Origin of the sequence: Erysipelothrix inopinata, assembly GCF_014396165.1 — a bacterium.
Classification (GTDB): Bacteria; Bacillota_I; Bacilli_A; order Erysipelotrichales; family Erysipelotrichaceae; genus Erysipelothrix; species Erysipelothrix inopinata.
In genome coordinates, this window is sequence record NZ_CP060715.1 from 1,381,488 (window position 1) to 1,496,830 (window position 115,343).

A 115,343-nucleotide genomic window follows, 5' to 3' on the forward strand; every position below is an offset into this window, starting at 1 on the left:
CCTGCACGTACATCAGTATTCAATGATGACAAATACAAGAACACTACAGATTCTAAGATTCCAGCAATCATTGGTAACACATTAGATAATCTCTTTGCTTTACCAGTAGTTGAAAACTCAGATCCTGCATACCAATCATCACGTAATATCATGGAAAAAATTCTTTCAGATAAAAACGCTGATGTGAAAAAAGTTCTTGAAGGTTCAAAAGCTGAATTTGAAGCAACTTGGAAACAATAGTTTCATAACATTATTTATACATTTAAGACAGATAAGTACAATTATCTGTCTTTTATTATATATAATTGTAAGTTGTGTATTGATTATTAAGTTTGTTACGTACTTCACAAACGATGGTTTGAATATGAAGAAAGCGCATTCTTAAATGGGGTTTAGAGTGTTATTTATTTAAATAATGATTATTTCTTTAACTTACACATTTCATACACAATTCTTACACATTTGTAAAAATACCAAATGATATTATGCATGTGTCAAGAAAAGAAAGAGTGGAGACATGAAAAAAAATATATTAAAGATTGCAGCTTTTAGCCTCATTATTTCCGGCTTTGCTGTTGCGCCAATTATGGCTGGAGAGAAAGAAGATAGTGCAAACTCAAACGCTACAGTTTCGTTTAAAGCACCTGATGTAACAGATCCGGTGAAACCTGTTGACCCAACAGATCCTACGAAACCGCTAGATCCAGTAGACCCAGGAGATGGACACGAAACAGGATCAAAAGGACCTATCACTATTGACTACGTACCACATCTAGCATTTGGAGAAGTCGAAATTGATGGTACAACTAAAGTAGTTGATGCTACTTCAGTAAAACCTTACGTTCAAGTATCTGACCGTAGTGCTACTGGTAAAGGCTGGACATTATCAGCAAAAATGGGAGACTTTGTAACTGGTAAAGGAACCGCAGACGAACATACATTGAAAGGTACAAAGATTTATCTTGAAAATGGACAAGTTCAATCTTCAGATCCAGAAATTACTGCAGCTCCTACAGGTACATCAAAAATCACTTTAGTTGGTGGCGGTACTGATACTGTAACAGTAATGGATGCAGCTAAAAACCAAGGTATGGGAACATGGATCATGAAATGGTTAAAAGATGATTCAGGTAAAACAAACAGTAAAGTAAAACTAGAAGTAAACACGAAAGACGCTCGTGCTAAAGCTTATCAAGCAGAGATTAATTGGACTTTAGGTCAACAACCATAAAAAATTAATGAAAGCTTATAAACATAACAGAGTTAAAACAACATTTGCTTTAATGTTTACGCTTGGTGCGATGTTTATAACAATGTTTATCGCACCATTGTCGTCTGTGCATGCAGATGCCTATGGTGCGTTTTACATTGAACCACATCTACCAGAAAATCAATATGATCAAAATGTAGGTTACTTTGATCTAATGATGACCCCAAATATGGAACAAACATTAACGTTTGATGTTGTGAATCAAGGGGATAAACCGATGCTCGCGTCGCTGGAATTTCAGAATGGAACGACATCTCTAAATGCAGAGAAGTCATACCTCAATGTTGAAAAACCAGATGTGTCGATGAAATCGCCGATGACTGAAATGGCTCAAATTTCAGATAAAGAACTAACAATTCAACCACATGATAAAAAAACAGTTACCGTCACCGTTAAAGCTCCGCAAGAAACATTTGATGGTGTATCAGTGGGTGGGATTACTGTTACTGCAGATACGATAGATAACGATACAAAAAAAGATGACAAACAAGAATTTGAAATTGTAAGTAGAACGACATATCTTCTTGCATTACAAGTTCGAATGAATGAAAATACTGTAGATAAAAATCTAAATTATATTAAATCTGATACAGAGATGATACAATTGGTACCTAAATTTATTTCAGTAATTCAAAATGATCGACCTGTGGTAATGAATGATCTTACAATTGATGGAACTGTAACACACGAAAACAAAAGTGATATAGTTGCGAAAATACATAAGACAACCGGCGGTATACTTCCGAATACGCAGTTTTCAATTGCATATGATTTAGAAGGAAAAAAACTTGAACCGGGAACATATGATATTAAATTAAAAATCACAAGTGGTGATGATGAATGGGAATGGCAAGAAAAACATACTGTTGAAGCGCCTCAGGCTAAGACACTTAATGAAAATGCTCAAACACCAACTGAAAACAACACTATGATAATTATTTTATTCTCAGTCGTAATATTATTAATACTCATTGTTTTATACTTATATTACAAAATGAAAAAGATGAAAAATCAAAAATAGGGGAATTATGAAGCGTACAATCAGAAAAACAAGACATATCTTAATTGCATTAACAATCGCATTGGTTGTTAGTGGTTTTTCTGTGTTACGCGAGCATCCTTCTAATGCTATGCCAATCTATGCTGATACTAAAACTACTGAAATCAAACTTGGAAACGAATCCGAAAGTGGTGCGGCAGAGACTCAGCTCGATATGAATGATAAGGCAACTGACAAAGAATCGAAAACGGATGAACATGAAAATGTTAATAGCGAGAGTGAAAATCCGGAACCGGTGGATGAAGCAGTAGAAAAAAAACTGGATCCAGAAATCGAGGAAAAACTGAAGAGTATTGATGTGAACCAATCAGTACAATCTTTGAGTGATAATAATTCAGAGTTGATAAATAGAACTATGACAGAACAATCACCACAAAGACCGCAAAATTTTGCGGCGAAAGCTATTTCTTCGAATGCTATGATTGTTACTTCTTTCGCACAATTAAAAAGTGCCATTGAAGCTGGTGGTATGGTTAACGGACAGAAGAAAACTATTTTTTACTTAGGGTCAGATATTGTTGGTACCAAAGGTGGAATCACGATACCTAACGGCTATTCCTTTTCACTTGATGGAAAAAATCCAAATACACAAGTCATACATACATTTTACGAATATGGTGGAACTACGGAGTCCGATACAATTCGTTATACAGCTAGTGGCGATCAATCCACAAATTTTATTAGAAACGTAAATATTGTAGGTCAAAACAAGAGTGGTTTTTTCACTTCCAAATATGCTAATGTGACTTTTGAATTGAGCTTTGTTGATTATACTGGACCAAAGGTTGCAGCACTTCCTAAAGGTGCTGTGGTTTTCAGAGATTCTAACGTAAATGTTACTACTGCTAGGTTAGTATCCACAGAACAAGTAGCAAGTGCACGAGAAGTATATTTAACTGAAACAAATACTATTACAACAAGCCCGGATATGAAGGAACCTGTTTTTGCCGCAACTGAACTCTTTATTATTGCTGGCGAGAAGGAACAAAATATTTATTCTGCCAATCCAATTTTAAGTAGCTCGAAAGCAAACGTTCTTATTACGGATAAAACTGTAGTTAATATAAATGGTATAGCTGTATCGGGAGAAAAAACTGTAGGCGGAATTGTAACTACTGGTTCTTTTGATAACTATGGGAACATTAACTTCAATGCAGATAAATTAACTGGTAATATCATTAGTTCAAGTGCCTTTGATAATACTGGAAAACTCAAGATAGATGTAGGAACTATTACCTCAAATGTATTATCTACTACGACCTTTAAAAATTCAGGGACAATTACAGTTTTGAGTGAAAAAAGCAGTAGTGTTGTTAACTCATCTCAACGCATGGAAAATAAAGGAATAATAGATGCCAATATTAATGAAATTACTTCAGATAGTTTCACAACATCAATTTTCGAAAACTCAGGAGATGTAAAACTACTTAGTAACAAGGTGTCGGGAAATGTTCTCTATTCGAAAACATCATTAACGAATACTGGATTAATTGATATTAAATCAGAGATTACGACTGGACATGTTGTTAATGTTACGGAATTTATAAATGATGGAGTACTTCAGGTTAATGTTCAAGAAGTTACTGGATCATCATCAGACGTTATCAATTCAACAAATCTTACCAATTTAAAAGAAATTGATTTGAAGACTACAAAATTGGGTAACTCTTTTATTAACAACAGTAACACCATAATTAATAAAGGTAGTATTAAAGTTAATGGCGGTGCAGTGGGACGTGATTTAATCTATTCTCGTCATTACTTCTATAACTATGGTAATGTAGATTTAAGTGCAGATACAGTTGGTTCGTATGGAATTCGAGTTGAAATATCTAATAAGGATTCATTTATCAATGAAGGCGGCAATATTAAAATCCGGGCAAATCAAATCTCTAACTATGTTCTATATTCCTTTTATTTTATCAATAGAGATAATGCAAATGTTGATATCAATGTTCTTGAAGGGGGTACAGCAAGTCGAGGAATTACAATTTATCGTGACAATATCTTTGAAAATAGTACGGCAAAATTTGTAATTGGTAATCCGGAACAAGAAAGCAAGCCACGTACTAATGTGTTTTATACAGATGGATATGGTAAATTTGAATTTATTGATTCTCGTATAACGATTGATACTGCTGATTCGGGATATACAAATGTATTTAATACGCCGAGTGTTAAGTTTGTAAGTACAGGTTCCGTTCCTGCATATTTGAATATTATCAATTATTCTGGAAGTACTAATTTTGGATCATCTGGAACGAAATTTGATATTGATACCCAACAAATTAATACTTGGGATTCCAAACCAACCTTCACAACATATCCTGATGCTACTCTGGGAGGCGCACATCGCTTCGTAATGAATGATTATCGTAATTTTAATGTAAGTGGTAGTATCAGTGCAAAAGGCGATCCAACATTTGACAAAACATCCACACCGTCTACAGATACAATTAGTATCAATGATAATCTAACATTTAATAACCAAGAGGTTATTTCAATGGGAAATATGATGTTGGATGTTCCTAAGAACACAGAAAGTCTCAACAAGTTGAAATTAAAAACTAATCCTGGTTCATGGGTGCAACTTGCATCAAAACCTACTTTTGATACCTATGCTGATGAAAATGGTAATGTTGATACACAGTTGCCACATGGTGTAAGTAATGACAAATATCGAGTGGATTCGTTTGGCGATAATTTATATCGTAATTCAGATGTTCAATATCATGTGGATGGTGATCTAAGTATTCTTGAGATTCCAACGCAAATATCATTTCCAGAAATTGAATTGCATTCGGGACCTAATTATTATGATCGTGATTCACAGATGAAGATTGCGATTGAGGACAACAGATTAAATAAAACAGGTTGGAAATTAAGTGTTCGTATCATAAAACCACTGCAAATTAGTGGCCGTCCTGAATCACGTCTTGATAAAGCATTACACGTTAACAAGAATGCTATTGGTGAAGAACTTGTAACGGTCTATGAAACGACGGGACTTGATTATTCCAGTAATACTGAAGTTATCTGGGAATCGAATGAGGGAATTCAACTATACATTGAGAATTATAATCGAATTTACGCTAATACTCCGTATGAAGCATCGTTAGAATGGGTATTACAAGCGAAGTAGTGATTTCTTATCACTACTTTTTTGTTTTTGAGGGGATTGTAAAAAAATGTAAAGAAATTATTAATTTCACATCTTTCACATGTTAATAGCGTACAATGGAGATAAGATGATGGAGGAGATTTTATGAAATTAAATACAAAACGAACGGTCTTAATAGGACTTGCGTTCATGAGTATCTCTGCTTTTTGGCAACTTTATGATTTTCTTATTCCGTTAATTTTAACGAATACCTTTGGTGTTTCTGACACTATTGCTGGATTCGTTATGTCTTTGGACAATATTCTTGCTTTATTCATGCTTCCGTTCTTTGGGGCACTCTCGGATAAAGTGGATACGAAATATGGGAAGCGAATGCCCTTTATCGTAATCGGAACTTTTGTGGCAGTAATCAGTTTAATTATAATTCCATTCGCAGCTAATGAGAAAATATTATGGTTATTTGTGATTGGTCTTTTAGTAGTTCTTATAGCAATGTCAACATACAGAAGTCCTGCTGTTGCGTTAATGCCTGATGTTACCCCAAAACCAATGCGATCTAAAGGAAATGCAATTATTAACCTTATGGGTGCGGTTGGGGGAATGATTGCCTTGCTCATGCTAAATTTCTTGTCTCCACAAAAATTTTCTGGTAACCAATATCCTATTTTCATAGGTATTGCTTTATTTATGGCAGTGTCGATTTTTATCATGATTTTATTTGTAAGAGAGAATCGTTGGCGTAAAGAAATGGAATCAATCAGTGAACACGTCCATGCTGAAGAAGAACTTGTGACAGAGTCTGGAGAGATGAAAGCAGATGTTAAGTCGAGTTTGACCTATATCTTAATTTCAATCAGTCTTTGGTTTATGGGATATAATGCGGTTATTTCCGCATTCTCGCGTTATGCTGTTAATGAGCTTCATTTGCTTGAAAGCCAAGCATCTAATATCTTACTTGTCGCAAACATTTCAGCAATTGTATGTTTTATTCCGATTGGCATCTTGGGAACAAAAATGGGACGAAAGAAAACAATTCAACTTGGGATCTTATCACTCCTCACAGCGTTTGCTACGGCGTTTTTCTATCGCGATGGGTTCTCGCCTCTAATGTACGTTAACTTTGCTCTAGCGGGCTTTGGGTGGGCTGCAATCAACGTAAACTCATTACCAATGGTATTGGAAATGACTACGGGAGGAGATGTTGGTAAGTATACTGGACTTTATTATACGTTCTCGATGTCTGCTCAAATTATCACACCTATTTTATCGGGGTTCCTATTTGATGTTATTGGCTACCACGTCTTGTTCCCATATGCGTCTTTCTTTGTTCTCGCATCTTTATTTACTATGACACGTGTAAAACATGGAGATGCTAAGTTGTCTTCGTATCATATTGACGAGGCTTAAGATGGAAATAAAAGGATATTTTACGCATCGAGGTTATTACACGAAAGATCAGAGTATTCCAGAGAATTCGTTGAGCGCATTTCAAAATTCAATTGAACATGGCTTTGGTATTGAGCTCGATTTACAACTCAGTAAAGATGGTGTAGTTTATGTCTTTCATGATGATAATCTCAAACGAATGACCGGGAATGAACATCAGTTTATTGAGCTTAATTCAGACGAGATTGATGCACTTCGTATATACGGTGAAGCGATACCTCGGTTTGAACAGGTATTGAATCTTGTAAAGGGACAGGTCCCTCTTATTGTGGAATTGAAGTCGTTAGGTTCACACAATGAATCCCTTTGTAAAAAGAGTTGGGAACTTCTTCAAAACTATACGGGTGATTATTGTGTCGAATCCTTTGACCCGCGAATTGTAAAATGGTTTAAAAAGAATCATCCTGAAATAATTAGAGGACAACTCTTCTTAAGTTATAAAGAATATAAATCACTACCACTTAAAATATTTATGCCAACCATGCTTACTAATCTTGGTACAAGTCCTCATTTTTGTGCACTTTCCAAGCACATGGGCATAACTAAATTTGGAACATGGTATTATAAAACATTTTCAAAAAAACTAGTGGGGTGGACGATTCATGAAGGTGAAGAAAGAACATTCTATGATGCTCAGATTTTTGAATTTTTCAATCCTGATAAAAAGGAGTCATAAGTGACTCCTTTTGCTGGTTCAATAAGTTGTGTGAACTTTACAGAAATTGGAATATTCGTTGTGAAGCATGGTAGAATTATACAGAAGTAAGGAGTTAGTGATTATGAATTCAAAGCAAAAAAAATATCGATACTTGGTACCCATTATTTTATATTATGTTGTAGTAACAATTATCGTAAATCCTTTTGAATATAATATTCACACTGCGATGTTGTGGAATCTTTTTTTGAGTGCAATTCCATTGTTATTCGCGAGTCTTGTTGCCAAAGAATCAATCAAGTGGAAACCTATTTGGGTTGTTCTTTGGATAATAATGCTTCCCAACGCCTTTTATATGTTCACGGATCTAATTCATGTTAATATGTTTAATTTTTACATTCCAACTGCCAATAATTATCAGCTCCCATATAACTCCAATATCATGGCATGGCTGGGAATTATTCAAATTGTATTTTCAGTATTCTTAGGAGTACTGTTTGGCTTAGTTGCAATGCGCCGCGTAATTAGACATTATTTTGAAGTTGGAACACCAAAATATACGCTCGCGGTTATTTTAGTTTCGTTCTTGAACGCTCTGGGTATTTATCTTGGACGCTTTTTACGCCTTTACTCTTGGGATATTTTCAAACCCATGACAATACTTGCAAAATTATCGGATATGACCGTTCCTTTTGCTGTAGAATTTGTAAGCTCGTATATGATGTTGATTATTGCTTTATATTATGTTTATGAATTTGTTGTGGCAAATCGAAAATAATTCCTCAATTCATAGTATACGACGCTAACTGTCCGATATAGATGCTATACTAGGTTCAAGAGGTGATCAAGATGAATAAAGGATACAGTGTTAAAGATTTCGCAATGAATTTGAAAGGAAATGATGTGACATCATTTATTAATAATCAGTCTCATCGTTTTACAGAACGTTTTGGATTATCGTTCTCTGATACAGTGCAAGTTACGCTTCGTTTTGAAGATGCACATGATGCTCAAGATTTCTACAATGAACTTCGCTATAATCAAACCTATGCACTTGACTATACAGTCACAACATCACGTTTAAATGCATGCGAGCTTATTGTTGATGGAGCTGAAACGCTTTATGACTATTTTGGAAGTCGTGAACCTAACTTGTTAACGGTGAGTCGTGATTTAAAGCTCAATTTTGAAATTATCTATAATCAAGAATATACAGGAATTGAATTTACGGGAATGGTTCACCGTGGTGAGCTCTTATCACGTCAATGTGTGGTAGAAGTTGCATCTGTTATACCAGAATTGTCGCTAGGTGGCTTATCCAAAATTGCTCGAGAGGCTTCAGAATTTGATGATTTATTAACACGTTGCTATATTGTGAAAGGAACACCATTACTATGAGTCGTTTGACCAATGCTTTACAAATGTTGGACATCTTGTCCGCACGATCGGTAGTCTCCCTAGATGAACTTGCGGATACGCTCGAAATATCGACTCGAGCAGTTCAGAGGTTAAAAGATGATTTGGAGTCTGTAGGATATCATATTGATACTAAAATGGGCCCTAATGGAGGGTATACATTAAAATATCAAACTCAAATTCATCCTATTGAATTTAACATTGAAGAACGTAAAATATTGAAGCAAGCATTGGCACTTGTCATGCATCAAAACTCGACCCAAAGTCGAGATTTTGTGCGTGCAGTTTCAAAACTTTCACGACAGCTTGATTATCCAGAACTTAGTATGGTTGAATCCTTTCAATCCGTTCGCCTAAATATTGATCCCGAGAAATATCAAAACTTCATAACTACACTAACGCAAGCCATTGAATCTTGTCATCGCGTTACTCTTGAATATAATAAGAATCACCGTGAAACAAAAACATATCGTTTTGAGCCCTATGAACTCGTTTTGGTTAATAAATTATGGTATGTGTTTGGGTATGATGAAAAAGGACGCTATCTCAGTTTGAAAATAAACAAAATCAATGATGTTACGATATTAGAAAGTACATTCCTAAAAGATGAAAACACCTCTTCAAGACAAGTTCTTTCTGACTACGGATACAAAATCCAACCTGTTATGACCGAATTACTCATTACTGATCAGGATTATTTAAGTGAATATATCTGGGGAAAAAACCAAACAATCACCTGGTTAGATGATCATCGTTTTAAATTAGAAGTGGAATTTCCAAATGAAATGTCAGTTAAAAATTTCGTGATGAGAAGTGCACGTCATATCACAATAATAGAACCCGTCTGGTTAAAAGATTGGCTTTATCAAGAAGCTCAAGAAATAATCGAAAGATACAAACAATGACTTGCTTTTTTAAACGTGCCATACTAAACTTATAGTTGCAATCAAACATAGAGGTGTGGTGCCACATGGATTTTAATTATAAAAAAATGCTAGATTATGTGTCTAAGAGAGAGGTTTACGATATGATAGTTATTGAAGGAGTCGTGGGTGTCGGAAAGAGTTCACTCATGCGTATTTTAGGTCAACAAGGATATGAAGAATTTGAGGAGCCTGTTGTCGACAATCCAGTATTGGATAAGTTTTATCACGATCGTAATCGTTATTCATTCCCTTTACAAGTTTTCTTCTTGAATAAACGATTCGAACATATTAAACAAGCGAAAGATGTTTCAAAAGCCGTTATGGATCGTAGTATTTATGGTGATGCAATTTTTGCCAGAATGCTAAACATCAACGATGAAATGTCGGATGAAGAATTTCAAATTTACTCAGAATTATTACAAAACATGTTAGAACATGTTCATACTCCAAAACTTATGATTTACTTAGAAATCAGTGTTGATGAAGCGATGAAACGTATTCAAAAACGTGGTCGTGATTATGAACAAATTGTTGAACGTGAGTATTGGGAAAAATTGAATCATGAATATTCAGAATATTTTGATCAATACGAATTGTCTCCAATGTTAAAAATTAATGTTGATAATCTGGACTTTGAAAACAATGAAGAAGACAGACTCTATGTCTTAAAGTTAATATCAGAAAAATTAAGCACTTTAGAATGAGGTTATTCCTATGAGATGGTTAGAGACCGCAAAAGCTTACAAACAACATGATCCTGCTGTTCGCAGTATATTTGAAGTTATTTTACTGTACCCAGGATATCATGCGATGTTCTATTATCGAATAGCACATGCATTGTATCGTTGCCATCTTTATTTTCTTGCGCGTCTTGTTTCTCAGATAGGACGGTTCTTAACGCAAATTGAAATCCATCCAGGAGCAGAAATTGGAAGATGATTTGTAATCGATCATGGAAATGGTGTCGTAATTGGCGAAACAGCAATCATTGGTGATGATTGCTTGATTCACCATGGCGTTACCTTGGGAGGAAAATCTCGCGAGGTAGGGAAACGTCATCCGACTTTAGGCAATAAAGTTCATATTGGTGCAGGAGCGCAAGTTATTGGTGCTATCCATATTGGTGATCACGCGGTGATTGGCGCTGGTTCTGTTGTGACAAAAGATGTAGCGGATTGCGATATTGTTGCAGGTGTACCTGCACGAACAATCAGAAATAAGTGTACTGAAGAAGGCAAAATATAGCCTTCTTCTTTTTGTATAAAAATGTTCATATAATTTTCACAATGTTTTAAAGTATCAATAGGAGTGCTTTATCACAACATTTATGCTTTTATTTAGCACTTTATAAATTAGCAGACTTTACATTGAGAGTCGATAAAGATAGAATAATATCAGGAGGTATTGTAAAATGGCAAAAAACAATAAAGGTACTATCATTAAATTTACTGCAATGACAGCTGTCGCAGCAGGGCTGTATTTGTCGGCGTACAAACAGCAAAATATATTCAAAATCATTCTCGCGAACAAGAAGCAAAAGACTTACTAGTTGAGAAGTATGGCGAAAAAATGGAAAACAAGAAAGTAATTATCGTTGATGAAAACGAAAGCTTTCCACAACGTGTTTTCCGTGCATTTACCTCACTTTTTATCTAATAACCTAAAATTTTGCTAATTAAAAGCCGAGATATTCTCGGCTTTTTTTTATTATCGTTTTAGAAAACCACACGCTATGCGTGTGAGAACATAAACTTATAGAGTTGTAACAGAAAAAAACCTCCATGTTATTATAAATGTGACTGACAATCGCAAATATAAACAAGGAGGTAATAACTTGGTACCAAGTGAAAATAGTTTAGCACATACTCGATGGAATTGTAAGTATCACATTGTGTTTATTCCGAAATATAGACGCAAAGTAATCTATGGGAAACTTAGAATAGACATCGGATCAATTCTAAGAAAGTTATGTGAAATGAAAGATGTAGAAATCATTGAGGCCCATGCATGTGTAGATCATATTCATATGTTGGTGAAGATACCACCGAAATTATCGGTATCTGCGTTTGTGGGATACCTTAAGGGTAAAAGTACATTGATGATTTTTGATAGGCATGCAAATCTCAAATATAAACAAGGAAATAGAAACTTCTGGGCAAAGGGATACTATGTGAGTACAGTAGGACTTAATCAGAAAACAATTGAGAACTACATTAGAAGCCAAGAGACAGAAGATAAGCTACGAGATGAAATGACAAAGCGAGAATATATTGATCCCTTTAAGGGATAGTAAGCAATGAAATAGCGGTTGTCAGTCTCAATGAAAAAACCCCTTTAGGGGTCGTGAGCAGGAAGCCCTTCTAGGGCGATACTAAAACTACCCGTTATACGGGTAGATATTTATTATCGTTTTAGAAAACCACACGCTATGCGTGTGAGAACATAAACTTATAGAGTTGTAACAGAAAAAAACCTCCATGTTATTATAAATGTGACTGACAATCGCAAATATAAACAAGGAGGTAATAACTTGGTACCAAGTGAAAATAGTTTAGCACATACTCGATGGAATTGTAAGTATCACATTGTGTTTATTCCGAAATATAGACGCAAAGTAATCTATGGGAAACTTAGAATAGACATCGGATCAATTCTAAGAAAGTTATGTGAAATGAAAGATGTAGAAATCATTGAGGCCCATGCATGTGTAGATCATATTCATATGTTGGTGAAGATACCACCGAAATTATCGGTATCTGCGTTTGTGGGATACCTTAAGGGTAAAAGTACATTGATGATTTTTGATAGGCATGCAAATCTCAAATATAAACAAGGAAATAGAAACTTCTGGGCAAAGGGATACTATGTGAGTACAGTAGGACTTAATCAGAAAACAATTGAGAACTACATTAGAAGCCAAGAGACAGAAGATAAGCTACGAGATGAAATGACAAAGCGAGAATATATTGATCCCTTTAAGGGATAGTAAGCAATGAAATAGCGGTTGTCAGTCTCAATGAAAAAACCCCTTTAGGGGTCGTGAGCAGGAAGCCCTTCTAGGGCGATACTAAAACTACCCGTTATACGGGTAGATATTTATTTGATAACGGTAATGTTATCAGAATGATTCACAACTACAGGTGAGTATTTAACGAGGTATTCCATGATTGTATCAATCATTTCTTCTTGAATTTCTTCAAGAGTCTCGCTTTCAGAAACCATCGTGTAGTTTCCACCACCCATAGCGCGGTAGTTATTAGTTACGAGTTTGAATGAATCTTCGTCCTTCACCGCTTGCCCTTGATAGGTAAGTGATGTAATTCGTGAGCCGCGTGGCTTCGAAACATCGATGGTGTAATCGATACCATCAACCATATCATAGTTATAGTGTTGTGGTTTAGGGCTTACATATTCAGGCGAAGCAATAATTTCTCCATCGTTATCGAGCGTAAAGTAATGCGCTGTGAATTCAAGCATTTCTCTTAGGTTTTTACCTGATATTTTCTTTACAACTAATGTGTTTGGATAAAGATAAGTACTCACAAGGTCACGCATCGTAATCGTTTGGTTAAACCCTTTTGTTCCATTAAATAGAGCAACAGAGGATAACTGAGCTTGAGCACGATCTAACTGAACTTGATTTATCAATGATACAAGCGGATGTTTGTGTACACGAGCATCAAATTCATCTTCGATATGAAGGGGACCATCTTGAAGTGATCCTACTGGCTGATCTAGCCACTCTTGAACTGTTTCTTGCAATGTATCAAACGGTCTAAGTAAATCTGTATCAATCGCGTAGTCACTCGTCTGGTGAAGTTCAGTATGAATTTCGCGGCTATCTAAATCAATAGATGCAGTTGCGAATTCCTGACCTTTAAAAGCACATTGTGTAATCGGAACACCATGAACAACCTCACTGAGGCTTCGGTGTTGGTGACCCGTAAGAAGCAGGTCAAGACCTTTAATTTGTGTCATTTCGTAACCTTGGTTTTCACCGGTTAAACGTTCTGTTGGTTCTCCAGATTGAGGATCACGTTCTAAACCTCCGTGATACATTCCAACTACGAAATCAACGTGGTCTCTAAGTCTTTCAACTTCGGATTTCATCGTTTCATAAGCATCTTTAAATTCAAAATTTTCAATATGTGATGGACGTTCCCAATTAGGAATGTAGTGTGTAAGCACACCAATAAGAGCAATCTTTTTTCCTTGATAATCAATGATTTGAGATTGACCAATAGGTTCACCATTGAGAAGAACATTTGATGTCAGAAGTTTTGCTTTGTTTTCATGAATGTATTTTTTAAGGATATCAGGACCGTAGTTGAAGTCATGATTTCCAAGATTAATATAATCATAATTTAAAGCATTAAATGCTTGTGCCATTGGATTCATATACTCATTTGGATGCATATGTGCATAGGTAAGAATCGGAGTTCCTTGGAAGGAATCACCGTTATCAAGAAGTAGAATAGGTCCTTTCAGGCGTGCTTCTTTAATGGCAGTGCTAATGCGACTCAAACCGTAAGATTCAATATTCTCACGACTTGTGTAATTAGTAGGGAATATATTCCCGTGTATATCTGTTGTTACTATAATATTTAGTTTCATATTTATCACCTTGTCACATTATATCAAAAAAACGATCATATATTCTCGATAAGCGTTAAACTTTCTAAATATTTAACTTTTGATGGTACAAAAAGGTTCAATTATGATAGAATCATGTACATACTGGAAAGGAGAAATTATGAATCGTTCAGATAAAATTTTCATTGGAATTGTCTTTGTTCTTGCTATCTCTTTGTTCTTTGTAACGGGTAAACTAGCAGAAGTCATTAACAGTGATACAACCCAAGCAGTTGTTACCTATAAAGATAAAGAAGTACTTCGAATTAACATGAATTCAAATGGCTTTCATACCGTTAAGGGCGAAAAAGGAGACGTAGTCATTGAAGTAAAAGATGGACAGATTCGCGTCGCTGACGAAATTTCTCCATTGAACTATTGTTCCCTTCAAGGCTGGGTTAATAAAACGAATGTCCCAATCGTTTGCTTACCAAATAAAATCATTATCGAAGTTCAAGCAATCCAAAGTACAACACCTGAAGAGGATATATTCATACGATGAAACCACAAAACAAAACAAAGAGACTCACTTTGTTAACGATGCTACTTGGGATGGCAATGATCGTTAACATGCTTGAGCCATCATTACCGTTTGCTTTTCCTGGAATTAAACTGGGACTTGCAAATGTATTAGGACTTTTTGCACTGTATTTTTTAGGTGTACGTGAAATGTATATTGTCAACATTATGCGTGTACTTTTAGTTTCACTTGTAAGGGGAACATTTTTAGGAGCAGGTTTTTGGCCCGCATTTATTGGGTCATTAGTAAGCTGTACGATGGTCGTATTATTTAGAAAATTCACAAATATGTCAGAAGTTGGAATTTCTGCTGCGTCCGCAACGTTTCATAATGTCGGCCAGATCCTTGTGATTGTCTTTTATTTTAATTCACCATTCATGATCAGTTACTTGCCTATCATGTTATTGTTAGGAATTCCAACAGGAATTCTTACCGGTTACCTTGTACAAGCTATAAATAAACGTTTTAAAATTTCATAAGAGGTAAACCATGAAACATATCAAATTTATTTCAAAGTATACCCAAGGCGTTCAATATCATTTATTGATTGTGCTCTTGGTATCTTTCGTATACGTTGGGGTTGTACTTATCAATCCCTTATTATTACAGTTTACCGTTGATCATGTCATCGGTACTACACCCATAACACAACCCTTTCAACAATCTCTTGTTACGTCCTTGGGAGGCGTTTCAACCTTACAAAATAATCTTTGGATTCTTGCGTTAGCCGTTGTTGTTTTGAATATGGTGAGTGGACTGGCTCTTTTCATAAGAGGACAGTCAATGGGAACTTTCGCAGAGACTTTTACAGAAAATGTTAGAAATCATCTGTACCAACATCTTCAAATATTACCGTACACATATCATGTGAACTCTAAAACTGGAGATTTAATTCAACGCTGTACATCAGATGTTGATCAAATTAATCGTTTCTTAAACAATCAAATTCGTGAACTTATGTATGCGGTGTTGATGGTTATCATCTCCGTGACAGTTCTCTTTAAAATCAATGTAAAAATGGCATGGATTTCAATGATTGCTTTTCCTATCATCTTTGTTTTTGCATTCGTTTTCTTTAAAAAAATGCAAGTTCTCTTTAAAGAGAGTGACGAAGCTGAAGCAGAACTATCCAATGTATTTCAAGAGTCATTAGATGCCGTTCGTGTCGTTAAAGCATTTAATCGTGAACGTTTTGAATTGGAAAAATTTGAACGTAAGAATCGAGATTATCGTGATAAAACACGTCACCTCATTGAGTTGTTGGCTGTCTATTGGGGTGTTTCCGATTTAATCTGCTTCCTCCAAATCTTATTAGTACTTATCGCAAGTATCTTTGAAGTAAGAAGCGGAGCAATGAGCGTTGGGAATGCAATCGTGTTTGTTTCTTATATTAGTATGGTTTTATGGCCAATTCGTAATGTGGGTCGTATTATTTCCGATATGGGGAAAGTTACAGTTGCTATTGACCGACTTGAAGAAATTCTTGATGTTGAACCTGAAGAACTTGATAAAGGAATTCAACCAGAAATCAAAGGAAACATTGTGTTCGATAATGTGTCCTTTATGTATGATGATGGTCATTCTAATGTCTTAAATGATGTGTCATTCACCATTGATGCGGGACAGACAGTAGCAATTATGGGTCCTACAGGATCTGGTAAATCAAGTTTAGTTCACTTACTAACACGAATCTATGATGTAACCAAGGGTAATATCATTATCGATGGAACAAATATTAATGAAATTGCTCCCCGATACATTCGCTCTAAAGTGGGTATTGTGCTTCAAGAACCTTATCTTTTCTCAAAATCAATTTATGAAAACATCCGTGTTGCAACACCTGAAGCATTAGAATTTGAAGTTCATCAAGCAGCTCAGATTGCTTCAGTCCATGATGTGATTGAATCATTTGATCAAGGATATGAAACGATGGTTGGAGAAAAAGGGGTAACTTTAAGTGGTGGGCAAAAACAACGCGTTGCGATTGCACGAACTGTTATCAACAAACAACCAATTGTAATCTTTGACGATTCCTTATCTGCATTGGATTCTGAAACCGATGCGAAGATTCGCGCAGCATTACAAAAGGAAAATGGCAATGCCACAACAATTATCATTACGCACCGTGTGAACTCGGCACAAAATGCTGATAAGATTTTAGTTATTAATAAAGGCGAAATTGTTCAAACAGGAACGCATGCCGAACTTATGAATCAAGAAGGTCTCTATCATACGATTGCTGAAATTCAAAATGTAACAAAGGAGGATCGTGATTATGAATCCTAATTTTGAAGAAGAATCTTTTCAAAATGAGAATCTCGATACCCATTTATGGCGTAAGATTCTCGGACTTTTAAAAAATAATAAAAAATTAATGTTTACTGCACTTTTATTTGTCATGGGTGAGGCGATGATTACTGTAACGCTACCCATTCTAAATCGATATGCTATCGATGTTTTCTATACAGGACAAGGTTCTACACGAGAGATAGTCTTATTTACACTTGGATATGCCTTGCTTGTTATTCTCCAAGCATATCTTATCTACCAATTTATTAATCGGTCGGGATCGGTTGAAATGAATGTCAGTTATGAAACACGACAAAATGCGATGGAAAAACTTCAAAACTTGTCGTTCTCATACTATGATACAACACCAACTGGATGGATCATGGCTCGTGTAACGAGTGATATTGCTCGGCTTTCTGAAATTTTATCTTGGAGTTTCATTGATTTAATATGGGGTGCATTTATGATGGTCATGTTGGTTATCGTAATGCTTATTCTCAACTGGAAACTGGCGCTTGTTGTCATCGTTGTCGTTCCATTTGTTTATTATGTGAGTGCATGGTTTCAAAAAAGAATCTTACGTAACTATCGTAAAGTTCGTTCTGTAAACTCTAAAATAACAAGTGGATTTAGTGAAGGGATATCCGGAGCGAAAACAACAAAAACAATGGCATTGGAAGAACTTCATTATTCTGAATTTGTAAGTCTTACTCAAGAAATGAAAGAGAAATCAATGCGTGCTATTATCTTTAACGCGATGTATGTACCGATTGTTATTCTCTTATCATCGCTGGGTAATGCAGGTGTTATTTGGGCGGGTGGAAACCAAGTCTTGCAAGGTGTCATTCAAATTGGTACTTTACTGATGTTTACACAGTATGCAAATCAGTTCTTTGAACCATTACGAAATATTTCTGGAATCTTGGCATCACTACAAATGGCACAAGCTTCTGCTGAACGTGTTCTCTCTTTACTTGAAATGGAATCGGATCTCGTTGATTCAGATGAAGTTATTGCGAAGTATGGTACGATCTTAGAACCCAATGAAGCAGCATATGAACCAATTACTGGTGATATTGAATTTAAAAATGTCGATTTTTACTATAACAAGGAAGAACCTATCTTGACAAACTTTAATCTTAAGGTTGAACCAAAGAAGCGAATTGCCTTAGTAGGTGAAACAGGATCGGGTAAGAGTACGATTGTGAATCTTATTTGTCGATTCTATGAACCGAAGGCAGGAGAACTTTTAATTGATGGTGTTGATTATCGTGAACGTTCCATTGGATGGCTCCATTCAAATCTTGGATATGTCTTGCAAGCACCACACTTGTTCTCAGGCTCTGTAAGCGACAATATTCGTTATGGTCGCTTAGATGCCACGGATGAGGAAATCATTGAAGCAGCGAAGCTGGTGGATGCACATGAGTTTATTATGGAATTAGAGGATGGTTACAATACAGATGTAGGAGAGGGTGGTGGTCGTTTATCGACTGGTCAAAAACAACTTATTTCATTTGCGCGTGCGCTCATTGCACAGCCATCCATCTTTATTCTTGATGAAGCCACATCTTCTATCGATACTGAAACTGAAGCAATCATTCAAAATGCTGTTGAAAATGTTCTTCGTGAGAAAACGAGTTTTATTATTGCGCACCGCCTTTCAACTATCGTAAGTGCGGATCGAATCTTAGTTATTCGCGAAGGTAAAATTATTGAAGATGGTACGCATCAAGAACTCTTGGCTTTAGAAGGTTATTACTATAACTTATATACAAACCAATTTAATGAAGACCAAGAAAAAATACTGATGACTGAACTTTAAGTATCTAAGAGCCAACAGATTCTCGATTAGAGAGCTGTTGGTTCTTTTTTATGGACTATCTTAAGGTGTAAAGACACTATAGAATGGATAGAAGTAGAAAAGACAATTTATAAACTTTGACTATTTTTTATCAAAATTGGCTATCGTTTTGGATGCTAGCTTGGAATGTTTGTGGTATGATAACACATGTTATAAACATATGTCACAAATTAAAGGTGCGGAAGATTGTTTATATGTCAAAAATGACCAGTCTTGCACATTTTTAAATCAAAGTAGGAGATGAAATAATGACAAAAAAGAATGAATCAATCAAGCTTGAAGAAGCTTATGGAGATGTTAACTTAAACATGTTGGCTGACTTTACCTTAACAAATGGTATTTCAGGTCATGAACGCGACGTTGCGGAAGTTTTTAACTCATGGGTTAAAGATTCTGCAGATGATGTTACTTATGATAACTTAGGTTCTATTATCGCTCATAAAAATGGTACTAATGGTGGTCCTAAAATTATGTTTGCAGGACATATTGATGAAATTGGTTTCTTAGTTCGTGATATCGAACCGAATGGTTACCTTCGCATTCATCCAGTAGGCGGCTGGTGGCCTCATGTGCTCTTATCTCAACCGGTTACTATCCAAACTCGCGATGGCAAGTTATACGTCGGTGTGGTGGGTTCTAAAGCGCCTCACGGCATGGCACCTGCTGTTCGTAACAAAGTTATGGATATTAAAGATTTATTCGTAGACCTAGGTGTGGCTTCTAAAGAAGAAGTTGAACTATTAGGTATTCAAATTGGTGATCCAATTACTCCTAAAGCAGACTTCCATGTTCTTGCAAACCCAAACTACTTAATGTCAAAAGCATGGGATAACAGAATTGGTGCAGCAATCGTTGTAGATGTTCTTCGTGAACTCCAAAATGAATCAACAGATGCACATATCTATTCTGTAGGAACAGTTCAAGAAGAAGTTGGCCTTAGAGGGGCAAAAACAGCTGCACAAAAAATTAATCCAGATATCGCAATCACAATTGATACAACGATTGCTACTGATACACCAGGTGAAGACAACCGAATTAAGTTAGGTGTTGGAACTACATTTGAAGTCATGGACTCATCCTATATTGGTCATAAAGGCCTTATGTATCATCTTCAAGATCTTGCAGATGAGATGGGAATTGATTACCAATTCGAAGTTCTTGCAGCGGGTGGAACAGATTCTGGAGAGATTCATAAAGTTCATGATGGTGTTATTACATTATCAATTTCTATTCCTACTCGTTACATTCACTCACATTACGGAATTGTTCACCGCAAAGATTATGCAGATACTGTAAAGCTTTTAGCTGAGTTCTGCCGTCGCTGTGATGCAAATGTTCTAACAGAACTTACAAATTACAAACGATAATACTCAAAACAGTCGAAAGGCTGTTTTTTTTTCTTGTGTGATAATTATGTGTAATCGGTGAAGAAACGAAATTATTTAACTACTTTTGTCATAAATGAATGTAAAGAGTGTAATATTGAATATCAAAAAATCACGCAAAAGAAAATAACAAACTAATTTGTGAAGTAAGCCTTTACAAACATTATAATATTATGTATAATACGTTTGTAATTGGTACCTACAACTTAGAAATTGGTGTCAAATACATTATAGTAGCCAACTGGGAATTGGCTAATAGGAGACAGGAGGATATTATGGATAACATAATACAGTTTTTCGAAGATAAACTCGTTCCGATTGCAGCGAAAATTGGTAATCAACGCCATTTAGTAGCGATTCGTGACGGATTTGCAGCATTAATGCCACTTGTTATGGCTGGTGCTATTGCATTGTTACTGAACAACGTTGTATTCAGCCCAACAAGTTTGATTGCTGAATTGACAGGAGCAGGTGAAAGTGGACTTTACCAATTCTTTGGTACATACATTTCCCCAATCCTAGGAAGTATCGATGCTGGTACATTATCAATGCTTGGGTTAGCATTAACCTTTGCAATTGCATACTTACGTGCACAAGCTGAAGATCAAGATGCTTTAATCACAGGTACTATCGCAATGGGAGCATACATCATCTTAGGTGCTTTAAGCCGTAAGAATACAGTTGTTGCTCCATGGGTAGGTCACTATCTTGGTAGTCAAGGTGTCTTCGTTGCATTATTGGTAGGACTTATTGTTCCTGCAATTTATTTCGGAATTGTAAATAAAAACTGGACAATCAAAATGCCAGACACTGTTCCACCAGCAGTTTCACGTGGATTCATGGGTATTATTCCAGGTACACTTGTACTTGTAATTATTGCGGCATTTAAATTCTTACTTGTTAAGATTCCATTTTCAGGAATGGAAACAATGTTTGGAGATGCTCCAACAACAGTCTTTATGATTTTTGAATACTATATTGCATTACCATTCTCAAGTATTTCACAAGGACCAGTATTAGTGTTAATTATTTCAACACTTGTACCATTGCTATGGTTCTTCGGACTTCACGGAGCAAACTTACTTGCTGCAGTTACAAGTCCAATTTATGGAAACTTACAAAACCATAACTTACAAGCATACGAACAAGGTATTCGCGAAATTAGTGCGAACCCATTAGCTGATAACAAATTAGCATTCTGGGTAAGCGGATCATGGGATGCATATGTATACCATGGTGGATCAGGGGCTACATTGCCATTGATTATCGCTATCCTACTATTCTCAAAAGTTAGAGATCAAAAAGAAGTTGCTCGACTCAGTCTTGCTCCAGGTATCTTCATGATTAACGAACCAGTATTATTTGGTATTCCAATTGTGTTGAACCCAATCTACTTGATTCCATTTGTAATTAACCAACCTATTCTAGCTATGATTGCATTCTATGCATCAAAAACTGGATTTGCAGGTCCAATTGTTAACTCAATTCCATGGACAACACCTCCAATTTTAAATGCTCTACTTGCAACAAACTTTAGTTGGGGTGCTGGACTTATTGCTACATTGAACTTAGTAATCGCATTTGCAATTTACGTACCATTCGTATTTGTTGCTAACAGTGCAGATAGTAAGATCAATAAAGAAGCATAGTATTAACCTAAAAAATTAGTGTTTTGTACGCAAGTCCTGTATAATTAATATACAGGACTTGTGTTAAGGAGTAATTATGATAAAAGAGACGATTTATATTGAAAAACCAATCAATGAAGTCTGGGATTTCGTTGAACTTCAGTTTGCAAAAGCATTTAAATGTAGTCCCTCAAAGATTTTAGGGAAAGAAACTACAGCTGAAACCTTAAACTTTACAGGAAAAACTATGACTGTAAGTCAAAAAATCACAACTGTTGATAAAGAAAAACATCTTGTGATGACTTCAGAAAGTGGTAAAGATCTGGTTGAAAGCCATTATGAGTTTGAAGCTGATGAAGCTGATAACGGTACTTACCTGACATTTTATGAATCTGGTGAAGGAAAAAAGAGTAAATTACGTTCAATGAATTTTTCTTTCTTTTCGCTTCCGATTTTGCGACGATCTACAAAGAAAAAATTCCGACGTCGTCTTGAAAGTTTAAAAGTAATGATAGAAAGTGATGATGAATTATGATAGTAGTATCTTCTCCTCTTAAAAGAGATTTTATGGTAGAACTTGTTGATGGTTATACCATTGATGATTTTGAATTTAGACATGTTAAAACTGAAGGCATGAAGTTGTACTTTGAGTGCACTAATCCTGATACAGAAAAAGCAGTTAGACATGTCAAGAATCTTATCAAGGGTTCCGAAATGGGTCGTGCTTTATACTTTACAGTTACAGCAGAGTAGATCCTCAATGAAGTTGTAAACAGGTATTCCTTTTACCCAACCAAAAATATCATATCTAGAAAATCTACGGGGTGGTTAGATTTTCTTTTTTTATGCCTTCATAAAAAAAAACGCATCGAAATGCGTTTAGTAGAGTAGATTTGATAGTTTAAGGAAACGGGTGTATTTATAATGATGTACGTCGATAGAGTAATCGAAAATTTCACCTGTTTTAAACATTGATTTGTTGGTTGATATAAGTGCAGGGTCACCAACTTCAAGTCCAAGTAGCTTTGCATCCTTTTCATTTAGAGGTGCTGCTTCAATCACGCGGTCAACGTAACCAATTTGTTTTTTAAGACCAGTTTGGATATATTGATAGATTGAATCTAAGATAATTTCACGATTTAGATAAGGGATGTACTCTTTATTGAAATAAGAGTATTCTACAACCCACTGTTTTCCATCGATAATTCTTAAACGGTTAATGTAATAGAGTTCTTGTCCTTCTTCACATTTCATGATTTCCGCAATTTCTTTATTTGCTTGAATTTCCTTGAATTCTAAAAGCTCAGTTGTAACTGTATTGCCTTGATGATCAGCAGTTAACCCTTTAAAATTTTCAAGATTAATCGCGTTTTTATACGATACATCACGGATGAACAATCCACTACCTTGGACAGGCATGATATGTCCTTTTTTCACGAGATTATCAATTGCTTTACGTATTGTATTACGACTGACATTGTACTCATGAATTAATTCTTCTTCTGTTGGGAGCTTACTACCCGCATGATAATACCCGGTAAGAATTTTTTCTTCGAGTTCTTGGCTGATAGTTTTGTACTTATGAGTCATTCTGACCTCCATATTTTACATGATTCTATTGATATTATACCATAATAAAAGGCTTTACCACAATTGGCAAGCCTTAATAGGTATTTACAAATTTTATAGGTCGGAATATTTAATAAATTCGACACCATTTGCTTTCGCAATTTCTTTTAATTCTGGATCTGTCATGATTTTTAATTCATCCATACGCCATTCAGCATAACTTGAAATTGAACGTAAGTAGTCATCTACATATGCAGGATGAGTCATGATATCTACTGCTTCGTATTTTTTATCTTCAAAGAGGTTTACAAAGTATTCTTTTGTGACGCCAGCTTTATAGAAATGATTTTCGCAATCCACTTCGTTTGGTAATACAGTACGATCAGATCGGAATGGAACATTATACTTCTTAGCGAGCTTTTCAGCTACGGGTCTTAGACGAGGTACAAGATGGACATGATGATGGGAATCAAGATGATCAATCGGAATATGTTTAACGATTGATGCAATTTGTGCATCCCATTCGTTGTAGAGTTCTTCAAGATCAATAGACTCGTCAATAGTATCAGGTCTAAACTTGAAACTACCATCTTCTTTAACTAATGTTTTATGAGATTTTAATAGAGGACTTTGAGTTGTGAGAACCATATGTACTCCGACTCCAAGGCCAGGATTTTCCTTTGCAAGTTCAATTGCTTCTTCAGTATACTTGGTATTTGCCATCAAAGTTGTTGATGTTAAAATACCATCTTGGTATGCTTCAATAATTGCTTTGTTTCCGCCGTGAGTTAAACCAAAATCATCGGCATTTACTATAACTTTCATTTGAATTCCTCCTAGTAAAATTATACCATGTTTGGTATCATATTTGTGGAGGTATATTATGAATTATACAATTAAAATCACCATGGAAAATGGTAAAGAAATGGTTGCGGAACTTTATGAAGATATTGCTCCAAAAACAGTTGCGAATTTTGTTAAACTAGTTAAAGAAGGGTTCTATGATGGACTCATCTTCCACCGTGTTATTCCAGGATTCATGATTCAAGGCGGATGCCCTGATGGAACAGGTATGGGTGGTCCAGGATACCAAATTGAAGGGGAATTCACTTCAAACGGTTTCAAGAATGATTTAAGACATACTAAAGGAATTTTATCAATGGCACGTGCTATGGATCCTAACTCTGCTGGAAGTCAATTCTTTATTATGGCTCAAGACTCACCACATTTAGATGGACAATACGCTTCATTTGGAAAGGTGATTGAAGGCCTTGATGTAGTGGATGAAATTGTCGCAGTAAAACGCAATCATAACGATCGACCATTTGAAGATCAAAAAATTCAAAAAATCGAACTTATCTAAAAAAAGAAAACAGTTTACAAATCAGTGAACTGTTTTCTTTTGGTTAATTTTTCTTCAGGAGGGTAAAAAAAAGAGGCAGCTTTCGCTGCCAATGCTTTGAGGGGATGTAAAGCATTACAATCTTGTGATTGCATGAATATCATAACGCGATTTTATGAAGATGTAAAACGATTTGAGTCGATTTCACAAACCTTTCACAGGCTTATCATAGAAAATTCTTTTGGCGCATGATTCATTACGAAACCACCATCTTTTGTCACACAAATGAGGTCTTCAATGCGAATTCCTCCGAGTCCTTCTATATAGATTCCTGGCTCAATTGAGAAGCACATACCTTCTTTGATTATCGTATCATTTGTTGAACTGACATTGAGATTTTCGTGACACTCAATTCCGATTCCGTGTCCCGTACGGTGAACAAAGTAGGGACCATATCCAGCTTGCTCAATAACACTTCGTGCGGCCTTATCAACTTCGGATAAAGGGATACCGGGTTTAACGGTTGCAATCGCATTTAAATTTGCTTCTAAAACAATGTTATAGATTTTCTCTAATTCGGAATTATCACCGAAGAAGAAACAACGTGTCATATCTGAACAGTACCCCTTGTAAATGCCACCCATGTCAATCTGAATGACATCACCTTTTTTGAGCTTTCGGTTTGAAGGAATCCCATGAGGGTCCGCAATGTTTTCGCTAAAGAGGGCGATGGGTTCGAAACTTACTCCAGTAAGGGGATCCGTGCTTTGTTTTTTACGAATAATTTCTGCAAGTTCTATTTCAGAAATACCCTCGACAAAATATTCTTTTAATGATTCCATAATTTGGTCATTTAAGTTTGAAGCTTCTTTCATGATTTCTATTTCGGATGCATCTTTTATATTGCGAACAGCTTCAAGATAAAGCGAAGCATTTTCTAATTTTACTGTTTCAATGAGTGGGATAATAAACTTTGCTGAACAATTGCCGTCAACTGCAAGTGTTTCATGCGCATTGATATTAGCTAATAAAATGCTTGTGATATCATCACTGTCCTCAAATGGAATGGTATTGTATTCACTAGGAATTTCAAATAATTTATTGATGAAAAAAGTTGGTTCACCTTCTTTGGGAACATACACACCAATGAAACGTTCTCCGACATCATATCTCAAACCTGTATAATAAAAAATCATAATTGGGTCAGTTATGAGTAGTTGATTCACCCTCATACTGCTTTGTAATCGATTAATTCGTGACATAACAAATCCTCCTGTGACTATTATAGGTGTCAAGCAGTATAGAATGCAATGATTAGAAAATTATGATACTATTTAATTGAAAGGATGATATATATGAAAGAAATGCAACAATCACAAGTTATTATCGTTAATCGAAATCCAGCTGATTCATCAATTCAGATTATTATCCCACCTTTTAGACCGATAAATCTTTTTGAAATTGAAGATAATTTCGAAGGGATCACTCAGGAAATTGAAACTAAAGTTTCTGATAACCAAATATCAGAGCAAATTATTCATTTTGTCACAGCATTTAAAGACTCTATGGAAGAAGAAGATATTCTTCCTATCGTTGAATACTTCCTCATTAGAGATGTGGAAGCTATGAATCCTGAGGAAATCAAAATGATTTTTGATGCGGTTAAAGAATTTATAGAATATATTAAAGATGATAATCGTTTGATGCATTAGAAAACCACGGATAATCCGTGGTTTTTTATTGATGAATCATCACATTGTTTTTTAATCCATCGATATTAATTCTGATATAAGGCGTATTTTCTATTGAGGAATTATATCGGGAATGTACACTGGTAAGTGTATTTTTTTGAATCTTGTTGTGAAGGGTATCATTTAGTTCATTATGTAAACCATTCGTATCAACATTATAATTCACCTCTGCTGTTTTGATGTCCATGGAAGAATTTAAGGCATTCAGTTCAAAATCACTTGTCTCAGCGAGATTCATGAGTAATAAATCTGCAGTTAGCGCATCAATTCGTGCAGTACCACCAAAATTATCGAAAGATCCTGTAACCTTTGCTCCATTAATCTCGAGGTTTGTATTGATGTTTTTCATCGAAGTATTGGTGTGCAAGGCATCAATTTTCACGGATTTGAGTGATTGTAGTTCGTCACTCGTTATCGTAATATCACCATTTACCGACTTCACAGAGATACTACCGTCGTAATTGAGTGGTAGTGAGACAACCATTGAATCAATTTGTGCTTCTGTACAAGCAAACGTTATATTATTGGTACAAATTTGATCGGATGATTTAATGTATGTTGATCCTTGAGCTTCAATGATTTTAAAATCTTGTAAGTCGCCGCTGACGTTAACTTTTGGAGTATCTGTCTCTGTGAACATAATTTCGAGTTTATTCATTTGGCTCAGTTCGATTTCTAGCTTACTATTTAAATTAAAGGTTTCTTCTCGCTGAGTAAAACTAGAATTTACAATCACAGGACGATTAAAACTGTTTATAATATCGCCGCCAAGATTACCAATTGCAAGAACGACGAGGAAGATACCAAGGAAGAAAATTCCTAAAGCAATCCAAATTTTATTTTTACGACGCATAGTAATGGCCTCCAGATTTAGTTCTAAATGCAAGTCGGATCAATCTCATGACAAGACGATGGAACGCGAGGAGTGCATACCATGATAACCATGTAACTGCGACACCAATCATTGCAATACCCAATGCTAATAGTAGAATGTTAAAGAATGATATACCTGTAATTAAAGTCATGAAAAATCCGAATACTGTGATGACAGAACAGAGTATTAAGACAAGTCCAACAATACACATTGTAAATAAAGTAGCATAAAGTCCAATTACAGGTCCAATTAGAATTACTGAAGCACAAATACCAATAATAATTCTTAGTGTTGAATTTACATCGGAGCTCTCATTCACATACTGAAATGATTCATTACGCGTGTTGTTTGTTTTTTCGCTTTCAGGGAGATACTGTTTCGCCATTTCAATGGGACTCCCTAAAAGAGTACATATTTCTTCTTCTGATTTTCCTTCTGCTTGAGCAAAATCAAAATGTTCGTTTAAGTCATTTATTATTTCATCAAGTTCGTCTTGAGGAAGTGATTGTAAATGCCTTTTTAAAGTATCTATATATTCAATTCTTTTCATACTTTAGTTCCTTTCAGTAATGTATTCACATGATCGGTAAATGTATACCATTCATCAATTTTTTCTTGTGTGTAAGTTCTTCCTATAGGTGTTAGTGAGTAGTACTTTCGAGAAGGGCCTTGATCAGATTCAACCAATCGTGTTGTGACATAACCATCGTCCCTTAATCTTTTTAATAGGGGATACATAGTTCCTTCAGATATTTCAATGGTCTCAGAAACTGTACTTATAATTTCGTAGCCATAATAATCTCTTTCTAATAGAAGCGAAAGCACACATAATTCAAGAACACCTTTTTTGAATTGTGTATTCATATCGTCACCGCCTGGATAAATGGTACCACATAGTATCTTGCATTACAAGGTACCTTTCAATATTTATTAGTTAAATTGTAATTTGTTGTGTTTCATGCTTTATTTATTGAAAAACAATAAATAATTGTTGCGTTTTGAGAAAAATATGATATTATTTGATTGTGGAGGATGTTATGAAACGAAAAGAGTTTTATCTAATATCACAGATTTTAGCAGTTGTATTGATTTTAATTGGTATTGTTTTGGTCAACGAAATGCCAAAACAGATTCGAATCCAAATGACTGATCTTGATACAAATTCGATCAAGATTTGGGTTGGGATTATATATCTAACTGCCGCAACATATTTTTTATCAGTTTATGAACTGGTGCGCATCATTCTGAGAACTAAAGCAACAGAAATAACTAATATCGAAAATGCAAAGCATTTTAAAAGGATTGCATACTATGCTCTCATTAACGCCATTATTTACATTGTCATGCTATTGATATTTACACTATCAAGCAATTTATCAAGTTTTGTATTCTTGATTGGCTTCAGTATTGTGGTAGTTGGTTTGGGTGCAAGTGCTATTTGTACCGTTTGTTCCTATCTAATTCAAAAGAATTACAAATTAGAAGAAGAAAGTAGGTTGGTCATCTAATGGGCGAGATTATTGTAGATCTAGATGTCATGCTTGCGAAAAGAAAAATGACCGTAACGGAACTATCGGAGTTGATTGGCATCACTATTTCGAATGTCTCGATTCTAAAGACTGGAAAAGCAAAAGCGATTCGTTTTGATACACTTGCGAAAATCTGTGATGTCTTGGCATGTCAGCCAGGGGATATCTTACGATACGAAAAAGAGGATAATTAAAATGAAAAAATTATATAACTTTACGATTGGTCTAATACTATTAGGATTTATTTTACTAGCAATTAAATCTGCTTCCCCAGAATATATAGATGAACAGGGGATACTTCATGAAACATTTTATTTAATAGGTTTGGGTACTTTTAGCATATTGGGTGGTACTATTCTCACAATTATCAATGCAATTGTAATTAAACTAAGAAAGAAAACAACATTAAAACAAGTCTCAAACTAGTAATGAAAGTGGGGTGTTAAAATGAAGCTAGATGGTAAAACAATACTTGTTACAGGAGTGAGTCGATTGGGTGGTATTGGAGCTGCAATTGCACTGAAGTTAAGTGAGTCAGGTGCAAAAGTTATCATCCATGGGCATAGTGATTTTGATATTGAAGCAAAGTATAGTGATTCGGACGATTCATTTCCTTCTGAGTTTTGCAAAAAACACGAAAATATCTTTGTGGCGCCGTCTTCTGATCTCTCATCAGGACGTAACTGTGAGTCGCTAATAGAATTTGTAAATGAAAAGTACGGTGTAATACATGGATTAGTCTTAAATCATGCTTATTCGACTCAAGGAAGTTTTGGTGAACTAAAAGAAGATGAGATAAACAAGCATCTTAATACGAATGTAACTGGCAATTTATTATTAATTCAGAATTTTTCTGAACAATTGGTAGATGGTAATCGTGGTGCAATCACTTTATTTACAAGTGGTCAGTATCTCGGACCAATGACACAAGAAATTGCGTATGCAGTGTCGAAGGATGCAATCATTGGTATCACGAATCAGGCATCGTATGCTCTAGCACCTAAAAACATTCAAGTAAATGCCATAAACCCTGGACCTACGGATACGGGTTATGCGAGTGGTGATGACTATGAACGGATTAAAAATATGTTCCCAGCAAAACGATGGGGAGTGCCAGAAGATGCCGCAAACTTAGTAGCGTTTTTACAAAGTGATGAATCGAGCTGGATAACAGGTCAAATCATTGCGAGTGAAGGTGGATTTACACGTTAAAAAGACATTATCTCTTGCGGGATAATGTCTTTGTTCTATATATCATAGTGATCAATGTTACTTCTAAATTCAAGGGTTGGGATCCCATCTTCAATTACTATTTTAGTGAGACTTGTTGATAATATATCTTCTTGATCTCCTAAAAGTTCGAAGTCGTGGTTCATTAATTCTTGAATAATTAATTTTGATGTAATACGGTGGCTTACAAGTGCGATTGTTTGGCCCTGATGATTCTCTAATACATTTTTGACGAATGGTGAAACACGATCATTAACTTCGAGATAGGTTTCGCCATCAATAGGTTGATAGTGGATTGGATCTTTGAAAAAATTGTGCCATTGTTCTGGATATGTTTCATCAATCCAAGAAAAAGTTTTACCTTCCCATGCGCCCATGTTTATCTCTGCAATCGCATCAGATACAGCGAAGTCTCGATTAGGAAACACATGCTCAGCAGTCTCAATAGCACGTGGACTCGAACTTGAGTAAATGGCATCAATGTTGTGATTGCTCATTCTTTTAGCAAGACAATTTGCCTGAAAAACACCTTCTTCTGTAAGTGGTGAGTTAAGGCTTCCTTGCATTTTTTTCTCTAAATTCCATACTGTTTTTCCATGTCTAATAATAAATATTGTAGTTTTCATTCATTACCTCCAGAAATAGTATAATTCACTCTATCAAAATTTACGAATACATATTATAATAGTTACATATATTAATTGTATGGGTGAAAATATGAATTTACATTGGTTAAAACTTTTTTATGTGGTTGCGAAAACAGGTTCCGTAACCCAAGCATCAAAGGACTTAGCGATAAGTCAGCCATCTGTGACAGCACAGATAAAAAAACTGGAACAAATGTATCATGTACGTTTATTCCAAAAAGAGGGAAGATATTTAAAACTTACACCTGTAGGGGAAAGACTATATAAGGAAGCTGCACAACTTTTCGAGGTTGATGTTCCTAAAATGGAATCTTTATTGAGACAAGAACAAGTTCTTAGAATCGAAGGGAACTTTTTAGCAATGCACTTATTACTACCAGATGCATTGAGATTATTACGAAATCATAATCATGATTTAAAAATCGAACACAGTGTTTCAGGGTCTAAGAAAGTTTTGGATTCACTACGTCAAGGGCGCTGTGATCTTGCAATTATTAGTTCTGATCAGGAATCATTAAATTTGAAGAATGTAGAGACGATACGAATCTTTGAAGACCAATTGATTTTAGCTTCGAGTTCAGAATCTGGATTAGAGAATCATCAGTTTGTCGTGGCAAGTTCAGACTCTCATTTGCGTGATGTTGTAAACAGATTTTGCGATGAAGAGTTCGGGGCGATTTCACTTGAAGTAGAGAATACAGGCGAAATTGTGAATGCACTACTTTTCAATGCGGATATTGTCGGTCTTGTTCCATCTGCACTGATTAGACGTTATCAAGATGGTCTTTACATTAAAGAAACAAGTATCAGTAATAATTATTTCATGTGTGTAAAGAAAAACCATCCGCAATATCAAGAACTTGTTTCCTTTGCGAAACGAATTTCTGAAACGTTGAAGAAAAACGCTTAATCCAAAAGTTTGATACAAATTTTAAAAAGGAGAATTATATGGATCAGTCAAAAATTATATCTGTATTATCTGAGAATTTAAATGAGGGGTATCGAATTATTTATGAAGATGAAAGCTTATCGCCATCAATTGAATGGGTAGAATGGGTATCCCAATCTGATGATGAAGAAGACTATATTGTCGAAGTAACATTTAGTGATGATTCAACAAAAACATTTCCAAAGGGCGTTAATCTTCGCCAAATATGGCATGAAGATATTTAACGAAAATTTATTAGTAAAATAATGAGGCACAACTACGATAAGTATCAATCATCGTGGTTGTTTTTTTATTTTAGGACCTATCTAAGGTTTGCTATTCTCTCTATTTTTGCTTAATAATATTTTAACGCTTATCGTGTTATACTAAATCTATAAATTAATTGACGGATTTCAAAGAAAAAATTTTGAATAATACAAATAAAGTAATGTCTGTGAATAAGGGAGGTATGTATGGTTTATTTAAGATCATTTCAACTATTAAATGATATTGGTGAACAGAAAGTATATGAATCCGAACAAAGAAACATTTATGTAGACCGCTATCCACTAGGGATATTTCCAGCTAAGCAATTAGAAACATTGTCTTTTTCTCCGATCACTATTTTCTATGGAAATAATGGATCGGGTAAAAGTACTATCCTAAATATCATTGCTCAAAAGTGTGAAGCAAAACGAATTACACCACTTAATAAAGGTGTGTTTTTTGATAATTACGTTGAAAGTTGCGACTTTGAATTTGGAATTGATTTACCTCAGGAAATTAAGGTGATAACGAGTGACGATATTTTTGACTATCTCTTAAATATACGTGCTATTAATACGGGAGTAGATCGAAAAAAAGAAATGTAGAGTCAACAGTACCTTGATGCTAAATATGATACGAGAGCAATAAATACTTTGGACACTTATGATAGTTTGAAGGAAAAGGTAGAGGCAAGAAGTAAGACAATGTCTCGCTATGTTCGTGATAAGCTCATGACTAATACGTTACAAGAACAATCCAATGGGGAATCAGCGCTTATGTTCTGGCAAAAGGAAATAACAGAAAACAGTCTTTATATCTTAGATGAACCTGAAAATAGTTTATCTGCGGCAAATCAAAGAAAACTCAGTAAGTTTATTGAAGAGTCAGCACGTTTCTATAACTGTCAATTTATATTATCAACTCATTCACCATTTTTGTTGAGCCTTACAGATGCAACTATTTATGATTTAGATGAAGTTCCAGCAAAGACTAAGAAATGGCATGAACTTGAGAGTATTCAAGAATACCATAAGTTATTTCAAGAACGAGAGCATTTGTTCAATAAGAAATAGTTTTTGTATCTCTTATTATTTTTGATTTTTTTACGCTATATAATCTAACTATAAAAAAACCGTGGCTTCTTAGATGAGAGGTCACGGCTTTCTATAAGTGAATGAAATGTAATTATTCGTTTGTTTTGTCTTTCAAGTCATCCAGTTGAATTTGAAGTGCTTCAATAGAAATGCTGAGCTCTTTAAGTAAATAAGTAAGCGATACAACGAGAAATACAAGACTGATAGTAAAAATAACTTTTGAAGCTAAGTATTGATGAAGCATAGAGAGTAGCATACTGATTGCTGCAGTAATAAATGAGAGGGCTCCACAAACTTGCATTTTTTTAATAATATCCATGCGTCGATTAAGGTTGGTAATTTGATCTAATATTTGTTTTTGAGGTGTTTCTCGATGCTTCTCATAAAGGTCTCGAATCAAACCAGCGAGAACAACAAAGCGGTTAGTGTAGGCAAGCATCAAGAGTGAAATTGCTGGAAAAACCAAAGCGGGTGTCTGTAATGTGAAATCCATAATAATATCTCCTTATAACTTGTTTAAATCTTATCATGTTTGAACTTAACAATTCAATTCACTTGGGTTGAATTGTAAGCGAATACTCATTAAAATTAACATGGATGTGGAAATAGAAGAAAAGAGGTAACATCTGTGAGATATTTAATCAATAAGTCTACCAATCCATATTTTAACTTGGCATTGGATGAATATGCTATGAAGCATATCGACTGTGATGAGGATTTCTTTTTCCTCTGGCAAAATGCGCCGGCAGTGATTGTAGGTAAAAACCAAAACACACTGGAAGAGATAAACTTAAAGTTTATTGAGGAAAATGGCATTAAAGTGGCTCGCCGTGTATCAGGTGGTGGTGCAGTCTACCATGATTTTGGTAATTTGAACTTTACGTTTGTTATTAACGTTGATGACCCAGGTAAAGTAAATTACAAAAAATATGTACAACCAATTATCGATGCACTCGATGCAATGGGGCTTCATGCTGAAGCTTCAGGACGAAATGACATTCTTGTTGATGGTTTAAAGATTTCAGGTAATGCTCAACGTATGGCTAATGGCAAACTTATGCATCATGGCACCATCATGTTTGATGTTGATGTAGAAGATCTTGTACAAGCGCTTAATGTTGATCCAGATAAGATCACATCTAAAGGTGTGAAATCAGTTCGTTCCCGTGTTACAAACATTAAAGAACATCTACCAGAGGGAACTGATCTAGATAAATTTTGGGATGAACTTCATTATTTCCTTTCAAATAAGGGACAAGATAAAGAAATTATCTTAACGGATGAGGACATTGCGAAAATTGAATTTGAAGCTGTGAACCGTTTTGGTACATGGGATTGGATTTATGGGAATTCTCCTGAATTTAATCTAAAAAATGGTGCTCGCTTTGCGGGTGGACGTGTTGAAACACTTGTTGATGTTGATGAAGGAAAAATTCAAGCAATCCGTTTTATGGGTGATTATTTAGGCCTTGAAGACGTCGCTGATATTGAAGAAAGACTAGTCGGAGTGCGTTTTGTACGCGATGATGTGTCAACAATTTTATCGCAATTTGACTTGAAAAAGTATTTTGGAGCAATTACTCAAGACGAAATTCTATCGTTATTATTTGATTAATTGTTAATGTGAAAAGATATTTCACAAAATCATTCATATTCATTGAATGATAACAGGTATCATGTTACATTTAATATGTATTATTAAGCTAAATCAGCTTAATAGGATATAGAAGGGAAATGGAGATTTCAATGGCACAAAAGAAAAAAAGTAATGTGTTGGATTTCGCTGCTCAACTCGAAGCAGTAGAAAAAATTTACCAACCAATCCAGATTCTTGATGAAACTGGGAAGGTAGTAGACAAAGATTTATTACCAGATCTTTCAGATGAAGAGCTTGTAGAGCTTTTCGAAAAAATGTTATGGTCACGAGCATTAAATGACCGTTCAACAACCTTGGCACGTCAAGGACGTTTAGGTTTCTTCGCACCTACAGCAGGACAGGAGGCATCACAAATTGCGAGTTATTTTGCATTTGATAAAAATGATGTTCTTTTCCCAGGTTACCGTGATATTCCTCAATTAGTACAACACGGATTACCACTTCATAAAGCATTTTTATGGAGCCGTGGTCACGTTGAAGGAAACAATTACCCAGAAGATTTCCACGCAATGCCACCACAAATTATTATTGGTGCGCAAATTATACAAGCTGCAGGAGCAGGTGTAGGAATTAAAAAACGTGGAAAACAACAAGTTGCATTCACATATACTGGAGACGGTGGATCATCACAAGGTGATACATACGAAGGTCTAAACTATGCTGGAGCATTTAAAGCACCTGTAGTTTTCTATATTCAAAATAACGGATATGCTATTTCGACACCACGTCACGTCCAAACAGCAGCTCCAACTCTTGCTCAAAAAGCAGCAGCAGCTGGTATCCCAGGTATTCAAGTTGACGGAATGGACCCACTTGCAGTTTATGCAGTTTCAAAAGCAGCTCGCGATTGGGCTATTGCTGGAAACGGTCCTGTATTAATTGAAACATTAACATCACGTTTCGGTCCTCACTCATTATCAGGAGATGATCCAAAACGTTACCGTACACAAGCAAGTTTCGACGAATGGGATAAAAAAGATCCACTTATTCGTATGAGAAACTTCTTAACAGAAAAAGGTCTTTGGACTGAAGAACATGAAGTTGAATTAATCGAACGTTTCGACGAAGAAATTAAAGAAGCTGTTAAGTTAGCAGATGCTGCTCCTAAACAAAAAGTTTCAGATTTCTTGAAAAATATGTTTGAAGAACCAACAAATGTTATTGCAGAACAAATTGCACATTTTGAAAACAAGGAGGGTAACAAATAATGGCACAATTAACAATGATCCAAGCCATTACTGAAGCGCTTGACATTGCCCTTGAACGCGATGAAAATACATTAATCTTTGGTGAAGACGTTGGGAAGAACGGTGGAGTTTTCCGTGCTACTGACGGACTTCAAGAAAAACATGGTGAAGACCGTGTATTCGATACACCATTAGCTGAATCAGGTATTGGTGGACTTGCAATCGGATTGGCTTTAGAAAAATATCGTCCAATTCCTGAAATCCAATTCTTCGGATTCGTATTCGAAGTTATGGACTCTGTTGTTGCTCAAATGGCTCGTACACGTTACCGTTTAGGTAATACACGTCAAATGCCTATTACAATTCGTTCGCCATTTGGTGGAGGGGTTCATACACCTGAGCTTCACTCAGATAACTTAGAAGGTCTTATGACTCAATCTCCAGGGATTAAAGTAGTTATTCCTTCAAATCCATATGATGCAAAAGGTTTACTCTTAGCATCAATCGAAGATAACGATCCTGTTGTTTACTTAGAACACATGAAGTTATACCGCTCATTCCGTGATGAAGTTCCTGAAGGATACTATACAGTTCCTCTTGGAAAAGCAAATGTTGTTACTGAAGGAAACGATGTAACAATCATTACTTACGGATACATGGTTCGTGAATCAATCAAAGCAGCTGAAACTCTTGCAAAAGAAGGAATCTCAGCAGAAGTTATTGACTTACGTACTGTATCTCCTCTTGATATTGAAACAATCGTAGCATCTGTAAATAAAACAGGCCGTATTGTTATGGTTCAAGAAGCTCAAAGACAAGCTGGTGTTGGAGCTGCTGTTATGGCTGAAATTGCAGAACGTGCAATTTTATCATTAAAAGCTCCTATCGGACGTGTTGCTGCTCCGGATACTATTTTCCCATTCGGTTTAGCTGAAAACGACTGGTTACCAAATGAAGAAGACATCCTCGCTAAAGTACGCGAAGTTGTCAACTTTGATTAGAGGAGGCAAAAATTATGTCATTTATATTTAAAATGCCTGATGTCGGAGAAGGAATTGCAGAAGGCGAAATCGTACAATGGTTTGTAAAAGAAGGCGATTCAATTAAAGAAGATGAACCTCTATTAGAAATCCAAAACGACAAATTAGTTCAAGAAATTCCATCACCTGTTACAGGAACAGTTACAAAAATTCTTGTAGAACCAGGAACAGTATCACAAGTTGGTGATAACTTAGTTGAGTTTGCAGCAGAAGGACATGCTCCAGCAGCTGCACCAGCAGAAGAAGCACCAGCACAAGCAGCTCCAGCAGCACCAGCTGCTTCAGGATCAAGCAACTTTGTATTTAATATGCCTGATGTTGGAGAAGGAATTGCAGAAGGTGAAATTGTACAATGGTTTGTAAAAGAAGGCGACGCTATTAAAGAAGACGAACCTTTATTAGAAATCCAAAACGATAAATTAGTTCAAGAAGTACCATCCCCAGTTACAGGAACAATTGCTAAAATCTTAGTAGAACCTGGAACAGTATCAACAGTGGGTGATGCACTTGTTGAAATCGCAGCAGAAGGTCACGCACCTGCAGCTGCAACAGCTCCTGCTCAAGCACAAGCTCCAGCAGAACAAGCTCCTGCAGGAAACGGTAAAACATTCGCTAACAATACAATTGCAAACCGTGTTCTTGCAATGCCTTCAGTACGTCAATATGCACGTGAAAAAGGTGTCGATATTACTGCAGTTAATGCAACTGGAAAGCACGGACATGTTCGTAAATCAGATATCGATGCATTCTTAGAAGGTGGCGCACCAGTAGCTCAAACAGCACCAGTTGTTGAAACAGCAACTCAAACAGCAGCTACACCAGCGGCAACAGCAGCTCCTAAAGCAGCAGCTAAACCAGTAGTTGAAGCAGGTTCAGTAACTCGTGAACCAATGTCACCTACACGTAAAGCTATCGCTAAAGCAATGGTTACAAGTAAAGCAACAGCACCACACGTTACAATCTTTGACGAAGTTGATGTTACAGCTCTTGTTAACCACCGTAAGAAATTCAAAGATGTTGCAGCATCACAAGATGTTAAGTTAACATTCTTACCTTACGTTGTGAAAGCACTTGTTGCTACAGTACGTAAATACCCAGTATTAAACAGTAGTGTTGATGATGCAACTCAAGAAATTGTATACAAAAACTACTACAACATTGGTTTTGCAGCAGACACTCCTCATGGATTGTATGTTCCAAACATTAAAAATGCAGACTCAAAAGGTATCTTTACAATTGCTAAAGAAATTACCGAACTTGCAGGTGCTGCAAATGATAACAAATTAGCATTGCCAGATATGCGCGATGGTACAATTACAATTTCAAATATCGGATCAGCTCGTGGTTTATGGTTCACACCTATCATTAACTATCCAGAAGTTGCAATTCTAGGTATCGGACGTATCGACAAGAAACCTGTTGTCTTAGAAGACGGGTCATTAGGAGTAGGTAATGTCTTAGCATTATCACTTAGCTTTGATCACAGAATTATTGACGGTATGACTGCTCAATTAGCGATGAATGAAGTAAAACGCTTATTAAGCAATCCTGATATTCTATTAATGGAATCTTAATCGGAGGAATAGAAAATGGTAGTTGGAGATTTAGCTTTAGAATTAGAAACAGTTGTTATTGGATCAGGTCCTGGTGGATATGTTGCAGCAATTCGTGCAGCACAACTTGGCCAAAAAGTAGCAATTATTGAAAAAGATGAAATCGGTGGTGTTTGTCTTAACGTAGGATGTATTCCTTCAAAAGCATTAATCAATGCAGGACACCGTTACCAAGAATCAATGAACTCACAAACATTCGGAATCACAGCAGAAAATGTTGCAATTGATTTCGAAAAAACTCAAGCTTGGAAAGACAATGCAGTTGTTAATAAATTAACTTCAGGTATTGCTATGTTATTGAAAAAGAATAAAGTTCAAATTATCAAAGGAACTGCATTCTTTAACGATACACACCAATTACGTGTTGTGAATGGTGAAGAAGCACAATCATATACATTCAAAAATGCAATCATTGCTACAGGTAGCCGTCCAATTGAAATCAAAGGTTTCAAATTTGGTAAACGTATCATTGATTCAACAGGTGGATTAAACTTAAAAGAAATTCCTAAGAAACTTGTTGTTATCGGTGGTGGATACATTGGTAGTGAGCTTGCAGGAGTATATGCAAACTTAGGTTCAGAAATTACAATTTTAGAAGGTGCACCTTCAATCTTGCCTCAATTTGATAAAGACATGATTAAACTTGTAACGAATGAATTTGAAAAGAAAAACGTTAAAATCGTAAACAACGCAATGGCTAAAGAAGCAAAAGAAACTAAAGACGGTGTTGAAGTCACTTATGAAGTAGACGGAAAAGCTGAAACAATTAGTGCTGACTATGTCATGGTTACTGTTGGACGTCGTCCAAATACAGATGACTTAGGACTTCAAGTTGCTAACGTTGAAACAAACGGACGTGGTTTAATCACAGTTGATAAACAAGGACGTACAAGCCAAAAACATATCTTCGCTATTGGGGATGTTGTTCCAGGACTTGCATTAGCTCACAAAGCATCATACGAAGCTAAAGTTGCTGCTGAAGCACTTTGCGGAGAAGATGTTGAAGTTGACTATGTCGCAATCCCTGCAGTTTGCTTTACAGATCCAGAACTTGCAACTGTTGGTTTAACAGAAAAAGAAGCAAAAGATCAAGGATTAAGCGTTAAAGTATCCAAGTTCCCATTCGGAGCTAACGGACGTGCATTATCACTTAATGCTTCAGAAGGATTTGTACGCTTAGTATCAGAAAAAGAAACAGGACTTCTACTTGGTGGACAAGTAGCGGGTGTTGGAGCTAGTGATATTATTGCTGAAATCGGTCTTGCTGTTGAAGCACGTATGAATGTTGAAGATCTTTCATTAACAATTCATGCACATCCTACATTGTCAGAAACAGTTATGGATGCTTCAGAAATTTCAATTGGATTACCAATCCACATTTAATTCAATAAATTATTACTTAAAAGAGCACATATTGTGCTCTTTTTTTCTGTTCATGTAACAAGCGTTTTCATAAAAATATCACTTTGAAAGAAATTTTCAGAAAAAGTTACAAATTTGGTGTGATTGTATTCCTATTTAAAGGTATATTGAGGATCTTTTATTGAAAAATAGATCTGCATCATTTATTCCTATTTGCACTCTACAGTAGATTTAAACGCGTTCTGAGTGGTTATTTAGAATAAAACAAGAGAAATGTCAAGTGCAAATGTAAAAATATGCATATTCTTTCATATAATTTACAATTGGTTTCATTTTTATGATAAAGTTCTGAAAATTGCATTGACATTTTTTCTGAATACTATATAATACATTCATACAGTCAGAACAATCTGTATAGGAAACAAGGAGGAGTAGTTTAATGAAAAAACTAATGCTTACATTATTAGCTTCATTACTCGTGCTAGCTGGATGTAGTTCCAAAGGGTCAGGAAATACATTAACAGTTGCTGCCCCTGACAAACTAAAAGGTGACTTTGTCGCAGGATTTAGTTCAGGAGCATACGATGCTTGGGTAATGAGATTAATGGGAAATCTATCAACAGGAGCTTCAACACATTATGTTGATCGCGCTACTGGAGAATATAAAGTTAATCCAACAGTTGTGGAAAAACTTGACATCAAAGAAGGTGAAAATGGAAATAAAACATATTCATATACTTTGAAAGATGGACTTAAATGGTCAGATGGTGAAGCTATCACTGCAAAAGACTTCGTATTTAGCGTATTATTCCGTTCATTAGGTGAATGGCAAAATGTTGCTACAATGGATGCTGGAGCACAAGACCTACTTGGATATAAAGCATACCAAGACGGTAGTTCAAAAGAATTTGAAGGTGTTAAGTACATTGATGACAAACACTTTGAATTAACAATCGATGGTGAAAACCTTCCTTACTACTACGAACAAACATTCGCAGCAGTTACACCTGATCCAGCACATGCTTGGATGAAGGATGCTAAATTTAATGCAAATGGTAATGGATTCGACAACACAGCAGAAGAAATTGCTGCAGGTGTTAAGAACGTTGCTGAAAAAGAACGTTATGCTCCAACAGTTACATCAGGTGCATATAAATTCGACAGCTTCAAAGATGATACAGCAGTTGTTGTGAAAAACGATAACTATGCAGGAAACTTCGAAGGCGAAAAAGCTAAAATTGATAAAATTGTAGTTCGTGTTGTATCTACAGATGTTCAAGTTCAATCCCTTGAAAAAGGTGAAATTGACATGGCTCCAGGTATGATCGAAGGAAAACATATCAATAAAGCTAAAGAATTAGACTTACCAATGCATACTTACCCACGTAATGGATTTGGTAACATCGTATTGAAGGCAAATAAATTCCCTACAGACATTACAGAAGTACGTCAAGCAATGGGATTCTTATTAGACCGTCAAGAATTTGTTAACAACATTGCTGGTGGATATGCAAAAGTTGTTGATGGTCCTTACGGATTATCACAATGGTTCTATACAGAAAACCAAGATAAGATTGAAAGCCAACTTATCAAATATACATATAACTTAGATGAAGCTAACAAATTGTTAGATAAAACTGAATTTATTTATGAAGCAGATGGAAAAACTCCATTTGATGCATCAAAAGCAAGTGACACAGCAGCTTACTACCGTCATAATAAAGATGGTAAACAATTAGCTGTAAAACACTTCGGAACTGAAAAGAATGACATCTCTACATTAATCAATACACAGTTGAAACCATCAGCTGCTAAAGTAGGTATGAACTTCTCAATGGATACAGGAGATTTTGCTACACTTGGAGATTACATGCAAGGACGTAAGGAAAATGATTACAACTCATTTAACTTAGCAACATCGTTTACTGCAATTTATGATCCATATACAGGATTCCACTCTGACTGGGTTGGACGTGGTACAAACTGGTCAGACTTAGCTGATAGCGAATTGGATAACTTGATTATGTCAATGCGCCGTCACGAACCAACAGACCGTGAAGGATTCTCAGATGATGTAGTTAAATATATTGTGCGATGGAATGAATTACTTCCTTCAATTCCTCTATATTCAAATACATACCACGATATCTATGCTAAACGTGTAGAAGGTATGGATAAGATTACGCCATTACTTAACTGGGATCAAACCATTGAATATATTTCGATAGCAAAATAATTTATTTTTAACAGTTAGTTAGACTATAAGAAGTGCTCAGGCACTTCTTATAGTTGCGTAATAAAGGAGAATTGTATGTTAAAGTATTTAGTAAAACGAATTATTTCATTAATTCCTGTCGTGATTGTAATTTCAATCATGCTTTTCGGCTTTGTTAAAATTATGCCTGGGGATCCAGTTTTAGGAATGATGAATCCGAATATTAAAGATCCAGTTGAATATCAAGCTCAAGAAGCTCGTATTAGAGAACAACTAGGATTGGATAAATCTCTACCCGAACAATATGTTAAATGGGTAGGCAATACTGTTAAGGGAGACTTAGGGTTCTCATTATCAGAAAGAAAACCGGTTAAAGATGTTATTGGTAGACCTTTGCAGAATACTATTTCTGTAAACGTGATCGCGATTACGTTATCTTTTATCATATCGGTTATCGTTGGTATTAAATCAGCGGTTAAACGAGGCGGATGGTATGATAAAACATGGCAAGTGCTATCAATTATTGGTATGTCTATGCCGACACTTCTTATATCGATTTTACTTATTTATGTCTTTGCAATTAAGTTAGGATGGTTCCCAACTCAAGGTATGCCTGTTCAAGGTATGACCTCTGGGTTCGCAAGCGTTGTAGAATGGATGAAATATGCAACACTAGTAATTATGACTCTAACCATTGGATCACTAGCTTCTACAATTCGTTACGTTCGTAACGCTATGATTGAAGTTCTTAATAGTGATTACATTCGTACAGCACGTGCTAAGGGACTTTCAAATAAAGTTATTATCTATTCACATGCATTTAGAAATGCTCTAATTCCTGTTGTTACAATTCTAGCAGGCTCAATTGCAGGTATCTTTGGGGGTGCCGCTATTACTGAAAGAATTTTCTCATGGAACGGGATTGGATCTGTTCTAGTTTCTGGTATCAATAGCCGTGACTATCAGCTTGTTCTGGCAATTAACATTTTCTACGCTATTATATCGTTAGTATCAAACGTGGTAATGGATATAGGATACGCATTAGTAGATCCACGCGTTAAATTAGATTAGGAAGAGGAAAGTTATGAAAGATAATAAAAAACCAGGAATTTGGTCAAGTATTAAATCCATGTTCTCTTCATTATTCTCATTTGGACGAAATAAAAGTGAAAAAGAATTGGAAGAAATGATTGCATCGGATGATTTCGTTGTCAGTCCAACAAAACAGATAATTAAAAACTTCTTTAGCAATAAACTTGGGGTAACAGGACTTGTAGCATTTATCTTGATTTTTGTTACAGTCTTCGGTGTTGCAGCTACACAAGATTACAATATGTATGATTATGAGCCACTCTTAAAAAATATGGCTCCTGGCCGTAATTACCTAAAAGTTGATAGTAACTTACAAGGTAAAAATATTGTTGAAATATCAAGTGGTTCATCATTTTCTGTAGCACTTGATGATCAAGGTAAAGTTTACTTCTGGGGTCAAAACCCATCAAAACGTTATAAACTTGATTCAATCCTTGATAAAACAAAAGGTAAGAAAATCAAACATATTTCAGCTGGTACTGATCATATTATTGCAGTAGCAGAGGACAATAGCATTATTGGTGTTGGTAACCGATCATTTAATCAAACTGAATTAAATATTGAAGTTCTAGATTCAAAGGTACAACAACAATTAAGAAATAAAAATATTGTTAAAGTGGGCGCAGCTCAAGAAATTTCTGTAATCTTAACTGAAGATGGATTCATTCATCCTTGGGGAAGTACAATGAATAGTGGATTGGATTCAATCCCTGATGAGTATCAAGGTCATGTTAAAGACTTTGAAATTGCACCTTATAGTATTATTCTTACCTTAGATAATAACTCACTTGCAGTTATTGGTAACCAATCGAACGAGGTTGCTGCTATTCCTGCTGAACTGAAATCAGGAGAAGTTAATGTCGTAGACGTTAAAATTTCCGGAACTTCAGCAATTGCAGTTGATGATCAAGGAAAAATGTACACTTGGGGATCAGGTCAAAAAGGAATGTTAACACTTCCTGATTTTGATTCTAAAGTTGTATCACTAACTAAAACACAAGCTACTTTTAATGCTTTAACAGAAAAAGGAACAGTATACTCATGGGGAGCTGATAGATACGGACTTCTTGATGTTCCTACAAAAGTACAAGGAAGTACCAAAGAAATCTATTCTGATATGTTCCAAATGTATGCAGTTGATGGTTCTAATAACGTAACTAGCTGGGGTAACAAAGGATTCTTACTGGGTTCTGATGACTTCGGACGTGATTTAGCAGAACGATTAATTCAAGGTGGTAAGATTTCGTTAACAGTTGGTGCTGTTGCGATGTTAATTTCTACAATTCTTGGTGTGCTTGTTGGATTAATTGCTGGGTATTATGGTGGCCGTGTTGACAATATCTTAATGCGTTTCGCAGAAATTGTGAGCTCTTTCCCATTCCTACCATTAGCAATTACGCTCTCGTCATTAATGCCTACTGACATGCCGGATATTCAACGTATTGGTATGATCATGGTTATTCAAGGGGTTCTCTCTTGGCCAGGAGTAGCGCGTCTTGTTCGTGGGCAAATTCTTGCAGAACGTGAGAAAGACTTTGTTCTTGCTGCGCGTGCTCTAGGTATCAAAGAAAACAAAATATTAATCAAACATATCCTTCCAAGTGTCTTCAACTTCATTATTGTAAGTATGACATTGGGTTATGCGTCGAGTCTTCTATCTGAAGCAGGACTTTCATTCTTAGGATTTGGTGTTCGTGTTCCGGCTCCATCATGGGGTAACATGCTTACAAACGTAGCGAACACAACAGTTATTGAATATTATTGGTGGCAATGGTTGTTACCTGCTCTGTGTGTTATGTTAACGGCTCTGTCTGTTAACTTGATTGGTGATGCATTACGAGACGCAATGGATCCAAAATCGAATCAGAAATAGGTAAAAATTATGACAAACAAATTAGATAGTAAGGATGGGGTTCTACATGACAGATAAATTAGATAACGATGTACTTTTAAAAGTAGAACATTTACAAAAGTATTTTCCAATTAAAAAATCGAGTGTATTCCAACGTCGTCAAGATTATGTAAAGGCGAACAAGGACATTACAGTAAATATTCATAAAGGTGAAACATTAGGACTTGTTGGTGAATCCGGATGTGGTAAATCAACATTTGGTCGTACATTAATTCAACTTTATGATCAAACCGGTGGTGTATCTCTATACTACGGTGAAAAGATTGAAGACATGATGCCTACATATGTTGGTAAAGTGTATAAATCAATTCCTAAGGTATTCGTAAAACATGATGCTGACTATGCTGCCTTAAAGGTATGCCAAGAAGCTATTGTTGGTAAATCAGGTGAAGAATTTCTTGAAGCAAATGAAGCTTTAAGATTGAAAACGATTGAGTACGAAAACACATACGGAAATATTTTCCGTCTTGCTGGAGGATTACTCGTAAGTAAAGATTTAAATGCTGTAAGTTCACTTCTTCTTAAGAAATATAATAAGGGGAGTGTTCTTGCAAAACTTAATAAAGAAATTGACTTAGAAAAGATGAGAGCAAGTGTACATGGCGAAGAATCTACAAAGAAATTAGAAGAACTTCGTGGTAATGCTGAAAATGCTAAAAAGGAATTGGATCTTGTGAATGCTGAAGTTGAAGCATTTAAAGAACCACTTAGAAGTCATGCTCAATTTGATGAGTATGAAGCACTTCTTGATGATGGTATTGATTTATCATGCCTTAATAAAAAAGAAATGCGATTCTTACGTAAAGACTTACAAATTATTTTCCAAGATCCATATTCATCACTTGATCCACGTTTAACTGTAGGAAATATCATTGGTGAAGGTCTCATTGCTCACAAAATCTTTAAGAGTAATAAGAGTGAAGGATATACTGAATACATTCAAGATATCATGGAAAAATGTGGTCTCAAGAAAGAATTTATTCACCGTTTCCCTCACCAGTTCTCTGGTGGACAACGTCAAAGAATCGGGATTGCTCGTGCTTTAGCACTTCGTCCTAAATTCATTGTATGTGATGAAGCGGTTAGTGCATTGGACGTATCCATCCAATCACAAGTTATTAACTTATTACAAGATCTTAAAGACGAACACAATTTAACATACCTTTTCATTACTCATGACTTGGGTGTTGTACGTTTTATTAGTGACCGTATTGGTGTTATGTATTTTGGTAACTTAGTAGAACTTGCTCCTGCTCAGGATATCTTTACAAATCCACAACATCCTTATACTAAAGAATTATTGGCTGCGATTCCAAGAATGGAAAAAGACCAAGCAGAGATTGAGAAACTTTTAGTTAAAGTTGATAATCCTGATTTTGACTTTACATTTAAAGAAACTGGTGAAGCAGATAAAGACTGGCATGAAGTATCTCCTGGACACTTTGTTGCATGTCGACTCTTAAATCACAGTGTTAAGGGAGGAAAGTAAGATGAGTTTATTAGAAGTTAAAAACCTACATACCTACTTTGATACCAAACGTGGACTTGTTAAAGCGGTTAACGGTGTTTCTTTCTCAGTTGATGAGGGAAGAACATTAGGAATCGTTGGTGAATCCGGTAGTGGAAAGAGCCAAACTGCAATGTCTATTCTTCAATTATTTGAATCTAATCAAAAAATCTATGATGGTGAAATTATCTTTGATGGTGAAGTTATTTCTAAATATAACGAAAACCAATTAAGAAAAATTCGTGGTAATGATATCTCAATGATATTCCAAGAACCAATGACAAGTTTGAATCCTGTATTTACAGTTGAAAAACAAATCAGTGAAGTATTGATTCTTCACCAAGGAATGACCAAGAAAGAAGCATCTGTTAAATCAAAAGAGATGCTTGAAGCAGTTAAGATTCCTAATGCAGAACGCGTATTGAAATCGTATCCTCACCAACTTTCTGGTGGTATGAGTCAACGTGTTATGATTGCGATGGCATTAGCATGTAATCCTCGTATTCTTATTGCTGACGAGCCAACGACAGCATTGGATGTTATCATTCAAGCTGAAATTTTAAAGTTGATGAATGATCTTAAAACAAACTTTAAGACTTCAATTCTATTTATCACTCACGACTTAGGTGTTATTAGCCAAATGGCTGATGATGTTATTGTTATGTATGGTGGTAAAATTGTTGAAGCAGCTCCAATCATGTCAATTTTCAAGGATGCACGTCATCCTTATACAAAGCGTCTTATGGCAGCTTTCTTAAAGACTGACATCAATAGTCGTAAAGACCACGATCAAGTCGCACCGGACCTCTATGAGGCTGAGAACGAAGTATTTGACTTCAAGAACTTCAGAGAGAACGGTGTTGCTGACTCAGATTGGCATCAAGTTGCTGATAATCACTTTGTAGCTGTAAACTTATTAAATAAAGAAAATGTTTAAGTATCGAAAAAAGAAACTACTCACTGAGGAAGAAATCGATGCAAAGTTCAAAGATGTTGAACTTGAGAAAAATGACACTAAAGCAATGATTATTGCGGCACTGATAACGTTTTTACCAGTGATGGTCATGTTGATGGTTATCTTCTATGGAGCAATATGGTTAATATTCATGCGTTAAACTAAAAACGAGCACTTATCGTCAATCGATAGGTGCTCGTTTCTTATTTGAAGATTACTTCAGGATAACTAACTTTAAGTGTTTTCGCAAAGTTTTGATATTGATGCTGAGAGATTGAGTGATTCATGTTTTCATTGATTGTGTATTTAATTGTCTTAGAATGCGTAACAATCTTTAACTTGCGAACCATGTTACTCTGTTCAAAAGGTGTACTCATTTCAATCTTTGTAATATTTGTATAGTTATAGCGAGTATCATTTATTTTAATTCCGTTTTCTAATACTTCGAAAGTTACTTTCTTTCGTGTTCCAATCAGAAACAGTACGATTGCAACCATGAACAAAACAAGAATTATCATCATTACGATTAAGTATGAAAAATCGAGTCTCCCAAAAATAATTGGGAGAAGATCGCAAGTGGTAATAAGGTGAATACTGATAGTAAGAATATAACGGTATTACGAGATTGTTGTGCTTTAAAAGTGAATTTTGTAGAAAGCGTTTCACGACTTTCATGGTCATCAAGTAAATGAGTAGATTGGTCATCAAGAAGCTGAATAAAGTTCAGGTATTGAAGATCACCCAGAGGAATAAAATCTATGTTTATACCCGTTGTTCTGTGTTCCTTAGTATCAAGCGTAACGGTGAGTACAGTATACGTACTGGAACCAGCATGAGCATTTCGAATTGCCTTATACGAATAAACAACTTCTGATAACGGTGCATAGAAGAGTATTTCATTTTTATCTATAACCTCAAGAGTGCCATTTTCAACTTTGATTTGAAGGGAAGGTGTTAAGAACTCATAAAGTGATAATCCAATGAATCCAAGACTAAGAAGTCCAAATCCGCCCCACATTAGTGTTATGTCAGTGAATGAGTCAATGAATGATAAAAAGTCAAACCCTAATATGGATACAATCGCAATAATACCGATTGAGCATAGGAATACGATGCTGAGTCTATTAAATACGTTGAGAGTTTTCTGTGCATTGGATTTATAAAAGGTTACTTGATGTTCTTTCTTGAGATTGTGACGAACGATGATTTCTAGAGCAAGTGAAATCACGTTGATTGAGATTGTGATGATTGCACCTAATCCAACGGTACTCCACCCATTTAAATGTGAAAAGTCTCGATATAGAAGAAAAGAATCAAGATTGGCATTGTATTCAATGGTAAAACTTCCATTATCGATATCGGTGAATGTAAATCCATTTTCAAAGGTTAATATTTCACCATCAATTAAAAAACTTAGATTGTCATAGGTTTTATCTGATTGTATACGAACAGGATTGGTGATGTTGTTGGCATCATCAATAGAAGAAATCGTAATATACTTTCCTGGATAAACATCAAAATACGAATAAGACGTATCAACGAAGTCAAACTGTGTTTTAACTCCAGAGAAGGAAAGGGTGAGGATTGCGAGAACAATCCAAATCAATTTGTTTGCAAGTCGGAATGAATATGAATTTTTCATTTAAAGCTCCTTGTAATGTAATATGACTATTTTATCAAATTGTTTTTGAATAGTGTATCATAGTGATGTTTGATTTTACTAATCTTAATATTTCTATATTTTATGCACATTAAATCTAAAAACATACAGTGTATGTTATAATTAGTTAGCCGACTAACTAAAGGAGAGATAGTGTGGATAATACATTAAGTAATTTGTTTCGAGAATTAGCACGAACACATCGTACTGCAGTTCAAGAATATCTCGACAATTTTGACTTGTTCATCGGACAACCTCGTTTTTTATTTGAACTTGAAGAACGTCCTGGAATAACGCAGAAGGAATTAGTGGATGCGTTACATGTATCGAAGGAAACGGTGTCAATTACTCTCAGCAGATTAGAGAATGCTGGGTTTATTCAACGAGTTGTTACTGAGAATGATCGTCGTAAGAAATCATTGTTTTTGTCTGCAAAAGGGGAAAAGGTTGTAGAACAATTGCATACTGATTTTAATATGATTAATAACTTAATGTTTGTAAATCTATCAGAGAATGAAAAGTTGGTTTTGGAAGAATTATTTGAAAAAATGATTCTTGGTTTGAAAGAGAGGAGTCGATAATTTGAAATTATTTTATAAGCATTTTAAACCAGAGATTCCTATGGCTATATTAGGAATAATTTTTGTAGGAAGCGTCGCTTTCATTGAGTTGTATCAAATCCAGCTGATGGCTGAAATTATTGACACTGGGATTGCCCAACAAGACTTTTCAATCATTATGTCTGTGGGATTGAAAATGGTAGGATTAGCATTATTGGGGGCAGTAATTGCCATGCTAGGACTCTATTTCCCATCGCAAGTTTCAAATAACTTTGCATTAAGTCTACGAGAAGATGTCTTTAAGAAAATTCAAACATTTTCACTTAAGAACATGTCTAATTTTCAAACTGCATCACTTGTTACCCGACTTACTAACGATATTAACTTCTTACAAAGAACGTTAATGATGGCATTAAGATTACTCGTAAGAGCACCTGTGTTCTTATTTAGTACTGTTATTATGACTTACATGATTAGCCCTGAACTATCATGGGTTATGCTTGCTGCTGTAGCATTTCTTTCAGTAGTACTTGCATATATTATTCATCAAGGGTTCCCTCGTTTTGTAAAATTACAAAAAAAGGTTGATAAGCTAAACCGTAAGGTTCAAGAATCATTGATGAACATTCGTGTTATTAAATCATTTGTTCGTGAAGACTTAGAAGACGAGAAGTTTGTTGAGGAAAATACTGAGAACTATGATGCAGCTGTAAGTGCAAACAACCTCATGGTTATCATGAACCCTGCATTAACTGCAGCAATTCACTTTGCGACACTTGTTATTGTATGGATTTCTGCATATCTTATCGTAGATGTACAATCAATTCATGTTGGGGATTTGTTGGTATTTATTAACTACTTAAGATTTACCATGTTCTCAATGTTCATGATTACAAACGTCTTGATGATGGTTTCTAGAAGTAAAGCATCGATAATTCGTGTTCGTGAAGTCATGACTACAGAACCTGATATTACTTCTAAAGATTCTGCAATTGTTCTTGATGACAATGTAGAAGGAGCATTAGCGTTTAATGATGTGACGTTCCGTTATTATGAAGGCGCTAATAATGTCCTTGAAAATATTAACTTTGAAGTTAAACCCGGTGAACATATTGGGATTATCGGATCAACAGGGAGTGGTAAATCAACACTCATTAATCTAATGGTTCGATTACTTGATGTAAGTGAAGGATCTATCACATTAGATGGTACAGACATTCGCGATATCGAATTGCATTCACTTCGTCGTCAGTTTGGATTCGTACCACAGAAAAACGTTCTCTTCACCGGAACAATTGGTGATAACCTTCGTTTAGGTAATGAAAATGCATCAGAAGAAACCTTAATTAGAGCAACACAAGCTGCTTCTATTTATGGATTCATTGAGGATAAAGAAAAAGGTTTTGATTATCCAATTCAACAAGGAGGATCTAACCTCTCGGGAGGACAACGTCAACGTATGTGTATTGCACGTGCGCTTGTTATGAATCCTAAAGTGTTGGTACTTGATGATAGTACAAGTGCACTTGATGCAGCAACAGAAGCACAAGTTAAAGAATCACTCAGCAAAATGTATTCTGATATAACGATTATTAGTATTGCTCAGAAAATTAGTTCTGTAGCAGACAGTGATCGAATCCTTGTCTTAGATGAAGGATTGATTGTAGGAATGGGTGTTCATGAAGAACTCCTTGAAACATGTCTTGTTTATCAAGAAATCTACAACAGTCAAATGAAGAAAGGAGAGATTGAATAATGTCACAAAGATCAATTGTTATTGGACAGCATAAACCTAAGGACCAAAAGAAGACGTTAAAACGACTTATTTCGTATCTAGGAGCATCTAAAGGACTCTTACTAAGTGTTATCATTGCTTCTATTATTGCGACTCTTGGTGGTCTCTATGGATCGTATGCAATCTCACCTTTAATTAAAATTATAGAGAGTGGATTAACAGGTACTGTTACTCAGGAGGTAATGTACCAACAGCTCTTTGGAAAATTAGTACTTCTCGCAATCGTATTTGCGCTTGAAGTTGTTGCAATGTATTATTCAGGACGCATGATGGTTAAAATATCACAACGTACTGTCGCAACCATTCGTAAAGAAATGTTTGAACACATGCTACGAATGCGAGTGAGTTATCACGATGCAAATGCTCATGGTGATCTCATGAGTCGCTTTACTAACGACCTTGATTTAGTTGGTGAAGGATTGAATACAGCCGCTGCTTCAATTATCATTAATATTTTTACTCTAATTGGTACGATTATCGTTATGTTTATTTTAAGTCCAATTTTATCAGTTGTTACGCTTGTTATTTTGCCGCTACTATCATTAATGTCTAATGTGATTGTGAAACGAAGTCGAATCTATTCGAAACGCCAACAAACATCTTTAGGTAAACTAAATGGTTACATTGAGGAATCAATGGAAGGGCAAATGGTTATGCAATTGTTTAATCATGAAGAACAAGCTCAACAAGACTTTGGTGAGTTAAACCAAGTTTATCGTAAGAACTCTCAATTTGCGCAAATTACATCTATCATGATTTATCCATTAATGCAAAACATCAATACAATCAGTTATGCATTGATTGGCATCGTGGGGGGATATCTCGCAATATTCCACGGTTTAAGTGTTGGAGACTTGGGAGCGTATGTAAACATGACGCGTACACAAGGAAAACCAATTAATGAAATTTCAAGTCAATTCACTACTTTACAATCAGCGATTGCTTCCGCAGAACGTATTTTCGAATTCCTTGATTGGGAACTTGAACCGGTTAGCGAAGATGACGTAATCTTAGAAAATGTCGTAGGTGATGTTCGCTTTGAGAATGTCGTATTTGGATATAATCCATCCAAACCTGTCTTGAAGGATGTAACTTTCTGGGCTAAACCAGGCCAAAAAATTGCGTTCGTAGGATCAACGGGTGCAGGTAAAACTACAATTACTAACCTGATCTCAAGATTCTATGATATCGATTCAGGTAAGATTCTTATTGATGGTCAAGATATTGATACTTTAAATCGTCTTGAACTTCGAAAACATATTGCGATGGTACTTCAAGATACGCACTTATTCAGTGGTACTATCATGGAAAACATTCGTTATGGTAATCTAGAAGCGACAGATGAAGAATGTATTGCAGCCGCTAAACTTGCGAATGCACACCATTTCATAAAAATCCTAGAACATGGTTATGATACTGAAATATCTGGTGATGGAGATGACTTATCTCAAGGACAAAAACAACTCTTGAATATTGCTCGTGCAGCCGTAGCCAATCCAAGTATCTTGATCTTAGACGAAGCAACATCGTCCATTGATACACGTACTGAAAGATTGATTGAAAAGGGTATGGATTCCATTATGGAAGGGCGTACCACATTCGTAATCGCACATAGACTTTCTACGGTTCGTAATGCCAATGCCATTATTGTGTTGGAAAATGGACAAATCGTAGAACGTGGAGACCATGATGATCTCATGAAGCAAAATGGTCGTTATGCATCACTTTACACAGGTCAAACTGAATTAAGTTAAATGTTATATTATGGGCTCTTGAAAATCTAGTGTTGGTGAACTCCAATATTGATTTAGAGTCACGGCTCCATCACATTAATTTGTGGTGGAGCTTTTTATAATTGTAATGGTAACATTGTGTTGCTTATAAGTAAAACTCTCGCTCTAAAATTTGTGAATGATCGATACCCGAATGCAATTCTCTTAATTACTTTTATTAAGTTATTAGTACCTTCTAATTTTCCGTTTGAGTATTCATAAGTAAGTGCATTAAGTATCGATGTTTTATGATAGTTGAATGTATTGATTGTGGTTTGAATCGTCTTGGGTAGATGTTTGTAATTCTTGGATATTAAGTCTTCGAAATAGTCTATTTGCCTGTTATTGATAGAGAGCCGTATTCGCTGCATTAACCAATAACACTCTTCGAGTTCTTTTGAAGATCTCAAGAGTTCATCGACGACCTGTTGTTCAGTCATAAGATGAGGGAAACACTTAAAGTGCTTATATTCTTTGTCATCTAAATCATCTTGAGTCATCATTAAGAGTTTCCAATACTTCTTCAATTTAGAGTAGTATTGTTTATTCTCTTTCATAACTTGCGTCCTTACAGAGTTGAATGATCGATTAATAAGCTGAACGACATGGAATCTATCGGTAATTATTTTAGCGTTAGGGAAACAGGACTTTACGAGGTCGATATATCCTTTAAACATATCCATAGAAACAGTCTCTACTTGTTTTCTAACTTCAAGAGGGAATGAAAAGAAATAAGACTTGAGGAAACCAATATGACGATGCGTAAGGATATCCAGTATCTTACCTGTATCAGCGTCTGTAAAAATAAATGACATCTTACCCTTAACCTCTTTAACTGACTTAAACTCATCGAAGGATAGGTTCTTGGGCAAGGAATTGTGAGGTTGAATAAACTTTGAATTGATATTTGTGATCCAAGAGTTAATGGTAGTGTGAGAGATATTATTACTCTTTGATATATCCCAAACAGAACGTTTTGTCTTAATTTCTAAAAGTACTTTATGATAGGTGTTCTTGGATATGGAGCAGTTTTTATCAACTAGGTTTGTTTGAGAGATAAATGTATGCGAACACATCTTGCAGTAATAGCGTTGTTTTTTAAGTTTTAAGTAGGTTGTGAAATTAGAACACTTTGGAAGTTTAATTGTGACAGACTTAGTTCCGTTTTTAATAATAGAGTTATCTTGATTAATGCAACCACATTTTGTGCAATAATCGGGATGATCCGGAGAGTGTGTAGCGTATACAACGTGAGATAAAACTCCTTTTATGACTTCTTGTTGAACACTTTCATCTGAAAAATGTATGGATTTGTCTTTAATATTAAGTAAAATTCGTGTATTATTTTGATTGGACATAGATGATGGATCCCTTTCTCTGGTTGTGGTGACTTTAGTATAGAGGATTTACTTATCTATGTCTTTTTTTATTATCTAAAATAAAAAAGTGTTGATGAGATAAATATCTCACCAACACCAGATTTTAAAGAACCATATTATGAAGCCCACAATTAAGTGGGCTTTATTTTGTTTAGCCTTCCTAGGAATAGAAGGTAAGCAGATATATTTTTCAACATTGAGATGGGACGTTCAAGTAGGTTAAAGTCAGCACCATGCTCTTCGTATTTTTTTTGCTAGCAAATATTATCATATTTTTACATGTAGTTTGAGTTTCACGTCCATATTTCATATGGCTTTACAAATTCTTTATTGGCCTTTACAATCATATTGAGGTGATATTATGTATTTTGGTATCGATAAGCGTGTAAAATGCACGAGCTACTCAATTTTGATAATTGATTGAAGTAGCAATAATAAGAGTAAGACTACTTCAGAATTATTTTAATTGAGTTAGAAATCAATTTTAAAATAAAAGGAGTAATAATTATGAATAAATTATCAATCAGCCGAGATGGCTACACATTAAATATATTAGATGATCGTAAAGGAAATGATATTCCTTTAATGATAGTCGGGAGTGCAGTATACTATCCGAAACTTTTTGTGAGTGACGTATATGACGATTTGAGTATTGTCTATGTTGATCATAGAGGGTTCTCTGTGTCTACGGATGCGAATGCTTCATTTGAACTAAGAGATATCGTTGAAGATATTGAAGCAATACGCATTGAACTTGGAATTAATAGTATGCACTTATTAGGTCATTCTGGTCATGGATTCATGGCGATGGCTTATGCTCAAAAGTATCCAGAACATGTGGAAACACTTGTACTCTCAAATCTTGCACCTATGAATACACAAGAACGACAAAATCAAAGTATTCAATACTTTGAAATGACTGCAACCGAGGAACGTAAACAGGCATTCTATAAAGCTTGGGAAATCTTTCAAGAACAATTGAAATCAAATCCAACTGACCGTTTCTCGCTAATGAATATAGCAATGCAAGCTCATTCATTCTATGATTATAATTATGATGGTGCTTACTTGTGGGATGATGTCATCAACAACATGCCAGCACTTGATCATCTGTGGGGTGAAGCATTTGCGGTATATGATACAGCAGGATTTGTAGCTGAATACTCAAAACCAATTTTGCTATTGTTATCAGAATATGACTACCTTGTTTCACCAACAAATCTTTGGAAAGACATTGTATTTGATAATGATAATGTGAGCTTTGGACAATTCAGTCAAAGCGGACACAATCCAATGTTAGAAGAACCCGTAAAATATCGCAAATTTTTAAACTTGTTATAATAATAGATGAAGAACCTTCTTAATTTAGGAGGTTCTTTTTAGGTATAAAGGGAGATCATTCAATTCTAAAGATAATATCTTGGAATCATGTTAGAATTGGTAGCGGAGGCATATTATGAACGGAATAATTTTTGATTTAGATGGAACACTTTTAAATACAATTGCGGATCTTGGAAATAGCATGAATCGCATTTTGAAGAAATATAATCTACCCGAACATCCATTGGATGCTTATACACTTTTTGTTGGAAATGGTATGAAGAAGCTTGTTGAAAGGGCTGTGGGAGAACATCCACAATTTGATGAAATTCTAGAAGCTTATTTAGATGAGTATCAAGAACACTATCTTGATGATTCATTACCTTATAATAATGTTATTGAAACTTTAAAGACATTAAATGAGAGAAAGGTTCCAATCGCAATTTGTACAAACAAAAAACAAGTTTATACAGATAATATTGTGGAACATTTTTTTAAAGATATTAAGTTTGAAGCCGTAATGGGAGATCAATTTGATGGAAAACACAAACCCAATCCTCACTCTGCATTAATTTGTGCTGAGAAGATGAACTGTAAACCTGAAAATATTTTATTTGTAGGTGATAGTAATGTTGATATGCAAACTGCAAAGAATGCTAACATGACTCCGATTGGTGTTTCTTGGGGATTTCGAAGTGTTGAAGAGCTTGAATCTGAAGGGGCTTCACAAATTATTGATAATATGAGTGAAATATTGAATCTTGTGTAATGAATTCACAAAGAATGCGATGAACATGTGGAGTTTCATTACAAATGATGATAAAATAAGGCGCGTAGGAGGATTTTATGAGTAAAAAACCAGTAGTATTAGTCGTAATGGACGGTGTTGGATTAAGTGATACAGTTGAAGGAAATGCAGTTAAACAAGCATATACTCCAACTTTAGATAATTTAATGAAAACATGTCCTAATATTGAAATTAAAGCGCATGGAGACGCTGTTGGACTTCCAACAGATGATGACATGGGAAACTCTGAAGTTGGACACAACGCTTTGGGTTCAGGTCAAATCTATTCTCAAGGGGCTAAACTTGTTGGCGAATCCATTGAAAACAATTCGTTGTTTGAATCACCAACTTGGAAGTGGCTTGTAGAAGAGAAAAGTAATACATTACATTTAATTGGATTGTTATCTGATGGTAATGTTCATGCTCATATCAAGCATGTTGAAGCATTAATTAAACAAGCTAAAAAAGATGGCGTAAAACGTCTTGCACTTCATGCTTTACAAGATGGACGTGATGTTGAACAACAATCAGCACTCATTTACATCAATCAAGTTCAAGAACTTATGGACTCACTAAATGATGATACATTTGAGGCATTTTTTGCTTCAGGTGGTGGACGTATGCTTGTTACAATGGATCGCTACGATGCTGATTGGGGCATGGTAGAGCGTGGTTGGAACACACACGTACTTGGTGAAGGACAACGTTTTGATTCAGCTGTGAGCGCAATCGAACACTTCCGTAACGAAGATCCATCATTATCCGATCAATATATTCCAGCATGGGTCGTAGAAAAAGACGGGGAAGCAATTGCTCCTATTCAAGACGGCGATGCTGTAATCTTCTTCAACTTTAGAGGTGACCGTGCTTTAGAAATTTCAAAAGCATTCACAACCGATGCAAGCTTTGATAAGTTTGATCGTGTTCGTGTTCCTGACGTTAAATATGCAGGGATGCTTCAATACGATGGTGATTTAAAAATCCCAGAACACTTCTTGGTAGAACCACCACATATTGAAAACACCTTGACAGAGACATTAATTGCTAATAATCTTTCATCATTCGCAATTTCAGAAACTCAAAAATATGGTCACGTTACTTATTTCTGGAATGGAAATAAACAAGAAAAATTATCAAGTACACTTGAAACATGGGTTGAAATCAAAGGGGACGATGTTACTTTTGATCAACGTCCATGGATGAAATCAGCAGAGATTACTGATGAAGTCATTAAAGCTCTTGATTCTAAAGAATATGATTTTATTCGTATTAACTTCCCTAACGGGGATATGGTTGGTCATACAGGCGATATGCTTGCAACAATCATCTCAATGGAATCCGTTGATTTAGCCTTATCAAGACTCTTACCAGCTGTGAAACGTAATGAAGCAACATTAATCGTTCTCGCTGACCACGGTAACGCTGATGAAATGCTTGATAAAAAAGGAAATGTGAAAACAGCACACTCCTTAAATCCAGTACCATTTATCGTTTACAACCGTGATGTTGAATTAAAACAAGAGGGTACATATGGACTTGCAAACGTCGCAGCTACTGTTGCAGACCTCTTAGATATTGAACCACATCAAAATTGGTTACCAAGTCTCATTAAGAAATAATTTTAAAACAAGTTTTGTTACATTGTTGTAGCAGAACTTGTTTTTATTTGCTCAAATGTCGCACGCAATTTCTTTGTATAATTTGCTCGAATATTCACATGACAATGACAATCACTCTCTTTTAGACCCGTATTGGTTGTTTTTAGGACTAAACAAAGTGACTATGTGAAAATATTGATAATTTTAATTAATGTTTTGCTTGTTTCCCATTTGTACATATCATAGACTTTAATTACAAACTAGTTTGTCAAGGAAGGTGACCATATGTGTTATGTAGAAGTAAAACAATTTGAGTTGGTTAAGGGAACAGGACGTGCTTTCGCGGACAAGTTCTTTGAAACAACCGTTGTTCGAGGTGTTGAAGGGTTTAAAGATTTAAAAGTAGGTTTAAATGATGCAAGTTCTAAAGTTGATATTGTAATCATTACAATGATCTGGGAAAGTGAAGAAGCATTATTAACGTTTAAACGTGGGGATATTCATAAAGAATTACATCGTAATCGTAAGCCTAATCCAAATCTTGTGAAACATTCTTCTACGCGCTACGAAATCGTTCATGAGCTCTAAAACGCGTTCAATTTACGTATTTGTTTTTTTAGGTTTGTCACTTGCTTCAATTTTTATTGGTGCTAATGATATCAACCTAAGTCAAATATTAAAGGGAGATGCACTGACATGGATGATTCTCATCGAGGGTCGCATTCCAAGGTATCTCTCAGTAGTGATGACCGGCATATCACTTTCGATTGCCGGATTAATTATGCAAAGAATTTCTCAAAATCGATTCGTTTCACCCTCTACAGCCGTCACGATGGATGGTGCTCGTTTTGGAATTATCATCTCATTAGTAGCATTTGGGAGCCTTTCGATTCAATCAAGAATGTTTTTTGCATGGTTGTTTTCTATGGTTTTCACAGTTTTGTTTATGATATTGATTCATAAATTAAAATTTAAAAATGTTATTTTTATTCCATTATTGGGAATGATGTTGGGGATGATCGTTGACAGTATCACAACATTTATAGCTTTGAAGTATGACCTAATGCAAACATTATCGGGGTACATGATGGGTTCCTTTACGTTTATATTGAAGGGGAGGTATGAATTACTATTTACCTCTATTCCTCTGGTACTCATTGCACTTTTCTATATTAAGCGATTCGCAATTGTCTCAATGGGAGAAGACTTTGCTAAATCGGTTGGTGTTCATTATGGAAGAACACTCATCTTAGGGGTCCTGGTTGTTTCTATGTTAAGTGCGTCTGTAGTGACAACAATTGGAACGATACCTTTCGTTGGATTGATCGTTCCCAACATGGTTTCCTATCTTTATGGTGATAGTGATCGTTATGTAATTTTAGATACAGCTTTAATGGGAAGCATACTCCTACTGTTGTCTGATCTTATTTCGCGACTCGTTATATATCCTTATGAAGTTCCAATTGGACTAACATTAGGAGTTATTGGATCCTTATTTTTTGTAGTGATCCTCATACGGGGGTACCATGAAAAAGCATAAAACACTTTTACTCAGCCTTGTACTTATCCTGTCATTAGTTTATTTGTTTTACGGGATATCGATGAACAATATTAAGTATATTTTGATGCGAAGAGGATCGCGTTTGATTGCAATCTATGTGGTATCCTATCTCGTCAATACGTCAACTGTTTACTTTCAAAGTATGACAAACAATCGCATTCTGACGCCATCTCTTTTGGGATATGACAGGCTCTATATGCTCATTCAGGTTGTGGTTGTGATGATTTTAAAACAGTATATTTCAAACATAAGTTTGTTTCTTGTTTGTGTCGTTGTAATGACACTGTTCTCTACTGTTTTATATAGCACTATCTTAAAAAAAGTAAATGGTGATTTATATATACTGCTGTTGATCGGAACCCTGGTCGGAACTTTTTTCGGAAGTATAACATCGTATCTGCAATTAATGATGGATCCCAATGAATTCAGTATTATTCAAAATCAAGGGTTCGCATCGTTTAATGCGATTAATGTTTACGTGTTAGGGATTGCATGTCTTCTCGTCTTACCAACGCTAGTCTTGCAAGCCTATTTATCTAAAAGTCATGACGTCGTTGCATTGGGACAAAATCATGCGAAAAACTTAGGTGTAAACCTAGGAAGATTTTATAAAGGTGCTCTAGTTTTAATATCTATTGATATTTCAATTGCGACAGCACTTGTAGGGCCCATCTCTTTTCTAGGATTACTAACTACCAACCTTGGAAAAGAAATTGAACCTTCATATCGAAGCAAAGACTTAATTTTCACCTCAACACTCGTATCGATTTGCTTATTACTATTTGCGCAGATTGTATTTGAGAGAATCCTTAAGTTCAACACTTCGATTACTGTAATTATTAATATATTAGGTGGAATTGTATTTATCTGGTTGATGTTTAAGGAGCGATTCAATGATTGAAGTAACGAATCTCACAAAAAAATATGGAAAGTTCTATGCACTTGATCAAGTAAGTGTTGATGTTCACGATGGACGTGTTACTGCTATTATTGGCGAAAATGGTTCGGGAAAAACAACACTCTTGAATATGATGGGACGACTTACTGAAGAAACAGAAGGGATTATTCGTTACAATGATTGCAATATCAAGGACTTCAAGAACCGGGAATTTGCACAAAAGGTTGCGATACTTAAGCAAAATAACATGACCAATTTACGCTTGACCGTCTATGATCTTGTTTCATTTGGACGCTTCCCACATAACCAACATAAACTGACAGATGAAGATGAATTGATTATTTTGGAATCTTTATCTTTCATGGGATGTATGGACTTAAAAGATAAATACATTGATCAACTGAGTGGTGGTCAACTTCAACGGGTCTATATCGCAATGATTCTCGTTCAGGATACTGACTATATTTTCTTAGATGAACCACTTAATAATTTAGATTTAAAGCATGCGCATGAATTGATGGCACTCATTCAAAGCCTTGCGATTCAAAGAAATAAGACTGTCGTTATTGTGATGCATGACCTTAACATGGTTTACCGTTACGTTGATGATGTGATTGCCTTAAAACACGGTAGACTCATTGCCAATGGCGCTGTAGACGATGTTCTCAATGAAAGTGTCTTGCACCGCATTTATGATATGAAATTCACAATCCAATCATGCACCGAACATAAGGTTGCATTTATAGAATAAGGGGAACATATGAAAAAGATATTCGTTACATTTATAGCATTAATTCTGTTAGTAGGATGCTCAGCACCGAAAGCAGTAACAAAAGAAAAAATTGAAATTACGCATAAACTTGGAACAACAGAAGTTGAAACAAATCCTGAGAAAGTATTTGTATTTGATATGGGAATTGTCGATATCATGAAAACGTTGGAATTAAATATTGGTGGTGTGCCTGTTGAATCGTTACCAACACCTTTAAAAGATGTGAATAAAGAAGGTATCGTGAATATCGGTTCTTTGTTTGAACCAGATTTTGAAAAAATAGCAGAAGAAGCACCAAATCTTATTATTGTTTCAGGACGTTCTTCAAAACATTATGAACAACTTTCAGAAATCGCACCTACTATTTACATGGGAAGTGATGTTTCATCAGAAGGCTTGCTTGCTTCAATCAATAAGAATGTTGAAACATTTGGGTTGATTTTCCCAGATACTAATTTTGATAAAGCAACCGCTTCACTTGAAACTGCAATTAAAGAAGTTCATGATAAAGCAGAAAAATCAGGTTACAATACTTTGTTCTTGATGGCGAATGGTAATGAAATCAGAGCATTTGGTCCAGGATCACGCTACGATCATGTATTTACTACTTTTGGATTCAAATCAGTTGCAGACAATATTGAAGAATCAACACATGGTTCAGGATTATCATACGAGCTAATTCAATCACTCAATCCAGATGTAATTATCGTTATGGATCGTGGTGCTATTGTTAAAGGGGATAAAACAGCTGAAGAATTGATGGACAATGCATTTGTTAAAGAAACAGAAGCTGCGAAAAATAACCGTATCATTTATGTTGATCCACAAAACTGGTATCTCACTGAAGGTGGCATTCAATCTATATTAAGTATGTCTAAAGAATTAAATAATTTATTTGCACAATAATTAAACTCAGAGACGAATTTCGTCTCTTTTTTTCTAAATTAGAAAATGGTTTCTGGTTTGAAAACTTAGGTTAATGTCAGAGAGAGTATAATAAAACTATCAAAACGAAAGAGGTAACAAATATGAAACAACTAGGAATTTCAATTTATCCAGAATATGGATTTAAAGAAAAAGATTATGACTATATGACAAAGGCAAGTGAACTTGGGTTTAGTAGAATTTTTATGTGTTTTCTTTCCGTTAATCCCGATCATTTAGAGCAAGCCAAAACAACGTATAAGGAATACATAGAATTTGCCCATAATCTTGGATTTGAAGTTGCACTTGATACGAATGAGATTGTTTTCAAAGAATTGGGTGCAAAGATCACAGATTTATCTGTATTTAAAGAAATGGGAGTGGATATTCTTCGATTAGATGTAGGATTTGGGATGTTTGGAGATATGATGATTGTAAAGAATACGAGTGGTATTAAAGTTGAGTTTAATGCGAGTTTTAATAGTGGTATGAGTTTACTCTTAGAAAACGGAGTTCCTAAAGAACGGATCTTAGCTTGTCATAATTTCTATCCACAAAAACATACAGGCTTGAGTTTTGAATCATTCGTCAATAGAACCAATGAATTGGTGAGTCAAAACATCTCGGTGGGAGCCTTTGTAAGCTCAAATAATGAGAATACGTTTGGACCTTGGAAAAACATCGAAAGTGGTCTTCCTACATTAGAAATGCATCGTGGCTTACCTATTGATGCTCAAGCACGACATTTAGTGAGTCTAGGAAATATCGATACAATAATTATTGGTAATGCCTATGCTACAGATGAAGAGCTTAAGTCTTTAAGTGACATCAACTTTGAAAATAGTTCAATCAGAATTGACTATGATAGAGAATTAGATTCGAATGAAGCCAAAATCCTCTTCGTTGATAATCACTTTATCCGTCCTGATTCTTCAGACTATCTCTACCGTTCACTAACGAGTAAAATGGTTGCAAAAAATATGAGTATCAAGCCTTGTGTAAGCGATCGTGCATTCTTCCAAAGAGGGGATGTTTTGATTATTAATGATAACTTAAAACGATATGCTGGCGAAGTTCAAATTGTTACAGATACGATACCTAATGAAGGATATCAAAATTTCGTAGGTTCGATTCCTAAAAATGAAATGATGATTCTCAATGAAATTAAAGCTGGAAGCTCCGTTACTTTTTTGAGATAATAAATCAAAGAGGTGATTTGATGCGAGATTCAAAACAAGCGTTACTTTCATACATAAATTGTTCTTTTCGTGATGATCTATACTACGTTCTTGCACTCAACTTATTAAAAATGGGTGAGGATATTAAAAATCTAACGATAGATAAAGTGGCTCAATCTTGTTTTGTCTCGCCTTCGACTGTGAGTCGTTTTTGTAGAAACCTCGGTTTTAGTAATTTTATAGAGTTCAAAGAAGGATTTGATCAACATACTATAATAACGAACTATTCCAAATCTTTCTTAAATAATATTCAAGAAAATCCCAAGGAGGCGGCATTAGCACATTGGAGTGATATTAATTCTTTGACCGAAAATCAGATACAGAGTCTCGATTTGGTTAAAGTAGATCACATATTGAGTAAAATTCATGAAAAGGAAAACGTCGTTTTTTTGGGAAACCAATTTCTACATTTTTATGGCAGCTACTTTCAACAAAACCTTCAGTATTTTAATAAAACAACTTACTCTTTTTTTCAAGATGTCGACCAGGTATCTTTCTTAACAAAAACAACAGCCCCGACCTATGTAATAATTTTCTCATTAGGCGGGACTTATCTTAATAATAATTCGCAAATGGTTGATGTCTTGAGAAAAGACAATATTGAAACAATTGTATTTACTCAAAATGAACACTCTGCACTCATTAACTTTTGTGATGATGCGTTCGTACTTGAAGGTAATAACACAAATGATATTGGAAAATATTCCCTCTTGTTTCTCATTGATATGATGGTGATGCGTTATGGATTACTGTACAGTAATCCAACCCTCGCATAAACTTGTGTATAAATTATTGTGAATGCAAGGAGACACTAATCGTTCTGTCTTGTAAAGAACCCCGGTAAAAATAAAATTTATGAATTTAAAGCCAAGGAATTTGGCTTTTTTATTTTATAAGGTGCTGGTTTTACCGTATTGAATTCAATGTATAAATATGGTATTTTTCCAGGATAATGCGCTTTCATTGACTGATTTATGATAAACTAATACTATACGCAATCTTAAGGGGTTATTATGAAAAACGAAAAAGATTTAGTACACATTTGCGGACATCGTCATCCTGATACCGATTCGGTTGTATCTGCAATTGCTTACGCACACTTAAAAAATGAAATAGGGATTCCTGCTGTAGCATGCCGTCTCGGCAAGCTTAGTGATGAAACAGAATTTCTACTAGAACGATTTGGATTTGAAGCACCGATGCTTTTAAAAGACGCACGTGCAACTTTAGATGAAATTGAAATGGATGAAGCATTATCAATTCATATTGATACATCAATTAAAACTGCGATGGAAATCACTGAGGAAAAACGTCAAACGCTTGCCGTCGTAGATGATCGTAATCAACTATTAGGAGTTGTTACAAGTTCTAACTTAGCTCGTGTTGCGATGGGGGATACGGCGCATACAATTTCACTCTTGAAAAGAACATCTGCCAAGGCTATAGCTCGAGCTATAGATGGGGAATTAGTTTATAATCCTGTACAATTTCACTTTAATGGGAAAACGAGTATTATAGCTATCTCGAAAACCAAATTAGAAAACTATGAACTTACCGATCGATTGGTTATCGTAGGAAATGATACCGAATCCCAAATGACTGCCATCCAAAAAGGTGCGGCTTGCATTGTTATGGTATGGACTGATGTTATTGAAGAAGAAGTGTTAGATTTGGCACGTCAGTATGATTGTGCAGTTATTAAATCAACACACGGAACCATGAATACATCACGTTACCTTCTCTTTGCGCCGAGTGTTCGTGAGGTTATGACAACCGATTTAGTCCATTATAACGTTAATGAATTTGTCGATGATGTTGGGAGAAGTATGCTGAAAACGCGATATCGTTCTTATCCAGTTGTTGATGATGTTGGAAATATCTATGGTTTTGTCTCCCGTTACCATATTCTCAACAATACAAGTAAAAAAATTATTCTTGTTGATCACAACGAATATTCTCAAAGTGTTGAAGGGCAGAGGATGCTGAAATTTTAGAAGTTATTGATCACCATCGAATTGGTGATATTAATACTGTAAAGCCTATTTATTTTAGAAATGAAATTATAGGTTCTACCGCTTCAATAATCACGAAACTCTATAACGAGCATGGTGTCGAGATTCCTAAGGATGTTGCATCTCTATTACTATCGGCTCTAATCTCTGATACACTCAATTTAAAATCGCCAACAACGACACCCCAAGATTTCAAGATTGCAATGCAACTTGAAACTATCTCGGGTTTAGATCGTTTTGATTTTGCTCAAGAAATGTATGAAGCAACATCTGGATTAAAGAATAAAGATTACGAAGATATTATTAACCAAGATATTAAGACTTTCTATATATCAGGCAAAAAGATTATGGTATCTCAAATTCTTATTTACCATTTCACAGAGTTGGATGCCATTCACGATACATTCGAAGACTCAATGGAAGAGTACGTTCAGAAACATGGACTTGATCTATTGGTAGTCGTATTTACAAGTATTGCAGATAACGGTTCAATTATTGTGGGAGCTGGAGCTCTGAAATCGGTGGTTGACGATGCTTTCGCTGTCGACTCTGAAGGCGCTGAACGAGCTGTCTTACAAGATGTTGTCTCACGTAAGAATCAAATCCTACCTAGACTCTCAATGGCAATTGATGCATTTGTAGGGAAAAAATAGTACAAAAAAACTAACTCATCAAAATTAAATATGAGTTAGTTTTTATTATGCTATTCAATTGATGAAATGTAATTTTCACCATATACTTCTTCTTCAATCCAATGATTACCATCACGCTTAAGCAGTTCGTGAGCTTTGTGAGGTCCTGAAGTGAATGCTTCATAGAATTGGATATCCTGATGATTCACTTGGTTCACAATGTCTTCAACAAACATCCATGAAAGCTCAACTTGTTTATAGCTTGCAAAGAGGGTACGATCACCATCAAGAGCAGCATTAAGTAAACGTTCATAGGCCTCAGGTGTGTTAACACGGTTTTCATAGTTACAGCTTTGACAGAAGTCCATGAATACCGTTTGAACATCATTACCTTGTCCTGGCTTTTTAATGTTGAATCGCAAGTAAACACCTTCATCGGGCTGAATTTTAATAATGAGTACGTTCGGTTTTTCATTGTTTAATGCTTTAAATTCAATCACGACTTCAGTTGCACGTTTATGCATCCGTTTTCCAGTACGTACATAGATGGGAGTGTTTTCCCAATGAGGATGATGTAATCCAAGTTTTAATGCAACAAATGTCTCAGTGGTTGAAGATGCATAAACACGTTCTTCATCACGATACGATTTAGAATTACCATCACTTGTGTACTGACCTAGTACCACATCATCATTAATAGATTCAATGTACAGATTTTCAAGAATTTCTTCTTGCTTCTCGTGAATACTTTCCGCCTCAAAATCAGTAGGTTTATCCATGGTAACAATTGATAGAATTTGCAACAGATGATTTTGAAACATATCTTTGAGAGCACCTGTGTGATCATAATAGTTTCCGCGATTTTCAACACCGACAAGTTCGTTAGCGCTGATTTGAATACTTTTTATGTTGTCTGAATTCCAAATATTTGTAAATAGTGTATTTGCAAATCGAATGGTAAAAATGTTTTGAACCATTTCTTTCGCAACGTAATGATCGATTCGATAGATGCTTGTTTCACTAAATATAGAGGTCAATGTTTTGTTAATTTGCCCTGCAGACTCAAGGTCATTACCAAATGGTTTTTCTATAATGACTTTACTGTTTGAGGCAAGGTCAGCTTTACCTAAGTTAATCGCAATGGCTTCAAAAAATGCTGGAGCAACCGCAAAATAGTAGAGATGACATGCATTTGGAGACAAACTTTGATAGTATTCTTTGAGTCTGTGGTAACCTTCTTCTTCAGTAAATATCATTTCAAAGTAAGTAACGTAATTTAAGAATTCTTCAAGTTTTTCATCATGAACTTTGTAACGACTGTGTTCATGAATCCAATTCTTAGCTAATTCTCGGTAACTCTCGGTTGTTAAATCTTGTCTACCAATAATAACAATATGAAAGTCATCTGGAAGATGATTGGTTTCCATAAGATTATAGAAGGCAGGTAACAGCTTACGGTAGGTAAGGTCTCCCGTTCCTCCAAATATGGTGACAATATGAGGCTTTTTATTCATTCCATTCATGATGGAAGTGTCCTTCTTCATCAATACGTTCAAAAGTATGTGCTCCAAATAAATCACGTTGTGCTTGGATTAAGTTTGCATTTGAACGTTCGTTACGATATGAATCAAAGTATGAAATGGCATTGGTAAATGCTGGAATACTGATTCCTGCTTGAATGGCAAGAGAACTTACGTCACGAAGACTCTTTTGATATGTAGTGAGTTTTTCATTGAAGTATGAATCAAGCATTAAGTTTGCTAAGTCACTATTTTTGTCATAAGCTTCGCTGATTCTATTTAAGAATTTAGCACGAATGATACATCCTTCACGGAATACTTTTGCAATCTCACCAAAGTTAAGATTCCAACCATATTCTGAAGATGCACGTTTCATTAAATCAAATCCTTGAGCGTAAGCAATGATTTTACTTGCGTAAAGTGCTTCTTTAACAGAGTTAACGAAAGCTTTTTGATCCTCGATTTTAATTGTTGGTGCATCATAGTGTAGTTCTTTAGATGCATGAACTCGTGCTTGTTTATCTGCTGACATAAATCGAGCGAAAACAGCTGACGTTAGAAGTGATGCATCAGTTCCAGTATTAAGAGCTTCTTCAGCAGTCCATTTACCAGTTCCTTTTTGTGCAGCAGTATCCAAAATCATGTCTACCAAAGAATTTCCTGTTTTAGGGTCAAGTTCCTTAAAGATTTGTGCTGTAATTTCAATAAGGAAGGACTCAAGTTCTCCTTGATTCCATTCCGAGAATGTCTCAGCAAGTTCATCATTGTTTAAACCACCAACATGTTTAAGTAAAGAATAACTTTCTGCAATTAATTGCATATCCGCATATTCAATACCGTTGTGTACCATTTTTACATAATGACCTGCTCCGTCTGTTCCAATATAGGTACAGCATGGTTCTCCTTCTGCTTTTGCAGAGATGTCTTCAAGAATTGCGGATACATGTGCATATGCATCTTGACTTCCACCTGGCATAATTGCTGGACCAAATCGAGCACCTTCTTCACCACCTGAAATACCAACACCAAGATAGCGAAGACCTTGAGCTTCAATTGCCTCTGTTCGACGAATGGTATCTCTAAAGTTTGAGTTACCTCCATCCATAATAATATCCCCTTGATCTAGTAGGGGTATTAATCCATCAATGACACGATCGACTGGAGCTCCTGCCTTAACCATCAATACGATTTTACGAGGAGCACTTAAAGATGCTACAAAGTCAGATAAAGCTTCGTAAAGATGAAGGTGATCATGAGGATTTTCCGCCATAACTTTCTCACCTACAGAATAGGTACGGTTATATAATGCGACATCATAACCATGATCTGCCATATTTAATGCAAGATTTGAACCCATGACAGCCAGTCCGATAACACCAATATCATTTTTTTTCATAATGACCTCCAATTTCCTCTTCTATTGTATCTAAAAACTTACTATTAGACTAGTAAAATAAACATTAAAAAGCCTCTTCGAATTTGAAGAGGCGGTTCATTATTTAGCTTTACCTTGATTAGCAACAGCTTCCATTTTAGCTTTTAGAGCATCTTGATCTCCAAGATAGTATTTATCTAAAACGTTGAAGTTATCATCAAATTCATAAACCAAAGGAACACCTGTTGGGATATTTACTTTCATGATTTCTTCATCACTCATTTCATCAAAGTATTTTACAAGAGCGCGAAGTGAGTTACCATGAGCAACAATAAGAACACGTTTGCCATCAAGCATTTGTGGTTTGATTGTTTCTTCGAAGTAAGGGACTGCACGTTCAATGGTTTCTTTTAATGATTCGTGTAGAGGAAGGATATCTTTATCTTCAACGTCACGATAAGCTTCCATGTTACGTGGAGCACGTTCATCAGTAACTTCAAGTTTTGGAGGTTTCACATCAAATGAGCGTCTCCAAATAAGAACTTGATCTTCACCATATTTAGCAGCAGTTTCAGATTTGTCTAAACCCTGTAATGCGCCATAGTGACGTTCGTTTAAATGCCAATCCTTAATAATAGGTAACCAAGTACGATCCATTTCATTAAGAATGTTATCCATTGTATGGATAGCACGCTTTAAATATGAGGTATATACAACATCAAAGTCATATCCTTCTTCTTTTAAAAGACGGCCTCCTTGTTTTGCTTCTTCAACACCTTTTTCAGAAAGTTCAACATCTGCCCATCCTGTGAAAAGGTTTTTTTGATTCCATTCGCTTTCACCATGTCTTACGACTACGAGTTTCATAAAATAATTGCCTCCTTATGCATATAATCTAAGTTTACACCTATTATTTCATAATTTCTAGACTCTAAAAGGATAAATCACGATTAAAAGACTAAAATAAAAGCTAATTTGATAAACGATAAATATTAATGTGAAAAAACTAAAAAGAAAAATAATCTTTTGAGCATCAAAATTGCAATACATAGTAAATGACTATATAATGAGTTCTGTAATAACATAGTGACACAGGAGGATATTATATTATGTCAAATATTTTTAAAGATTTAGAAGTGCGTCGTTCCCGTTACGGATTATCAAAAGAAGAAGTATTAACTAAAGAAGAAATTGTTGCATTAGTTAACAAATCAGTAGATTTAACACCATCAGCATTTAATGCTCAAACTCAACGAGTTGTTGTATTGTTTGGTGAAAACAGCGACAAATTCTGGGATCTAACTCGTGAAGAATTACGAAAAGTTGCTCCAGCAGAAGGGTTTGAAAATACAATCAATAAATTAGAATCATTTAAAGCAGGTCAAGGAACTATTCTTTACTTCTATGACGAAAATGTTGTTAAAGGTCTACAAGAAAATTTTGCTCTTTATGCAGAAAACTTCCCAATCTGGGCACAACAAGAAAACGGTATGTTACAACTTGTAATTTGGTCAGCATTAGCTGGAGAAGGTGTTGGGGCATCAGTACAACACTATAACCCAATCGTTGATGCAGCAGCTGCAGAAGCATTTGATTTACCTGCAAACTGGAAACTTGTTGCTCAAATGCCATTTGGTAAAGCAGTTGATACTGTTAACCCTAAAGAAACACAACCTGTGTCAGATAAAGTTAAAGTATTCTAAAAGTAATATATGTAATAACCCACTATAAAGTGGGTTTTTTTATGCGATAATTTAATAAACATACCGATTGAATGTTTAATGGTTGACAATAAACATAAGATGATTTATTATAAACATACCGAATGAATGTTTCGGTAGGAGGGGCCATGAAAAACAGATATGATTCAGAACAGACTGTCAATGATATTGTCCGAGTCTCAACGCAATTATTTACTGAAAAAGGATACGACAAAACGTCGATTCAAGACATCGTGAATGGTTTAGACGGTTTAACTCGAGGTGCCGTTTATCATCATTTTGATTCTAAAGAAGATATTTTAATTGCTGTGATTAAAACTTTAGTTCCGCAAAGTAATTATATTGAGAATATGATTGAAGATAAAACAGGTAGTGGTCGCGATAAGATTCAAACCGTAATCACGAAAATGTTGATGGGTGCGAAGTCTTCCAGCCAATTACCAGGACTCAAACTTATTGAGAAGAATCCTAAGATTCTAGTTGAAATCTTCAATTTGGGAAATGATTATGTTGTTCCTCAACTCGAATCGTTAATTATTGAAGGCAATAATGATGGTTCACTATCAATTGATTATCCATATTGTGTTGCGGAAGCTTCATTTATGTTATTTGATACGTGGTTTTCATCAATAATGTACAAAGATACGATTACTCAGTTTGATGCGAAACTTCATGTATTGAAGCTTGCATTAGATGGTATGGGTCTTGATGTATTAAATTCTGAAAGCATGGAAATGATTTTAAATACAGAAATAATAAAGTAAGAGGAAAAAATATGAAGAAATTTTGGAATGTACTAAAGAAAGTACTACTTGGTATTCTCGCGTTTGTACTTATATTTATGGGCGGAGTTTGGACTTATGACCAAATTGCAACCAAGAGTGATGAGAAAAAGATTGCTGCACAAGCATACGGCCAACGTGTTGATGTTGATGGTAAGAAAATGAATGTTACGATTTATGGTGATGGCGAAGAAGTTATCGCTTTATTTCCAGGATGGGGAACACCTTCACCAGTTATTGACTTCAAACCTGTAATCGAAGGATTGAAAGACGAATATAAAGTTGTAGTTGTTGAACCATTTGGTTATGGTCTGAGTGATCGTACCGATAAAGAACGTACAAAAGAAAATATTGTTAAAGACTATCACGATGCGCTTGAAGCAGTGGGTGTAACTGAATTTTATTACATGGGACACTCTATCGCTGGACTTTACGGATTGGAATATGCTAATACTTATCCTGAACAAATGAAGGGATTTATTGGTATTGACACAAGTGTTTCTGGACAATTTACCGCACCAATGCCAATGGGTCTCTTTAGCTTCCTAAGAAATTCAGGTTTCTTAAGATTCCAATCTCTATTTGCTGGTGAACCAACAAATATATCCGAAGGACTTACAAAAGATGAAATTAAACTCATGGGAATGATTAGTAACAAGCAATCCATGAATGGAACAATGCTTGATGAACTTGGTCACCTGGATGATAGTTTAGACCGATTGAAAGGTAAGACTTTCCCTTCAGATATGCCTGTCTATCTATTTGTTCAAGAAATTAACCCAAATCAACCTGATTGGCAAAAGCTTCACTATGAACAAGCTGCAGCTGTTGAAAACGGACATGTTACATTAATTGATGGAGATCATTATCTTCACCATGAAAATGGACCACAAATCGTAAATGAAACAAAAGCATTCTTAGATTCACTTAAATAATATGGAATAAACACACTACTCTAAGGAACAGTGTGTTTTCTATTAGAAAGACTGCTATAATAAAAGTAATGAAATAAGTAAATCATTACTCACTATTTCAATAATAGGCAGGGGATTATTGATGAAAGCTAAAACGGCAATTATTTTGAATATCGTAATTATTGTAGTATCTTCATTTCTACTTGGTATGGGGTTCGGTGCTCAATATGCGGATGTTTTTGATCAAACAAGAATACCGTACTTCATCGCATTGTTTGGGGTACTCATTATTCTGGCACTCTTTCGTATCATATATTCTATAAAAACCAAGAAAGTATGGTAGCTAGATAACTATACTTAGACTCTGATTTAGAAAAAAATCGGAGCCTTTTTTAATTTGTATTTCTTACCTTATATAAATGTGATGGTCTTGTGTAAATAATTCCACCGAAATCTCATAGGTCTTTCACATTTGTGTCACAGTTTTAAAGGTATGATTAAGATATTGATAAACTGTTAACATAGTTATCGATTAGTGGAAAGGGAGAATACAATGAATTGGAAGAAAACATTTAGTGTTTTAACAATTTCATTATTGCTTGCTGTATCTTCAGTGACTGCAAAAGCAGAAGAATTGGACGATAAGAATCAACTTAGCGAAGTACCGATTACTGAATCAGTTCAAGATGAAAAAGCAACCGAAGACAAGAGTGACGAACACTCCAGTCAGGCTTTAGGTGATGACGAAATTGTTGACGAAAAGAACTCTACAAAAGTAGAGGTTGAAAAAGAAACTCCGCAAACGAATAATATCGAAGAAAAAGCACCTGAGGTACAAGCTGCTCCTAAAGCTCTTGCTGATGCTGATCCTATGCGAACTTTTAACATTGAAGACTGGAAATATAATAGAAACTCTGATGGTGTATTATCAATTACAGGTTTTAAAGATGATGTTAACGGTATTAGTAATATCTATATTCCTTCATATGTGAATGTTGATGGCGAAGATTTACGTGTTCAATTCAACAATCTCAACATGTTTATCAAATCTGATTTCAATAAATTCAGATTTCAATCGGTAATTTTCGAAGCAGTGGGCCCAAGTTCAAATCCTTCTGCTAAAGAAAAAGTATTACTAGGCGCATATGGAAACAATACTGAAGTATCATTGAATAAAGTTTTTGCAAATCACCCCATTTTAACGTATGTTGATTTGACAGGGCTTGATGTTTCTAAAGTCGTCGACCTGAGTGGAACATTTGGTGGGTCATTGAATATTAAAACCCTAAATGTTTCAAATTGGGATACTTCTAACGTCACCGATATGAGCGGGACATTTACGGATACACAAGTATTACAACATATTGATCTTTCCAACTGGGATGTTTCAAAAGTTAAAACAATGGAAAGTATGTTTAGAAAATCAGGAATTTGGGAATTAAAAGTTCCTAATTGGAATACATCAAATGTAAAAACCATGAGCAATATGTTCTCGAACATGCCAAGTTTTTATGAGTTCGATTTTAAAAACTGGAATACATCAAATGTTACTGACTTCTCAGCGATGTTTGCATTTACTAAAGGTCTTGAATTCATAGACTTAAAAGCATTAGATACACGTAGCGCTACTACAATGGCGGGAATGTTCTACAGCATGGGTGCAATTCAAGAAATCGATGTTTCATCATTTGATACGAAGAATGTTACCGATTTTTCAGAAATGTTTGCTTATAATTCCATTCCAAAGTTAAATATCGATAACTTTGACACCCGTAGTGCTACAACAATGGAAAGTATGTTTAATAATCTTAAATTACTCGATTCCAGTGGTGGCGGATATGGCGTTATAGGACACTTGAATGTTTCTCATTTCAAGATGGATAATGTTGAAACTATTTATCAAATGTTCTATCAATCAAATCTCGAGACCCTTGAAGTTGAAAACTGGAAAGTGGACAACATTAAAAATGCAAACTCAGCATTTTATGGAATGCAAAATTTAAATTATATCAATCCTGGTAAATGGAATACTGCAGGATTTGAAGATATCGGACAAATATTCCAAGGAACCTATCAACTACAATATATAGACATGACAAATTGGAAAATCAATATTACGGATAGCTATCAAAAATCGAATCTCTTTATGCTCAGTCAATATTTGAAATCACCACTCGTTGTAAAAACTTCTGATCCCTATCTATTACAATATCGATATGATAAAGATTTTAGAACAACAGTAGGGCCTAAGAAAGATGCGAAAGATGGTAAATTTAGTGATGGAACAACATTAAAATCATTGTTTGATCGCTACACCATTCAAGACGAAGGTGAACTCATCATTTCGGCAGCTGATTACAACTCATTTATGCATGATACACCGACTCCAAACAATACACTTCTTTCTTTTAAAGAGTGGAAATACAAAGATAGTGATAGTAAAGTTCATGTGTTCGTTGACAAAACAGATGCTACTGATATGAGAAATGATTCGACTCTTTATGAAGCCCAATATGAAGCCCATAAATTGTCAGTGAAGTTCCACATTGATGAAAATGTTACAGATGTGAAAACGGAATACAATACTAAGGTTGATCAAAGTAAGATTCCAAATACAAGTAAACCAGGATACACATTCAAAGGTTGGGTATATTTAAATGAACCAACTAAAGCCTTTGATCCTGCTACAGTCGTAATCATTGAAGATACCGAAGTAAAAGCTGTTTATGAAATTAATAATGTAACTGTTACATTTATTCATGGTGATAAAACAGATACTGCGACAACAGTATATAATACGGCAGTAAATCCTACCGACATTCCAACCGCTACAAAAGTAGGTCATACATTCAAAGAATGGAATACTCAAGAAGATGGTCTTGGAACGAAGTTTGTTGGTACTGAAATTATTACTGAAGATCGTACTGTTTACGCTATCTTTACAGTAGATAAAGTAAATGTTATCTTCAATGATGAAGGTAATGTCAATGTTCAACAAACTGATTTCGGTACAGCACTTAAAACAAATCAAATTCCTACTCCAGTAGGAAAAGAGGGTCATACATTTAAAGAGTGGAATACTCAAGCAAATGGACTCGGATCAAAATTCGTAGGTACCGAAATAATAAATGAAGATATTTCTGTTTATGCAATTTATACTGTCAATCCAGTAACGGTGACATTCATTAATGGTACAAAAATTGATACTGCAACAGTTGATTACAATACTGCAATCAAGGAAGCAGATATTCCAACTGCTACAAAAGTAGGCCATACATTTAAAGAATGGAATACTCAAGAAGACGGTTTAGGAACGAAGTTTGTTGGAACTGAACTTATTACAGAAGATCAAACAGTCTATGCAATCTTCATTGCAAACCCTGTGAAAGTCACATTTATTCATGGTGATAAAACAGATGTCGCAACCACAGATTACAACACAGCAGTGAAACCTGCAGATATTCCAACCGCTACAAAAGTAGGCCATACATTTAAAGAATGGAATACTCAAGAAGACGGACTTGGAACGAAATTCGTTGGTAATGAATTAATCACAGAAGACCAAACAGTTTATGCAATCTTTATCGCTAATCCTGTGAAGGTCACATTTATTCATGGTGATAAGACCGATGTCGCAACCACAGATTACAACACAGCAGTGAAACCTGCAGATATTCCAACCGCTACAAAAGTAGGCCATACATTTAAAGAATGGAATACTCAAGAAGACGGTTTAGGAACGAAGTTTGTTGGAACTGAACTTATTACAGAAGATCAAACAGTCTATGCAATCTTTATCGCTAATCCTGTGAAGGTCACATTTATTCATGGTGATAAGACAGATGTCGCAACCACAGATTACAACACAGCAGTGAAACCTGCAGATATTCCAACCACTACAAAAGTAGGCCATACATTTAAAGAATGGAACACTCAAGAGGACGGACTTGGAACGAAATTTGTCGGTACAGAATTAATCACAGAAGACCAAACAGTCTATGCAATCTTTATCGCTAATCCTGTGAAGGTCACATTTATTCATGGTGATAAGACCGATGTCGCAACCACAGATTACAACACAGCAGTGAAACCTGCAGATATTCCAACCGCTACAAAAGTAGGCCATACATTTAAAGAATGGAACACTCAAGAAGACGGACTTGGAACGAAGTTTGTTGGCACTGAACTTATTACAGAAGATCAAACAGTTTATGCAATCTTCATTGCAAACCCTGTTAAAGTCACATTTATTCATGGTGATAAAACAGATGTCGCAACCACAGATTACAATACAGCAGTGAAACCTGCAGATATTCCAACCGCTACAAAAGTAGGCCATACATTTAAAGAATGGAATACTCAAGAAGACGGACTTGGAACGAAATTCGTTGGTAATGAATTAATCACAGAAGACCAAACAGTTTATGCAATCTTTATCGCTAATCCTGTGAAGGTCACATTTATTCATGGTGATAAGACCGATGTCGCAACCACAGATTACAACACAGCAGTGAAACCCGCAGATATTCCAACCGCTACAAAAGTGGGTCATACATTTAAAGAATGGAATACTCAAGAGGACGGACTTGGAACGAAATTTGTCGGTACAGAATTAATCACAGAAGATCAAACAGTCTATGCAATCTTTATCGCCAACCCTGTGAAAGTCACATTTATTCATGGTGATAAGACAGATGTCGCAACCACAGATTACAACACAGCAGTGAAACCTGCTGACATTCCAACCGCTACAAAAGTGGGTCATACATTTAAAGAATGGAATACTCAAGAGGACGGACTTGGAACGAAATTCGTTGGCACTGAACTTATTACAGAAGATCAAACAGTCTATGCAATCTTTATCGCTAATCCTGTGAAGGTCACATTTATTCATGGTGATAAGACCGATGTCGCAACCACAGATTACAACACAGCAGTGAAACCCGCAGATATTCCAACCGCTACAAAAGTGGGTCATACATTTAAAGAATGGAATACTCAAGAGGACGGACTTGGAACGAAATTTGTCGGTACAGAATTAATCACAGAAGATCAAACAGTCTATGCAATCTTTATCGCCAACCCTGTGAAAGTCACATTTATTCATGGTGATAAGACAGATGTCGCAACCACAGATTACAACACAGCAGTGAAACCTGCTGACATTCCAACCGCTACAAAAGTGGGTCATACATTTAAAGAATGGAATACTCAAGAGGACGGACTTGGAACGAAATTCGTTGGCACTGAACTTATTACAGAAGATCAAACAGTCTATGCAATCTTTATCGCTAATCCTGTGAAGGTCACATTTATTCATGGTAATAAGACCGATGTCGCAACCACAGATTACAATACAGCAGTGAAACCAGCTGACATTCCAACCGCTACAAAAGTAGGCCATACATTTAAAGAATGGAATACTCAAGAAGACGGACTTGGAACGAAGTATGTTGGCACTGAACTTATTACAGAAGATCAAACAGTCTATGCAATCTTCAATGTCAATCAATATATAGTGACATTCATTGATGGTTTAAAATCTTACACCGCAACAGTATCCTTCGATACGAAACTTGCTAAAGAACAAATTCCTACTGTTTCCAAGGTAGGCCATACCTTTAAGCAATGGAACTTTAATGTTGATGGAAGTGCAGATACATTCATCCCAGAAGATGCAAAAATTACTAAGAATATTACAGTTTACTCAATCTATGAAATCAATGAAGTAGCAGTTACATTCATTGATGGCAAAACGACAACAGTTGTAAATACACTGTATAATACCAAATTAGACCAAACAAAAGTACCTACTGCAACACTTGCAGGACATACTTTCAAAGAATGGAATACTCAAGAAGATGGCAAAGGAACTAGCTTTGAACCTAAAGAAGCAGTAATTACGGAAAACATGACTGTTTATGCAATCTATGATGTTAATGAAGTTGCAGTAACGTTTGTTGATAGTCAAAACATGACTGTAGTAACAACTCTTTACAATACGAAGTTAGACCAAACAAAAGTTCCTATGGCAACACTTGCAGGTCATACATTCAAAGAATGGAATACTCAAGAAGATGGCAAAGGAACTGGCTTTGATCCAAAAGAAGCAGTGATAACAGAGAATATGACGGTTTATGCGATCTATACTAAAGATCCTGTTAAACCCGTTGACCCAGTTAAACCCGTAGATCCTGTGAAACCTACAGATCCTACATTACCAACTACAGGTGTTAACAATAATCAATTCTCTATCTTGGCAGGAGGACTCCTATTATTCAGTGGAATCTTAACACTACTTAGAAAACGAGAAGATCGCAAAGAATCATAAATCTTAATTTGATTTACGATGATAAGTTACTAAGATAAAGAAACTCTCTTATTAAGAGAGTTTTTTTTGTTTAAATGGTTATTTTAAGTTCTTGCAAAGACTTGTTGCAAGAGTTTGTGATGTAAGCCGTTTCAACTATTGTGTATAGTCTAGTCAGGAGGTGGAATTATGTTAAGTCCAATTACAATGATTTTAAGAGGTTACAACCAAAATGAGGTTGCATGTGTAGCGGAAGTACTATTAAACAGTACTTATGTTAAAAACATGGAAATCACGATGAATACAGAAAATGCCTTGGAGATAATTGAATTTATTTCTAATGAATACGGTGAAAAACTTAATGTTGGTGCAGGTACTGTTCAAACATTTTCAGAACTAGAAGCTGTTGTTAAGGCAGGAGCAACGTTTGCGTTATCACCTCGAATGATGACACCAGAGATGTTAGCGTATTGTAAACGCCACAATATTTTATCAATTCCTGGTGCATTTACTGCAAGTGAAATTGCAGACTCTTACTATCAAGGAGGAGATGTCATCAAGATCTTCCCAGCAAATGAAGTCTCAATTAGCTACGCTAATAAGGTGAAAGAACCGATGGGAAACATCCCATTAATGGCAGTAGGTGGCATTAATGCATCCAATGTCTTTGAAGCATTAGAAGGTGGTTACGATTACATTGGTACCGCTGGTGGCTTGTTTCGTAAAGTCGATATCAAAAATAAAGACAAAAATGCTATGATGGAGTCTCTAAAAATATTTGAGACAGAAGTCGCACGATTCTTTAACAAAAAGTAGGTGGTAATATGAGCGTTTCGAAACGACAAATTCGAATACTTGAAATACTAAGTAATCAAGATTCTTTCATGACTGTGAATGAGCTCGCTGATGAAATAAAAGTTTCTGTACGTACAGTTTATTATGATTTGGATCAAATTCAACTTATGATGCCAGATCAATTTGAACTTATACGTCGTCCGGGCCTTGGTGTTCGAGGTCAATGGAAAAAAACAATGACAGAAAAACTAACAACTCAGGAGTTTGATGATGAATATGTTTATATGCAAATATTTAAACAATTGGTTATCGATTCAAAAACAATTACAATTTTAAATCTCTCTTCTGAGTACTATGTTAGTACGACTTCGATAGTCGAACATTTAAGTCAAATCGAAAGTAAAGTTAGTTCAAGCTCTCAACTCCAACTTATTAGTGACCATCTTGGGACAAGAGTTCAGGGGTCAGAGTATCAACGTCAACAATTAATGATTGATTTTAATAATCATATTCTTGAACAATTAGGACCGAATACGACCTTAGATCATTTTGCGGAAATGTTGAAGCGTTTTTATGACACAGATATTGTTGAAGCGGCTTCGAATTTTCAGGAAGATATTAAGGAATTAAATCTGAGAATTGTGGCACCATATTATCAGTTTAATATCTTCAGTGTCTTGATTGTCATGATGCAAAGAATCCGAAATAATTACCATATTGAATCTATCGAACACAATTCATCTGGTAAAAATATTTATGCACTAAACCATTATGTCATTGCACAAACTTTGTTCGAAAAAATGAAATCAACAGTTATATTTGAGGAAACTGAATCCGATATTTATACATTGGCAGTTTATCTTCAAGGATATCGTTTAGAGTTTGAAACAATCCAACATGAATTTGTACATAGCTACCAAGATATAGCACGAGACTTAATTAAAAAAATGTCGCTGGCTATTAATGAAGATTTGACACAAGATGATTTATTACTAAATAACTTATCGGTTCATTTGTATCATATGGACTATCGAATGAAACACAATATCATCATTAGAAATCCACTTTTGTCAGAAATTATTAAAGACTTTAGGCTGATGTACGATCTTGTTTGGCTCATGATGGATACAGAAAATGAAATTAATATGCTTACTGTAACAGAAGATGAAGTTGGTTTTTTGTTACTCCACTTCCAAACGGCTTTGGATCGCAGACAAAGTAGTCGCATGATTTATGTTGTTTCACAAAATAGTTATGTCTCCCAAGACTTTATTCTTTCGAGAATACGAACTGTGGTATCGTCACTTGATGTTATCAAGATCGTTGATCCAGAAGCTATTTTAAATGTTGATACGAATCAAATTGACCTAATTATATCAACAATACCACTAGAAACAATGGCAACACCTTATGCATTGGTGTCACCATTGATTACGAGTAATGACCTTTTGATTATTGCTCAAAAGTATCAAAATATGCTTACCACTACAACGTTTAAAGAAAACAACACGTTTAATCACTATACCAATCCAAAGTTTATTTATTTTATGAAGGATGCTTCAAGTAAAGAAGAAATTCTTAACGAGATGTTAAGTGATCTTATCGAATTCGATTATATCGATGAGCGTTATGCAATCAGTGTCTGGACTCGAGAAAAAGAAGGTGGAACCTTTGTAGGTAATGCGACAGCAGTCCCACATGGTTCTATCAAGTATGTTAAAGAAACAATCATTCCCATTTGGATTAATAAAACACCCGTAAAATGGGGAGATAATAAAGTACAGATTGTATTTCTATATGCAATCTCAAATGATGATCTTAAGAATTCAAAAACAATAATTAAAAGTATTCTAAACTTCTTAAAAGATAATAAAAATCTTCCGAAAGAAGTGCAGTCTATGGATTTTAATACTTTTAAACATTTAGTATATGGAGGTTAATTTGTGATTCAAGATAGCATGATTCGTGTCAATCAACCCTATGAAAGTAAAGAAGAAATCTTCCTAGCTTTCGCACAAATGGCATATGATAGTGGTTTGATCAACGATAAAGAACAATATATAAAGGCTTTAAAACAACGGGAAGAAGTTCTACCAACCTCAGTTGGAAACGCAATCGCAATTCCTCATTGTCAAAGTAATGCAGTAAATGAACCGTTTGTTGGATTCATACGATTAAATAAATCCGTGGCTTGGGATGAAAATGAAGTAGCAAGTATGATATTTACAATTGCCATTCCAGAAGCAACTTCTGGTCAATTGCATTTGCGAACACTTGCAAAACTAAGTAGAAAATTAGTGAATCAGGATTTCGTTGATGCAATCCAAGCGGATACTGAAAAAAATATTTATGAAAAATTATTTGAAATACTTAAGGAGGACTAAATATGAAAATTTTAGGAGTAACTGCATGTCCAACGGGCATTGCACATACATATATGGCACAAGAAACACTTGAACAAGAATGTGCTAAAAGAGGTTTTGAATATAAAGTTGAAACTCAAGGTGGAATGGGAATTGAAAATGAACTTACTGAAGAAGATGTTGCATCTGCAGATGTTATTATTCTCGCAGTAAGTGTCGTAATTGAAGGTGAAGAACGTTTCGAAGGAAAGCCTGTTATTCACTCCGATGTAGATCGTGCAATTAAGGATGTTGTAAATCTTGTAGATGAAGCAATTGCACTTGTCGAGGCTTAATATGAAGAAAATCTTAAAAGATATTCAAAAACATTTATTAAGTGGTGTATCGTTCATGATGCCTGTTGTTGTAGCGGGTGGAGTTATTCTTGCGATTTCACTATTAGGAGCTGAACAAACAGCAAAAGGATTGGTTCCAACCAATCCAATCATGATCTACTTAAACCAACTGGGTAAAGCTGGTATGACAATGATGATTCCTGTATTTGCAGCATATATCGCATATTCGGCTGCAGGAAAACCAGGACTTACACCAGGATTCATCCTTGGATACATTGCAAACAGTGTTATTATGGTTAATGGTGTTGAAGTTAAATCTGGATTCTTAGGTGCTTTACTTCTTGGTCTGCTTGCAGGTTACATGGTAAATTGGATGAAAGGATGGAAGATTGCGAAAAATAAAACACTTCGTTCAATCATGCCAATTCTCATCATGCCAATCTTTACAGTTCTTGTATTAGGACTTGCTTATTACTTTATTATTGCAATCCCAATTTCAGCTTTAGTTACGTGGTTAACCAATGTCATGACCGAATTGAATGGTGGAAGCAAAACGATATTCGCAATATTTATGGGAATCTTCGCTGAAATTGACTTTGGTGGACCCATGACAAAGACAATTTCAATGTTTACATTAAGTATGATTAACGAAGGTGTTATGGAACCTAATGGTATCTTTAGAGTTCTTGTCGCTGTGCCACCACTTGGTATCTTCTTAGCTTCACTCATTGCTAAAAATAAATTTACTGAAGAAGAACGTGACAATGCGAAAGCAGTGGGTATTATTGGTGCTCTGGGTATTACTGAAGGTGCAATTCCATTTGCAATTAAAGATCCTAAAGCTGTCTATCCAGCATCTATTATTGGTTGTATTACTGCAGCTCTCATTGCTGCATATGGTAATGTAACCTGTCCAGTACCTCACGGTGGATTTATTGTACTACCTGTTGTCGGTAACAAGATTTGGTTTGTTGTCGCTATTCTAGCAGGTGCTGCAGTAATGGCGATTCTTCTGAAAATATTGAAGAAAGATGTTGTTGAAAGCGTTGCATAATTTTAACCTCACAATTGTGAGGTTTTTTTTCTATTCTAATTGAAATTGTGGTTTAATACTTATATAGATAGGAGGCATTATGGAGCTTACTAATAGAGAACTAGAACTAGTTGAGTTCGGAAATTCCTTGAGAGGTGCTGAAGTATACTTTAGAGAAGATTGGGGTTGTTATTATTTTTCGTTATTAGGTAAAGCGTTTGGAATGTTAAATGACAACCGAATTACTCTGAAAGGGAACCCCAATAAAAATATACAATTACGCCTCAAATATGAGGATATCACTCCGGGATATCACACTAATAAGGTTCATTGGAATACAGTTGTGATTGACAGTGATGTCTTAACCGTAGCAGATATGAAAGAATTTATTTTAGAATCATATTCTTTGGTTTATGCAAAGCTTACGCGAAAAGACAAAGAGATTGTTGATGATATGCCACTACGTTAATATGTACCAACATAATTAATTGTTTATACCAATTCTGATATGTTAGTAAAATTTTTAAAGAAAAGTTAAATAATAGGTCAACTCTTGTTATAATTATAGTGTTAGATACGGTAGCTGTTTTGACGTCATGGAGATGTTACAAAACGGGTGAAATTAGGTTTGTTAGGTGAACTATTAACCATGTATCTTATTTTTTAGAAGTGAAAGAGGAGGGCATTATGGGATTTCCAGATAATTTTTTATGGGGCGGTGCAACCGCTGCTAATCAATGTGAGGGTGGCTTTGATCGTGATGGACGTGGTCTTGCGAATGTAGACCTCATGCCTCATGGTGAAGACCGTTGGAAAGTTGCTGTAGGAGCAATGAAGATGTTTGAAGTGAATTCAAATTATTTCTATCCAGGTCATGACGCTATCAAAATGATCGATTACTATAAAGAAGATATTGCAATGCTTGCTGAGATGGGATTTAAAACGTATCGTTTATCGATAGCTTGGTCTCGTATTTACCCTAAGGGTGACGAACTTGAACCCAATGAACAAGGATTGCAATTCTATGAAAATTTATTTAAAGAATGTCGTAAATATAATATTGAACCGCTTGTAACCATTACGCATTTTGATTGTCCAATCCATTTAACAAAAGAGTATGGATCATGGAAGAATAGAGAAATGATAGTATTTTATGAGAGATTATGTCGTACTTTGTTCACACGCTATAAAGGCCTCGTAAAATACTGGTTGACCTTTAATGAGGTCAATATGATACTTCACGCTCCGTTCATGGCTGCAGGTGTGTTTATTGAAGAGGGAGAAGACGCTAACCAAGTTAAATATCAAGCAATTCATCATGAACTTGTGGCAAGTGCATTAGCAACCAAAATAGCTCATGAAATTGACCCTGATAATAAAGTAGGGTGTATGTTAGCGGCAGGTAACTATTATCCTTATACGCCAAATCCTGATGATGTATTTGATGCCATGATGAAAGACCGCGATAACTACTTCTTTATTGATGTTCAATCACGTGGTAGTTATCCTAATTACGCTTGGAAACGCATGGAACAATTAGGAGTGAACCTTGATATTGAGGAAGGTGATTTAGAGCTTCTAAAAAATAATACTGTAGACTTCATTTCATTCTCATATTACTCATCACGAACAACATCTGTTGATCCAAATGTTGTAGAACAAACAGATGGTAATGCATTTAAGACAATTAAAAATCCATATCTTTCTGAGAGCGAATGGGGATGGCAAATTGATCCATTAGGATTTAGAATCACACTGAACTCACTTTATGATCGTTATCAGAAACCGCTGTTTGTTGTTGAAAATGGATTGGGTGCGTATGATAAAATAGAAGCAGACGGATCCATTCAAGATGACTATCGTATTGAGTATCTTGCTGCTCATATTAAAGCTATGAAAGATGCGATTGAACTTGATGGTGTTGAAGTGCTGGGCTATACTTCATGGGGATGTATTGATCTCGTCAGTGCATCAACTGGTGAAATGTCAAAACGTTACGGTTATATTTATGTAGATAGAGATGATGAGGGTAACGGAACTTATAAACGAATCCCTAAGAAATCATTCTATTGGTATCAACATTTAATTGAAACGAATGGTTCAGAACTCTAAAAAAGAAGAACATCCGAGAGGATGTTTTCTTTTGAGAAAATAACTAAAATTACAATTCAAAAGTACAGAATTTTGACATATTCACAATATGATAACGATATTCACTATCAACTAAAAAATATATTAAAAATAAGATGAAAGTATTCTCAAAGATATTGTCACATGGTTGATAAGGCTTTACTATCAATATAGTAAGGGAAGCCTAATTGGAGGGAATATGAAATTATCAGAAGTCAAAGTTGGGAATAAAGCAATTATCGAGCACATCGATATAGAAGAACATATGTTATTACGCTTACTAGATTTGGGGTTTATTAATGGGACTCTTGTAGAGGTGATTCAATCAAGTCCGTCTGGAAATCCTCGCGCCTATAAGGTTAGAAATACAATCTATGCGATTCGTCAATCTGAAGCACAGTGTATTGAGGTTTCGGAGGTGTTAGATCATGAATGAGACAACGATAGAAATTGTCAAGAAAAGTGAAAATGATAAGGTAATTGCTTTCGCAGGTAATCCTAACGTAGGAAAAAGTACGTTGTTTAATGTTTTAACAGGTATGCATCAACATACAGGGAATTGGCCTGGTAAGACAGTTGAGTTAGCGCAAGGATATGCAACAAGTAAGAAAAATAGTTATGTTTTTGTTGATTTACCTGGAACGTATTCGCTTATGGCACACTCTCCAGAGGAAGAAGTAGCACGCGATTTCATCATTTCTGAAGAAGCATCGGCTACCGTCGTTGTTTGTGATGCAACAGCTTTAGAAAGAAACCTAAATTTGGTTCTACAAATTATGATGTTGACGCCTCGCGTTGTTGTTTGTGTAAACTTACTAGATGAAGCGCAACGTAAGAAAATTAATATTGATATTGAAGAACTTGAACAAAAACTGGGCGTTCCAGTCGTTGCGACATCAGCAACTCATGAAAAAGGTATTGATGAACTTTTAGAAAAAATTGATATTGTAACTCAAACTGATTATGTAGCCGGTAGACAAATGTTGGAGAAACTCGATAAGATCACGAAAGAACCAGATGAAAAACGACGTATCGAACTTATCATTGGTCGTGCTGCAGCAACGGCATTTCAAGTAACAACTTATGATAATGAAAATTTTGATGCCCGAGATAGAAAGTTAGATAAACTTTTTACCAGTCGATTAACTGGAATTCCAATCATGATTTTACTTCTCTTTCTTGTATTCTGGTTAACAATTGAAGGAGCCAATGTTCCTTCTGAGATGCTTGCAAAAGTACTTTTCTCATTTCAAGATGTTTTGAATGATATTGCGACATGGATGCATTGGCCTGCATGGCTACAGGGTGCTTTAATTGATGGGGTATATAAAGTAGTTGCATGGGTGATTTCGGTAATGCTCCCACCTATGGCAATATTCTTTCCGCTTTTTACGCTCCTAGAAGATTTCGGTTATTTACCTCGTGTGGCTTTTAATCTTGACAATGCTTTCCAAAAATCAGGAGCTTGTGGAAAACAGGCACTTAGTATGTGTATGGGATTTGGTTGTAATGCAGCAGGAGTAACAGGGGCGAGAATTATTGATTCACCTCGAGAACGTTTAATCGCTATCATCACAAATAACTTTGTTCCCTGTAATGGCCGTTTCCCAATTCTTATTACGATTATAACGTTATTTTTTGTAGGAAATAAAAATTATATAGGAAATTCACTGGTCGCTGCACTCATACTTACGGGAACAATTCTTTTGGGTGTTATGATGACCATGTTGATGTCGAAGATATTATCGAAGACAATTCTATCAGGAATGCCGTCATCTTTTACACTGGAATTACCACCATATCGTAAACCAAGAATTGGCCAAGTTTTGATTCGTTCAATTCTTGATCGTACTATTTTTGTTTTAGGACGTGCCATTAAAGTATCTGCGCCAGTTGGTCTTCTAATTTGGATTTTAGCTAATGTCACAATTGGCAATATGACTTTACTCGCACACATTACGACGTTCTTAGATCCTCTTGCAGCAATAATGGGATTAGATGGTGTCATTTTGATGGCATTTATTCTTGGATTACCTGCTAATGAAATTGTGATTCCTTGTATGTTGATGGGCTATCTCGCCACATCGTCAATTGTTGATTACGATTCATTAGGACAACTTAAAGTGCTATTGATCGATAATGGTTGGACGCTTTTGACTGCGATTAACGTCATGTTATTTACACTATTTCACTGGCCATGTGGTACAACACTTCTAACCATCAAAAAAGAAACGGGAAGTAGAAAATGGACCTGGGTATCATTTTGGGTTCCAACACTTATTGGAGTTATCTGTACGCTTACTACAACTGCAATTTGGAAATTATTTGGTTTGTGATTGTTTCTAAGATTCCAAAATTTGGAATCTTTTTTAGTACATAAGTTGACAAGCAATAATTACAAGAGTATCCTAGTGGTTGTAAATAGAACTACTAGGAGTTATTGAGTATGAAACAAACTAAAACAAAAAAATATTTAATGGAATATCTCTTGAAATTCCGTTTTGATACAGTTGTCACCATTGGTATTTTTTCATTAATTGCAATTGCGCAATTTTTGATACCATTGGTAACACAACGCATTATTGATGTTGTGATTCCGAATCATGATATGAATCAATTGTTACTTCAATTAATGTATCTTTTAGGTCTTACAGTCCTTATTGGAGGTCTAACCTACTTCTCAACCATCTTAATCAATAAGATTAGTCAATCTACGATTTCACAGTTAAGAAATGATTTATACAGTCATATTTTGGAACTGGATTATCGATATTTTGAAGACCATAAAACAGGAGATACATTAGAGCGAATCAATAGTGACATATCTGTGATTCAAAGTCTCATATCCCCAAATACTTTCTCTATATTTGGAAGCCTCATTACGTTTATTTGGATAATAGGGTACATGTTGATTGTGGATTGGAAATTAATGTTAATTCTATCAGTTACATTTCCAATATTATTTTTCATCAATCGTTATTTCAGTAAAAGAGTCAAACAAGCTTATCGAGTCGTGAGAACCACGTCTTCGAAAATTAATTCTCACTTACAAACCACGCTCACTTTGATTCCGTTGATCAAAGTATCTCATACGGAGCGTTATGAAAATCGAAGATTTGAAAAATTAACCAAATTAAATAACGAAGCGAATGATAAAGCAACACAAGTCCAGGCAGCTTATGGGCCAACAGTAAGTCTTCTAGATACTGTTGGAACAATGATTGTCTTAGGTTACGGCGCATTTATGGTTATGTTGGGATCGATTACAATCGGGAGTGTCGTAACTTATTTATCCTATCTTGCGCTACTTCAAAAACCAATGAAATCATTTAGTTCGATGGTGAATCGATTCCAACAAGCATCAGTATCTCTAGAGCGTATTGATGAAGTATTTGACACTGAACCATCAATATGTGATGGTTATGAAAGTATTCGTATCAACTACATTAAAAGTGTCGAGTTTAAGAATGTATCTTTTAACTATGAACCTCAGTTAACGGTATTAGATAAATTGTCATTTAAAGTTGAACAGAATCGAAAGTTTGCGATAGTCGGAGAATCAGGATCTGGGAAAACGACAATTACGAAACTACTGACAAGACTCTACGATACCGAAGTGGGAGAAATTTTCTTTAATGGTATTAACATTAAAGAAATACATCGAGACAGTCTACTTGATCAAATCGGTGTTGTAAGTCAAGATGGTAATGTTATTGATGGAACTATTTATCAAAATATTACGTATGGATGTTATAATTATCATGATGAAGATGTCTATAGAGCAATGAAGCTTGCGAATATTGATGATTTCGTGAGTGGTTTACCCTTAGGTTTAGATACTGAAGTAGGAGAACGTGGTTTGAAGTTATCGGGTGGTCAGAAACAACGTCTTGCTATCGCTCGCATGTTCCTTAAGGATGCGCCGCTTATCATACTGGATGAGGCTACAGCATCATTGGATAGTTATAATGAATCGGTAATTCAGGCTTCATTGGAAACACTGATGTCTAAAAAAACATGTATTGTCATTGCCCACCGACTCTCGACCATTGTTGATGCTGATCAGATATTAGTCCTCGATAAGGGCCACAAGATTGCGATGGGAAACCACGAAACACTATTAGAACACTCGCCGGAATATCGTGCAATGTTCACTGCTCAATTTAAATAGGAGAAATATTATGTTAGAACATTTAAAAAGCCTTGGATTAACAGAAACGGAGGCGCGTTGTTATTTGTGTTTGTACGAAAATGGCGAGCAATCAGGTTATGAAGTCGCTAAAAACCTTGGAATTTCGCGATCAAATGTTTATGCTTCGTTAGCATCCCTCCATCAAAAAGGAATGTGTCGCGTTAGTGATGAAAAAACATCAATCTACTTTGCTGTTGATATCAATGAAGTTATTGATCAAATGAAAGTAGAGTTCAAAACATCGGCACGATACTTGGAAGCAAATTTACATCGAAAAGGAAACGATGTTTACCAATTCTTTTCAATAAACGGTTATGATCAGATAATGAGTGCTGCAAAGCGCATGATTGCGACTGCAAAGAAATCAGTATTGATTGATGTTTGGAATGAAGACTTAGCGCCATTACTCAATTATTTGGAAGAAGCAGAATATCACGGAGTCGATGTGAAATTGGTAACATTCAAGCCCATTGAAACGTCTTTAAAAACAGTTATTTTGGACCAAAAAGTAATGCCACAACAAGAACGCGATTTCTCGATACTTGTAGATGAAAAGAAAGTTTTGATTGGGACATTCAATTACGAATATAATAGTAGTGCACTTGAAACAGAACACCCAACGCTCGTTCGTCGTGTTCTTGCAGAACATCATCATGATGTGATTATCTCAAAATTATCAGAAGAATTTAAAGATCAAATTCAAGCACTTTATGATGGTGATATTTATAATATTATTAAGGATAGTAAAAACTAAATGTGAATGAATTATTTTATAAACAAGAAGAAAGTAACAAATCACTTCTTGTTTTATTTTTGTGTTAGAATAGTCTAAATGAGGAGATAAATGGATTCAGATTTAGAAATTATTTGATTAGAAAGTAATTGATGGAATCCATGATAAATACCGATTTGAGAAATAAACTGGACAAATACCAGTTAGTGAAAAATACTTGAGAGGAATATGAAGAGATGATTAAAACATTAAATAATATAGATAAAAATGTGCTATTAGAAGCCATTAACTTGGGATTTTCAGATTATATTACACCGATTCATATGGACGAATCAAGCCTTGAAATGAAAATTAGTGCCGCTCGAATTGATTTGAATGTATCAGTCGGTTTTTTCGATGAGACTGTTTTAGTGGGATTTATTTTGGTAGGCATTGATGGCAGTTTTGCTTATAATGCAATGACCGCAATTATTCCGAGTTACCGGAACAAGGGAATATTTCCAAAAATGTATGCTGAAGTGGAAGTCCTGTTGAAGGATAAGGGAATAACGTCCTTTGAACTTGAGGCAATATCAACGAATATACCTGCTATCAAAGCATATGAACGTATGGGCTTTGAAATTGATTATACTTTGGACTGCTATCGAAAAGTAGAGCAGTGTGATGTGAATGATCAATCGAATGTTGATGTTGATACACCGATCTTGTTTCCATCTTTCCAAAATAGATTAGCATTAACGTCTCTTACAAAAGAAGTACACGATGATCTTGAAGTTTATACTAATATTAACAATATTCAACAAATCACCTCTCAAGATGGGTATAAGGGTCTAGGAGCACTAACATCGAATCTCGATATTGACACGAAACTAATCAATGTCCTGCATAACGGTAGTGTTAAAAAAGTTTTGACTGAGAGTGGCTTTGAAATTTTTATTTCTCAAGTTCATATGACAAAATATATTGGATACGACGATAGCTGTGTTTTTAGAAAAGCAAAACTTGAAGATGTAGATGCTATTATGGATATCATTGGCGAAGCAGTAATTGCATTTAGAGAACAGGGCATTGATCAGTGGCAAAAAGGATATCCTAACAGACAGCGTATCCTCGATGATATTAAAGAAGGAAATGCCTTTGTTCTTATCGATGAAGATGTTGTAGCCTATACCTATTTGGGATACGGAATAGAACAAAACTATGACCAAATTGAACAAGGATCTTGGATTAATGAAGATTTATATGCAGTGATGCACCGCTTTGTTGTTTCAAATAAGAAACAAGGAAAGGGATACGCGACGAAGCTTTATCATGGATGTGAGAATCTTGTTACAGTATTTGGTATTCGAGAAATGAGAATCGACACTCATGAAGTTAATACTAAAATGAGAAGATTTATAGAAAAGCAAGGTTTCGAGTTGTGTGGTATTGTGGAAGTTGCGGATGGGATTCGTGTTGCCTATCAAAAAAGCTTAAAGTCTAAATAATTGACAATTATGAAATGAGCTCCTATAATGAACATTGTTCAGTATAGGAGGGTTTATAATGAAAAAAATGTTTAATGTGTCATTTTATTATATGATAGCGGGCTTAATTGGTGGTGTATTCTTTCGTGAATTTACCAAAATCCAAGGATTTACAGGTAATACTGCTTTAGGAGTAGTTCATACACATACCTTAATGTTAGGAATGTTTATGTTCTTGATTGTAGGAATCATTGTTGATTACCTAAAAATTACAGATGATAAACGTATTAAAAAATTCTTTATCTGGTATAACACAGGACTTATTCTCACAATCACGATGTTAGTGGTTAGAGGTGTCTTTGATGTTTTGGGAACAAATTTAAGTAAAGGTCTTAATGCCTCAATTTCAGGTATGTCGGGTTTAGGTCATATAGTTCTCACAGTAGGTTTAATGTATTTCTTTACTGCTATTCGAAAAGCTGTGAAGGATCGTTAATTAATGTATAAAAAACAGCAGTTCATATTCTGAAGTGCTGTTTTTAATATCTTTAAATTTTATGAAGTGATAGATAATCTAACGCGAGAATAGCAAGAGAAGCACTGGTCGTCTCTAAAATATCATCATTCCAGGCAAATTTAGGATGGTGATGAACCGGTTCATCGTGTCCATCCTCAAAGATACCTACATTATAGTAACAAGATGGAACTGCAAGTGCGACATAAGCGAAGTCTTCCGCTCCTAGTGAGGCAAATTCTTTTTCACTGACTTGGTTCTCACCAAAGTAGTTAATGAGCTGTTGATGGGCGAAACGAGTTGTAGCGTCATCATTAATGAGTGGGGGATACGAAGGCATGAATTCAAACGAAGCACTTGCACCATTTAATTCACACAGCGTGTTCACGATTTCTTGAAGTTTATCTGCTAAGAACTGTCTCGTATCTGGATAAAGCGTACGGATGGTTCCGCCAAGATAGCACGTATCAGGAATGACATTAAGACCTTCACCTGCATGAATTGATGTGAAAGAAATAACGGCAGGTTTCATAGGGTCTTTTTGTCGCGTTAAGAGTGTTTGAGCGGATTGGATAATTTGTGTAGCAATCATAATTGGGTCAATGGTTTGTTCAGGGCTCGCTGCGTGACCACCGCGACCTTGAATCCGTATTTCGAACTCATCGGGTGCTCCAAACATGGGACCATACTTGATTTCAATTTTTCCATGTTCAAGATGCCCTCCTAAATGGAGCCCAAAAGCAGCATCTACTTTTGGATTGTCCATGATGCCTTCTTCTATCATTGTCTGTGCACCACCATCTGTTTCTTCAGCTGGTTGAAACATAAGTTTAACGTTTCCATGAATCTCATCTTTCATTGCATTGAGAATCATTGCTACACCTAATAATCCGGCAGTATGTCCGTCATGTCCACAAGCATGCATTTTTCCATCGATTTGTGAACGGAAAGGAATATCAACTTCTTCTTGAATGGGTAAAGCATCCATGTCACCACGTAGAAGGACTGTTTTACCAGGATGAGACCCTTGAATAATTCCTACAACACCCGTTTCAGCTAGAATCGTGTAGGGGATATTTAATTCAGTTAAAACTTCAATGACACGTTGTTGTGTAAGGAATTCTTCGTGAGCAAGTTCAGGATTTTCGTGTAGATAGCGACGGTGACGTTTCATTTCTGGTAAATGAGTAACTGCTAAATTTCGTACTGTTTCGTAATAGTTCATATTTGTGCTCCTTGTTGTCTAAAGCGACTTAAAAATTCTTGAGTTCTTTTTTGTTGCGGATTGTTGAAGAGTTGATCGGGAGTTCCGGATTCCAATACAACACCACCGTCCATGAAATAAACAGTATCCGATACATCTTTTGCAAAAGCCATTTCATGAGTTACGATGACCATCGTGAGTCCTTCTAAAGTTAATGATTTCATAACTTCCAATACTTCACCAACCATTTCTGGATCGAGTGCTGAAGTAGGCTCATCAAACAGAAGTACTTCGGGATCCATTGCAAGCGCTCTTGCAATGGCTACCCGCTGTTTTTGACCTCCAGATAGTTGTAGAACATGTTTGTCCTTAAATGCCAACATACCAACTTTATCTAAGAGATCAAGAGATTTTCTTTCTGCTTCCTCGGTACTTCTACCAAGAACAATGGTTTGAGGTTTGATGCAATTTTCAAGAACTGTCATATTATTAAAGAGATTAAAACTTTGAAAAACGATACCTACTTTCGTATTGAGTGCTTTTGAATCAAGATCTTTTAATGAGGTTTCATCAATTAAGATGTCACCACCATCAAAAGTTTCAAGTCGATTGATACATCGAAGGAGTGTTGATTTTCCGGATCCGGAGGAACCAATAATGGAAATTACATCACCTTGATTTACAGTAAGATTAATGCCTTTCAATACTTCAAGGTCTCCAAATTGTTTTGTAATATTTTGAATTTGAATTCGAGTTTGTGTCGTCATAGTTTATCCTTTCGTGATATTTACGGGTGTTGTCATTGAGGTTGGTATTGATGTATAGGAGGATTCTGATTTACTCATTTTTCGTTCTACCCATCTTAGAATAAAGGTGAAAATGGTTGTAAGTACCAAGTAAATCATCGCAGTAATGGTAAAGGTTTCGAGTATTTGATAAGTAGTAGAAGCAATTCCGTTTGATATGAAGAAGAGTTCCGTAATGGAAACAATATTTAGAACGGATGTATCTTTGATGTTTACGATAAACTCATTTCCCAATGCCGGAATAACGTTTCTAACTGCTTGAGGTAAGATAATGTGTCTCATTGTCTCAAATCTTGAAAAACCTAAGCCTTGTGCTGCTTCAAATTGTCCTTTATCAATCGCTTGTATGCCACCACGTATGGTTTCTGCCATATAGGCTCCAGTATTAATACTTACAATAATAATCGCAATTACAAAGTTACTGTAAGGAATATCAGACCATCTAAAGCCATTGAAGAGAAGTGCAATACCATGATAGAACAACATGGCTTGAACCATCATCGGAGTTCCTCTAAATACAGTGATGTATATGTGTGCAAGAGGGCGAGTAATTTTAGTATCACGTGTCATTGCAACAAAGAGTCCGATTAGAAAGCCAAGAAGTGTTCCAACAAATGAAATAAAGAGTGTTGTAAGCGTACCTCGTAGGAACAACGAACCGTTATTTTGTAGAATAGAGCCTACTTTTTCAAAGAAGTTCCCTGTAGATACTTCATTGGCGTTAATAGCTTGATCCATGAGCGCTTGTTGTTTTTCTGTAGGAATCGTTTCAAGTGCAGCATTAATTTCTTCGATAAGCTGTTTATTATCTTTGTTGACACCTACAGCAACGCCTGCCATTTCTTCTGTTACTACAAATCCATCATCACCATCTAATTGAATATACATCAAGTCGGGATTCGCAGCATTAATCATTTGCCCTGTACCACTATCAGCAACAAATCCGTCTAATTCACCAGATTGTAGAAAAATCGTTAGTGTTGGAAAGTCTTTTAAGTTTTCGAATGGTTTGATATTTTCAAGTTGTGTAAGGAGCTGAACATGATGTGTTCCCATTTGTGCAGAAATGACTGCAGATTCAAAATCTGAAACTGATTTAGCCTCTGCATAAGGACCATCTCTTTTAACAACGACTCCAAATGCTGTCGCATCATCAACGAAATAGGGATTTGAAAATCCAATTTCTTTTTTACGATCTGGCGTGGGGGACATACCGGCAATGACTGCATCTATTTGTCCGTTTTGAAGTGATAAGATTAAACTTTCCCACGTTGTTTTCTCTATAACCAGAGGTCTTCCCATTTCATTCGCAATAATTTTTGCAATTTGGACATCATACCCATCACAATATTGACCACCAGCAATCGGTTCAGATGTTTCTGTAGGATTAGCAAGTGTCCAGTTATAAGGTGCATATCCACATTCCATACCGACTCGCAAGGGTTCGCCCTCAAGTGCATTTTTTGATCCACATGCACTCAGTAAGAGTAATAAACTCATTAAGATACCAATTCTTTTTCGCATAAAATTCTCCTTCTCAAAATAATAAAAGAACTTCAGCGGAAGGTTTGCTGAAGTTCTTGTTCGCTAGCACCAATCCACCGGGATCGAGTGGCTGAGATATTCTCTCAACCCCCATGGGCACACTATGTCTAGTATGACCATTCGGCGATGGTTACCTTTCAGAAGTGTCCTCGTATACCTACTCGACTTCTTACTCTGATGCACCGCTACCTCTATATATTCTTTAATTTCATCAAATATACCGTGAATTGATGAAAGTGTCAAGCATAATGATGAAAGTATTTCATATGTATGATGAAAAGTGTTTCATCAAGCGAGGAAATTTAATAAAAACTCCTTCAATGATGTGTCGTCACATCATTGAAAGAGTTCATCGCATTATGAGTATTAAGCATCAATTTCAGTTACAAGCCAAAGCACTTGTTGCGTGTTAGCTACGAATTCATCAATGATAAGTCGCTCCTTGAGTTCATGAGCAAATTCACCACCGGCTGCTAAACAAATAGCATTAATGCCATTAAAGGTAAGGCCACTGACATCAGTTCCTCCACGTACAACCATTCCATTATATGTTAGGTTGTGACGCTCGCACATTGCTTTATAATTTTGAATGATAGCAAGAGAATCATCTAAATGATAGGCATGTAGAGATTGTCCAACTTCAATTTCAAGTTTTGCTCCAAATGAGTCTGCTGATGCTTGTAGTGTATCAACAACATGTTTAACTTGCGCTTGTGCTTTTTCTGGAACAAGGCTTCTCACTTCCATCTCAAAAGTCGTAACCTCGGGTACAACGTTGGTTGGATAATCACAGATCACACGACCAATATTTGTCGTTGTATCTTCGTCCACTTTTAAGAGTCTCATCTTTGAAATCGCATCTGACATTACTTGTATGGAGGAAATCCCTTTGTCAGGGGCTGCACCAGCGTGTGAAGCTCTCCCGATGATGCGTCCAGTAATATCGTAGAAATCAGGACCACCAATAATTGCAGTTCCTGGTCCGCCACCACCGTCAAGAACGTATGCGGTTTTTCCAGTTACAAGATTTGTATCAATATTGAAAGCACCTAAAATTCCGATTTCTTCGGATATCGTAAATAATAATTCAAGTGGTGGATGGGAGAAATCATGCTCTCGAAGTACTGCTTCTACCTCAATAATTTGAGCAATTCCTGCTTTATCATCCGCACCCAAAATTGTTGTACCGTCAGAGACAACATATTTGCCATCTTCTGTCACGGAAGGTTTAACGCCATTTCCAGGTTCTACAGTATCCATGTGAGCTTCCAGAATAATGGGATCGTGGTTAACATACGCACCTGTTCCAGGAATCTTAACGACAATATTACCAGAGTTTGCCTGTGGAACCTTTTGAACGGACACTTGGTCTTCATAAACCTCATAACCCAGATTTGTAAAGTAAGACTTTAGAAATGATGCAACACCTTTCTCATTCAAACTGACACTGTCAATTTGAACCAGTTCACAAAACATTTTTATTGCTCGATCTTTATTAATCATGAAAAATATCTCCTTCTCTTTAGATAAAATTGTACATATTGTATCAAAACGCTCACAAATGTCGATGAGAAAGCACTTAATCACTGTCAAATCTATGAATGTGTGAACAATCACATATTTATTCACTGAATGTTCTTTAATCCTCACGAAAACTTTGTTGAGTCTATAGAAATAAAAGCATACGATTAACATAGAAGAAGGAGGTGTTATGATGAACATTAATTCTAAATTTACTGAGAATTACGCAACTGATGTATCCAAAATTTACTTTGTCGGATCAACCATGGCATCTTTGAGCGGAGCATTTTATTTAATCCGAGATGGTCATGTTGACGGAAATCAAATACATATTCTGGACTCAATGCCTTTTGTCAATGAAGCCTCAGGATCTGTCTTAAATGAACAACGCCGCATTCTCATCAAAAGAAGTATCGAGTTTGAACACTATTATGATAATCTACGTGAAGTATTAAGTGAAATACCGTCATTAATGAATCATCAACATTCTATATTGGAAGAGTACAACCAATTCCATAATGATAACGGAGTCGAAGCGAAATGGTATGTTACCAATGAGTGTGGTCAAGAATATAAGGTTGGCCACCAAATAGCTTTATGCCCAAAAATTAAACAAGATATCATTCAGCTTTGTCTCAGAACGGAGAATAACATTCAAGAACTAAAAATTATTGATGTTTTTGATAATGCATTCTTTGATTCAGATTTTTGGCTCTATTGGTCCTCAACTTTTGCATTTGAAAAGTGGGATGGAGCACTTGAGTTTCGTCGTTCATTACTTCGTTATGCTCATCGAATTGGACCTGTTGATAGTTTATCAATGTTAGAATTTGTAAAATATGGTCAATACGATGTTCTGACGATTCCGATTATTTCTTACCTCAAAGAAAAAGGTGTTATTTTTGAATATGATACGACTGTAAATAATATTAAACTAGAACGTAAAGATGACACGACATTTGCAAAAACTATGTGTTTGAATGTTAATGAAGATCGTGAAGATATTGAATTAAGTGAAAACGATTGGGTGTTTGTTAACAACGGTGCAACCATCGAAACAATGAGTTATGGAAATCACCTAGATGCAATACCTAAAGACATACCGTTGTCACCTAAATGGGATCTATGGCGCAATTTAGCGCAACAAGATTCGCTCTGTGGAAATCCCGAACCATTCTTAACAGATGAAAAACATCGTGGATGGTGCATGACTGCAGCAATCACAACTGCAAACCATGAAGTTCGAACACTTGTAAAAGAGTTGCTCGGAAATGATGGGCTTGAAGGACTTGTAACCGTTAGAGATTCTAATTGGAATATGAATTGGCTTGTAAGTCAAGCTGACGACAAATCCATGGTGATCTGGTTGTACGCACTGCTTTCCGATGAACCAGGTAACTTCATTAAAAAACCGATTACAGAGTGTAACGGAAAAGAAATTACTGAGGAATGGCTATATCATCTCGGTATGCATCCCGATAAAGTTGAAACACTGGCTGCATTTGCTTGTGACTGTGTTCCTACATATATTCCAAACGTAACGGCAATCTTAAAACCAAGAAAAATCACTGATCGTCCTGAAACGGTCCCACACAATTTCGCAAATCTTGCATTTATCGGACCTTATGCTGAATCTAAAAATGAAGCATCTTTCACGGTTGAATATTCAGTTAAAACAGCCAAAGAAGCAGTCCATAAAATGTTAGGAATTTATGAACAGGATGACAGCACAGGTCAAGATGTAGATACTTTAAAAGAAGCATTGAAAAACAATCAAATGTTTTCTATCGATTAACAAAGAGAAACCCTTACAATTGTAGGGGTTTCTCTTTGTTATGGTTGTACTTAAATAGTATTTTTTTCTTTTTTGATTTTATGAAGAACAAGTAATAGCGTACCTAGAATAACAACGGAGACACTTATTATTAAGTAAGAGGTAACCCCCGTGCTAGGAAGAAATTTATCGGCTAATGGTGAATCAGTAATTTCTGAATTTGTATTATTCTTACCAATAATTGGATCGATGTCCGAGCCAGATGTTGGTGTTTCAGGTATTTCCTTGTTTGGTTCGATAAACAGGTCGATTGAAATATCATTATCAGGCGCAATTCCTTCTAACTTAGAAATATCTAATATTTCCACGAGATGATAGTTCTTAGGTAACTCTAAGATGAATTTATATATATCTTTGAATTTGACTACTGATTGCTGATTACTGATGATTGTACCATCTTTAAGTTTGTAATTTAGTTGGATGTTGATATCTTTACGAAAATAAACAATGCTAGAAACAATGTTTTCGTCTAAGCTTACAAGTCGATATTCGATTATTTTGGAATCTAATTCATTATATCCTGCAATAATTGGTAATTCTATTTGAACAAGATCATTATAGAACCCATTGACTGCTTGTTCGTAGATCACATTTCCGAGCTCATCTTTAAATTGAAGTGTTGATGATATTTTCTTAGGAGTAACTGGAATTGATACTACGAGATCTTCAGAAGGTGTTTTACCGGATAATATAACATTTTCTACATTTAAATTGTATCCGTAAAGATCTTCTGGAACGATTGTATAATTCGAATTGAATAATTGAGATTTTTTCGTATTATGTATGATGTCACCATTATCAAGGACGTAGTTAGTCGTTATGTTAATGCTTTTTCGTTGATAGACGTGGCTTGAATCTACAAACTTGTCAAATTCAGCTAATTGATAGGTTTCATTTTGAGTTGGTTTGTTGTATCCTTCAATTTCAGGAAGATTTACATCAACATAGTCGAGATACTTTCCAACTATTGGTTTTTCTAAGACGATTTCTCCTAAATCATTATAATAGCGAATCGTATTAGTTAGAGTTTTAGGAACCAAATTAATCTTGATTTCAGAATCCTTAGCAGGCATCGTTCCCTCCAATGGAAGCGAGGATTCAGAGATTTCATAACCAAAAAATGATTTGGGTTCGATTGAATAGTCGGTTTTATATAGCTGAGTGAGAGAATCACTGTGCATCAATGTACCATCCTCAAGTCGATACTGAATATTTAGTGTTATATCTTTTCTATAGTAAGGGAAAAATTTGAGATCGTTTCCTAATATTATTTGTTCAATACTATCAGTTAAGTGATGATATCCTTCGATTTCAGGGAAGGGTATTGTCACTCTACTTCCATATTTTCCGATTACTGTAGAATTTCCGATGACTTCATTGTCAATTGAATCTTGAAAGAAAAAATTGATAGTAAATGTTTTAAACTCATACAATACCGTCATTTCTTTATGTTCTTTAAATGTATATTCAAAAGTTTTGTTGAGAGGTGTATAGTTTGAATAATCTGGCAGTGTGATGGTCTTTTTTTCATTATATTTACCAGTGAATTCAAAGCGCTTAAGTTCTTTTCCTTTTTCATCAACTGCAATAATATCCAGATAGTAAATTGCATCTTCATAGACAATGATATATTCATTATTTACGACTTTATCGAGAGGAATAAACACAAAATAAGGATTGATGTACCCTGGTATTTCAAGCGTGCTATGGGGGAGGTTTTGTGAGGATCCTTTTGAAACGTATTCCTCACCTATGATTTCTCCATGCTTATTTTTATAGATTATATGTAGTTTATCTTCTGATAAACGGGTTACATTATTCTTGCTTGGTGGAGTGTCTATTGTATCGGCGGAAGCGTTAATTCCAACACATGCAAACACCAGGATAATAGTGAGGAAGTTTAGTGTAAATTTCTTCATAAAATGCACCTCTTTTCTTTAAGGGCTTTAATTATATACTATCTAATTTTATAAGAATATATTTTTGCTTTGATACTCATGAAATATTCACAAAGATATAGGGTATCCTCATAGTTAATTATGTTTATGGAAGAAAGTATAAAAAGAATATGATTGACGTCATATTGACACATCGTGTTTCGTTAAACAATTTATTTAATTTTAATAATCTTTGACTACTTGTCCTTTTACTTCTGTTGGATATTTATTTTTTCTACGTATAGAAAAAGCTCCTCCTTTTTGCAGTTCCCAATTTTATTTATCTTGGGTGGTTACCTAAAGTGGAGCTTATTAATTGTAGCTTTTTGTTACGGTTCTACTCGAATAGGATTACTCTTTTTGACTTAGTAAATAAATGTTTAATCCCAATGATAGAAATAAAAGTGTAGTAAGAACTCCAATGTGAGTGAAAGAATTCGTGTTAATTGCTTGGGATGCTTTCAGAATTTCTGCGGTTTTATCTCCACCAGAAAATGCAATATTAGTTAGAGATAAATCAGTCATGGGTTTCTTAAGGAAAAAGAAATAACACATGATAAGAAAATAAATTGCAATAATTCCGAACACTTGTCCTTTTTTCATAGAGACTCCTTTTAATAAAAAAATATCGAGTAAATACCTAAAGATATTGACCTATCAATTACTGGTTAAGTTCTTCAAGAAATGCATCAAAGAGTTCAAGGCGACGCTTGAGATATCCCGTATCCTCACGTTTAGGGTGGATACGATTCGTTAGAATAATAAAGCCTGCTTGATTATCCAAGTCTAATAAAATTGAAGGACCCGTGAATCCAGTGTGGAAGAGATAGTTCTTACCTTTATAGGGATGAAGATTCCATCCGTATGAACGCATATCAACATTGGTTTCGTTGAGTAATTTTAAAGTTTCTTGGGTGAGTACAGGTGTTTCATAGCCCAAGTATGATTTTACGAATTGCTTGAGATCCGACATGGTACTGAATAAACCAGCATTTCCTGCTACGCCACCAAAGTTGTGGGCAGTCTCATCATGAACTACACCGCAAATAAGACCGCGTGCATCAGTATATTCTGTTGGGACACAGCGACTTGTATCACTTGGATTGTACTGAGTATCCGACATGTGAAGAGGGTTTAATATTGTTTTAGAAATTGATTGATCTAAAGATGTATCGAGAGCTTCAATGACCAGTCCTAAAATAAGATAGTTAATGCATGAATAGTCCATTTTTGTGTCTACAGGGTTTACCCAGTCATCACAATTCATGATTGAAGCAACCATTTCATCATGATTCATGGTGTAACGCCCACGAACGCTTGGCAACATACCTGAACGGTGTAAAAGACAATGTTGTATGAGAATGCTTTCTTCTTTAAACTCTGGAAGAATATCTTTAATGGGTGTATCAAATGAAAGTTTCCCTTCTTCGATTAACTGAAGGATACGTGTGGTAGTAAACATTTTGGTAAGCGATGCGATATCATAAACCGCATTATTTTGTAACGGTGTATCAGGGTATTTTGAAAGCCCATAGACATCAGTGAGAGACTCTTCTTTAGTAATAATACCGATAGCTATACCCGGGATAAGTTTTTCGTTGACGCTTTGATGAGCAAGATTAATTACAGATTCAAACATGAAATTCTCCTTTAAATTCGTATATTGTAAACGCTACATATTATAACATAAAAACTGTTTTAAGATAAATTGAATGAAAATTATAACACGTGACCATAAAATCCTTTATAATAGAGCTAACAAAGGAGAATTAATATGGATTATAAGGATCAAAAACATGAAGATGTTTATATTAAGGTTCCTACTGAAATATTAGAACGTCTTGATTTAAAAGAAGAGACAAAAGCACAAATTCACGTCAATGAACATGGGGTTTACATTAACAATCGAAAGAAGAATACCGAGAAAACAGTTCCTCTAACTTCAATTACAATTGTGGGGCTCTTAACATTAGGCATATGTCTCTTCATATTTAGAGACTTTTCGCAAATTCCATTAATTGGTCAGCGATCGATTGCAAGCATGGTTATTTTACTTGGAGTCATTTCTGGAATGATTAACTTTACCTACTATTTTATAAAAGATAACAAGCGTGATAACTCATCGCTGAAACTTTACTGGCGAAACTTACCCGTAGTGTTGCTTTCGTATCTTGTAATTATTGTTGTTGCACAACTTCTGTTTTTTAAAGTAATGGGGCAATTATTTATGGGGGCAACGTTTGATATTTACACATCATCTTGTATGGCGGCTGTAATGACTGGTATTGTTAACTACGTTATGATTTATTCAGCAAAAAGCATTACGCCTACATCTTTAATTCGTTCGCTCGTATTCGTTATTTTAGGTGGTGTGTTTATTGCCATGGTTACAAATCGTGATCAACAATGGTGGCTCTATAACTTTAGTTTTTTAGGAACACCTGAGGCAACAAATAGCTGGCAATTTAATCTAACGCTTATTTTATCATCGCTACTCATGGTGGCATTGATCGACTACATTTTTGTATATCTATATAACATTGAGGGGAAAACAAAACGCTTAATTGCCTTAAAGGTACTTTTACTTTTAACTGCAATTTGTTTAGGTGGTGTTGGATTCTTCCCTTATAATGACAGTTTGTTCTATCAATCAATGCATAATCGTGTTGCTGGATACTTGGTGTATTTATTCATTATTTTAATCATTTCAATTCGCTGGTTACTTCCAAATGTGTCGAAACATTTCTTAAGAATATCTTATTCAATTGGAGCCATGTTAGGAATCATATGTGTGCTCTTCTTGGGAGTACACTACTTATCACTCACTGCATTTGAGCTCTTTGCATTTGTACTTGCATTCAGCTGGCTCTTGCTGTTACTTCAACATATCATTGATATTGTGAATACTGCAAATGAGGTATATACAGTAGAGATTATTCGTCAACCTACTCAGGAAACAGTAAAAGAAAACAATTAATATTAAAACCCTCATCAAATGAGGGCTTTATTTTTTTATCGTGTTGTTTTTTCAATAACTGAATAGGTGAAGGGGACTTCTTCAACAGTATCTTTAAGTCTGACATAAAGTGTTCCAGTAAAGTTTTCTCCCACTGAACTGGTATCAATGAAATTAAATTCTAGGGTCATGGGTGTATCTTTAGTTCCAATTTTATTGAACGAAATTTCATCGTAATGCGATTCCTTTTCAATAATAATATCATTGGGTAATATAACAGGAAGATTTTCAACAATTACTTCGTTATTTTCATCTACTTCGCTAAATGATTTCTGATTTTTAATAAATACGATGTTTTCTTTAAAAGTTATTTTAGGTTTGTCAGATTTTTTATCGTTGTTTGATAGAACTTTAGCTGCCATAAAACCTCCACCAATAACGACGACTAGAGCCAATACTATTATAATTTTTTTATTCATAGAGTGCACCTCCTCATACTATTATTTTAATTTTTCAATGTGATAGGTGATTGTGAGTGATGTGTGCGATTGTGTGAATTATTTATATATGAACGTAACCTGCGTATTCTTTTAATCGTTCAAGATTGATAATTAAATATGATTTTTCTTTTTTAATAAGAATGTTTTCATCAAGCAATCGCCTGAAAGTATGAGTTAAGTGACGGTAACTAACATTAAGATATTCTGCCACCTCGGTATGTTTTTCTTTATATACGTTATTAACCTGGGCTTCTAAGATGAAAGCGGAGAGGCGATGAATTAATTGGTAGTTTGATCCGTCTCCAAGTCTATTTGTACGATCTAACAATTTTGATGCAAGATAGGTGGAAAGATAATTTAGAAAAACAACATCATTTAAAAGGTAAGATTGATATTTAACGACAGAAATACCCAAACATTCTACTTCAGTTTGGGCTTTGACTTCACGTGGCTCATCTTCAACACCTAATAGTTCTAATTCGCCGATTAAATCTTTTGGTTTTGCGAAGTGAACAATGGATCGGTTTCCATTTTCTAAAATCCGACTCACTTTTACTTTGCCATTGGTAATCAAATATAGCATCTCATTCTCTTTGGTTTGACTCATAATAGTTTCATCTTTATTGAATGTAAAAATTTGGAAATCTATATCCTTTAGGGAAGAGAACATTATTGAAAAGTCTATAGGTGCGACTTGACTGATTTTAGTCGATGTTTTTTTAATCATTATTTCTCCTTTATAGGAGATATCTCCTATTTTGTAATGCGGTAATTTCATATGATGGTTACGAAAGAAGGACAATCTATGAAAAAATTACTGTATTCTTTATTCTTTTATGCTTTAACTGGACTGGGAATCAGTTTAACAATTAAAGCAAACATTGGTGTGAGTAGTTTTAATTCATTGAATCTTAGTTTATCGCTCATTAGTGGTATTAAAGTAGGAACCGTTACATCACTCGTAAATGGTGCGTTTATTATATTATATATGATTTTAACAGGTCTCAAACAACGAAAAGAATATATCAGTCAAGGAGTATCTGTTTATGCTCTGGGTTTGGTTATTAATTTCTTCGTATATACAGTTTTTGTTAATGTAAATTTAAACTCGTATCTATCCCAAGTTATTTGTTTTATTATGGGAGTATGTATCTCTGGATTTGGTACGGGAATGGTCTTGAATTTAAGGGTTCTTGCATTTCCAATTGAAAGTGTGTGTCGTATTGTGTCAGAAAAAACTAAAGTTTCCTTTATGAAGCTTCGTTATATTGTAGATATAATCTGTATTTCAGCATCTCTCGTCATCACTTCCCTAACAAACTCAGACCTATTTATTCGCGAAGGAACCGTACTTAGTTTGTTTCTGTTATCTTTCGTGATTGGAATTACTAAGAAGACCTATGAAAAAATGCCGCATCCCAAATCTTTAGAAAGTATATAGAAAAGGGACCCAGTTTCTCAGATTGAGAAAGTTGGGTCTCTTTTTGTTTTTATTCTGAACGCAAAGCAATCACAGGATCTTGTTTTGCCGCTTTTGAAGAAGGGATAAGTCCTGCAAGCATTGATAAGAATATCGAAATGAGGACAAGGATAACACCTGCTTGCCATGGCAGAGAAGCAATACCTGCAACACCAGAAAGAGATTCGATGATGGCATTAATTGGAATCAGCAAGAGTAATGTTATTCCAATTCCAAAACCTCCTGACAAGAATCCTAGGATTAATGTTTCGGCATTAAAGATACTGGAAATATTTCGTTTGGAAGCACCGATACTTCTAAGAATTCCAATTTCTTTTGTTCTTTCAAGAACTGAAATATAAGTAATAATTCCAATCATGATGGAAGAAACAATTAATGAAATGGCTACAAATCCAACAAGGACATAGGTAATCATATTAATAATTACAGAAACAGAAGACATCATGAGACCCGCAATATCTGTATAATTAAGTGTTAGATTTTCATTGCCTTGCTCAATTTGTTTGTTATTGTACGTTTTAATAATGGATTCAATTTCGTCTTTGGCTTTAAAGTCTTTAGGATAAAGATTAATTGAAGAAGGTTTATCAAGATCTACAACACCCAGTTTGGCTAAGTTGCCGTCGTATGTTTCGATTTCTTGTTGTGAAGCTTGCATTTGTTTACTTACCATATCAATGACTTGTGCTTCTGACATTGAGGCGGTGAGTTGTGCAAATTGCATTTGTTCTTGCTCTGACAAGGTTTTTGTCCAGTCTCGAACTTGTTCAATGGTGAGTGTTTCAGTATAGTTCTCAATATCAAAAGGAAGGCCTGTGAAGACGTTTGTATCTTTATTTTCCTTTTGTTCTTTGACGATTTCCGTATCATTGATTTTATTGATAACATGTTCCGTGAGTGTATGATTATAAGCTATTGTACCATTTAGTGATTGTGCACTCGATTCAGGATTGGGTCTTAAAATACCGACAACCTTAATATCCATAGCGTTCTCAATGACGGGTTTCATAAAGTTTAAATCCTCATGTTTATCAACCCATTTATTTGCTTGTTGATCAAAACTGTAGATATCTGTATTTAGAACTAATTTAAATTTTGTTGCTAATATTTCATCGTATGAAAATGATTTTTGTTCGCTTTCTTTAGCCTTTTGATCGGTAGCGAGAGCATTCACAATTTCTTTATACTCTTTTTGATCCATAAGCCCTAATGAATAAAGAACCATGTCACTAATTTCATTGTTTTTATCAACAACAAGAACAACTTCGTCATGAGCATTTTGATCAGGGAATCGACCTGCCAATACATCGTATTGCGCTCCAAGGAGTTCAGGATTATCAATCATTTCTTGAAATACTTGAGATGACATCATACCTGAAAGACCCGGTACATTTGGACCGGATTGTCCTTGTTGTAACATGGCACTCGGATTCACCTTGAGGTTATCATCGGCTTGGCTGCTATAGATTTGTAAATCAAGGTTGTAACCTGTTTGGATGGCAGTAACGTGTTTGTCGATGCCCGTATCTTCTTCTTTGAGGTATTTAAGAAATTGAGCTAAATCGTTTTGTTTCTTTTGCTCCGTCATGGTTGTCATCATGTTTGTCGCAATATTATTGGAATAGACCTGAGAAAGATCATGCTCAATGTCATTTTTATTATTTTGATCCATCATTGTCGTCATCATTGTTGTGAGATCAATGCTTTCACTTTCTATAGATATCGGATAACTCGATAATGTGTCTTTTTGAACATTATCGATATATTGATTGACACCATTTGATAAAGATAAAATGAGTGCAATTCCGATAATTCCAATACTTCCTGCAAATGCTGTTAGGAATGTTCGTGCTTTTTTTGTACGAAGATTATTGAAACTCAGGGTGAGGGCTGTAACGAAAGACATTGAAGCTTTACCGAGGTTTTGGTGAATGGCTTCTTCAGCATGACTTTCATCAAGTTCAAGAGGATTGGAGTCACTCAAAATGACACCGTCACGAAGATTTACAATACGGTTTGCGTAATCATCAGCCAATTCAGGGTTGTGAGTAACCATGATGACAAGTTTGTCATTAGCTACTTCTTGAAGTAATTTCATAACTTGGATACTGGTTTCGGTATCTAAAGCACCTGTAGGCTCGTCAGCAAGTAAAATATCGGGGTCATTAACAAGCGCTCTAGCAATCGCAACGCGTTGCATTTGACCTCCAGACATTTGATTTGGTTTTTTATGAAGTTGATCGCCCAAACCTACTTTTGTGAGGACATCAGTCGCACGTTGACGTCGTTCAGATTTTGAGATTCCGGATATGGTTAAGGCAAGCTCGACGTTTGCGAGGATGCTTTGATGAGGGATTAAATTGTAAGATTGAAAAACAAATCCGACCGAATGATTTCGATACGAATCCCAATCGCGATCGTGATATTTCTTCGTTGAAATACCGTTAATAATGAGATCACCATGATCGTAGCGATCCAAACCACCAACAATATTAAGTAGGGTAGTTTTTCCCGAACCACTGGGTCCAAGAATTGCGACAAACTCGTTATCTCTAAAATTGAGGCTGACGTCATTCAAGGCAACTTGAATTAAATCACCAGTTTTATATTGCTTATATATATTCTTTATTTGTAGCATATAAGTCACCTTTCCTATTTTATATCCCCATTATATCTTTATTTGATAAACTGAATGTTAACTTTCAATAACTTCTGTTAATGCTCAGTTTATATTCTATGATATCATGAAAGTATGGAGGTGATCTGATGTTTAGAATATTAATTGTAGAAGATAATAAAAATACGTCACGATTGATGAAGGCATTACTAGAACATGCGGGTTACGAAACAGAAGTAGCTTACAATGGGGTAGAGGGATTCGAGGTTTTAGATCGAATACATATTGATTTAATTTTATTGGATGTCATGATGCCCGTAATGGATGGCTATGAATTTACTGATCAACTTCGCAAAAGTAATGACAATGTTCCCATTTTGATGGTAACAGCGAAGCATCTTCCAGAGGAAAAATGTCGCGGATTTTTGGTAGGGACGGATGACTATATGATTAAACCTGTTAATGAAGAAGAGTTATTATTAAGAATAAAAGCACTGTTGAGACGTTCTCAGATTGCCAATGAGCACCGACTTAGTATTGGGAATGTTATTTTAGATTATGATGGTCTGACGGTATCTAGAGGCGATGAAATTCAAACCTTGCCAGAAAAAGAGTTTTACCTCTTATACAAATTATTATCGTATCCAAATCAGATTTTCACAAGAATTCAACTGATGGATGAGATATGGGGAAAAGATTCGGAGAGTGTTGACACCACCGTAAATGTTCATATTAATCGATTAAGAAAACGATTTGAAAATTACGATGAATTTGAAATTGTTGCGATTCGAGGTTTAGGATATAAAGCGGTACGAAATCGATGAGAAGCAAAAGGAAATTTCGAAATAATTTTGAACTCATCGTATTCTTTGTCTTGGTAGTATTTGTTATCTTAGTCTTAACCATGGCATTAATTATGACTGGAATGAAAGTCCTAGAGATGATGGGATACACCGAATCACAGTTTACACATGCACCGGTACTTGTCTTTTCTGTCGCAACAATTATCGTAGGGTCAACAGTAGCGGCCATTGTGAGTCATATTCCTTTAGCGCCACTCCAAGAGGTTATTGCTGCCACAAAGAGGTTTGCTAAAGGAGACTTTTCAGCAAGAATTAATCTTAAGGGTCCAAAAGAACTCAAGCAATTAAGCGATAGTTTTAATGAGATGGGAAAAGCATTGGGAAGTATAGAACTTCTTAGAAACGATTTTGTTAATAACTTCTCCCACGAATTCAAGACGCCGATTGTATCCATTCGCGGGTTTGCGAAAATGCTTCGTGATAATCCTGATCTAACAGATGCAGAAAAACAAGAATACCTTGAAATTATTATTAATGAATCAGAGAGACTCTCTGAATTATCGTCAAGTGTCCTCAATCTATCTCAAGTAGAAACACAAACGGTACTTAAGGACATAAAACGGGTTAACATAACCGAACAAATGCGACTCATTCTTGTTCTACTAGAAAAACGTTGGCAAGATAAAAATCTTGATATTCATTTAGAGGCTGAAGAAGTCGAGGCCGAGGTAAATGAGGAATTAATGCAACAGGTTTTTATTAACCTCATCGATAATGCCATCAAGTTTTCCGATAGAGGAACCGAATTGAAACTTGAAATCTTTGAAGGGATTCAAGAAATTAAAATTAGTATCACGAATGAGGGGAAACAATCTCAAAAGAAGATCAACGTCGTGTATTTGATAAGTTTTATCAAGGAGATGGATCTCATGCTACCAAAGGAAATGGCCTCGGACTGAGTTTAGTTCAAAAAATAATTGATCTCCATCAAGGAAGCATTACTATTCGTTCGGGAAATGGACAAACAACCTTCACAATATTTCTTCCAAAGTAAAAATTGTATGATAAATTGATGAATATTATTATATTATTCGAATAATACAGTGACACACCTATGAATTTCTCTCAAAATCCGCTATAATCTAAAAAAAGAGGAGATTTATATGTTACAAATTCAGAGTTTACACAAAAAGTATAACCAGGTCGTAGCGGTCGACCATGTAAGTTTTAACGCATACGACGGTGAAGTAACTGTAATTTTGGGTCCGAATGGGGCGGGTAAATCCACAATTATTAAATCCGTAGCCGGATTGTTGCGTTATGAGGGAGAAATCTTTATTAATGGCAAAAAGGCTTCAGAGATTGAAGCTAAGAAAGAGTTTTCCTATGTTCCTGAAATACCTGCAATGTATCCGTTATTAACGGTTCGCGAACATTTAATCTTTACAAGTAGAGCTTATGGAATCACCGATAATGATGATGAAATCGATGCCCTGATGCAACGATTTGAATTACAAGATAAACAAGAAAAATATGGTGATGAACTTTCAAAAGGGATGATGCAAAAAGTAAGTATTTGCTCAGCGCTTTTAACGCATCCAAATGTAATTGTTTTGGATGAACCAATGGTTGGATTGGATCCAAAAGCTATCAAAGAACTGAAACGTGTGATGAAAGAATTAAAAGAATCAGGTGTTACTGTCATTATTAGTACCCATATGATTGAAATGGTTGAAGACGTTTGGGATAAGGTGATTGTGATGGAAACAGGTAAAATTCGTGCAGAAATTGCGAAGAATGATTATCCTGATGAAGATCTCGAAACACTCTTCTTTAAGATAACGGGTGAAACCTATGAATAATGGTTTGTTGTACCTATGTCAGATGAATGTCAAGAATCGTTTCAAAAAACTGATTCGCAAACCTTTAAAGTTAATTGCGACGATTGTTGGTGTTCTATATTTTATTATGATTCCCTTTTTCTTTAAATCATCAATCGATCAGTTAAATATGAATAATCAGCACAGTTTTGGATTGATTATCCTCTTGTTCACAATTTATCTGTCTACACCCGGATACTTATCGTATCTAAAAAGAAAAGGAATTGTTTTTACAAATGCTGATGTTCATTTTCTATTTTCAGCACCTGTCTCATCAAAACAAATTATTTTTTATGGTCTCAGTAAGACATACTATCTTCAAGTTATTTATGAGATTGCTCTAATCGTGGCAGCATTATTCTTATTTAATGTATCGGCACTGCCTTTATTACTGTATGTGCTCAGTATTTTCATTTTTGAAATTCCAATGTCATACTCGCTAGCACTCATTATGTATGCCGATGAAAAAATAAGTCTTACTGCTAAGAAGGTTATTCGCTATACAGCATATGCGTTTCTTCTAATCTTTACAGCTTTATCTGCTTACTATATCTACGCTAATGGAATCTCTGTACAAAGCGTAATTGAAGTATTTCAACTGCCACTCATCTTGCTCTTCCCAATTATTGGATGGCAAGCATGTTTAATTCAACTTCTATTCTGGGGACCGACAAATGTAAATATCGTTGGAACCGTGTTGTTCTTTATTTTCGGATTGATTTCAATAGTTTATGCTTATCGTATGAAAGTTAACGGCGAATACTACGAAGAAGCACAAGATTTTGCCTTAGACTATGAAAAGAAGATGGCCAAAGCAAAGAAAAATGCGCCGTTGTCCGAACAAATGGGCAAACGAAAAATTCTCAAAGCCAATCGTGAAATTACGAGTTTAAAGAGCCGTGCTATCTTAGATAAGGAACTTCTTGAGAACAGAAGAACACGTCGTACATTCGTGAAGATCTCAGATTTAGTTCTTGCAATAATCGGAGGTTTTGTAGGTTATTTCCTCAAAGACTCGCTAGCTGAATTTGGAACTGAAGAAACATTTATATTCTTTGGCGTTATTGTTGGAATTATTATGTATATTAATGCTTTCTTTACACATTCGAATTTTTGGCAAAAAGAAGCGGAGCACTTTACTTTTTTCCTTATTCCGGATACGATGATAAGTAAGTTGTTCTTTGCATCATCATTGGATTTATTAAGTGCATTAACTCGTACATTTGCGCTTGTTCTTCCACTGATGGTAATATCAAGAGTGCCGCTTGTCTATGGTATGATGGGGATCTTACTGGCGTTAAGTTTACTTGTTTTTGAAATTTATTTAAGAATGGGATTAAGTGAGTTTCTAACTCAAAAAGTTGGTACCATTTTTGCACAGTTTATATATATGTTCTTATCAATCATACTGTGTGCAGTACCTGTCGGATTATGGGGATTAATGACATGGTTTACAGCAATGCCTACCTTAGTAGGAGTCTTATTAACAGTTTTAAGTTATTTTGGACTCGCATACTTTGGGTTGTGGATTGCATCAAAAACAATATTACATACGCAATTGGAAGATAACTAGTTGAATGGTATCAGGTATTTAAAGATAAACTTATAGAAACTGAAAGGGAAACTATATGGAGAATATTCAATTATTGTTTAAGGAAAATCCTTATATGTGGTACTATGTAGGACTTGTTGTCTTATGTATCGTTTTTGTAATTTTTAGTCAAATGAGAGTTCGTAAGAAAAAGAATGATTTCTTGAACTTACATCCTGATGCATCACGAATCCTTCTTAATCGTCAAGGATTTGTTTCTACTGTTACCATTCATATTCATGAAGTAAATGGCGAACCAGTTCAAGCGGATATGAAGAGTTTATATGGAACTTCTACCGAATCACAATTTTTTCAAGATAAAACAAAGTATGGAATCTTTGTAAAACCTGGAGAAAATAAGCTGTCAGTAAGTTATGAACACACACGTCCTGGCGTGATGTATAAATCTGTAACAGAGTATACAGATCCAGTACAGGTAGTTGTAAACTGTAAACCTAATGCTACCTATAAATTATCGTTTGATAAAGATACCAATCTTTATGGTGTAGAGGAAATAGACTAATGGCTCCTGCAACATTTAAACGTACGATACCGAATATTATTAAAAACTTTTTATATACATTTTTCAGTCCGTTAGCGGCATATATCTTTGTTTATTTCATAGGTTCTATTTTTATTAAAGATAGCGAAATGTTACAATGGATTGCTATTGGAATTAGTGCATTAATCTTCTTAGCATTACTTAAAATGTTATTGATTGATGACAAAGTTGTGGTTACCGTATATGATGATCATCTTGTCTATCAATCCGGTAAAAAGGTACGTGAATTTTACTTTAATGAATGTCAGTTTGGATATAAATCAGTCTCAAGTTCTGGAACTACAGATACGATAGACTTGAACGTTGTACAAAACGGAAACTGGATAACGTTAAATTGTGAACCTCTTGGTCCAACGCAATTTCAAGCGCTATACAGCCTTATTAAGGATCGCGGTCAATTTGATGAACCGCAAAAATTAAATTAATCATAAATACCGTAAATTCCAATTGGAGTTTCGGTATTTTTTTGTTTTAGATACTTCAAACTTATTTGGTTCAATGAATGGAAATAAAGTACAATAGTATTATAGAAAGTACCTGATTAGAGAGGACGTTAATATGAAACCAAAATATTCTGATGAGTATTGGAAACGCATTTATCTAGTCCAAGATTATATCGAAAAACATCCAACAGAAATATTTACAGTTGAAAATTTGGCTCAAATATCTGGGTTATCACAATATCACTTTCACCGAATCTTCAAGGCTTTGACTCAGGAAACGATTTATGAGTTTGTGACACGGACAAATATGGAATGGGCTCTAGGAATGTTGTTGCATCGTCAAGATTTATCGATTACCGATATCGCGTATGAACTCGGGTATAGTGACTCAGCAGTTTTTTCGCGTTCGTTTAAACGGTACTATGATATGAGTCCTCGAAAAATACGCAGTGAGGATAGCAAGAATCGCAAAGTTATCGTAAAACCAAGAATCTATAATGAGGGTGTAGATGAAGTGGAAGTGAAACCAATTCTTATTGAACATAAGATAATTAAACCACTGAAGCTCATTTACCAAAGAAAAATTGGTT

General features: G+C 35.3%; 111 protein-coding genes and 2 pseudogenes (2 of these 113 cut by a window edge). 88 read left to right on the forward strand and 25 right to left on the reverse strand.

The genetic code is table 11. The features are described from left to right. The 14 genes and pseudogenes from H9L01_RS06745 to tnpA (H9L01_RS06810) all read left to right on the forward strand — a co-directional run. Positions 1 to 240 carry the 3' end of an extracellular solute-binding protein gene (locus H9L01_RS06745; protein WP_187533201.1) on the forward strand. 1,026 nt of this gene lie to the left of the window's left edge, so only the last 240 of its 1,266 coding nucleotides appear in the window; the start codon falls outside the window, past its left edge; its stop codon occupies positions 238 to 240. Positions 241 to 517: 277 nt separating this feature from the next. Continuing rightward, positions 518 to 1,231: a WxL domain-containing protein gene (locus tag H9L01_RS06750; protein ID WP_187533202.1), complete on the forward strand. Its 714-nt coding sequence runs from the start codon at positions 518 to 520 to the stop codon at positions 1,229 to 1,231. Positions 1,232 to 1,238: 7 nt separating this feature from the next. After that, positions 1,239 to 2,291 (forward strand): WxLIP family cell surface protein, encoded by a 1,053-nt coding sequence (locus H9L01_RS06755; protein ID WP_187533203.1) that lies wholly within the window; start codon positions 1,239 to 1,241, stop codon positions 2,289 to 2,291. 7 nt (positions 2,292 to 2,298) lie between these two features. After that, entirely contained in the window at positions 2,299 to 5,472 is a 3,174-nt protein-coding gene (locus H9L01_RS06760; RefSeq protein WP_187533204.1) for a hypothetical protein, read from the forward strand. Positions 5,473 to 5,595: 123 nt separating this feature from the next. After that, on the forward strand, positions 5,596 to 6,858 hold the full coding sequence (locus H9L01_RS06765) for an MFS transporter (protein WP_187533205.1): 1,263 nt from the start codon (positions 5,596 to 5,598) through the stop codon (positions 6,856 to 6,858). 1 nt (position 6,859) lies between these two features. Continuing rightward, on the forward strand, positions 6,860 to 7,573 hold the full coding sequence (locus H9L01_RS06770; RefSeq protein WP_187533206.1) for a glycerophosphodiester phosphodiesterase family protein: 714 nt from the start codon (positions 6,860 to 6,862) through the stop codon (positions 7,571 to 7,573). A gap of 103 nt (positions 7,574 to 7,676) precedes the next feature. Further along, complete coding sequence (locus H9L01_RS06775; RefSeq protein ID WP_187533207.1) at positions 7,677 to 8,330, forward strand: DUF1361 domain-containing protein; 654 nt, start codon at positions 7,677 to 7,679, stop codon at positions 8,328 to 8,330. A 71-nt stretch (positions 8,331 to 8,401) separates the two neighbouring features. Beyond that, the gene (locus H9L01_RS06780) at positions 8,402 to 8,950 is read left to right on the forward strand and encodes a hypothetical protein (RefSeq protein WP_187533208.1); all 549 of its coding nucleotides are present in this window, start codon (positions 8,402 to 8,404) and stop codon (positions 8,948 to 8,950) included. Then, positions 8,947 to 9,873 carry a helix-turn-helix transcriptional regulator gene (locus tag H9L01_RS06785; protein ID WP_187533209.1) on the forward strand — a complete coding sequence of 309 codons (927 nt, stop codon included), beginning with the start codon at positions 8,947 to 8,949 and terminating at the stop codon, positions 9,871 to 9,873. The genes H9L01_RS06780 and H9L01_RS06785 overlap by 4 nt, the downstream gene beginning before the upstream one ends. Positions 9,874 to 9,995: 122 nt before the next feature. After that, positions 9,996 to 10,598 carry a deoxynucleoside kinase gene (locus tag H9L01_RS06790; protein ID WP_246448945.1) on the forward strand — a complete coding sequence of 201 codons (603 nt, stop codon included), beginning with the start codon at positions 9,996 to 9,998 and terminating at the stop codon, positions 10,596 to 10,598. A 10-nt stretch (positions 10,599 to 10,608) separates the two neighbouring features. Next, positions 10,609 to 11,139, forward strand: a pseudogene (cysE, locus tag H9L01_RS06795) (serine O-acetyltransferase). 166 nt (positions 11,140 to 11,305) lie between these two features. Next, entirely contained in the window at positions 11,306 to 11,443 is a 138-nt protein-coding gene (locus H9L01_RS06800; protein ID WP_187533211.1) for a hypothetical protein, read from the forward strand. A 285-nt stretch (positions 11,444 to 11,728) separates the two neighbouring features. After that, the gene (tnpA, locus tag H9L01_RS06805) at positions 11,729 to 12,184 is read left to right on the forward strand and encodes an IS200/IS605 family transposase (RefSeq protein ID WP_187533212.1); all 456 of its coding nucleotides are present in this window, start codon (positions 11,729 to 11,731) and stop codon (positions 12,182 to 12,184) included. Between the two features lie 240 nt (positions 12,185 to 12,424). Next, entirely contained in the window at positions 12,425 to 12,880 is a 456-nt protein-coding gene (gene tnpA, locus H9L01_RS06810; RefSeq protein WP_187533212.1) for an IS200/IS605 family transposase, read from the forward strand. A 110-nt stretch (positions 12,881 to 12,990) separates the two neighbouring features. Here the strand turns inward: tnpA (H9L01_RS06810) and H9L01_RS06815 are convergent, their stop codons facing one another. Next, positions 12,991 to 14,508 (reverse strand): bifunctional metallophosphatase/5'-nucleotidase, encoded by a 1,518-nt coding sequence (locus tag H9L01_RS06815; protein ID WP_187533213.1) that lies wholly within the window; start codon positions 14,506 to 14,508, stop codon positions 12,991 to 12,993. Between the two features lie 139 nt (positions 14,509 to 14,647). Between H9L01_RS06815 and H9L01_RS06820 the strand changes: the two genes are divergently transcribed. The 8 genes from H9L01_RS06820 to H9L01_RS06855 all read left to right on the forward strand — a co-directional run bounded on the left by H9L01_RS06820 (position 14,648) and on the right by H9L01_RS06855 (position 22,965). Beyond that, positions 14,648 to 15,028, forward strand: coding sequence for a NusG domain II-containing protein (locus H9L01_RS06820; RefSeq protein ID WP_187533214.1), 381 nt, complete (start codon positions 14,648 to 14,650; stop codon positions 15,026 to 15,028). Then, a complete protein-coding gene (locus H9L01_RS06825) occupies positions 15,025 to 15,525 on the forward strand; it encodes a Gx transporter family protein (protein ID WP_187533215.1) in 501 nt (166 codons plus the stop codon). The genes H9L01_RS06820 and H9L01_RS06825 overlap by 4 nt, the downstream gene beginning before the upstream one ends. Positions 15,526 to 15,535: 10 nt before the next feature. Next, positions 15,536 to 17,332 (forward strand): ABC transporter ATP-binding protein, encoded by a 1,797-nt coding sequence (locus H9L01_RS06830; protein ID WP_187533216.1) that lies wholly within the window; start codon positions 15,536 to 15,538, stop codon positions 17,330 to 17,332. Next, positions 17,322 to 19,160: an ABC transporter ATP-binding protein gene (locus tag H9L01_RS06835; RefSeq protein WP_187533217.1), complete on the forward strand. Its 1,839-nt coding sequence runs from the start codon at positions 17,322 to 17,324 to the stop codon at positions 19,158 to 19,160. The genes H9L01_RS06830 and H9L01_RS06835 overlap by 11 nt, the downstream gene beginning before the upstream one ends. 287 nt (positions 19,161 to 19,447) lie before the next feature. After that, complete coding sequence (locus tag H9L01_RS06840) at positions 19,448 to 20,566, forward strand: M42 family metallopeptidase (RefSeq protein WP_187533218.1); 1,119 nt, start codon at positions 19,448 to 19,450, stop codon at positions 20,564 to 20,566. A gap of 293 nt (positions 20,567 to 20,859) precedes the next feature. Further along, entirely contained in the window at positions 20,860 to 22,233 is a 1,374-nt protein-coding gene (locus tag H9L01_RS06845) for a PTS sugar transporter subunit IIC (protein WP_187533219.1), read from the forward strand. A gap of 76 nt (positions 22,234 to 22,309) precedes the next feature. Then, positions 22,310 to 22,747: an SRPBCC domain-containing protein gene (locus H9L01_RS06850; protein ID WP_187533220.1), complete on the forward strand. Its 438-nt coding sequence runs from the start codon at positions 22,310 to 22,312 to the stop codon at positions 22,745 to 22,747. A 32-nt stretch (positions 22,748 to 22,779) separates the two neighbouring features. After that, on the forward strand, positions 22,780 to 22,965 hold the full coding sequence (locus H9L01_RS06855; protein ID WP_187533221.1) for a hypothetical protein: 186 nt from the start codon (positions 22,780 to 22,782) through the stop codon (positions 22,963 to 22,965). Positions 22,966 to 23,091: 126 nt separating this feature from the next. On the opposite strand, the gene H9L01_RS06860 is transcribed toward H9L01_RS06855, so the two are convergent. Beyond that, positions 23,092 to 23,802 carry a GntR family transcriptional regulator gene (locus tag H9L01_RS06860; RefSeq protein ID WP_187533222.1) on the reverse strand — a complete coding sequence of 237 codons (711 nt, stop codon included), beginning with the start codon at positions 23,800 to 23,802 and terminating at the stop codon, positions 23,092 to 23,094. 93 nt (positions 23,803 to 23,895) lie between these two features. After that, complete coding sequence (chbG, locus tag H9L01_RS06865; RefSeq protein WP_187533223.1) at positions 23,896 to 24,606, reverse strand: chitin disaccharide deacetylase; 711 nt, start codon at positions 24,604 to 24,606, stop codon at positions 23,896 to 23,898. A gap of 58 nt (positions 24,607 to 24,664) precedes the next feature. Between chbG and H9L01_RS06870 the strand changes: the two genes are divergently transcribed. Next, positions 24,665 to 25,144, forward strand: a complete 480-nt coding sequence (locus tag H9L01_RS06870; RefSeq protein WP_187533224.1) for a peptidylprolyl isomerase — start codon at positions 24,665 to 24,667, stop codon at positions 25,142 to 25,144. Between the two features lie 194 nt (positions 25,145 to 25,338). On the opposite strand, the gene H9L01_RS06875 is transcribed toward H9L01_RS06870, so the two are convergent. After that, positions 25,339 to 26,385, reverse strand: coding sequence for a M24 family metallopeptidase (locus H9L01_RS06875; protein WP_187533225.1), 1,047 nt, complete (start codon positions 26,383 to 26,385; stop codon positions 25,339 to 25,341). A gap of 93 nt (positions 26,386 to 26,478) precedes the next feature. Between H9L01_RS06875 and H9L01_RS06880 the strand changes: the two genes are divergently transcribed. After that, positions 26,479 to 26,835 carry a hypothetical protein gene (locus tag H9L01_RS06880; RefSeq protein ID WP_187533226.1) on the forward strand — a complete coding sequence of 119 codons (357 nt, stop codon included), beginning with the start codon at positions 26,479 to 26,481 and terminating at the stop codon, positions 26,833 to 26,835. A 25-nt stretch (positions 26,836 to 26,860) separates the two neighbouring features. Here the strand turns inward: H9L01_RS06880 and H9L01_RS06885 are convergent, their stop codons facing one another. From H9L01_RS06885 to H9L01_RS06895, 3 genes are read right to left on the reverse strand one after another with little or no spacing between them, the layout of a single operon-like run. Continuing rightward, on the reverse strand, positions 26,861 to 27,727 hold the full coding sequence (locus H9L01_RS06885) for a DUF4097 family beta strand repeat-containing protein (RefSeq protein WP_187533227.1): 867 nt from the start codon (positions 27,725 to 27,727) through the stop codon (positions 26,861 to 26,863). After that, the gene (locus tag H9L01_RS06890; protein ID WP_187533228.1) at positions 27,717 to 28,298 is read right to left on the reverse strand and encodes a DUF1700 domain-containing protein; all 582 of its coding nucleotides are present in this window, start codon (positions 28,296 to 28,298) and stop codon (positions 27,717 to 27,719) included. The genes H9L01_RS06885 and H9L01_RS06890 overlap by 11 nt, the downstream gene beginning before the upstream one ends. Then, on the reverse strand, positions 28,295 to 28,612 hold the full coding sequence (locus H9L01_RS06895) for a PadR family transcriptional regulator (protein WP_187533229.1): 318 nt from the start codon (positions 28,610 to 28,612) through the stop codon (positions 28,295 to 28,297). The genes H9L01_RS06890 and H9L01_RS06895 overlap by 4 nt, the downstream gene beginning before the upstream one ends. A 173-nt stretch (positions 28,613 to 28,785) precedes the next feature. On the opposite strand from H9L01_RS06895, the gene H9L01_RS06900 reads away from it, so the two are divergent. From H9L01_RS06900 to H9L01_RS06915, 4 genes are read left to right on the forward strand one after another with little or no spacing between them, the layout of a single operon-like run. After that, entirely contained in the window at positions 28,786 to 29,256 is a 471-nt protein-coding gene (locus H9L01_RS06900) for a DUF2975 domain-containing protein (RefSeq protein WP_187533230.1), read from the forward strand. Next, positions 29,256 to 29,471: a helix-turn-helix domain-containing protein gene (locus H9L01_RS06905; protein WP_187533231.1), complete on the forward strand. Its 216-nt coding sequence runs from the start codon at positions 29,256 to 29,258 to the stop codon at positions 29,469 to 29,471. The genes H9L01_RS06900 and H9L01_RS06905 overlap by 1 nt, the downstream gene beginning before the upstream one ends. A 1-nt stretch (position 29,472) precedes the next feature. Continuing rightward, a complete protein-coding gene (locus H9L01_RS06910; RefSeq protein WP_223151009.1) occupies positions 29,473 to 29,703 on the forward strand; it encodes a DUF3955 domain-containing protein in 231 nt (76 codons plus the stop codon). 21 nt (positions 29,704 to 29,724) lie between these two features. Next, the gene (locus H9L01_RS06915; protein WP_187533232.1) at positions 29,725 to 30,489 is read left to right on the forward strand and encodes an SDR family oxidoreductase; all 765 of its coding nucleotides are present in this window, start codon (positions 29,725 to 29,727) and stop codon (positions 30,487 to 30,489) included. Positions 30,490 to 30,524: 35 nt separating this feature from the next. Here H9L01_RS06915 and H9L01_RS06920 read toward each other — a convergent pair whose 3' ends face one another. Continuing rightward, positions 30,525 to 31,133: a histidine phosphatase family protein gene (locus H9L01_RS06920; RefSeq protein WP_187533233.1), complete on the reverse strand. Its 609-nt coding sequence runs from the start codon at positions 31,131 to 31,133 to the stop codon at positions 30,525 to 30,527. 91 nt (positions 31,134 to 31,224) lie between these two features. On the opposite strand from H9L01_RS06920, the gene H9L01_RS06925 reads away from it, so the two are divergent. The 4 genes from H9L01_RS06925 to H9L01_RS10695 all read left to right on the forward strand — a co-directional run bounded on the left by H9L01_RS06925 (position 31,225) and on the right by H9L01_RS10695 (position 33,422). Next, positions 31,225 to 32,064: a LysR family transcriptional regulator gene (locus H9L01_RS06925; protein WP_187533234.1), complete on the forward strand. Its 840-nt coding sequence runs from the start codon at positions 31,225 to 31,227 to the stop codon at positions 32,062 to 32,064. Positions 32,065 to 32,102: 38 nt separating this feature from the next. Then, positions 32,103 to 32,327, forward strand: a complete 225-nt coding sequence (locus H9L01_RS06930; protein ID WP_187533235.1) for a hypothetical protein — start codon at positions 32,103 to 32,105, stop codon at positions 32,325 to 32,327. A gap of 228 nt (positions 32,328 to 32,555) precedes the next feature. After that, the gene (locus H9L01_RS10690) at positions 32,556 to 32,954 is read left to right on the forward strand and encodes an ATP-binding protein (protein ID WP_223151010.1); all 399 of its coding nucleotides are present in this window, start codon (positions 32,556 to 32,558) and stop codon (positions 32,952 to 32,954) included. A 66-nt stretch (positions 32,955 to 33,020) separates the two neighbouring features. Beyond that, positions 33,021 to 33,422, forward strand: coding sequence for an AAA family ATPase (locus H9L01_RS10695; protein WP_223151011.1), 402 nt, complete (start codon positions 33,021 to 33,023; stop codon positions 33,420 to 33,422). A 112-nt stretch (positions 33,423 to 33,534) separates the two neighbouring features. On the opposite strand, the gene H9L01_RS06940 is transcribed toward H9L01_RS10695, so the two are convergent. Next, complete coding sequence (locus H9L01_RS06940; protein WP_187533236.1) at positions 33,535 to 33,936, reverse strand: DUF2721 domain-containing protein; 402 nt, start codon at positions 33,934 to 33,936, stop codon at positions 33,535 to 33,537. Between the two features lie 135 nt (positions 33,937 to 34,071). Between H9L01_RS06940 and lplA the strand changes: the two genes are divergently transcribed. From lplA to H9L01_RS06995, 11 genes are all read left to right on the forward strand, one after another. Continuing rightward, complete coding sequence (gene lplA, locus H9L01_RS06945; RefSeq protein WP_187533237.1) at positions 34,072 to 35,058, forward strand: lipoate--protein ligase; 987 nt, start codon at positions 34,072 to 34,074, stop codon at positions 35,056 to 35,058. A gap of 131 nt (positions 35,059 to 35,189) precedes the next feature. Continuing rightward, entirely contained in the window at positions 35,190 to 36,308 is a 1,119-nt protein-coding gene (gene pdhA, locus H9L01_RS06950; protein ID WP_187533238.1) for a pyruvate dehydrogenase (acetyl-transferring) E1 component subunit alpha, read from the forward strand. Further along, on the forward strand, positions 36,308 to 37,288 hold the full coding sequence (locus H9L01_RS06955; protein WP_187533239.1) for an alpha-ketoacid dehydrogenase subunit beta: 981 nt from the start codon (positions 36,308 to 36,310) through the stop codon (positions 37,286 to 37,288). The genes pdhA and H9L01_RS06955 overlap by 1 nt, the downstream gene beginning before the upstream one ends. Positions 37,289 to 37,302: 14 nt before the next feature. Beyond that, the gene (locus tag H9L01_RS06960) at positions 37,303 to 38,901 is read left to right on the forward strand and encodes a 2-oxo acid dehydrogenase subunit E2 (RefSeq protein ID WP_187533240.1); all 1,599 of its coding nucleotides are present in this window, start codon (positions 37,303 to 37,305) and stop codon (positions 38,899 to 38,901) included. A 15-nt stretch (positions 38,902 to 38,916) separates the two neighbouring features. After that, positions 38,917 to 40,323, forward strand: coding sequence for a dihydrolipoyl dehydrogenase (lpdA, locus tag H9L01_RS06965; protein WP_187533241.1), 1,407 nt, complete (start codon positions 38,917 to 38,919; stop codon positions 40,321 to 40,323). Between the two features lie 418 nt (positions 40,324 to 40,741). Next, the gene (locus H9L01_RS06970; protein WP_187533242.1) at positions 40,742 to 42,538 is read left to right on the forward strand and encodes an ABC transporter substrate-binding protein; all 1,797 of its coding nucleotides are present in this window, start codon (positions 40,742 to 40,744) and stop codon (positions 42,536 to 42,538) included. Between the two features lie 75 nt (positions 42,539 to 42,613). Further along, entirely contained in the window at positions 42,614 to 43,588 is a 975-nt protein-coding gene (locus H9L01_RS06975; protein WP_187533243.1) for an ABC transporter permease, read from the forward strand. 13 nt (positions 43,589 to 43,601) lie between these two features. Continuing rightward, complete coding sequence (locus H9L01_RS06980; RefSeq protein WP_187533244.1) at positions 43,602 to 45,482, forward strand: ABC transporter permease subunit; 1,881 nt, start codon at positions 43,602 to 43,604, stop codon at positions 45,480 to 45,482. A gap of 46 nt (positions 45,483 to 45,528) precedes the next feature. Next, positions 45,529 to 47,010 (forward strand): oligopeptide/dipeptide ABC transporter ATP-binding protein, encoded by a 1,482-nt coding sequence (locus H9L01_RS10890; protein ID WP_187533245.1) that lies wholly within the window; start codon positions 45,529 to 45,531, stop codon positions 47,008 to 47,010. A 1-nt stretch (position 47,011) separates the two neighbouring features. Continuing rightward, positions 47,012 to 47,965 carry an ABC transporter ATP-binding protein gene (locus tag H9L01_RS06990; protein ID WP_187533246.1) on the forward strand — a complete coding sequence of 318 codons (954 nt, stop codon included), beginning with the start codon at positions 47,012 to 47,014 and terminating at the stop codon, positions 47,963 to 47,965. After that, positions 47,958 to 48,143 carry a hypothetical protein gene (locus H9L01_RS06995; protein ID WP_187533247.1) on the forward strand — a complete coding sequence of 62 codons (186 nt, stop codon included), beginning with the start codon at positions 47,958 to 47,960 and terminating at the stop codon, positions 48,141 to 48,143. The genes H9L01_RS06990 and H9L01_RS06995 overlap by 8 nt, the downstream gene beginning before the upstream one ends. A gap of 43 nt (positions 48,144 to 48,186) precedes the next feature. Here H9L01_RS06995 and H9L01_RS07000 read toward each other — a convergent pair whose 3' ends face one another. Together H9L01_RS07000 and H9L01_RS07005 are read right to left on the reverse strand one after the other, a co-directional pair. After that, on the reverse strand, positions 48,187 to 48,480 hold the full coding sequence (locus tag H9L01_RS07000; RefSeq protein ID WP_187533248.1) for a hypothetical protein: 294 nt from the start codon (positions 48,478 to 48,480) through the stop codon (positions 48,187 to 48,189). Between the two features lie 29 nt (positions 48,481 to 48,509). Continuing rightward, positions 48,510 to 49,625 carry a hypothetical protein gene (locus H9L01_RS07005; RefSeq protein ID WP_187533249.1) on the reverse strand — a complete coding sequence of 372 codons (1,116 nt, stop codon included), beginning with the start codon at positions 49,623 to 49,625 and terminating at the stop codon, positions 48,510 to 48,512. 173 nt (positions 49,626 to 49,798) lie between these two features. On the opposite strand from H9L01_RS07005, the gene H9L01_RS07010 reads away from it, so the two are divergent. From H9L01_RS07010 to H9L01_RS07020, 3 genes are read left to right on the forward strand one after another with little or no spacing between them, the layout of a single operon-like run. Then, positions 49,799 to 50,224, forward strand: coding sequence for a MarR family winged helix-turn-helix transcriptional regulator (locus tag H9L01_RS07010; RefSeq protein ID WP_187533250.1), 426 nt, complete (start codon positions 49,799 to 49,801; stop codon positions 50,222 to 50,224). Position 50,225: 1 nt separating this feature from the next. Continuing rightward, positions 50,226 to 51,959 carry an ABC transporter ATP-binding protein gene (locus H9L01_RS07015; RefSeq protein WP_187533251.1) on the forward strand — a complete coding sequence of 578 codons (1,734 nt, stop codon included), beginning with the start codon at positions 50,226 to 50,228 and terminating at the stop codon, positions 51,957 to 51,959. Beyond that, positions 51,959 to 53,752, forward strand: coding sequence for an ABC transporter ATP-binding protein (locus tag H9L01_RS07020; RefSeq protein WP_187533252.1), 1,794 nt, complete (start codon positions 51,959 to 51,961; stop codon positions 53,750 to 53,752). The genes H9L01_RS07015 and H9L01_RS07020 overlap by 1 nt, the downstream gene beginning before the upstream one ends. Before the next feature lie 95 nt (positions 53,753 to 53,847). On the opposite strand, the gene H9L01_RS07025 is transcribed toward H9L01_RS07020, so the two are convergent. After that, positions 53,848 to 55,128, reverse strand: coding sequence for an ISL3 family transposase (locus H9L01_RS07025; RefSeq protein WP_187533253.1), 1,281 nt, complete (start codon positions 55,126 to 55,128; stop codon positions 53,848 to 53,850). Positions 55,129 to 55,656: 528 nt separating this feature from the next. Between H9L01_RS07025 and H9L01_RS07030 the strand changes: the two genes are divergently transcribed. The 13 genes and pseudogenes from H9L01_RS07030 to H9L01_RS10945 all read left to right on the forward strand — a co-directional run bounded on the left by H9L01_RS07030 (position 55,657) and on the right by H9L01_RS10945 (position 66,912). After that, positions 55,657 to 56,490, forward strand: coding sequence for an alpha/beta fold hydrolase (locus tag H9L01_RS07030; RefSeq protein ID WP_187533254.1), 834 nt, complete (start codon positions 55,657 to 55,659; stop codon positions 56,488 to 56,490). Positions 56,491 to 56,605: 115 nt separating this feature from the next. Then, the gene (locus tag H9L01_RS07035) at positions 56,606 to 57,238 is read left to right on the forward strand and encodes an HAD family hydrolase (RefSeq protein WP_187533255.1); all 633 of its coding nucleotides are present in this window, start codon (positions 56,606 to 56,608) and stop codon (positions 57,236 to 57,238) included. Positions 57,239 to 57,315: 77 nt separating this feature from the next. Then, on the forward strand, positions 57,316 to 58,875 hold the full coding sequence (gpmI, locus tag H9L01_RS07040; protein ID WP_187533256.1) for a 2,3-bisphosphoglycerate-independent phosphoglycerate mutase: 1,560 nt from the start codon (positions 57,316 to 57,318) through the stop codon (positions 58,873 to 58,875). Between the two features lie 264 nt (positions 58,876 to 59,139). Beyond that, positions 59,140 to 59,442 carry an antibiotic biosynthesis monooxygenase gene (locus H9L01_RS07045; protein ID WP_187533257.1) on the forward strand — a complete coding sequence of 101 codons (303 nt, stop codon included), beginning with the start codon at positions 59,140 to 59,142 and terminating at the stop codon, positions 59,440 to 59,442. Then, the gene (locus tag H9L01_RS07050) at positions 59,432 to 60,394 is read left to right on the forward strand and encodes an ABC transporter permease (RefSeq protein WP_187533258.1); all 963 of its coding nucleotides are present in this window, start codon (positions 59,432 to 59,434) and stop codon (positions 60,392 to 60,394) included. The genes H9L01_RS07045 and H9L01_RS07050 overlap by 11 nt, the downstream gene beginning before the upstream one ends. A 61-nt stretch (positions 60,395 to 60,455) precedes the next feature. Next, positions 60,456 to 61,316 carry an iron chelate uptake ABC transporter family permease subunit gene (locus tag H9L01_RS07055; RefSeq protein ID WP_187533259.1) on the forward strand — a complete coding sequence of 287 codons (861 nt, stop codon included), beginning with the start codon at positions 60,456 to 60,458 and terminating at the stop codon, positions 61,314 to 61,316. Then, a complete protein-coding gene (locus tag H9L01_RS07060) occupies positions 61,309 to 62,064 on the forward strand; it encodes an ATP-binding cassette domain-containing protein (protein WP_187533260.1) in 756 nt (251 codons plus the stop codon). The genes H9L01_RS07055 and H9L01_RS07060 overlap by 8 nt, the downstream gene beginning before the upstream one ends. Before the next feature lie 9 nt (positions 62,065 to 62,073). Further along, a complete protein-coding gene (locus H9L01_RS07065; RefSeq protein ID WP_187533261.1) occupies positions 62,074 to 62,991 on the forward strand; it encodes a siderophore ABC transporter substrate-binding protein in 918 nt (305 codons plus the stop codon). Between the two features lie 122 nt (positions 62,992 to 63,113). After that, positions 63,114 to 64,208 (forward strand): MupG family TIM beta-alpha barrel fold protein, encoded by a 1,095-nt coding sequence (locus tag H9L01_RS07070; protein WP_187533262.1) that lies wholly within the window; start codon positions 63,114 to 63,116, stop codon positions 64,206 to 64,208. Between the two features lie 20 nt (positions 64,209 to 64,228). Continuing rightward, on the forward strand, positions 64,229 to 65,023 hold the full coding sequence (locus H9L01_RS07075) for a MurR/RpiR family transcriptional regulator (RefSeq protein ID WP_187533263.1): 795 nt from the start codon (positions 64,229 to 64,231) through the stop codon (positions 65,021 to 65,023). Positions 65,024 to 65,260: 237 nt separating this feature from the next. Continuing rightward, on the forward strand, positions 65,261 to 66,241 hold the full coding sequence (locus H9L01_RS10935) for a CBS domain-containing protein (RefSeq protein ID WP_343062566.1): 981 nt from the start codon (positions 65,261 to 65,263) through the stop codon (positions 66,239 to 66,241). 29 nt (positions 66,242 to 66,270) lie between these two features. Continuing rightward, a pseudogene (locus H9L01_RS10940) lies at positions 66,271 to 66,339 on the forward strand (hypothetical protein); the annotation flags it as partial. Between the two features lie 123 nt (positions 66,340 to 66,462). Then, positions 66,463 to 66,912, forward strand: coding sequence for a DHHA2 domain-containing protein (locus tag H9L01_RS10945; RefSeq protein WP_343062567.1), 450 nt, complete (start codon positions 66,463 to 66,465; stop codon positions 66,910 to 66,912). Between the two features lie 50 nt (positions 66,913 to 66,962). Here the strand turns inward: H9L01_RS10945 and zwf are convergent, their stop codons facing one another. The 3 genes from zwf to gpmA all read right to left on the reverse strand — a co-directional run bounded on the left by zwf (position 66,963) and on the right by gpmA (position 70,653). Next, the gene (gene zwf, locus H9L01_RS07085; RefSeq protein WP_246448948.1) at positions 66,963 to 68,414 is read right to left on the reverse strand and encodes a glucose-6-phosphate dehydrogenase; all 1,452 of its coding nucleotides are present in this window, start codon (positions 68,412 to 68,414) and stop codon (positions 66,963 to 66,965) included. Next, positions 68,398 to 69,807, reverse strand: a complete 1,410-nt coding sequence (gene gndA / locus H9L01_RS07090; RefSeq protein ID WP_187533264.1) for an NADP-dependent phosphogluconate dehydrogenase — start codon at positions 69,805 to 69,807, stop codon at positions 68,398 to 68,400. The genes zwf and gndA overlap by 17 nt, the downstream gene beginning before the upstream one ends. Positions 69,808 to 69,906: 99 nt before the next feature. Beyond that, complete coding sequence (gene gpmA, locus H9L01_RS07095; protein ID WP_187533265.1) at positions 69,907 to 70,653, reverse strand: 2,3-diphosphoglycerate-dependent phosphoglycerate mutase; 747 nt, start codon at positions 70,651 to 70,653, stop codon at positions 69,907 to 69,909. 242 nt (positions 70,654 to 70,895) lie between these two features. On the opposite strand from gpmA, the gene H9L01_RS07100 reads away from it, so the two are divergent. From H9L01_RS07100 to H9L01_RS07185, 18 genes are all read left to right on the forward strand, one after another. After that, the gene (locus H9L01_RS07100) at positions 70,896 to 71,489 is read left to right on the forward strand and encodes a nitroreductase family protein (protein ID WP_187533266.1); all 594 of its coding nucleotides are present in this window, start codon (positions 70,896 to 70,898) and stop codon (positions 71,487 to 71,489) included. Positions 71,490 to 71,635: 146 nt separating this feature from the next. Then, on the forward strand, positions 71,636 to 72,271 hold the full coding sequence (locus H9L01_RS07105; protein ID WP_187533267.1) for a TetR/AcrR family transcriptional regulator: 636 nt from the start codon (positions 71,636 to 71,638) through the stop codon (positions 72,269 to 72,271). An 11-nt stretch (positions 72,272 to 72,282) separates the two neighbouring features. Continuing rightward, positions 72,283 to 73,224 carry an alpha/beta fold hydrolase gene (locus H9L01_RS07110; protein ID WP_187533268.1) on the forward strand — a complete coding sequence of 314 codons (942 nt, stop codon included), beginning with the start codon at positions 72,283 to 72,285 and terminating at the stop codon, positions 73,222 to 73,224. 121 nt (positions 73,225 to 73,345) lie between these two features. Next, on the forward strand, positions 73,346 to 73,546 hold the full coding sequence (locus tag H9L01_RS07115; protein ID WP_187533269.1) for a hypothetical protein: 201 nt from the start codon (positions 73,346 to 73,348) through the stop codon (positions 73,544 to 73,546). 210 nt (positions 73,547 to 73,756) lie between these two features. Then, the gene (locus tag H9L01_RS07120) at positions 73,757 to 79,534 is read left to right on the forward strand and encodes an InlB B-repeat-containing protein (protein ID WP_187533270.1); all 5,778 of its coding nucleotides are present in this window, start codon (positions 73,757 to 73,759) and stop codon (positions 79,532 to 79,534) included. Between the two features lie 168 nt (positions 79,535 to 79,702). After that, positions 79,703 to 80,329 carry a bifunctional 4-hydroxy-2-oxoglutarate aldolase/2-dehydro-3-deoxy-phosphogluconate aldolase gene (locus H9L01_RS07125; protein WP_246448954.1) on the forward strand — a complete coding sequence of 209 codons (627 nt, stop codon included), beginning with the start codon at positions 79,703 to 79,705 and terminating at the stop codon, positions 80,327 to 80,329. A gap of 8 nt (positions 80,330 to 80,337) precedes the next feature. Continuing rightward, positions 80,338 to 82,248: a BglG family transcription antiterminator gene (locus H9L01_RS07130; protein WP_187533271.1), complete on the forward strand. Its 1,911-nt coding sequence runs from the start codon at positions 80,338 to 80,340 to the stop codon at positions 82,246 to 82,248. A gap of 3 nt (positions 82,249 to 82,251) precedes the next feature. Next, on the forward strand, positions 82,252 to 82,692 hold the full coding sequence (locus H9L01_RS07135) for a fructose PTS transporter subunit IIA (protein WP_187533272.1): 441 nt from the start codon (positions 82,252 to 82,254) through the stop codon (positions 82,690 to 82,692). A gap of 2 nt (positions 82,693 to 82,694) precedes the next feature. After that, positions 82,695 to 83,006, forward strand: a complete 312-nt coding sequence (locus tag H9L01_RS07140; protein ID WP_187533273.1) for a PTS fructose transporter subunit IIB — start codon at positions 82,695 to 82,697, stop codon at positions 83,004 to 83,006. 1 nt (position 83,007) lies between these two features. Further along, on the forward strand, positions 83,008 to 84,060 hold the full coding sequence (locus tag H9L01_RS07145; protein WP_187533274.1) for a PTS fructose transporter subunit IIC: 1,053 nt from the start codon (positions 83,008 to 83,010) through the stop codon (positions 84,058 to 84,060). A gap of 79 nt (positions 84,061 to 84,139) precedes the next feature. Then, on the forward strand, positions 84,140 to 84,508 hold the full coding sequence (locus H9L01_RS07150; RefSeq protein ID WP_187533275.1) for an MmcQ/YjbR family DNA-binding protein: 369 nt from the start codon (positions 84,140 to 84,142) through the stop codon (positions 84,506 to 84,508). Between the two features lie 218 nt (positions 84,509 to 84,726). Beyond that, entirely contained in the window at positions 84,727 to 86,151 is a 1,425-nt protein-coding gene (locus H9L01_RS07155; RefSeq protein WP_187533276.1) for a 6-phospho-beta-glucosidase, read from the forward strand. 217 nt (positions 86,152 to 86,368) lie between these two features. Next, positions 86,369 to 86,605 carry a FeoA family protein gene (locus H9L01_RS07160; protein WP_187533277.1) on the forward strand — a complete coding sequence of 79 codons (237 nt, stop codon included), beginning with the start codon at positions 86,369 to 86,371 and terminating at the stop codon, positions 86,603 to 86,605. Then, positions 86,598 to 88,505 (forward strand): ferrous iron transporter B, encoded by a 1,908-nt coding sequence (gene feoB, locus H9L01_RS07165; protein ID WP_187533278.1) that lies wholly within the window; start codon positions 86,598 to 86,600, stop codon positions 88,503 to 88,505. Before H9L01_RS07160 ends, feoB begins: the two co-directional genes overlap by 8 nt. A gap of 110 nt (positions 88,506 to 88,615) precedes the next feature. Beyond that, positions 88,616 to 90,340 carry an ABC transporter ATP-binding protein gene (locus H9L01_RS07170; RefSeq protein WP_187533279.1) on the forward strand — a complete coding sequence of 575 codons (1,725 nt, stop codon included), beginning with the start codon at positions 88,616 to 88,618 and terminating at the stop codon, positions 90,338 to 90,340. Positions 90,341 to 90,350: 10 nt separating this feature from the next. Then, the gene (locus tag H9L01_RS07175) at positions 90,351 to 91,115 is read left to right on the forward strand and encodes a TrmB family transcriptional regulator (RefSeq protein ID WP_187533280.1); all 765 of its coding nucleotides are present in this window, start codon (positions 90,351 to 90,353) and stop codon (positions 91,113 to 91,115) included. A gap of 215 nt (positions 91,116 to 91,330) precedes the next feature. Then, entirely contained in the window at positions 91,331 to 92,581 is a 1,251-nt protein-coding gene (locus H9L01_RS07180) for a GNAT family N-acetyltransferase (RefSeq protein WP_187533281.1), read from the forward strand. Between the two features lie 58 nt (positions 92,582 to 92,639). Then, entirely contained in the window at positions 92,640 to 93,056 is a 417-nt protein-coding gene (locus H9L01_RS07185) for a DUF2871 domain-containing protein (protein ID WP_187533282.1), read from the forward strand. Positions 93,057 to 93,108: 52 nt separating this feature from the next. Here H9L01_RS07185 and H9L01_RS07190 read toward each other — a convergent pair whose 3' ends face one another. From H9L01_RS07190 to H9L01_RS07205, 4 genes are all read right to left on the reverse strand, one after another. After that, the gene (locus H9L01_RS07190) at positions 93,109 to 94,299 is read right to left on the reverse strand and encodes a M20 metallopeptidase family protein (protein WP_187533283.1); all 1,191 of its coding nucleotides are present in this window, start codon (positions 94,297 to 94,299) and stop codon (positions 93,109 to 93,111) included. Beyond that, positions 94,296 to 95,045, reverse strand: a complete 750-nt coding sequence (locus H9L01_RS07195; RefSeq protein ID WP_187533284.1) for an amino acid ABC transporter ATP-binding protein — start codon at positions 95,043 to 95,045, stop codon at positions 94,296 to 94,298. Before H9L01_RS07195 ends, H9L01_RS07190 begins: the two co-directional genes overlap by 4 nt. 3 nt (positions 95,046 to 95,048) lie before the next feature. Next, positions 95,049 to 96,608: an ABC transporter substrate-binding protein/permease gene (locus tag H9L01_RS07200; RefSeq protein ID WP_187533285.1), complete on the reverse strand. Its 1,560-nt coding sequence runs from the start codon at positions 96,606 to 96,608 to the stop codon at positions 95,049 to 95,051. 387 nt (positions 96,609 to 96,995) lie between these two features. Continuing rightward, entirely contained in the window at positions 96,996 to 98,132 is a 1,137-nt protein-coding gene (locus tag H9L01_RS07205; protein WP_187533286.1) for a M20/M25/M40 family metallo-hydrolase, read from the reverse strand. Between the two features lie 208 nt (positions 98,133 to 98,340). Between H9L01_RS07205 and H9L01_RS07210 the strand changes: the two genes are divergently transcribed. Continuing rightward, positions 98,341 to 99,945 (forward strand): oleate hydratase, encoded by a 1,605-nt coding sequence (locus H9L01_RS07210; RefSeq protein ID WP_187533287.1) that lies wholly within the window; start codon positions 98,341 to 98,343, stop codon positions 99,943 to 99,945. Positions 99,946 to 99,995: 50 nt separating this feature from the next. Here H9L01_RS07210 and H9L01_RS07215 read toward each other — a convergent pair whose 3' ends face one another. From H9L01_RS07215 to H9L01_RS07225, 3 genes are all read right to left on the reverse strand, one after another. Further along, positions 99,996 to 101,903, reverse strand: coding sequence for a MucBP domain-containing protein (locus tag H9L01_RS07215; protein ID WP_187533288.1), 1,908 nt, complete (start codon positions 101,901 to 101,903; stop codon positions 99,996 to 99,998). Between the two features lie 369 nt (positions 101,904 to 102,272). Then, positions 102,273 to 102,524, reverse strand: coding sequence for a hypothetical protein (locus H9L01_RS07220; RefSeq protein WP_187533289.1), 252 nt, complete (start codon positions 102,522 to 102,524; stop codon positions 102,273 to 102,275). A 58-nt stretch (positions 102,525 to 102,582) separates the two neighbouring features. Then, entirely contained in the window at positions 102,583 to 103,560 is a 978-nt protein-coding gene (locus H9L01_RS07225) for a serine hydrolase domain-containing protein (protein ID WP_187533290.1), read from the reverse strand. 135 nt (positions 103,561 to 103,695) lie between these two features. Between H9L01_RS07225 and H9L01_RS07230 the strand changes: the two genes are divergently transcribed. After that, positions 103,696 to 104,898, forward strand: coding sequence for a DUF998 domain-containing protein (locus H9L01_RS07230; RefSeq protein WP_187533291.1), 1,203 nt, complete (start codon positions 103,696 to 103,698; stop codon positions 104,896 to 104,898). A 35-nt stretch (positions 104,899 to 104,933) separates the two neighbouring features. On the opposite strand, the gene H9L01_RS07235 is transcribed toward H9L01_RS07230, so the two are convergent. Both H9L01_RS07235 and H9L01_RS07240 read right to left on the reverse strand, forming a co-directional pair. Beyond that, the gene (locus H9L01_RS07235; protein ID WP_187533292.1) at positions 104,934 to 105,356 is read right to left on the reverse strand and encodes a hypothetical protein; all 423 of its coding nucleotides are present in this window, start codon (positions 105,354 to 105,356) and stop codon (positions 104,934 to 104,936) included. A gap of 82 nt (positions 105,357 to 105,438) precedes the next feature. Next, a complete protein-coding gene (locus H9L01_RS07240) occupies positions 105,439 to 106,104 on the reverse strand; it encodes a cyclic nucleotide-binding domain-containing protein (RefSeq protein WP_187533293.1) in 666 nt (221 codons plus the stop codon). A gap of 78 nt (positions 106,105 to 106,182) precedes the next feature. Between H9L01_RS07240 and H9L01_RS07245 the strand changes: the two genes are divergently transcribed. Then, positions 106,183 to 106,818: a YczE/YyaS/YitT family protein gene (locus H9L01_RS07245; protein ID WP_187533294.1), complete on the forward strand. Its 636-nt coding sequence runs from the start codon at positions 106,183 to 106,185 to the stop codon at positions 106,816 to 106,818. A 49-nt stretch (positions 106,819 to 106,867) separates the two neighbouring features. Here H9L01_RS07245 and H9L01_RS07250 read toward each other — a convergent pair whose 3' ends face one another. Then, positions 106,868 to 109,495, reverse strand: coding sequence for an ABC transporter ATP-binding protein/permease (locus tag H9L01_RS07250; protein ID WP_187533295.1), 2,628 nt, complete (start codon positions 109,493 to 109,495; stop codon positions 106,868 to 106,870). A gap of 128 nt (positions 109,496 to 109,623) precedes the next feature. Between H9L01_RS07250 and H9L01_RS07255 the strand changes: the two genes are divergently transcribed. From H9L01_RS07255 to H9L01_RS07290, 8 genes are all read left to right on the forward strand, one after another. After that, a complete protein-coding gene (locus H9L01_RS07255) occupies positions 109,624 to 110,298 on the forward strand; it encodes a response regulator transcription factor (protein ID WP_187533296.1) in 675 nt (224 codons plus the stop codon). Further along, a complete protein-coding gene (locus tag H9L01_RS07260; protein WP_187533297.1) occupies positions 110,295 to 111,236 on the forward strand; it encodes a HAMP domain-containing sensor histidine kinase in 942 nt (313 codons plus the stop codon). The genes H9L01_RS07255 and H9L01_RS07260 overlap by 4 nt, the downstream gene beginning before the upstream one ends. Continuing rightward, positions 111,149 to 111,331, forward strand: coding sequence for a sensor histidine kinase (locus tag H9L01_RS10990; RefSeq protein ID WP_187535018.1), 183 nt, complete (start codon positions 111,149 to 111,151; stop codon positions 111,329 to 111,331). Before H9L01_RS07260 ends, H9L01_RS10990 begins: the two co-directional genes overlap by 88 nt. A 109-nt stretch (positions 111,332 to 111,440) precedes the next feature. Next, complete coding sequence (locus tag H9L01_RS07270) at positions 111,441 to 112,139, forward strand: ABC transporter ATP-binding protein (RefSeq protein WP_187533298.1); 699 nt, start codon at positions 111,441 to 111,443, stop codon at positions 112,137 to 112,139. After that, a complete protein-coding gene (locus H9L01_RS07275) occupies positions 112,132 to 113,730 on the forward strand; it encodes a putative ABC exporter domain-containing protein (protein ID WP_187533299.1) in 1,599 nt (532 codons plus the stop codon). The genes H9L01_RS07270 and H9L01_RS07275 overlap by 8 nt, the downstream gene beginning before the upstream one ends. 55 nt (positions 113,731 to 113,785) lie before the next feature. Continuing rightward, a complete protein-coding gene (locus H9L01_RS07280; protein WP_187533300.1) occupies positions 113,786 to 114,271 on the forward strand; it encodes a hypothetical protein in 486 nt (161 codons plus the stop codon). After that, positions 114,271 to 114,735: a hypothetical protein gene (locus tag H9L01_RS07285; protein WP_187533301.1), complete on the forward strand. Its 465-nt coding sequence runs from the start codon at positions 114,271 to 114,273 to the stop codon at positions 114,733 to 114,735. The genes H9L01_RS07280 and H9L01_RS07285 overlap by 1 nt, the downstream gene beginning before the upstream one ends. A gap of 133 nt (positions 114,736 to 114,868) precedes the next feature. Beyond that, positions 114,869 to 115,343: the 5' portion of an AraC family transcriptional regulator gene (locus tag H9L01_RS07290; protein ID WP_187533302.1), read on the forward strand. Its footprint extends 422 nt past the window's final position; the window shows 475 of its 897 coding nt (coding positions 1–475); it begins with the start codon at positions 114,869 to 114,871; its stop codon lies beyond the right edge, outside the window.

Bases quoted from the DNA above. Each gene is read 5' to 3' on its own strand.
- H9L01_RS06840 (WP_187533218.1), top strand. From the start codon at position 19,448: ATGACAAAAAAGAATGAATCAATCAAGCTTGAAGAAGCTTATGGAGAT.
- H9L01_RS07125 (WP_246448954.1), top strand. From the start codon at position 79,703: ATGTTAAGTCCAATTACAATGATTTTAAGAGGTTACAACCAAAATGAG.
- H9L01_RS06790 (WP_246448945.1), top strand. From the start codon at position 9,996: ATGATAGTTATTGAAGGAGTCGTGGGTGTCGGAAAGAGTTCACTCATG.
- H9L01_RS10945 (WP_343062567.1), top strand. From the start codon at position 66,463: ATGCAACTTGAAACTATCTCGGGTTTAGATCGTTTTGATTTTGCTCAA.
- H9L01_RS07200 (WP_187533285.1), bottom strand. From the start codon at position 96,608: ATGCGAAAAAGAATTGGTATCTTAATGAGTTTATTACTCTTACTGAGT.
- H9L01_RS07140 (WP_187533273.1), top strand. From the start codon at position 82,695: ATGAAAATTTTAGGAGTAACTGCATGTCCAACGGGCATTGCACATACA.
- H9L01_RS07255 (WP_187533296.1), top strand. From the start codon at position 109,624: ATGTTTAGAATATTAATTGTAGAAGATAATAAAAATACGTCACGATTG.
- zwf (WP_246448948.1), bottom strand. From the start codon at position 68,414: ATGAATGGAATGAATAAAAAGCCTCATATTGTCACCATATTTGGAGGA.
- H9L01_RS07050 (WP_187533258.1), top strand. From the start codon at position 59,432: ATGAGCTCTAAAACGCGTTCAATTTACGTATTTGTTTTTTTAGGTTTG.
- H9L01_RS06860 (WP_187533222.1), bottom strand. From the start codon at position 23,802: ATGACTCATAAGTACAAAACTATCAGCCAAGAACTCGAAGAAAAAATT.
- H9L01_RS06890 (WP_187533228.1), bottom strand. From the start codon at position 28,298: ATGAAAAGAATTGAATATATAGATACTTTAAAAAGGCATTTACAATCA.
- H9L01_RS06925 (WP_187533234.1), top strand. From the start codon at position 31,225: ATGAATTTACATTGGTTAAAACTTTTTTATGTGGTTGCGAAAACAGGT.
- H9L01_RS06765 (WP_187533205.1), top strand. From the start codon at position 5,596: ATGAAATTAAATACAAAACGAACGGTCTTAATAGGACTTGCGTTCATG.
- H9L01_RS06955 (WP_187533239.1), top strand. From the start codon at position 36,308: ATGGCACAATTAACAATGATCCAAGCCATTACTGAAGCGCTTGACATT.
- chbG (WP_187533223.1), bottom strand. From the start codon at position 24,606: ATGAAAGTTATAGTAAATGCCGATGATTTTGGTTTAACTCACGGCGGA.
- H9L01_RS06875 (WP_187533225.1), bottom strand. From the start codon at position 26,385: ATGTCACGAATTAATCGATTACAAAGCAGTATGAGGGTGAATCAACTA.
- H9L01_RS06900 (WP_187533230.1), top strand. From the start codon at position 28,786: ATGAAACGAAAAGAGTTTTATCTAATATCACAGATTTTAGCAGTTGTA.
- H9L01_RS06885 (WP_187533227.1), bottom strand. From the start codon at position 27,727: ATGCGTCGTAAAAATAAAATTTGGATTGCTTTAGGAATTTTCTTCCTT.
- H9L01_RS07175 (WP_187533280.1), top strand. From the start codon at position 90,351: ATGTTAGAACATTTAAAAAGCCTTGGATTAACAGAAACGGAGGCGCGT.
- H9L01_RS07285 (WP_187533301.1), top strand. From the start codon at position 114,271: ATGGCTCCTGCAACATTTAAACGTACGATACCGAATATTATTAAAAAC.
- H9L01_RS07110 (WP_187533268.1), top strand. From the start codon at position 72,283: ATGAAGAAATTTTGGAATGTACTAAAGAAAGTACTACTTGGTATTCTC.
- H9L01_RS07130 (WP_187533271.1), top strand. From the start codon at position 80,338: ATGAGCGTTTCGAAACGACAAATTCGAATACTTGAAATACTAAGTAAT.
- H9L01_RS06870 (WP_187533224.1), top strand. From the start codon at position 24,665: ATGAATTATACAATTAAAATCACCATGGAAAATGGTAAAGAAATGGTT.
- H9L01_RS06980 (WP_187533244.1), top strand. From the start codon at position 43,602: ATGAAAGATAATAAAAAACCAGGAATTTGGTCAAGTATTAAATCCATG.
- H9L01_RS06785 (WP_187533209.1), top strand. From the start codon at position 8,947: ATGAGTCGTTTGACCAATGCTTTACAAATGTTGGACATCTTGTCCGCA.
- H9L01_RS07235 (WP_187533292.1), bottom strand. From the start codon at position 105,356: ATGAATAAAAAAATTATAATAGTATTGGCTCTAGTCGTCGTTATTGGT.
- H9L01_RS07280 (WP_187533300.1), top strand. From the start codon at position 113,786: ATGGAGAATATTCAATTATTGTTTAAGGAAAATCCTTATATGTGGTAC.
- H9L01_RS07230 (WP_187533291.1), top strand. From the start codon at position 103,696: ATGGATTATAAGGATCAAAAACATGAAGATGTTTATATTAAGGTTCCT.
- H9L01_RS07065 (WP_187533261.1), top strand. From the start codon at position 62,074: ATGAAAAAGATATTCGTTACATTTATAGCATTAATTCTGTTAGTAGGA.
- H9L01_RS06975 (WP_187533243.1), top strand. From the start codon at position 42,614: ATGTTAAAGTATTTAGTAAAACGAATTATTTCATTAATTCCTGTCGTG.
- H9L01_RS07205 (WP_187533286.1), bottom strand. From the start codon at position 98,132: ATGATTAATAAAGATCGAGCAATAAAAATGTTTTGTGAACTGGTTCAA.
- H9L01_RS06770 (WP_187533206.1), top strand. From the start codon at position 6,860: ATGGAAATAAAAGGATATTTTACGCATCGAGGTTATTACACGAAAGAT.
- H9L01_RS06845 (WP_187533219.1), top strand. From the start codon at position 20,860: ATGGATAACATAATACAGTTTTTCGAAGATAAACTCGTTCCGATTGCA.
- H9L01_RS07250 (WP_187533295.1), bottom strand. From the start codon at position 109,495: ATGCTACAAATAAAGAATATATATAAGCAATATAAAACTGGTGATTTA.
- gpmA (WP_187533265.1), bottom strand. From the start codon at position 70,653: ATGAAACTCGTAGTCGTAAGACATGGTGAAAGCGAATGGAATCAAAAA.
- lpdA (WP_187533241.1), top strand. From the start codon at position 38,917: ATGGTAGTTGGAGATTTAGCTTTAGAATTAGAAACAGTTGTTATTGGA.
- H9L01_RS06855 (WP_187533221.1), top strand. From the start codon at position 22,780: ATGGTAGAACTTGTTGATGGTTATACCATTGATGATTTTGAATTTAGA.
- H9L01_RS07210 (WP_187533287.1), top strand. From the start codon at position 98,341: ATGATGAACATTAATTCTAAATTTACTGAGAATTACGCAACTGATGTA.
- H9L01_RS06825 (WP_187533215.1), top strand. From the start codon at position 15,025: ATGAAACCACAAAACAAAACAAAGAGACTCACTTTGTTAACGATGCTA.
- H9L01_RS07120 (WP_187533270.1), top strand. From the start codon at position 73,757: ATGAATTGGAAGAAAACATTTAGTGTTTTAACAATTTCATTATTGCTT.
- H9L01_RS06800 (WP_187533211.1), top strand. From the start codon at position 11,306: ATGGCAAAAAACAATAAAGGTACTATCATTAAATTTACTGCAATGACA.
- H9L01_RS07035 (WP_187533255.1), top strand. From the start codon at position 56,606: ATGAACGGAATAATTTTTGATTTAGATGGAACACTTTTAAATACAATT.
- H9L01_RS07195 (WP_187533284.1), bottom strand. From the start codon at position 95,045: ATGACGACACAAACTCGAATTCAAATTCAAAATATTACAAAACAATTT.
- pdhA (WP_187533238.1), top strand. From the start codon at position 35,190: ATGGCACAAAAGAAAAAAAGTAATGTGTTGGATTTCGCTGCTCAACTC.
- H9L01_RS06880 (WP_187533226.1), top strand. From the start codon at position 26,479: ATGAAAGAAATGCAACAATCACAAGTTATTATCGTTAATCGAAATCCA.
- H9L01_RS06960 (WP_187533240.1), top strand. From the start codon at position 37,303: ATGTCATTTATATTTAAAATGCCTGATGTCGGAGAAGGAATTGCAGAA.
- H9L01_RS06895 (WP_187533229.1), bottom strand. From the start codon at position 28,612: ATGAATACACAATTCAAAAAAGGTGTTCTTGAATTATGTGTGCTTTCG.
- gpmI (WP_187533256.1), top strand. From the start codon at position 57,316: ATGAGTAAAAAACCAGTAGTATTAGTCGTAATGGACGGTGTTGGATTA.
- H9L01_RS07260 (WP_187533297.1), top strand. From the start codon at position 110,295: ATGAGAAGCAAAAGGAAATTTCGAAATAATTTTGAACTCATCGTATTC.
- H9L01_RS06940 (WP_187533236.1), bottom strand. From the start codon at position 33,936: ATGGATTTCACATTACAGACACCCGCTTTGGTTTTTCCAGCAATTTCA.
- H9L01_RS06820 (WP_187533214.1), top strand. From the start codon at position 14,648: ATGAATCGTTCAGATAAAATTTTCATTGGAATTGTCTTTGTTCTTGCT.
- H9L01_RS07060 (WP_187533260.1), top strand. From the start codon at position 61,309: ATGATTGAAGTAACGAATCTCACAAAAAAATATGGAAAGTTCTATGCA.
- H9L01_RS07245 (WP_187533294.1), top strand. From the start codon at position 106,183: ATGAAAAAATTACTGTATTCTTTATTCTTTTATGCTTTAACTGGACTG.
- H9L01_RS07020 (WP_187533252.1), top strand. From the start codon at position 51,959: ATGTCACAAAGATCAATTGTTATTGGACAGCATAAACCTAAGGACCAA.
- H9L01_RS06830 (WP_187533216.1), top strand. From the start codon at position 15,536: ATGAAACATATCAAATTTATTTCAAAGTATACCCAAGGCGTTCAATAT.
- H9L01_RS07170 (WP_187533279.1), top strand. From the start codon at position 88,616: ATGAAACAAACTAAAACAAAAAAATATTTAATGGAATATCTCTTGAAA.
- H9L01_RS07185 (WP_187533282.1), top strand. From the start codon at position 92,640: ATGAAAAAAATGTTTAATGTGTCATTTTATTATATGATAGCGGGCTTA.
- H9L01_RS07150 (WP_187533275.1), top strand. From the start codon at position 84,140: ATGGAGCTTACTAATAGAGAACTAGAACTAGTTGAGTTCGGAAATTCC.
- H9L01_RS07145 (WP_187533274.1), top strand. From the start codon at position 83,008: ATGAAGAAAATCTTAAAAGATATTCAAAAACATTTATTAAGTGGTGTA.
- H9L01_RS06780 (WP_187533208.1), top strand. From the start codon at position 8,402: ATGAATAAAGGATACAGTGTTAAAGATTTCGCAATGAATTTGAAAGGA.
- H9L01_RS07105 (WP_187533267.1), top strand. From the start codon at position 71,636: ATGAAAAACAGATATGATTCAGAACAGACTGTCAATGATATTGTCCGA.
- H9L01_RS07045 (WP_187533257.1), top strand. From the start codon at position 59,140: ATGTGTTATGTAGAAGTAAAACAATTTGAGTTGGTTAAGGGAACAGGA.
- H9L01_RS07000 (WP_187533248.1), bottom strand. From the start codon at position 48,480: ATGGTTGCAATCGTACTGTTTCTGATTGGAACACGAAAGAAAGTAACT.
- H9L01_RS06995 (WP_187533247.1), top strand. From the start codon at position 47,958: ATGTTTAAGTATCGAAAAAAGAAACTACTCACTGAGGAAGAAATCGAT.
- H9L01_RS07030 (WP_187533254.1), top strand. From the start codon at position 55,657: ATGAATAAATTATCAATCAGCCGAGATGGCTACACATTAAATATATTA.
- H9L01_RS06915 (WP_187533232.1), top strand. From the start codon at position 29,725: ATGAAGCTAGATGGTAAAACAATACTTGTTACAGGAGTGAGTCGATTG.
- H9L01_RS07275 (WP_187533299.1), top strand. From the start codon at position 112,132: ATGAATAATGGTTTGTTGTACCTATGTCAGATGAATGTCAAGAATCGT.
- gndA (WP_187533264.1), bottom strand. From the start codon at position 69,807: ATGAAAAAAAATGATATTGGTGTTATCGGACTGGCTGTCATGGGTTCA.
- H9L01_RS06990 (WP_187533246.1), top strand. From the start codon at position 47,012: ATGAGTTTATTAGAAGTTAAAAACCTACATACCTACTTTGATACCAAA.
- H9L01_RS07270 (WP_187533298.1), top strand. From the start codon at position 111,441: ATGTTACAAATTCAGAGTTTACACAAAAAGTATAACCAGGTCGTAGCG.
- H9L01_RS10890 (WP_187533245.1), top strand. From the start codon at position 45,529: ATGACAGATAAATTAGATAACGATGTACTTTTAAAAGTAGAACATTTA.
- H9L01_RS10690 (WP_223151010.1), top strand. From the start codon at position 32,556: ATGGTTTATTTAAGATCATTTCAACTATTAAATGATATTGGTGAACAG.
- H9L01_RS06970 (WP_187533242.1), top strand. From the start codon at position 40,742: ATGAAAAAACTAATGCTTACATTATTAGCTTCATTACTCGTGCTAGCT.
- H9L01_RS07160 (WP_187533277.1), top strand. From the start codon at position 86,369: ATGAAATTATCAGAAGTCAAAGTTGGGAATAAAGCAATTATCGAGCAC.
- feoB (WP_187533278.1), top strand. From the start codon at position 86,598: ATGAATGAGACAACGATAGAAATTGTCAAGAAAAGTGAAAATGATAAG.
- H9L01_RS07025 (WP_187533253.1), bottom strand. From the start codon at position 55,128: ATGTCCAATCAAAATAATACACGAATTTTACTTAATATTAAAGACAAA.
- H9L01_RS06775 (WP_187533207.1), top strand. From the start codon at position 7,677: ATGAATTCAAAGCAAAAAAAATATCGATACTTGGTACCCATTATTTTA.
- H9L01_RS07115 (WP_187533269.1), top strand. From the start codon at position 73,346: ATGAAAGCTAAAACGGCAATTATTTTGAATATCGTAATTATTGTAGTA.
- H9L01_RS06750 (WP_187533202.1), top strand. From the start codon at position 518: ATGAAAAAAAATATATTAAAGATTGCAGCTTTTAGCCTCATTATTTCC.
- H9L01_RS07225 (WP_187533290.1), bottom strand. From the start codon at position 103,560: ATGTTTGAATCTGTAATTAATCTTGCTCATCAAAGCGTCAACGAAAAA.
- H9L01_RS07075 (WP_187533263.1), top strand. From the start codon at position 64,229: ATGCGAGATTCAAAACAAGCGTTACTTTCATACATAAATTGTTCTTTT.
- H9L01_RS07215 (WP_187533288.1), bottom strand. From the start codon at position 101,903: ATGAAGAAATTTACACTAAACTTCCTCACTATTATCCTGGTGTTTGCA.
- H9L01_RS06920 (WP_187533233.1), bottom strand. From the start codon at position 31,133: ATGAAAACTACAATATTTATTATTAGACATGGAAAAACAGTATGGAAT.
- H9L01_RS06835 (WP_187533217.1), top strand. From the start codon at position 17,322: ATGAATCCTAATTTTGAAGAAGAATCTTTTCAAAATGAGAATCTCGAT.
- H9L01_RS06930 (WP_187533235.1), top strand. From the start codon at position 32,103: ATGGATCAGTCAAAAATTATATCTGTATTATCTGAGAATTTAAATGAG.
- H9L01_RS07180 (WP_187533281.1), top strand. From the start codon at position 91,331: ATGATTAAAACATTAAATAATATAGATAAAAATGTGCTATTAGAAGCC.
- H9L01_RS07070 (WP_187533262.1), top strand. From the start codon at position 63,114: ATGAAACAACTAGGAATTTCAATTTATCCAGAATATGGATTTAAAGAA.
- H9L01_RS07220 (WP_187533289.1), bottom strand. From the start codon at position 102,524: ATGAAAAAAGGACAAGTGTTCGGAATTATTGCAATTTATTTTCTTATC.
- H9L01_RS06755 (WP_187533203.1), top strand. From the start codon at position 1,239: ATGAAAGCTTATAAACATAACAGAGTTAAAACAACATTTGCTTTAATG.
- H9L01_RS10935 (WP_343062566.1), top strand. From the start codon at position 65,261: ATGAAAAACGAAAAAGATTTAGTACACATTTGCGGACATCGTCATCCT.
- H9L01_RS06850 (WP_187533220.1), top strand. From the start codon at position 22,310: ATGATAAAAGAGACGATTTATATTGAAAAACCAATCAATGAAGTCTGG.
- H9L01_RS07190 (WP_187533283.1), bottom strand. From the start codon at position 94,299: ATGAACTATTACGAAACAGTACGAAATTTAGCAGTTACTCATTTACCA.
- H9L01_RS07055 (WP_187533259.1), top strand. From the start codon at position 60,456: ATGAACAATATTAAGTATATTTTGATGCGAAGAGGATCGCGTTTGATT.
- H9L01_RS07155 (WP_187533276.1), top strand. From the start codon at position 84,727: ATGGGATTTCCAGATAATTTTTTATGGGGCGGTGCAACCGCTGCTAAT.
- H9L01_RS07005 (WP_187533249.1), bottom strand. From the start codon at position 49,625: ATGAAAAATTCATATTCATTCCGACTTGCAAACAAATTGATTTGGATT.
- H9L01_RS06815 (WP_187533213.1), bottom strand. From the start codon at position 14,508: ATGAAACTAAATATTATAGTAACAACAGATATACACGGGAATATATTC.
- H9L01_RS06760 (WP_187533204.1), top strand. From the start codon at position 2,299: ATGAAGCGTACAATCAGAAAAACAAGACATATCTTAATTGCATTAACA.
- H9L01_RS06905 (WP_187533231.1), top strand. From the start codon at position 29,256: ATGGGCGAGATTATTGTAGATCTAGATGTCATGCTTGCGAAAAGAAAA.
- H9L01_RS07100 (WP_187533266.1), top strand. From the start codon at position 70,896: ATGTCAAATATTTTTAAAGATTTAGAAGTGCGTCGTTCCCGTTACGGA.
- H9L01_RS07240 (WP_187533293.1), bottom strand. From the start codon at position 106,104: ATGATTAAAAAAACATCGACTAAAATCAGTCAAGTCGCACCTATAGAC.
- H9L01_RS06910 (WP_223151009.1), top strand. From the start codon at position 29,473: ATGAAAAAATTATATAACTTTACGATTGGTCTAATACTATTAGGATTT.